Origin of the sequence: Amycolatopsis sp. CFH S0740, from assembly GCF_004522315.1 — a bacterium.
Lineage (GTDB): Bacteria > Actinomycetota > Actinomycetes > Mycobacteriales > Pseudonocardiaceae > Amycolatopsis > Amycolatopsis nivea.
This window is the reverse complement of record NZ_SDLS01000018.1, coordinates 1-115,343: the sequence shown is the minus strand read 5'-3', so window position 1 is coordinate 115,343 and position 115,343 is coordinate 1. Positions and strand designations below refer to the sequence as shown.

Genomic DNA, 115,343 nt, shown 5'->3' with positions numbered 1-115,343 from the left:
CACCAGCATGGGCGGGGCGCCTGGTGCACCGGCAGGAGGCAGTGCCTCGCGGCGGACCGGCCAAGCGCCGCACCAGGCGAGCTCCTGGGCGACCGCAGCGCCGAACTGCGGGTATTTGGCGCGCATGGTGGCGGCGGCGCGGTCCAGTTGATCGGCGGGCAGCCGCGTGGTCGAGTCGTTGCATCGGGTCGCGATGGTGCCGCCGATGCGCGACGTGCGGCCGCGGACGTCCGCGACGATCGGATTCGCGAAGCCGGCCAGCGCGGTGACGTCGCCGTTCTTCGCGGCGTTCAGCGCGTCGGCGAGAGCGGGCCAGTTCGACCGGTCGGCGAGTCCTTGGTACACCGCGTAAGTCGCCACGCCGGGGCTCATCGTCACGCCGTCGTCAGTGTCCACAGGGGACGTACGGAGCCGGTCGGTCACGGTCTTCAGCGCGACCTTCGCATCGCCCATCGGGCAGTTGCGGGCGGCGCAGTCGGCGGAGAAGGCGTCGAACGTCGACTGTGCGCCGGCGGCCACCGCGTCGAGCACCGCCGCCCGGTCGGCGCCCGGGTCCGGGATGCCGTCCAGCACCATGCGGCCGACCTGCGCCGGGTAGCGCACCGCGTACTCCGAAAGCACCTTCGAGCCGTCACCGCGGCCGAGCGCGTTCAGCCGGTCGAGGCCGAGTTGTTTGCGCAGCTGGTCGAGGTCCCCGGCGGTACGCCAGCTGTCCAGCGCGGTCTGCGCGGTGTCGAGGTCGAGCGCGCACTGCTGACCGGCGCGGCGAGCCGCGTCGAGCACCTCGCCGAGGCCGCCCTGCGCCGGGTCCGCGCCCAGCAGGTCCGAACGCACTTCCAGCGGCACGCACTGCACGCCGCCGGACAGCCCGGTGCCGCGCCGGTCCACGCCGATCAGCGAGAACTTCTTGAGGAACTCCGGCGGAAGCCGGGTCGCCAGGCGCGCGGCGAACAGCGAGCCCGGCTCGCCGCCGACGTCGTTGACCACCACGAGCGGGATCGGTCCGTCGCCCGCCTTGAGCACGAAGATGCGGGCGAGCAGGTGCTGCGAGTCCTCGGGCGCGTCGAGCGGGGACGTCATGCGCGCGCAGCTGACGTGCAGCGAATCGGGCAGTGCCGGAGCGGCCATCCGCTGCCGGGTGTCCGCGTCGCAGTTGGCCCATCGCAGGGCGGACTTCTTGGGCTCGGCCAGCGGCGGCAACGGCACAGCGGCAGTGCTCGGGGGCGGCGCGGTGGTGGCGCGTCCGTCGTTGTCGATCACCGCGGGGCGCACGGAGGGACCGCTGGTGCACCCGGCCAGCATGAGCACTCCCAGCGTCGCCGCCACCAGCCGGGCGCGCGTACGGGAACGGCTGGGGGAACGGCGGTGCACGGGCTGGTCCTCACGTCTGCTCGGCGGAACTCTCGGACGAGCTTGGCACGCGTGGTGTGGGAAGCCAGTGAGCGGGTCCTGCGGCGTGTCCGGTCAGCGGGTCCGCACGACCTCGCCCCGGAACACTGCCGACAGGTCGTACCGGGCAGGCTCGTCCAGCTGCGAGTAGCCGCACGACGACGGCTCCCGGTCCGGCCGCCAGCGCGCGAACTGGGCGGTGTGGCGGAAGCGCGACGGATAGCCGCCCTCCGTGTGCTCGTACGAGACCTCCACCACGCGCTCCAGCCGCAGCGGCACCCACGGCTGTTCCTTCGACCGCCAGCGCGTGATGCCGCCCGGGATCCGCTGGCCCTCGCGGACCGCGTCGCCCAGCCACGGATGCCCTTCGCCGTCCGTGATCAACGGGGCCAGCTCCTGCGCCAGCTCGCGGCGGCGCGCGACCGGGAACGAACCGACCACGCCGACGTGGTGCAGCAGCCCGTTCTCGTCGTACAGGCCCAGCAAAAACGAGCCGACCGCTTCGCCCGGCTCGCCGTCCACGTGCCAGCGCAGGCCCGCCAGCACGCAGTCCGCGGTGCGGGAATGCTTGTACTTGAACAAAACCCGCTTGCCCGGCGAATACGGCTCGTCCAGCGGCTTGCCGATCACGCCGTCCAATCCAGCCCCTTCGAACAGCTCGAACCAGCGCCGAGCAGTCTCCGGATCGGTCGTCGCCGGCGTCAGCGCGATGCCCGAAAGGGACTCGAGCCGTTCGCGGCGCGCCGAGGTCGGCTCGTCCACAAACGACTCGTCGCCCAGCGCGAGCACGTCGAAAGCCACGAACTGCGCCGGCGACTGCTCGGCGAGCAGCTGGACGCGACTGTCCGCCGGGTGGATGCGCTCGGTCAGCGCGTCGAAATCGAGCTTGCCGTCGCGGGCCACCACCAGTTCGCCGTCGAGCACGACGCGCTCCGGCAAGGATTCCCGCAGCGCGGCGAGGACTTCCGGGAAATACCGGTTCAGCGGCTTCTCCGCGCGCGACTGCAGGGTGATCTCGTCGCCGTCCCGGAAAACCAGGCAGCGGAACCCGTCCCACTTCGGTTCGAACAGCAGCCCGCCGGAATCGGGAATGGCTTTCGCCGGCTTCGCCAGCATGGGCTTGATCGGTGCCTGCACAGGGAGCGCCATGCGGGCATTCTGGGCGAAACGCGGGATCAGCGCACGCGTGCCGAGCCGGTCGTGTCGAGTTCGAGCCGGACCGCGGTCGGCAGGGTCTCGACGCCGAGCGATTCCCTGGCCCTCGTCAGCACGTACGCGTCGAGGTCTTCCCACACCCGCCGGACTTCCGCGCCCTCGGCCAGCCAGAGCGTGATCCGCAACGCCGGATCGGCCACGGTGCCCACCGAACGGACGCGAGCCCGGGTAACCCCGTCAACGCTCTCCGCGTCCGTTTGCACGGCGTTCGCCAGCGCTCCGGCCGTGACAGTCAGCTCCGCGCCGATCGTCTCGTCGAGCTTCAGGTCCGGACGGCGTTCCGGGCGCAGCGAACGGAAAAACCACCATAGGCCGAACACGAGCAGCAGCAGCCCGAGCACTACTGCACCGATCCGCGCGTACAGCGCGTGGTCGCCGAGCCAGCCGACCGCGATCGGGTCGAGTACCGGCCGGTGCCCGCGGAACTGCCCGAGCCACCCCATGCCGACCACCAGCGCTCCGGCACCAGCCAGCACACCGAGGACACCGACCAAGGAGGTCAGCGTGCGCTCGGTGCCGTACGAACGGCCTTGCGCGCGACGCGCCGCGGAAGCGCTCATCACCGGTCCTTCGGAGAGTCGACGACCACGGACACCTTCGGACGACGCTGCAGCGGGAGGTCGTCCAGCACCCCCGCGACGGTTTCCAACAGCCGCGGCCGCAGCTGTTCCTCGTTTTCCAACCGGCTTGTCGCGCGCACGCGCACCCGGCGGGAGCTGGCCGTCACGGACGCGCCGCGCACGTTGTCCTCCGCGCGCACCGCCAGCCCGACCAAGCGCGCGAGAGCTCGCGGCGAGGTGTTGACGGTGATCCCGTCAGCAGGATCGGTCATCCGCACCGCGCGGTCGCCTGCGCCGAGGGCCAGCAGCAGGAGCACAAGCCCGGCGAGCAAGACGATTCCCGCGGTGAGCCGCACTGGCGTGCTGGTCCAGTCCAGCTCGGCGATCGCGGCTTTCCACCGCGGCCAGGGCACGACCAGCGGTTCCTTGTCAGGCTGCCACCAGGCCCACCCGACCTCGAGCGCTAGCAGTGCGCCACCTGCCGCGACGGCCAGGCCGAGCAGCGTGGACAGAAGACGGACGAGGATGCGCATCATCGCACCCTCGGCGGCACGTCCGGCAGCAACGCGGTGACCGTCACCGCGACCGAACGCACGTGATAGGAGGTGATGCGTTCGACCTCTTCGACGACCTTCTCGCGCACCTGCCCGGTCACCTCGCGCACCGGTGCCGGATAACGCAACGCGAGATCGAGGGACAGCTCGACGTCGTTGTCCGAGCCGCCGACCTTCGCGGAGGCACCGGTGGTCCCGGTGCTGACCCCCGCGACGCGGCGCTCAGTGCGCATCGTCCCGGGCACCTGGTCGGCGGCGTGCTGCGCGACCTTGCGGACCACGGCGTGCGCGATGGTCAGCGAACCGCGCTCGGCGGGCTCCGGAAGGTCGTTGCGGGACGGCCCTGCCTCGACCGCCTGGGTCACTTGTCTCGGCCCTTCCCGAACAGGTCGCCGAGGTCGAGCTCGCCGTCGAGGACCCGGCCGACCACGAGCCCGATGATGCCGACCGCGAAGGTCACCAGGAAAGCGGTGAATCCCTGTGTGGCGGCCAGGCCGAGAATCAGCCCGGCGAGGATCCCGGTCTGCGTAGCGTTCAACGTGCGCCCTCCTGGGATGTCTGTGCTGCGGTGATTGCTGGTGCTGCCCGTGTTCGGTTTGGCGGGCGTTTTCGCGGCTGTGGCTCACGCGGTGCTTCAGGACCGCCGCCCGGCCTGTGCCCCTGGGACCGGACGTGGGCGGGTGCCGCAGCCGACGCACCGGTCGGTCACGAGGTCATTCGACCCGGCTCGACTCGGGTTCGTCCTCTTCGCCGGGCAGGTGGACGTCGTTGACCGCGATGTTGACCTCGATCACCTCGAGCCCGGTGATCTGCTCGACGGAGGTGATGACGTTGCGCCGCACGTCGCGGGCGACCTCCGCGATGCGCGCGCCGTACTCGACGACGACATCGAGGTCGATCGCGGCCTGCTTCTCGCCGACCTCGACCGAGACGCCCGCGGTGGAGGTCGCGCCCGACCCCGGGATCCGGTCCCGGATGGCCCCGATCGCCCGCGACACCCCGCCGCCGAGCGCGTGCACCCCGGCGACCTCGCGCGTCGACAGCACCGCGATCTTCTGCACGACCAGCGACGAGATCGTGGTGCGCCCCGCGGTGTCCGTCTGGTCAGCCGCCGCCAGCGCGGAAGACGGGACAGCAGTAGGCACATCGGGCCGGTTCGTGCTCGGCATGGTTCCTCGCTCCCTGTATGCGGACATGGCGCGTCCAGTGTCACCGCGAGCGGCCCGCGGCGCCGGAGACGTGCCCTCCGAAAGGACCTCCCGACCGGGCGAAAACTCACGCGGCATCCCTCGAATGGGTGAGTCGCCAGCCAGCCCGGCCCGCCCCGCGACGCACCGCATCCGACCGGCAGCCCACCTACTGACCCTCGCGCGATGGCTGCCTCGGCGGAAGCGCTGCTGCCCCGCACGCCGATGACCGACCTCGCCCGCCACGATCCGCCGCTCCTGCCGGACCAGCGACGCAGCCCGCTCCAGCACAGCGGAACGGCCGCCGCCTCGCCGTTCGCGCCGGGGCGGTGGCACACCTCGATCCCAGTGCCGCGGTGGCGGGCGACCTCGCCGCTCGCGCTGGTCTGGTCGCACACCCCGATCCATCGCTCCGGTGCTGCGGGGCCCTCGCCGTCCGCCAGGCCGCGCGCGGCTCGGTTCAGCGCGGTGCCCGGCCACTTCGCCGCTCGCGCTGGTCTGGTCACGCGCCTCGGGCCGGTGCCGCGGTGCCGGGTGGCCTCGCCGCTCGCGCCGGTCTGGTCACACCGCTGCTCCAGTGCCGCAGCGCCGCACCGAGCCACTTCGCCACCCGCCCCCGCAGCGCAAGCCAGACCCGGTGCCGGAGCCCTGACCAGCGCGGCACCGCGGTGACAGTCACCACACGCATCCCGCCTCACCGGCCCCCTCTGCGCCCGAAGGCGGCTCCGACCGGCGGATTTGCCCTTCCCGGCCCGGTCGAGGCGCGCCCAAGGGGCCGGGGCCGTCCGGATAGGCTCTTCCACCATGCCCGCAGCTGCGCTGACCGACCGGTTTCCCGAGCTTGGGGCCGACGAGCTGATCGCGTCCCTCGTGCCGCCGCCGCGGTTTGGCGAGGCTCGGTTTTCCACTTACCTGCCCAACCCGGACGAGCCCAGCCAGGCGGCCGCGGTCGAAGCGTGTTCTGCGTTCGCTTCGCGGATCGGGGCGGCGAAGGCCAAAAAGTCCCGGCTGCGGTCGCTCTTCGGCGGCGGGGCGGCGATTCCGGACGGGCCGATGGGGCTTTACCTCGACGGCGGCTTCGGCGTCGGCAAAACCCACCTCCTCGCGTCGACGTGGCACGAGACTCCTGGGCCCAAGGCGTACGGGACGTTCGTCGAGCTGACGCATCTCGTCGGCGCGCTGGGGTTCGCCAACGCGGTCGCGCGGCTCTCCGAGCACCGGTTGCTGGCGATCGACGAGTTCGAGCTCGACGATCCCGGCGACACCACGTTGGTCAGCCGGCTGCTGCAGGAGCTCACCGACGCGGGCGTCTACGTCGCGGCGACCTCCAACACCCTGCCGGACAAGCTCGGCGAGGGGCGGTTCGCGGCGGAGGACTTCCTGCGCGAGATCCAGGCGTTGTCGCGGCGGTTCGGCGTCGTCCGCGTCGACGGGCCCGACTACCGGCACCGCGGGCTGCCGGATGCGCCTCCGCCGGTCAGCGACGAGGAGATCGACGCTTCCGCGGCCGCGCACGAAGGGTCCACTGTGGACGAATTCAGCGCCTTGATGACGCATCTCGAGCGCCTGCATCCCTCGCGCTACGGGAAGCTGCTCGACGGGGTGCGGCGGGTCCACCTCAAGCACGTGACGCCGGTGCCGGACCAGATGGTCGGGCTTCGGCTGGTCGCGTTGGCGGACCGGCTGTACGACCGGGCGATTCCGGTGGTCGTGTCCGGCGTGCCGCTGCCCGAGCTGTTCGGCGAGGAGATGCTGAACGGCGGTTACCGCAAGAAGTACCTGCGTGCGATCAGCCGGTTGACGGCTCTCGCGCGCGACGCGGTGACAGCGCCGCCCGCAGCGCGGTGACCACTGCGGGGGCGAAGCAGACGCCGCCGACGATGTCGGTCAGGTAGTGGTAGCCGAGGCCGATCATGCCGATGGCTGCGCAGCAGACCAGCACTGCGCCGACCGCAACGGCGACAGCCTTGAACCGCACCAGCAGCACTATGACGGTCAGCACGGCTAGCAGGCTGACGGTGTGGCCGCTGGGGTAGGCGAGCGTGCCGCCTTTCCAGCGGTCGAAGGCGGGTTTCAGCGCCCAGCTGTTCAGCGCGATGGCGACGAGTGGGCCTGCCACGGCGAGTAGTGCGTCCAGGCGATTGCGTTGGTAGAGGCAGATGCCGGCGATGACGACGACGGCTGGGATGAGCACGTACGGCTCGGTGGGCAGCACAAGCGTGTTGAGCAGGGCCGGGCTCAGCGTCGAGGCGTGCCTCTCGGTCCATTGGTCCACTGTGCCCGGTGCGTAGGGGGCGACTAGCAGTCCCAACGCAAGCGTGGCGAGCGCGCAGAGCGCGGCGAAGAGGGCGAGAGTCCGCCTGGCGGTCACAGATCGGAGCCTAGTCACATTCACCGCGGCGCGCGGGTCCTTCTTTCGACACTGATTGGAGGGCTGATGGGGGACACCGAAATCCACGGGACTGTCGCGGACGGCTTCGAGGAGGTTCGCGAGGAGTTCGTCACCGCGGCTGAGGCGAGTGCGGGCGTGCAGTTGGCGGTCCGTGTGCACGGGCGGCTGGTGGTTGATCTCTGGGCGGGCGACGTCACGGGCGAGACGCTGACCGGCGTCTATTCCTCGGCCAAGGGGGCGACCACGCTGGTGGTGGCGTTGCTCGTGCAGGACGGCGTGCTGGACCTGGACGAGCCGGTCGCGCGCCATTGGCCGGAGTTCGCCGCTGCGGGCAAGGGCGGGATCACGGTGCGCGACGTGCTGACCCATCGTTCCGGCGTGATCGGGGCGGACGGCGGGCTGTCCGCCGAGGAGCTCGCGGACGATCGGGTGATCGCGCGACGGCTGGCCGGGCAGCGGCCGTTCTGGCGGCCGGGGTCTGCTTACGGCTACAGCGGATTCGCCGGGTTCTCGATCGTCGCGGAGGTGGTCCGGCGGGTCACCGGGCGGTCGGTGCAGGAGCACTTCGAGACGCGGATCAGGGAGCCGTACGGCTTGGACCTGTACCTCGGACTGCCCGAACAGGAGGATCACCGGTACCGCGAGGTGCTGGCGGGGGAGGCCAGCGCCGAGGAACTCGCGGCGTTCCAGGCGTACGTCCCGAGTCCGTACAGCTTGGGCGGCATCGGCTACGGGCTCGATTCGACGCCGCCGCTTGATCAGGTGGCGTTCGTCAACACGCGGCAGGTGCGGGCGCTCGGGCAGGTTTCCGCTGGTGGGGTCGGCAGCGCGCGGGGGCTGGCTGGGCTGTACGCGGCTGCGGTGTCCGGTTTGGACGGACGGCCGCCGCTGCTCGAACCCGGCACGCTCGGCGAGTTCGCGATGCTTCATTCCGCCGGCCGCGACCTGGTGACCGGGGATGCGGGCCAGTACGCGCTCGGGTTTCAGGCGAAGGGGTTGCGGTATCCGTTCCTCAGCGCGAATGCGTTCGGGCACAACGGATCTGCCGGGTCCGAGTCCTTTGTGGATCCGCGCAGCGGCATCGCGTTCGGGTACACGCGGCGGCAGTTCTCCGCGACCTGGTCCTATCCGGAACACGACCGGCTGGCTGCGGCAGTCCACGCGGCGGCCAGCCGGTGAGCGCCGGGTAACCGCCGTGATGCGATGCTTGTCCCATGTCGCTGTTCTCGCGCCGTCCGGCCGAAACCCCGTCCGGCCCGTTCCGCTTCCGGATCTCCGAGATCTACCAGATCCCGACGCGGGGCATCGTGGTCACCGGCACGGTCACCGACGGCACGGTCCAGGTCGGCGCGAACGCGGTGGTGCAGCTGCCCGGCGGCGCTCGCCAGGTCGTGGTGACGAGGATCGAAACGGCGCGCCGCAAACGGCAGTCCGCGGAAGCCGGTGCCGAGGCCGGGCTTTACCTGTCCGGTCTCAGCACCGGCGACATCCCGACGGTGCCGGGCGGCGACGGGCAGCAGCAGGACAACAACGCGCTGAGCGGCGTCGAGGTGACCTCGGCCTGAACGGACACTCTGTGTGAGCATTACCTCTGGTGTCTTCACGCGGAGTGCAGTAAACACCCATTGTGCTCAATTCACCCGAACCGCGGCGGTCGTCGGTGATCCGGCTGATCCGGTTCCTGCGGCTGGGGTACGCGGTGCCGCTCGGGCTCGCGATCGCGGGCGTGATCGGCGGGTTCGTCCTCGGTTACGGCTGGTATATCGCGGCCGGGTCGGTCGGCGTCAGCCTCACGATCATGGTGCTGATCCTCGGCAGCATCGCCCGGTCGCTGCACGGGACCGCGTCCCCGCAGAGCAGGCGGTTCGTCCAGAAGCACGGCGATCGTGCGCTCGCCAAGATCGAACGACTGGAGACGACCGGGACGCAGGTCAACGACGCCTATGTGACCGAGTTGAAGCTGGTCGTCGCGCCGCCGAACGAGGCCGCGTACCGGGCGACGGCTCGGGAGTTGATCCATCCGGTGCGGTCCGCGGCGTATCAGCCGGGCACGGTCGTCGTGGTCAAGCAGAGTCCGCGGTACGCCGGGGTGGTCGTGGTGGATGCCGATCCGCCGCGGGAATGGACTGAGCGGCCGTGGCAGGTCGGGGTCATCGGCGACGAGCGCACGCCGGAACCCGAAGCGCGGCAAGGGAATGCCGTCGGACGGCTGGCGATGGCGGTGGTGAGCGCGGTCGTCATCGCGGCGGCGCTGCTGGTGCCTATCCGTGACGACGTCCTCGGTCAGCTTCTCTCCCCGCCGAACCTGTTCACTGCGGAAGATTTGCGCGCTGGAGTGGCGAAACTGTCCGCCGAGAGTGAGCGTTTCGATGACCTGACAGTGGAATCGGACCAGCTGCGCGCCACCGTTCCTGGGGCGTACCTCAGCTATCGCGGCGGCACGGTCAAACGCGACTCGATCAGCACTGGCAAGCCGGACAAGCAATTCGCCGCGAACGAGGTCGATTTCGCCGCGATCCCCGGCCTCGTCGCGAGTTTCGGGGGCGACCCGGCGGACGCTCGCGTGAGCATCCGCCGCGAGGACGTCGGGATCACCATGACAGTCCGGTCGGCCAACGACAGCGACCGCCAGTTGGTCGCGGACGCGAAGGGCGTACCGGCGCTCACCTCGGACGCGTTCACGGAGAACGGTTTCCGGCAGGTCGCCGAGTTGCTGACCAAGCTGAGCGGCCGTCAAGAAGCGTACGAGGCGATCATCCGGACCGACCACGTCGAGTTCCAAGTGCCTGGCCCGGGGCCGGGCACTTCGGACGACTACGACTGGTATCGCGGCCGTCTCGTCGAACACCGGCCCTCGCCGATCCAGCCGGATCCGGGCGCACCGCTGTTCGCGTTGTCGCAGCTGTCCCCGAAGGCGCTGCCCGCGATTCTCGCGAAGGTGGACGAGCGCATGCCCGGCTTTCCTCGCGACAAGATTTCGGTGGCGCTCAGGGAAAACGACGGAACGTGGAGCCTGACCACGTCCGTCGAGGACGAGTACGGCCGCGGCATCGAGGTGACCGCTTCGCCGGACGGGTCGACGGTCGCGGTGATGCCCACCCGGTGACCGCCGCCCGGAAAACGGCGGTCACCGAGCAGGTCAGCCGCGCACGACCTGGGCGATCGCGTCGACGCCGCGGTCCAGTTCGGCTTCGGTGATCACCAGCGGCGGCGCGACGCGCAGCGTGCGGTCGTGCGTTTCCTTGCACAGCACGCCCAGCCCGGCCAACGCCTCGGACGCCTCCCGTCCGGTCGGACCGCCGGGCGCGATGTCGACGCCTGCCCACAGACCGCGTCCGCGCACCTCCGACACGCCGTCGCCGACCAGTTTCGCCAGCCGTTCGTGCAGGTGCGCGCCGAGTTCGGTGGATCGCTTCTGGTACTCGCCGGTCTGCAGCATCCGCACCACGGCGCGGCCGACCGCGCAAGCCAGCGGGTTGCCGCCGAAGGTCGAGCCGTGTTCGCCGGGCTTCAGCACGGCCAGCACGTCGCGGCTGCCGACCACCGCCGACACCGGGACGATGCCGCCGCCGAGGGCCTTGCCCAGCGTGTACAGGTCAGCGCGGACGCCTTCGTGCTCCAGCGCCAGCACAGTGCCGGTGCGGGCGAGACCGGACTGGATCTCGTCGGCGATCATCAGCACGTTGTTCTCGTCGCACAGCCGTCGCACCGCGGCGAAGAACCCTTCGGGCGGCACGACGACGCCTGCCTCGCCCTGGATCGGCTCCATCAGCACTGCTGCGGTGCGCGGCGTGATGGCTGCCTTCAACGCTTCGGCGTCGCCGTACGGCACCTGGACGAAGCCCGGCGTGAAGGGGCCGTAGTCGGCGCGCGCGGTTTCGTCGTCGGAGAACGAGACGATGGTGGTGGTGCGGCCGTGGAAGTTCGACGCCGCGACCACGATTTCCGCCGTGCCCGCCGGAACGCCCTTGACCTGGTACGCCCACTTGCGCGCGACCTTCACCGCGGACTCCACGGCCTCGGCCCCGGAGTTCATCGGCAGCACCATCTCGGTGCCGGTCAGCTCGGCGAGCTCGCGGCAGAACAGGCCCAGCTGGTCGTGGTGGAAGGCGCGGGAGGTGAGCGTGACGCGGCCCAGCTGCTCGGTCGCGGCGGCGATCAGCTCGGGGTTGCGGTGGCCGAAGTTGAGCGCGGAGTAGCCGGACAGGAAGTCCAGATAGGACTTGCCGGCCACGTCGGTCACCGAAGCGCCCTCGGCTTCGGCGATCACGACCGGCAGCGGATGGTAGTTGTGCGTGCTCCATTGCTCGTCGAGCGCGATGAAGCCGTCGGAGGAGGAGGGACGCGCGGTGCCGGCAGGCTGGACGGACGCTGTCATGCGTTCAGGCTAGAGGCCGTTCGCGGGGAGTTCAGCCGGGAAACGTTGCTTTCCCCCGTCGTTCGTTGCGCAATCGAGGGGTCTTGCCGGCGATTCGCTGCGCCGCTCGCTCGACCGGATGACACCGGCGGAGAGGTCCCCGGGATTGTCGGCGCCCGCGGTTATCGTCCCGGGATGGCGAAGAAGCAGCAGAACGGAAACCGGGTCCGCGACGCGCTCCGGGCGGGCGGCGAGCTGCCGGACCCGGCTTCGTCGCCGGTGGGGCCGGAAAAGAAGGCGAAGGGCGGCAAGAAACTCGAGTCCGCCGGGGAACAGCTCGCCGGGTTGCAGGAGGCGCTGTACGCGGAGGGCATCGGCGGCGGCGCCCGCAGCGTGCTGCTCGTGTTGCAGGGCATGGACACTTCCGGCAAGGGCGGCACCGTCGGGCACGTGCTCGGCCTGGTGAATCCGATGGGCGTGCAGTACGCCGGGTTCAAGAAGCCGACGGCCGCCGAGCTGAAGCACGACTTCCTGTGGCGTATCCGCAAGAAGCTCCCGTCGCCGGGCCACCTCGGCGTGTTCGACCGCTCGCATTACGAGGACGTGCTCGTGCCGCGCGTGCTCGGCCAGCTCTCGGCGGCCGAGCGACGGAAGCGCTACACGCAGATCAACGCGTTCGAGAAGGAGCTGACCGACAGCGGCACCGCCGTGGTGAAGGTGTTCCTGCACATCTCGCCGGAGGAGCAGCTTCGCCGGCTCACCGCGCGGCTGGACCGGCCCGAGAAGCGATGGAAGTTCGACCCGTCGGACATCGAGGCGCGACGGCAGTGGCCCGCGTATCAGAAGGCGTACGCCGACGTGTTGAAGCGCACGTCGACCGCGCACGCTCCGTGGTACGTCGTGCCAGCCGACCGCAAGTGGTACCGGAATTGGGCAGTTGCGGAGCTGCTGGTCGAGACGCTGACCGACATGGACCCGCAGTTCCCGGAGCCGACCTATGACGTCGAAGAGCAGCGGGCCGCGCTGCAGGGTGTTGGCGTGTCCGGCTGATCATCTGAAAGAGTGCTGGTCGTGACCGATTCTGCACTCGACGACGTTCCGTTCCTCCGCCAGCAGGCCCGCACCCAGCGGTTCACTCTCGGCGCGCCCAAGCAGTTCCGGGTCGCCCCGGACGGTTCGCGGGTGCTGTTCCTGCGCAGCGCCACCGGTACCGACCCGCGGCACAGCCTGTGGTCGTTCGACCTCGCGACCGGCGAGGAGACGAAGCTGATCGACGCGGCCGAACTGGTGTCCGGCGACGAGGACCTGCCGCCGGAGGAGCGGGCGCGCCGCGAACGGGCCCGGGAGACCGGCGGCGGCGTGGTGGCCTTCGGCGTGGACGACGCGTTCACCGTCGTCACGTTTACGCTGTCGGGCAAGCTGTACACGCTCGACCTCGCGACCGGCGAGACGCGCATCCTGGTCGACGGGTCCGTGATCGACCCGCGGCCGAACCCGACCGGCACGCACGTCGCGTACGTGCGCGAGCGGCGGCTGCACGTGATCGAACTGGCGACCGGCGAAGACCGCGTTCTCGTCGGCGAGGACGACGAGGACGTCACCTGGGGGCTCGCGGAGTTCATCGCGGGCGAGGAGATGGACCGCACGCGCGGCTACTGGTGGGCGCCGGACGGGCGCAGCGTCATCGTGGAGCGCGCGGACCGCGGCCCGGTGCCGCGCTGGACGATCGGCGACCCGGCGAACCCGCAGCAGCCGGCGAACGTCGTGGCGTACCCGGCGGCGGGCTCGCCGAACGCCGAGGTGTCGCTGGCCGTGCTGAGCCTGGACGGCAGCCGCGTCGACGTGGCGCCAGGCGACTGGGAGTACCTGGTCACGGTGCACTGGTCGGCGGGCGGGCAGCCGCTGCTGGCCGTGCAGCCGCGGGACCAGAAGCGGCTGACGGTGCTCGCGCTGGATCCGTCCGACGGTTCGGTCGCCGAGGTGCACACCGAGACCGACGAGCACTGGGTCGAGATCTTCCAGGGCGTGCCCGCGTGGACCGCGGACGGCAAGCTGGTGGTGGAGAGCGCGGCGGACGGCGATCACCGGCTCCTGGTGGACGGCGAACCGATCACGCCGCCCGGCATGCAGCTGCGGATGGTGCTGCACGTCGGCGAGGAAATCCTGTTCACCGCCTCGGAAAACGACCCGACGCAGATCCACCTGTATCGCACCGAAGACGGCAAGGTGCGGCGACTGTCCACAACGGACGGTGTGCACGTCGGTTCGGGAAGCGCGGCTCTCACGGTGCTTTCCTCGTGGAGTCTCGACCACAGCGGCCCGAAGGTGACCGTGCTGCGGGACGGCGCCGAGGCGGGGTCGATCGAATCGTCCACTGTGGACCCGGAGATCGTCCCGAACCTGACCTGGCTCACTCTCGGCGAACGTCAGCTGCGCGCGGCTTTGGTGCTGCCGCGCGGTTACGAGCCCGACGAGGGCAAGCTGCCGGTCCTTCTCGACCCGTACGGCGGCCCGCACGCGCAGCGGGTTCTCCAGAGCCGCAACGCTTTCCTCACCCCGCAGTGGCTTGCCGACCAGGGTTTCGCCGTGCTGGTCGTGGACGGTCGCGGGTCGCCCGGGCGCGGACCGGCGTGGGAGAAGGAGATCGCGGGCAAGCTCGCCGACGTCACCCTGGCCGACCAGGTCGACGCCCTGCACGCGGCCGCCGCGGCGTACCCCGAACTGGACCTCGAGCGGGTCGCGATCCGCGGCTGGTCCTATGGCGGCTACCTCTCCGCGCTCGCCGTGCTGCGGCGGCCGGACGTGTTCCACGCGGCGGTCGCGGGCGCGCCGGTCACCGACTGGTCGCTCTACGACACCCACTACACCGAGCGCTACCTCGGCAAGCCGGACGACGAACCGGAAAGCTACGAGCACAACTCGCTCATCGCGAGTGCCGGTTCGCTCGAACGGGCGCTGCTGATCGTGCACGGCCTCGCCGACGACAACGTCTTCCCGGCGCACGCGCTGCGGCTTTCCTCGGCGTTGCTGGCGAAGGGCCGCGCGCACGGCTTCCTGCCGCTCGCGGGCGCGACGCACATGACGCCGCAGGCCGAGGAGGTCGCGGAGAACCTCATGCGCACCCAGGTCGAGTGGATTCACCGGGAACTGGCAGCCCTCGGGAAGAAGGGCTGAAGCAGTCCTCTGTGGACAACGGGCTGACCATGCCCGTACTCGCGGTGCAGGTGCGCGGGCTGGCTCCGTCGCGCTGACTCCTGCCTTGAAACGGCCGGTGCTCCCAAGGGGGCACCGGCCGTTTCGCTGCCGCGCGGGCCCCGCTCGCAGCGTGCCGGTGGGTATCCGTATTGTTGCGCAGGGTAAGGCAAGGTTACCCTAAGAAAGGCGGTTCCATGGCGGATGCGCCCTCAGCGCCGACGGCCTCGTCCGGCGTGGCTTCGGCGGAGTGGCTCGCGGGCGGCCCCGACGGTGCGGACCGGCTGGCCCGGCTGCTTCCGGCGGCGCTGCGCGGAATGGCGGCGGGCACGGCCGAACGCGGCGGTCCGGTTCCGGCAGGCGGCCCTGCCGCGGTGGCGGCGACCCTCGCGCGCACCCAGTCCGCAGACGGGCTCCCTCGGCACGGGGTGGGCGCCGAACAAGCCCTGGAAGAGCTTTCCGCCCTGCTCGCCGCCGGATCCGCCGACCCGGGCGACCCGGCGTGCGCCGCGCACCTGCACTGCCCGCCGCTGGCCGTTTCCGTCGCCGCGGACGTCGTCGCCTCCGCGCTGAACCCGTCCATGGACTCCTGGGACCAGGCCCCGGTCGCGAGCGAGATCGAGCGCGAGTTCGCCACCGGGATCGCCCGGCTCTGCTACCCGGACGCCGCTCGCCCAGACGCCGTCATCACCTCCGGCGGCACCGAATCCAACCTTCTCGGCCTCCTGCTCGCCCGGGAATCCGCCGTCACGCGCCCGGTCTGCGGGGCTAATTCGCACCACAGCGTCGCCCGTGCGGCATGGCTGCTCGGACTTCCCGCGCCGGTCGTGGTGCCGTGCGTCGACGACCGGATGGTCCCGTCCGCGCTGGCCGAGGCGTTGGCACCGCTCGGTGCGCAGGCCGTGGTCGTCGCGACCGCCGGCACCACCAACACCGGCCGGATCGACCCCTTGCCGGAGATCGCCGAAATCTGCCGCCGGACTGGAGCGCGGCTGCACGTCGACGCGGCGTACGGCGGTCTCGCGCTCTGCAGCGAAACCCTTCGCTCGCGCGTCGCCGGTCTGGAGCTAGCCGATTCAGTCGCGCTTGACCTGCACAAATTCGGCTGGCAACCGGTGGCCGCCGGTGTCTTCGCCGCGCGCGGGGAGGCCGATCTGCAGGCGCTCACCGTCCGCGCCGAGTACCTCAACGCCGACGACGACACCGAAGCCGGACTGCCCGATCTGCTCGGCCGTTCGCTGCGCACGTCCCGGCGTCCGGACGCGTTCCGGATGGCGGTCACGCTGCGCGCGCTCGGCACGGCCGGGATCGGGGCGCTCGTGGAACGCTGCTGTGCCAATGCTTCTGGCGTGCACGCGATGGTCGAAGACCATCCGGCGCTGCGGTCGTGGGGCCCGCCCGAACTGTCCACAGTGGTCTTCCGTCCGGTTGCGGCGGACGGAGCGGCCGGAGACCAGCTGGTCGCGCAGGTGCGCCGCACGCTTCTCGAGGACGGCACCGCGGTGATCGGTCGCGGCTCGTTGCCGACCGGACCGGACGGCGAGGCGCAGCTGTGGCTCAAACTCACCCTCCTGCACCCGCACACCCAGCCCGCCGACTACCGCGCGCTGCTGGACGCGGTGGCCACGGTCGCGGCGGACCTGCGCACGAGCGTCACGCGGGAAAGCCCGGTCGCGTCGTGAGGCGTTACGACGTCGCCGGGGTCGGGATCGGGCCGTTCAACCTGTCTTTGGCCGCGCTGGCGGATCCGCTCGACCAGCTGGAAGTCGTACTGTTCGACGCGCGTCCAGAGTTCCGCTGGCACCCCGGACTGCTCCTGGACGGGGCGACGCTGCAGGTGCCGTTCCTTGCCGACCTGGTGACGCTCGTCGACCCGACAAACCGCCATTCGTTCCTCAACTACCTGCGCGAACGCGGCCGATTGCTGCCGTTCTACTTCGCCGAGCGGTTCCATCTGCCGCGCGCCGAGTACGACGACTACGGCCGCTGGGCAGCGTCCCGGCTCCCGTCGTGCCGGTTCGGGCACAAGGTCACCGGCTTGCGCTGGATCGACCGCGAAGAGGCGTTCGAGCTGACCGTCGAGGGTGCGGAACCGGTGCTGGCGGCGGCGGTCGTGCTCGGCGTCGGCACGCAGCCGAGCGTGCCGGAACCGTTGCAGCCCTTGGTTTCCGCGCCTGACGTGCTCGCGCTGCATTCCGCGGACTACCTCACGCATCGGCCTGATCTGATCGCTGCGGATTCGGTGACGGTGGTCGGCTCCGGGCAGTCGGGAGCCGAGGTGTTTCTCGACCTGCTGCGGGCGCGATCCACTGTGGACGGTCTACGGTGGCTCGCGCGGACACCGGCGTTCGCGCCGATGGAGTACTCGAAGCTCGGCTTGGAGCAGTTCACCCCCGACTACACGGCGTACTTCCACGGCCTTCCCGAAGCGGTCCGGGACCAGCTTCTGCCCACGCAATGGCAGCTGTACCAAGGAATCGACGCCGAGACGATGGCGGAGATCCACGACGAGCTGTACCGCCGAAGCATCGGCGGCGGCTGGCCGGGCGCGGTGCTGACACCGGGCGTCGAGGTGGTGACCGCGACCGTCGGCGACGGGATCGAACTGGGACTGCGCCACGCCCAGCAAGGAACGACCGCGATGCACCGGACGTCCGCCGTGGTGGCTGCCACCGGCTACGCGGAAACGCCGACCGGGCCGTTGCTGCAAGGCCTAGGCGAAGCGGTCCGCCGCGATGCGCAGGGGCGGCTCGTGATCGGTGCCGACTATCGGGTCGAGCTCGACGTGCCAGGCCCGTTGTTCGTGCAGAACGCGGAACGGCACACGCACGGTCCCGGCGCGCCGGATCTCGGCCTCGGCGCGTGGCGGGCGGCGGCGATTCTCAACGCGGTATGCGGAAAACCGGTGTACGACCTGCCTGAGCGGACGGCGTTCACCACGTTCGGCCTCGACCAGACGGAGGACCTGTGACCCTGACCGACGACGCTGCTTGGCGGGCCGCTGGCTCGCTCGTCACGCACAAAATGCTCGGCGAGCTGTCGTACGAAGCGATGTTGGTGCCGGAGCCCGGCGAACCGACGCGGGCCGGACACCGCAGCTGGCAGCTCGACCTGCCCGACGGCGTTTCGTACCGTTTCGAAGCACGCCGAGGCGCGTTCGAGTCGTGGACAGTGTTGCCCGGCAGCGCAATCCGGACCGCTGACGGCGTGGAGGCTCCGGCGGACGACCCCCACACGTTGATCGTCGACGCGCGCGAACGGCTCGGCCTCACTGGCTTGCGATTGGCGGACGTCCTCGCCGAGCTGACCTCGACGGTCGCCAACGAGGCAACCCGTCTGCGCCGCGCACCGACCGCCGCCGAACTGTCCACGATGGACTACAACCTCGCCGACGGGCACCTGACCGGCCACCCCCGGCTGGTCCTCAACAAGGGCCGCGTCGGGTTTTCCGCTCCTGACCGTGCCCGTTACGCGCCCGAATCCGGTGCCGACATCCGGTTGCGCTGGTACGCCGTACACCGCGATCTCGCGCAGTTCCGCAGCGTGGCCGGGCTCGACGCGGAAACCCTGCTGCGCGAGGAACTGGACGACCAGACCCGCGCCGAGTTCACCGCCCGCACGGCCCAGCTCGGCGCTCCCGCCGACTACGTCTGGGTGCCGGTGCATCCTTGGCAGGCAGACGAAATCATCGGCACGCTCTACGCGGCCGAGCTGGCGACCGGCCGGATGGCCGAGCTGGGGGAGAGCCGCGACGTCTACCGTCCACATCAGACAGTCCGGACCCTCGCCAACCGCTCCCGGCCAGACCGCCGCGATGTCAAAACCGCCGTCTCCGTGCGCAATACGCTCGTCTATCGCGGTCTGAACTCCGCGGCGACGCTCGCCGGACCATCGGTCACCGAGTGGCTGCGTGGGATCGACGCGGCCGATCCGTTGCTGTCCGAGAAATACCGTTTCGAGCTGCTCGGCGAGGTGGCGAGCGTTTCGGTCCAGCATCCGCTGTTCGGTTCGCTGGAGGAACTGCCGTACCGGTTCCACGAAACGCTCGGTGCGCTGTGGCGCGAGCCGCTCGTCGCCCGGCTCGCCGAGGGGGAGCAGGCGATTTCGTTCGCCGCGCTGCCGTACCGCGACGCCGCTGGCGAGACCGTGCTGACCAGGCTGATCAGGCAGTCCGGCGACGATGCGGAGGCGTGGCTGTCGAGGCTGTTCGATCTGCTGCTCACGCCGTTGCTGCACTGGCTGCTCCAGTACGGCGTCGGATTCTGCCCGCACGGCCAGAATCTCGTGCTCGTGGTGGACGCGGACGGCCGCCCGCTGCGCATCGCGATCAAGGATTTCGCCCAGGGCGTCGACCTGCTGGACGAGGAACTGCCCTGCTACGCGGATCTGCCGCCGGACGCCGCCGCCGACATGCTGCGCTGGCCCGCGCACCTGCTCGCGCAGTCGCTGTTCAGCTCGGTTTTCTCCGGGCAGCTGCGGTTCTGGGCGGAACTACTGCTGGACGATCTCGGGTTGGCGCGCGGTGACTTCTGGGCGCTGGTGCGCGAGGTCGTCGGCCGCTACCGCGACGAAAACCCCGAGGTGGCCGAACGATTCGACGCCTGCCGGTTGTTCGCGCCGGACGTCGAGCGGGTCACGCTCAACCGCGAGCATCTCGCCGGACAGGGCTTCGACAAGGTGGAACGCGACGACGAGTTCGACGTCCGCTGGGGCCGCGTGCCGAACCCCTTGCACGCGCCCGATCCGGACGGTGCCTGGTGAGCCCGTTCGACCGTCCGGTCGGGCCGAGGTCGCTGGCCGTGCGCGCCGAAGCGGGTACGGCGGCGGCTGAGGTGCTGCGTCGAGTGCTCGCGGAGGACGGTGCTCGACTGGTGCTGTTGGTGCCCGATCCGCACGCGCGGTTCGCGGCCGTCGAGCTGGCTGCGCCGTTCGCTGCTGAGGTGGTGGACAGCGGATACGGCGTGTGCAGCTACGTCTTCGCCTGGACTCCGGAGCGTGATCCGCTGCCGGAGATCGGTGCGCTGAAGCCGTATCTCGGCGGGTTCGGCGATTTGCGCGTGCAGCTCGACGCAGCGACAGCGTTTCCGCTCGGCGACCAGACGTGGGCAGTGGTCGGGGACGCGGAGTTTCCGTCCGGCGAACCGGCCGGGCTCGCGCCCCGGACGGTGTTGCGGACGCAGCTGGCGCGCTTGGAGGAGCACGGGCTGGTTCCGTCGATCGGGATCGAACACGAGGTGGTTTTCCGTAACCTGGCAGGGGATCCGCTCACCGGGCATGGCGTGGACTACGCCCTCGGCGGCACCGAACGGCTCGCCCCGCTGCTGGCGGATCTGCGGTCGGCGACGGCCGGTCTCGGCGTGGAATCGGCGCGGGCGGAGTGTCATCCGGGGCAGTACGAGGTTGTCCTGCGGCATCGCGACGCGCTCGCGGCCTGCGACGACGCGTTGCTGCTGCAGACGGTGACCCGGCGGGTGGCGGCTCAGCACGGCGCGCAAGCCGACTACCTCGCCGCGCCGGAACCCGGTCAGGGGAATTCGTGCCACGTGCATCTGTCACTGTCCGCTTCGGACGGACCGGTCGGATTTCCGTTCGCGCTGGGGGCTTTCCTGGCCGGAGTGCTGCGGGACGCACGATCGCTGTCCGCGGTGTGGGCGCCGACGTGGAACAGCTACGTCCGGCTGCGCACCGCTCCGTTCTCGCCGCGTGAACTGCGGTGGGGACCGGACGACCGGACGTCTTCGGTCCGGTTGTGCGGGACGTCCTCCGCGCCGCGGTTGGAATTCCGCTTCGCAGGCGCGGACGCCCAGCCGCACCTCGTCGTCGCCGCATTGATCGCCGCAGGTACCGCTGGCCTGGCCGAACAGCTGTCGCCGCCTGACGCGGGTGCGTTGAGCGGACAGCTGGCGTCGTCTCCGTGGGAGGCACTGGCCCTGCTGGAGAGGGGGCGGTTCGCGGAGTTGCTGGGGGAGGACGTCGCCGCGCAACAAGCCGCGTTGCTGCGCGAGGAGCTCGGCGCCGCGCTCGGCTCGGTCACGGATCTGCACCGCCGCCGGGGCGCCTTGCGCTCGTGAGGACTTGCGCCGACCGGCGCGGATGCGCAGGCTCGGGTCCGTGAGCGAATACGAGTACGACCTCATCGTCATCGGCTCGGGCCCGGGAGGGCAGAAAGCCGCCATCGCGGCGGCGAAACTGGGGAAGAAAGTCGCCGTCGTCGACCGCCACGACATGGTCGGCGGCGTGTGCGTCAACACGGGCACCATCCCGTCCAAGACGCTGCGCGAAGCCGTGCTGTACCTGACCGGGATGAACCAGCGCGAGCTGTACGGCGCGAGCTACCGGGTGAAACAGGACATCACCATCGCGGACCTGATGGCGCGCACGCAGCACGTCATCGGGCGCGAGGTGCAGGTGGTGCGCGCGCAGCTGCTGCGCAACCACGTCGACCTGATCGGCGGCATCGGCTCGTTCGCCGACCCGCACACCGTCCTGGTCGACGGCAAACACCGCGGCGACCGGCGCACCATCACCGGCCACTACGTCGTGATCGCGACCGGCACCCGTCCCGCGCGCCCGGACCACGTCGACTTCGACGCCGCGCGCGTGCTCGACTCCGACGAGATCCTGGCGATGGAGGCGATCCCGTCCTCGCTGGTCGTGGTGGGCGCGGGGGTGATCGGGATCGAGTACGCGTCGATGTTCGCCGCGCTCGGTTCGCGGGTGACCGTGGTCGAGCAGCGCGACCAGATGCTCGACTTCTGCGATCCGGAGATCGTGGAATCGCTGAAGTTCCAGCTGCGCGACCTCGGCGTCACGTTCCGGTTCGGGGAGAAGGTCGCGAACGTCGCGGTCTCCGACGACGCCACCGTGACGACCCTGGTCAGCGGCAAGCGGATCCCGGCGGACGCGGTGATGTACTCGGCCGGGCGGCAGGGCATGACCGGCGCGCTGGCGCTGGAGAACGCCGGCCTGACCGCGGACCGGCGCGGTCGGCTGGAGGTCGACGAGCACTATCGAACGTCGGTTGAGCACGTGTACGCGGTCGGCGACGTGATCGGGTTCCCGGCGCTGGCGGCGACGTCGATGGACCAGGGCCGGCTCGCGGCGTACCACGCGTTCGGCGAACCGGCGAACGACATCGGCGCGTTGCAGCCGATCGGGATCTACACGATCCCGGAGATCTCGTACGTCGGCGCGACCGAGGCCCAGCTGACGTCGTCTTCGGTGCCGTACGAGGTCGGCATCGCGCGGTACCGGGAGCTGGCGCGCGGCCAGATTTCCGGGGACAGCTACGGGATGCTGAAGCTGCTGGTGTCGACGGCGGACCGGAAGTTGTTGGGAGTGCACGTCTTCGGCACCGGCGCGACGGATCTCGTCCACATCGGCCAGGCCGTGATGGGCTGCGGCGGGACAGTGGATTACCTGGTGGACGCGGTCTTCAACTACCCGACGCTGTCCGAGGCGTACAAGGTCGCGGCCCTCGACGCGACGAACAAGATCCGCGCGCTGGAGCGGTTCGGCGGCTGAGCCTGCACCTCGCTCGTTCGAGGGGTGTTCGAACATATGTTTGACAGTGCTTTAGAACATGTGTTCGACTGTAGGGGTGCGTTGGGAACAGTTGCGAGCGGGGAAGGAGGAGCCGGCACTCCCCGGTCTCGGTGCCTTCGGGGACGTGGTGCGCTCGGTGCGCGCTCCGGAGTTCGGCGGCGTCACCTTTCACGAGGTGCGCGCCCGGTCCGTGCTGAACCGGGTGCCCGAATCGTCCGCGGTGCCGTTCCGGTGGTCGGTCAATCCGTATCGCGGGTGTTCGCACGCGTGCACGTACTGCCTCGAAGGCGACACGCCGGTGCTGATGGCCGACGGCCGCGCGAAGCCGATCGCCGAGCTGCGCGTGGGCGACCGGATCATGGGCACGCGCGGACACGGCGTCGCGCGCAGGCTCGTGCCCACCGAGGTGCTCGCGCACTGGACCACGGTGCGCCCGGCGTACCGCGTCACGCTCGACGACGGCACCCGGATCGTCGCCGGACCGGACCACCGGTTCCTCAGCTCGCGCGGCTGGAAATACGTCACCGGCAGCAAACTCGGCACCGCGCAGCGGCCGCACCTGGAACCCGGCACCGAACTGGTCGGCGGCGGCCGGTTCACGCGCACGCCGGACGACACGCTCGGCTACCGCGCCGGGTACCTGTGCGGAATGCTGCGCTCAGGCGGGTTCGCTGCGGAATCGGACGCCGCGGCGCGAGCTCTCGCGTACCTGCCGGATTTCGGTTCGTCAGTGGGCTTCATGCGCATCCCGCGCGAACCGGACGCGCACTGGGCGCGCGGTTTCCTGGCCGGACTCTTCGACCTGGCGGGCGGCTACCGGCGCGGCACACTCTCCATCGCGCACGACGAGAACGAAGTGGTGGACATGCTGTTCGCCGCGCTGGACCGGTTCTCGTTCGGCTACGACACCGTCGGCCACCGCCAGCACCCCGGCCGCAGGCAAGCACGCCTCACCGGCGGTACCGGCGAGGTGCTGCGGTTCCTGCACCTGGTCGACCCGGCCGTCGAGTGGAAACGCTCCCTGGACGGCACCGTGATCGGGGGAGTCCGGCGCACCGTCGCGACCGTCGCGCCGACGGGGCTGGAGCTGCCGCTGTTCGACATCACGACGGGCACCGGCGATTTCATCGCCGACGGGATGGTGTCGCACAACTGCTTCGCCCGGAACACCCACACGTACCTGGATTTCGACGCCGGCCGCGACTTCGACACCCAGGTCGTGGTCAAGGTCAACGCGCCGGAAGTGCTGGCCGCGCAACTGAAACGGCCGAGCTGGCAACGAGAACCGGTCGCGATGGGCACGAACACCGACCCGTACCAGCGCGTCGAAGGCCGCTACCGGCTGATGCCCGGGATCATCCGCGCCCTCGCCGACTCCGGCACCCCGCTGTCGATTCTCACCAAGGGCACCATGCTGAGCCGCGACCTGCCCCTGCTGGAGTCGGTGGGCAAGGACGTCCCAGTCCATTTGGCAGTGTCACTGGCCCTGCTGGACGGCGACCTGCAACGCCGCCTGGAACCCGGCACCCCGACCCCGCGCGCCCGACTGGACCTGATCCGCAAAGCCGCCGCGGCGGGTCTGCCGTGCTCGGTGATGGTCGCGCCGGTGCTGCCGTACCTCACAGATTCGCCCGAGGCCCTCGACCCGCTTTTCGCCCAACTGGCCGAAGCCGGGGCGACCAGGGTGACTGTCCTGCCCCTGCACCTCCGGCCAGGCGCGCGGGAGTGGTTCGCCGCGTGGCTGAAGCGCGAGTATCCCGAGCTGGCGCCGCGATACCGCCGCCTGTACGCCCGAGGAAGCTACGTCGACCGCGGCTATCGGGAACGGCTGGGCACAGTGGTAGCCCCGCTGCTCCGGCGGCACGGTCTGGACCCGCGAGCGCCAAGGGCGCATTCGGAAACCCGGACGGAACCGGACCCGCCGGACGCGGAGGTGCCGGAACAACGGGTGGGGGAGGCGGAGCAGTTGCGCCTTCTGTGACCTGCCCGGTGATCTCGGGAACGACCTGGTCCAGCCTCGTCGGGTGCAGACCGCGGCGAGTCCGCTCATCCGCACCCGCCTGAACTCCAGCGCTACCGTCCCGACCAGTCCGCGTCACCCCTGCGTCGGCGCTCCCGTTCCTGCGAATCCGAGCTGTCCACGCCATCGCGGGCGCTGACTCCGGGGTTTCTCGCCGCTCGCATTGCCTGGTCAGCGAGGTTTGACCTAGCAGCGCTCGAGACCCGCCCCCGGCGAACCGGAGCCGTCGCCCCAACCGAAGGCTTACCGGCCTCAGGGAGTCTCGCCCGGTCCTGCCTGCTCGGCTCGCGCCAGCAGCGCTGCCGCCTGGCCGAGCGGCACGGTCCAAGCCGAAGGCTTGCTGGCCTCGGAGAGTCTCGCGCCTGCGTTGCCCGCCCGGCTCGCGCCAGCAGTGCTGCCCCGCCGAGCCGGAGCCGTCTCCGTCAAGCGGACACTGCCCGACCCGCGCTGCCCCCGCCGCCCCAAGCCATCCGCAACGCTCGAACCCCGCCCCACCGCCCCGACCCAAACCTGCCCGCACCCCCGGACACGGAGTTCGTTAGCCTCTGTATCCGGCGAAATGCGTGTTCGGCTCAACCCCGTGCACCCGCCGCACCCGAATCTCGTGGACCTAGGGAGAGCAGTCGCAGTGCTCCGCACTCATCAAGCCGGCACTCTGCGTGCCGGGCAGGCCGGTCAGACCGTCACCCTCACCGGCTGGGTGGCGCGGCGGCGCGATCACGGCGGAGTCATCTTCATCGATCTCCGGGACGCCAGCGGCGTCGCGCAGGTCGTGTTCCGCGAGGGCGAGATGGCCGAGCGCGCGCACGCGCTGCGGTCGGAGTTCTGCGTGAAGGTCGTCGGCGAGGTGTCGAAGCGGCCCGAGGGCAACGCGAACCCGGACATCGCCACCGGCGAGATCGAGGTGCTCGCCACCGAGCTGGAAGTGCTGTCCGAGGCCGCTCCGCTGCCGTTCCCGATCGACGACCGCGTCGACGTCGGCGAGGAGGTCCGGCTCAAGTACCGCTACCTCGACCTGCGCCGCAGCGGTCCGGCGGCCGCGATCCGGCTGCGCAGCGAGGTCAGCCGCACGGCGCGCGAGGTGCTGCACGCGCAGGACTTCGTCGAGATCGAGACGCCGACGATGACCCGCTCCACCCCGGAAGGAGCCCGCGACTTCCTCGTGCCCGCGCGGCTCAAGCCCGGCTCCTGGTACGCGCTCCCGCAGTCGCCGCAGCTGTTCAAGCAGCTGCTCATGGTCGGCGGCATGGAACGCTACTTCCAGATCGCCCGCTGCTACCGCGACGAGGACTTCCGCGCCGACCGCCAGCCCGAGTTCACCCAGCTCGACATCGAGATGAGCTTCGTCGAGCAGGACGACGTCATCGCGGTCGGCGAAGCGATCGTGAAGTCGCTCTGGAAGCTGATCGGCCACGAGATCGCCACCCCGATCCCGCGGATCACCTACCGCGAGTCGATGGCGAAGTACGGCTCCGACAAGCCGGACCTGCGCTTCGACCTCGAGATCACCGAGCTCACCGACTTCTTCTCGGACACGCCGTTCCGCGTGTTCCAGGCTCCGTACGTCGGCGCGGTCGTCATGGCCGGCGGCGCCTCGCAGCCGCGTCGCCAGCTCGACGCCTGGCAGGAATGGGCGAAGCAGCGCGGCGCGAAGGGCCTCGCGTACGTCCTGGTCAACGAGGACGGCACGCTCGGCGGCCCGGTCGCCAAGAACCTCTCCGAGACCGAGCGCGCGAACGTCGCGGAAGCCGCGGGTGCGAAGCCCGGCGACTGCATTTTCTTCGCCGCGGGCAAGGTTTCCGCCGCTCAGCCGCTGCTCGGCGCCGCGCGCGACGAGATCGGCCGCCGGCTCGGCCTGATCGACGAGGACGCCTGGTCGTTCGTGTGGGTCGTGGACGCGCCGCTGTTCGCGCCGGTCGAGGACATCGGCGACGACGTCGCGGTCGGCTCCGGCAAGTGGACCGCCGTGCACCACGCGTTCACCTCGCCGACCCCGGAGTGGATCGACAAGTTCGAGCAGGACCCGGGCAACGCGCTCGCCTACGCCTACGACCTCGTCTGCAACGGCAACGAGATCGGCGGCGGCTCGATCCGTATCCACCGCGAGGACGTCCAGAAGCGCGTGTTCGCGCTGATGGGCCTCGGCGAGGAGGAAGCGCAGGAGAAGTTCGGCTTCCTGCTCGAGGCGTTCCAGTTCGGCGCGCCCCCGCACGGCGGCATCGCGTTCGGCTGGGACCGCATCGTGATGCTGCTGGCCAAGGCCGACTCGCTGCGCGACGTGATCGCGTTCCCGAAGACCGGCGGCGGCTACGACCCGCTCACCGCCGCGCCCGCGCCGATCACCGCCCAGCAGCGCAAGGAAGCCGGGATCGACGCGAAACCGGCGGTCCCGCAGAACAAACCGGCTGCCGCACAGGAGAAGTAGTGGCCGCGCACAGCGGGTCCGTCGAGGGCGGCTGGCGGGGCGGGGTGAGCTAGTGCTGCACCTCAGGGCGATCTGCCCGCCGGAGCGCACTGACGAGACGCTGGAGCTGCTGCGCACCCACCCGGGCGCGGCGCACCTGATCGTGCACCGCGGCGCGTCCGTCTCGCCCGAGGGTGACCTCATCGAGGCGGACGTCGCGCGGGAGGCGGCCGACGACATCGTCGACGCCTTGTGCGCGCTCGGTCTCGACCGCAGCGGCGGCATCACCATGGAATCGCTGGACACAGCGCTGTCCGATGCCGCCGACGCGGCGGAGGAAGCCGCTCCCGGCGAAGGCGCGGACGCGGTCGTGTGGCAGGAGCTGCTCGGCCGCACCGGCGAGGAGTCGCGGTGGAACGCGACGTTCCAGGCGTTCCTCGCCATCGCGTGCCTGCTCGCCGCGGTCGGCGTGCTGACCGACTCGTCGGTGACGATCGTCGGCGCGATGGTGGTCGGGCCGGAGTTCGGCCCGCTCGCCGCGATCGCGGTCGGGATGGTGCTGCGCCGCTGGGACCTGGTGCGCCGGGCCGGGGTCGCGCTGGCCGTCGGTTTCCCGGTGTCGATGGCGATCACGCTGCTCGGAGTGCTGCTCGGCAGCTCGGCCGGTCTTTTCGATCCGCACGCGATAGTCAATAACCATCAGGTCGATTTCGTGTATCAAGTCGGACCCGCGTCGTTCGTGGTGGCATTGCTCGCCGGGGCGGCCGGAATGCTCGCGATGACGTCGGCGAAATCGGCCGCGCTCGTCGGCGTGTTCATTTCGGTGACTACGGTCCCCGCGGCCGGTTACGCCATGGTCGCGGCGGTCGCCGGACGCTGGGACCGGACCGGTTTTTCGGTGCTGCAGCTGCTGGTCAACCTCTTCGGAATCGTTCTTGCTGCGGCCATTGTGCTGATAGTTCGCCGACGCAAGCAACGTTCCGACGCGTTGCTGCGTCCGCTTTCCCGTGGGTGATTCCGGGCGCGTCCCGGCGCCCGGAACGTTGTGGTCATGGTTGCTCAGTCACGAGTAGGGTCGGTGACAATGACAGTCGACACCTCCTCCGCCGGCGACGCTGGAGTCCGGGCGGAAGCCGGGGAACTCGCAGTCGCCGCGGCCGTCGCGGCGGGCGAGGCGGTGCTCACGCGCCGGTTCGGGAGCGCGATCACGCTCGTCTCGCCCGAACACCTCTCCGGAAGCGGCCCGGCGACCGTCGTCCGGGCACGGGTCGTGTCTTCCTCCTTCGCTCTGCCGCGCACCCTGGTGGTCAAGCACTATCCGGACCCGCCGGAACCCGGCCGGGTCGACCCGTTCGCCCAGGAAGCCGTGAGCTACCAGCTGTTCACGGCACTGGCGCCGGACGAACGGATGTGCCCGGAACTCCTGGCCCACGACGGCAGCGACCGCGTGCTGGTGATCGAGGACTTGGGCCGCGCACCCACCCTGCGAGACAAATTGGCCGCCCGGGACTCCCGCGCAGCCGAGCGAGCACTGCTCTCGTGGGCCCGTTCGCTCGGCCGCCTGCACGCGAGCACCGCCAGCCGCGAAGCCGATTTCAACGCGCTGCTGCGCCGCCTGGGCGGCCCAGTGCGAACCGACAACGACGGCTTGGCAGGCCTGGCCGACGACGTCGAAGAACTCCTGTCCGAACTGCTGGACGTGCCCGTCCCCGAGTCCGTGCGCGAACGCATCGCCGAAGCCGTCGCCCAAGCCAGGTCGGCCGCCTTCCGCGCGTTCAGCCCGGTCGAACTGGCCCCGGAAAACAACCTGGTCACCGGCTCCGGAGTCCGCTTCCTGGACTTCGAACGCGGCCGGGTCCGAACCGCCCTGGTCGACGCCTCCTGCCTGCGGCTGCCGTTCGTGTCGGACCCGCGCGCGATGGCGCTCCCCGCAGGCATGAGCGAAGCGATGATCGCCGCCTGGCGAGCCGAAATCGTCGACGTATGGCCGTCCTTCGCCGACGACGTCGAGCTGGCGAAGCAACTCACCATCAGCGAAATGCTGCAAGTCTGGCAAATCACCCGCGAACTGCTCCCGCACCTGAACCTGAGCAGGCACGCAACCCCAGTAAGCCGCGAGGCAGCCCTGGTCACCTGGTGGCGCGAACTGGCAAGGCACGCTGGCTACTCGCGCCTGACCGAAGTCGCCGAACACTCCACCAGAGTCGCCGCAGCCCTGGCCGCCCGCCTGGGCCCGCACGCCGACCTGGCCTTCTACCCAGCCTTCCGCTGACCCCGCGCGCACTCTTCGCCGCTTTCCGTGAGGGCCACCCTCATTGACTCTGATTCCGTCAGGGTTCCCCTCACGACCCGCCTCCGGTCGTGAGGGGCCCCTTCACAGACTTGGATTCCCTCAAGGAGTCCTTCACGGCCCACCCGCCAGCCCGCACCCGCCGCGATGCGCCCCAATGCGGCATTTGTTGCGTCAGACGCACCGAACGCCACATTGGGTGCGTCCCACGCACCCAATGCCACATTGGGGCGCTACCCGCACCCCCCGCGACCCCCGCCTCCAGCTCCCCAAACTGCGCACTTCCACCGCCCAACCGCAGCCGATGCGCCCACCGCCGAGGCGCCACTGCTCCCCGCAGCCGATGCACTAAACGATCGATGCGCCAGCCGCTCCCCGCAGCGATGCACGAGCCGCTCCCGCAGCCGACGTACGGAACGATCAAGCCACCCAGCCGCTCCCGCAGCCGGTGCACCCAACGGTCAGCGCACCCAGCCCTTACCCGCAGCCGATGCACTCAAGCATCGAGGCACCCAGCCCCTCCCGCGCACCCCGATACGAAGCCTCCCTGCGGTTCGGGGGTGCTTGTCAAGGCATCTTTCCCGCCTTGACAAGCACCCCCGAACCGTCAGCACAATCAAGCTTCGGGGTGCCCCACGCAACCACCACGGCAATGTCGCCGCCAGGCGACGAGCCGCCGCACAGACCAAAACCAGCCCCCGAGTACCGGAAGTTCCCACCTCCGTCCATACCGCGTTACCTCCCCATCACCAGCGGTGAGCCTCAATACCGGATGGTCTTGGTCGTGACCGTGATCAGCGTCGGAGTCACCCCACCCGCAAAACCAACCCCAGCCCCCAGCCCCAAGACCCAACCCCGACGAGCAACCCGCCTAGCAGTCCTAGGCGACTCCACCGCCGTAGGCCTAGGCGACCCCCTCCCCAACAGAGGCGGCTGGCGAGGCGTAGGCCCCTTGGTCGCGGAAGCCCTGGGCATCACCGAAGACGGCTACCTGAACCCGTCGTTCACCGGTGCCCGCATGTCCTGCGTACGCACCGACCAACTCCCGCAAACCATCGCCCACCGCCCAGACATCGCCCTGGTCGTAGTAGGCATGAACGACACCCTCCGCCCGGACTTCAACGCGGACACCATCGTCGCGGACCTCACCGCGATCGTCCGCGAACTGACCGCGATCGGAACCACCGTCCTCCCGGTGCGTTTCCACGACCACAGCAAGGTCTTCCGCCTCCCGCCGTCCCTGAAACGAGCCCTCAGCGCCCGCGTAACGGAACTGAACGAGGCAATCGACCGAGTAGTGGAAACAGAAGGCATCGCCTGCCTGAACCTGGACACTCTCCCCGGCGCCTACGACCTCACCGTCTGGAGCGTCGACCGCCTGCACCCTTCCGAACTCGGCCACCGCATGCTCGCCGAAGGCTTCGCGAACCTAGCCGCAGCAGCTGGTTTCGAGGTGCCGCAACCAGTGAGCCTCACCTGCTCCGGCGGAGTCGAGCCAAGCACAGCCGCGCACTTCGGCTGGCTGGTGGCCAAAGGCGTGCCGTGGCTCTGGCGGCGCGGCCGGGAGTTCCTGCCCTACGCCGCGGTCATCATGTGGCGCTCGTTCCGCGAGCGCGTGGGCTGAATACCCGCAACGCCTCCGCGTCCGACGCCGGATTCCGTACGAAATAGTCGTTCCAGCCCTCGATTCCGGGATACTCCGACGTCTCCGCCAACTCCCGGCACACGGCCTCCGCATCGTAAGCAGTGCGCCGCAACTCGACGCCAGGACCGAGCCGCGCCCAGTGCGCACCCGTTGTGCCATAAGGCATTCCGACGCTGCCGGGGTTCACGATCCGGCACCGGTCGGCCAAGCGCAGGAACGGCATGTGGGTGTGCCCGCAGACCACCGTCTCCGCGGTGACGCCGTCCAAAACCTCCGCCCAGCGCGACAACGGGCTGTCCACGAGCGCGACCTCTTCGTCGTCGCGCGGAGTGGCGTGGCAGAACAGCACTTCGCCGAGCCCGTCGATTTCGAGCGTCACCGTCAACGGCAACCCGTCGAGCAGCGCCACCTGATCCGGCCGCAGCTGCGTCGCCGCCCACGGGCCGATCGGGTCCGGGATCTTGGTGGGGCCGCCGCCCGCGAGCGTGACGAGTTCGCGATCGGCGTTGCCGCGGACCCACACCGCGCGGTCGCCGAGCGAAACCAGCCGGTCGAGCGTCTGCCGGGGCAGCGGTCCGGCCGCGAGGTCGCCGCACAGGACCACCAGGTCGGCGGCGTGGACGTCGGGTTCGGCGAGGACCGCGTCGAGCGCGGGCAGCACGCCGTGGATATCGGACAGCACCGCGACCGAGGAGACCATCGCCCCAGTCTGCCCCTCCGGCGGCGCTGCGGGGCCGGGCGAGCGGGATTGTCGGGGTGGTCGGATACCGTCGTCGGCGTGGCACAGGACGAACTCTTCACGGTGAACCCCGACGTGGGGCCGCCGCCGGAACCCTCCGGAGCGAACCAGGCCGAACCGCAGGCCGACCCGGCGACGTCGCCGCTCGCGGTGCGGATGCGGCCGCGCACGCTCGACGAGGTGGTCGGGCAGCAGCACCTGCTGCGCGAAGGGGCCCCGCTGCGCCGGCTGGTCGAGGGGGCGGCTCCGGCGTCCGTGCTGCTCTACGGCCCGCCCGGCACCGGCAAGACCACGCTGGCGAACCTGGTGTCGATCGCCACCGGACGCCGGTTCGTCGCGATGTCCGCGCTGTCGGCGGGCGTCAAGGAGGTGCGCGGCGTCATCGAGGAGGCGCGGCGGCGCAGGCAGTACAACACCGAGAACACCGTCCTGTTCATCGACGAGGTGCACCGGTTCTCCAAGACCCAGCAGGACGCGCTGCTCGGCGCGGTCGAGGACCGCACGGTGCTGCTGGTGGCGGCGACCACGGAGAACCCGTCGTTCTCGGTGGTGTCGCCGCTGTTGTCGCGGTCCTTGGTGCTGCAGTTGCGGCCGCTCACCGACGACGACATCGTCGCGGTGCTGGAGCGCGCGCTGACCGACGAGCGCGGGCTTGGCGGCGAGCTCACGCTGACGGATGATGCGCGGGCGCACCTCGTGCGGCTGGCTGGCGGTGACGCGCGGCGTGCGCTCACGGCGCTGGAGGCAGCCGCGGATGCCGCGTCCGCAACCGAGAACAAGACGATCGACCTTGCCGTTGTCGAGTCCACTGTGGACAAAGCGGCGGTGCGGTACGACCGCGACGGTGATCAGCACTACGACGTGATCAGTGCGTTCATCAAGTCGATCCGCGGGTCGGACGTCGACGCGGCGTTGCACTACCTGGCGCGGATGATCGAGGCGGGGGAGGATCCCCGGTTCCTCGCGCGGCGGTTGGTGGTGCACGCGAGCGAGGACGTCGGGCTGGCGGATCCGACGGCGTTGCAGGCGGCGGTCGCGGCGGCGCACGCGGTGCAGTTCATCGGGATGCCGGAGGGGCGGCTCGCGTTGGCGCAGGCGACGATCCACCTGGCTACGGCGCCTAAGTCGAACGCGGTGGTCACGGCCATTGATACGGCATTGAGTGACGTTCGGTCTGGGGCTATCGGGACGGTGCCGCCGCACCTGCGGGACGGGCACTACGCGGGGGCGAAGCAACTCGGCAACGCTCAGGGGTACCGGTATCCGCACAACGTGCCGGAAGGGGTGCTGGCTCAGCAGTATCCGCCGGACGAGCTGGTGGGGCGGGATTACTACGAGCCTACGCAGCGTGGCGGGGAGCGGACGCTGGCTGAGCGGGTGCCGCGGCTGCGGCGGACGATCCGCGGCGAGCGGCAGGGGTGAGTGTGCCGGTCAGCGGCCGGTGAGTGAAGGTCGCCACTTTCGTCCGGTGGCGGGGGAACATTCGGGGGTCTCGTCGGTTGCTCCTCTTCAAGGAGAGGGGGCGGCGATGACGTTGTTGACCGTCTGGCCTGATGACCAGCCTGGGCATGTGCTGCTGCGGACTGAGGAGACTGGGGCGATTGTCGCCGAGTTGGGGCGGGTGGGGGCTGGGTTCGCTCGGTGGCCTCTGGTCGAGGGTGGCTCTGAGGGCGCTGACGGCTCTGACTGTGACTTGGTGGGTCGGTATCGGGAGTTGATCGATTCGCTGGGGGGTGGGTCGGTGGACGTGGTTGGCGGGGAGACCTCGCTGGTGGAGCGCAGCTGGGGTGGGGTTGAGGATCGGTTTTTCGTTCGGGGGCGGCGGTTTGGTATCTGCATGCTGGGCGTGAGGTGCATGCGGTGTTGTGTGAGCCGGGGGATGTGCTGACTGTTCCTGCCGGGGTTCGGCATTGGCAGGACTGGGCGGCGGGGTGCGTGACTGTCCGGGTTCGGCGGGCTGGGGCCGTTCGGGGTGGGGTGGTTCGGGATTTGGTGCCGGGGGAGTTTCCTGGGTTTGCGGAGTTGGTTGCTGAGCGGGTTGGGGTGAGTTGGTGATCGGCTCGTCGCCTGGCGGCGACATCGCGCCTGTTGGTTGCGTGGGGCACCCCGAAGGTTGATTGTGCTGACGGTTCGGGGGTGCTTGTCAAGGCGGGAAAGATGCCTTGACAAGCACCCCCGAACCGCAGGGGAGCTTCGTATCGGGGTGTGGGGGAGGTGTGGGTGCCTCGCTCGTGGGGTGCATCGGCTGCGGGTGGGGCTGGTGCCTCGATAGCGGGTGCATCGGCTGCGGGGGTGGGCTGGGTGCTCGATGCGTGGGTGCATCGGCTGCCGGTTTTCGGGCGGGGCGCATCGCTGACGGGGCTGCGGCGAGGGTGGTCCGTGAAGGGCTCCTTGAGGGAATCTAGGTCCGTGAAGGGCCCCTCACGCCGGTGGCTGGTCGTGAGGGGAACCCTGAGGGAATCAGAGTCAATGAGGGTGGCCCTCACGTACGGTGGCGGGCGGTCATCCTGCCGAGCTGGGGGTCTGGCGGCACGATGGCCGGATGACCACAGTCGCATTTCTCGGTACCGGGATCATGGGCCGTCCGATGGCCGCCAATCTTGCTCGTGCTGGGGTGACCGTGCGGGCTTGGAACCGGACTCGGGCCAAGGCTGAGCCGCTTGTCGCGGACGGGGTCACCGTTGTCGGGTCGCCTGGCGAGGCGGTCAAGGGGGCCGATTTCCTGGTCACCATGCTCTCCGACGGGCCTGCGGTTGCTGAGGTGTTTCGCGGGCTCTCCCTCGAACCGGGGACTATTTGGTTGCAGACCAGCACCGTCGGGGTCGAGTGGGCTGATCGGCTTGCTGAGGCGTCCGTCGCGGCGGGGGTGCCGTTTGTCGATTGTCCGGTGATGGGGACGAAAGGACCCGCCGAGCAGGGGAAGCTGCAGGTGCTCGCGGCTGGGCCGGACAACGTGCACGACGGTGCGGCGGAGGTGTTTGACGCGATTGGTTCCACGACTCGCTGGCTCGGCACCGAACCTGGTACGGCGACGCGGCTCAAGCTGGTGATGAACGCGTGGATTCTCGCGCTCACCAACGGTACCGGGGAGAGTCTCGCCCTCGCGAAGGTGCTCGGGGTGGATCCGCAGTTGTTCTTCGACGTCATGAGCGGCACTGGGTTCGACGTGCCTTACGCGCGAGCGAAGGGACCCATGATGCTCGCCGGTGAGTACCCGACCAGTTTCCCGGCGTCGCTCGCGGCGAAGGACGCGCGGCTTGTCGTCGAGGCTGCGGGGCACGCGATCGACGTCGGCGGGGCGGCGGCTGCGTTGGCGCATCTGGAGTCTGCAGTCGAGGCGGGGCATGGCGAGGACGACATGGCGGCGGTGTACGAGGGGATCGTCAAGCGTTGAGCAAAGATGCGACACGGTCGACGCCGATGCCGGAGACGAGCAGGCGTTCCTTCGCGTTGCCGAGCAACCGTGCGGTCCACGGGGTGAAGCCGCCATCGCCGACGGGGACAAGGCCGGAGCCGAAGTCTGCGGTGACGGTGAAGCAGACGCCGGAGTAGTAACCGCGGCCGACCGAGCGGTCTGGGGCGTCGGAAACAGCCACGTCGGGCAAGGATTCCCGCATCGAGGCGGCGAAATCGGCGAAGCGGGTGTCCAAAGTGGTCACTTCGAAGCCTGCCGCGCGGGCACCGGCGGCGCGCACGGCTGTAGTGAGCAGCCGCGCGTGCTCAATCAGGTGTTCGCGTTCGAAGGACAGGCTGCCTCGGTCGCGACCGGCGGTGATGGCGGCGAACAGGGAGAAGTGCGCGAAGAGACCGGGAGCCGGAAGCTGGGCTCGGACGACGCGTTGCACGGTGGTGAGGCGCACCGGCGCGGAACCGGTGCGGCGGACTGCTGCTTCGAGCGCGAGGCCGTTCGTAGGGTCCGCGGCGACTTCTGTGCCGCGTCCAGTGGGGACGACGCGGTGCTGGGCCAGTCCGGCCACTGTGGAATGCGTGCCGAGCGGGGCAACCGGGGAGAGGGTCACTCGATCGAATTCCGGCGGCGCGGCGGAAAGCAGGGAGTCTTCGACCTGCCGCAGAACCTCGAACGGCAAGGGCGCGGGGGTGGTGAAGCGGTCGTCGCGGTAGCGGCGCAAGACGTCCGGCCCGCGCAGTTTCGCGGCTCGGCGGCGGGCTACTTCCAGTTGCAGCGTGGTGAGGTCCGCGCCGGGAAGGCCGGCGAGCACGTCGGCGGCGGGGCCGCCCGGCCCGGCCAGCACGCGGGGGAGCGGGCCGCGTCCGTTCGAGGAGTCCATGGAACGAGCAGACCAGCTCGGACACGCCCGGCGCGAACTGTTTTCCGCGACGGCGACTGCGCTGGGTGACCACTGCGGCGGGGGGTCCCCGCCGAGAAGCGCCGCAGGCGGTAACCTCACACCACCTAAGACCCCGCACCACCCGAGGAGGGCCCGTGTCGGCAGGGCAGATCGCCGCGCTGATCGCCGCAGGAGCTTTCGTACTGCTGGTCTTGCTGCTGGCGATCCCGCTGCTCAAGCTCGGCCGCACGCTGGACGAGGCGACGATCGCGATCCGCAAGGCGCACGAGAACAGCGACCCGATCCTGATCGGGGCCAACGAGACGATCACGCACGTCAACACGCAGCTCGAGCGGGTCGACGGGATCACCTCGAACGCGCAGGCGGTCAGCGGCAACGTCTCGGCGCTCTCGTCGGTCTTCACCGCGACGCTCGGCGGCCCGCTGGTGAAGACCGCCGCGCTTTCCTACGGCATCAGCAAAGCCATCCGCGCGCGCCGCAAGAAGCAGGAAGCCAAGGCCTCGAAGGCGCAGCGCCCGGCCCGCCGGGGGAAGAAGTGAAGCGGCTGTTCTGGCTCGGGGTCGGGGTCGTCGCGGGAGTCGCGCTGAGCCGTAAGGCGAGCGAAACCGCTCGTCAGGCCACGCCGGCCGGGTTAGCATCGAACTTGGGCGACGCCGTGCGGGAACTCGCGGGCGCCGTCGGTTCGTTCGGCGCCGAGGTGCGCGCCGGGATGAACGAACGGGAACAGGAGCTGCACGACATGGTCGAGGAGCGGACCGCCGTCGCGCCGCCTTCGGGCAGGCACGCCGCACGTCGCCCCGCCCGGCGAGCTCGCCGGGCGGAGGGCTGATCTCCGCGCGCCTTCCGCCGCCTCCGACCCCCGTTTCCTTTCCCCGGCCGAAGCCGGGTTCCAGCACAAGGACGTACCCGTGGACACACACGAGATCACCGACCGTTTCCTGCGCCACTTCGAGAGCAGGGGCCACACGCGCGTGCCGAGCGCCCCGCTGATCCTCGACGACCCGAACCTGCTGTTCGTCAACGCGGGAATGGTCCAGTTCAAGCCGTACTTCCTCGGCGAGGCCCCGCCGCCCTACCCGCGCGCGACCTCGGTGCAGAAGTGCGTGCGCACGCCGGACATCGACGAGGTCGGCAAGACCACCCGGCACAACACGTTCTTCCAGATGGCGGGCAACTTCTCGTTCGGCGACTACTTCAAGGAAGGCGCGATCGAGAACGCCTGGGAGCTGATCACCAAGTCCCAGGACGACGGCGGCTTCGGCCTCGACCCGGACCGGATCTGGGCGACCGTCTACGAGAAGGACAGCGAGGCGGCCGGGCTGTGGCGCAAGCTCACCGGCCTGCCCAGCGAGCGGATCCAGGTCCGCGACGGCAAGGACAACTACTGGGACATGGGCGTGCCCGGTCCCGGCGGCCCGTGCTCGGAGATCTACTACGACCGCGGCCCGGCGTACGGCCGCGAGGGCGGCCCGGTCGCCGACGAGGACCGCTACATCGAGATCTGGAACCTCGTCTTCATGCAGGACGTCCGCGGCGACCAGAGCCCGAAGCTGGGCCACCCGCCGATCGGCGAGCTGCCGAAGAAGAACATCGACACCGGCATGGGCGTCGAGCGCGTCGCGACGATCCTGCAGGGCGTCGAGAACGTGTACGAGACCGACCTGGTGCGCCCGGTGATCGGCCGCGCCGAGGAGTTCTCCGGCCGCCGCTACGGCGCCAACCACGCCGACGACGTGCGCTTCCGCGTCATCGCCGACCACGCGCGCACCGGCGTGCTGCTGATCGGCGACGGCGTCACCCCCGGCAACGACGGCCGCGGCTACGTGCTGCGCCGCCTGCTGCGCCGCATCGTGCGCTCCACGCGCCTGCTGGGCGTGCAGGAGCCAGTGCTGCAGGAGTTCGCGAAGGTCGTCAGCCAGACCATGGGCCCGACCTATCCCGAGCTGGTCAGCGGGTTCGACCGGATCTCCGAGGTCGTGCGCGTCGAGGAGGAAGCCTTCCTCGCCACCCTCACCAGCGGTTCGCGCATCTTCGACCTGGCCGCGGCCGAGACGAAGAAGGGCGGCGGCGACGTGCTCGCCGGCGACAAGGCGTTCCAGCTGCACGACACCTACGGCTTCCCGATCGACCTGACGCTGGAGATGGCGTCCGAGCAGGGCCTGACCGTCGACGAGGCCGGGTTCCGCACGCTCATGGAGGAGCAGCGCAAGCGCGCCAAGGCGGACGCGGCGTCGCGCAAGAGCGGCCACGGCGACCTGTCCGAGTACCGCAAGGTGCTGGAGCAGCACGGCGAAACCGAGTTCCTCGGCTACACCGAACTGCAGGCGGACGCGAAGGTCGTCGGCCTGCTCGAGGACGGCCTGCCGGTGCGCAGCGTCGCCGCGGGCCGCAAGGCGGAACTGGTGCTCGACCGCACCCCGTTCTACGCCGAGAGCGGCGGGCAGATCGCCGACACCGGCGTGCTGGTCGGCGACGGCGTCGAGCTGAAGGTGCTCGACGTGCAGAAGATCGTGCCGGGCCTGTTCGTGCACCGCGTCGAGGTGACCCAGGGCGAGGTCGGGATCGACACCCGGCTCACCGGGTCGGTGGACGCGAACCGCAGGCTCTCGATCGAGCGCTCGCACTCGGCCACGCACCTCGTGCACGCGGCCGTCCGCGGCGCGTACGGCAAGCGCGCGGCGCAGGCCGGTTCGCTCAACGCGCCGGGCCGGATGCGGTTCGACTTCACCACGCCGGGCGCGGTGTCGGCCGACATCCTCACCGAGGTCGAGCAGGAAGTGAACGACTACCTGCAGACCGACGTCGAGGTGCAGAGCTACACCACCACCAAGGACAAGGCGCTCGAGCTGGGCGCGGTCGCGCTGTTCGGCGAGAAGTACGGCAACGACGTCCGCGTCGTCGACATGGGCGAGTACTCCCGCGAGCTGTGCGGCGGCACGCACGTCGGCCGGATCGGCCAGCTGGGCCTGGTCAAGCTGGTGTCGGACGCGTCGGTCGGCTCCGGCGTGCACCGCGTCGAGGCGCTGGTCGGCCCGGACGCGCTCAAGCACGTCCGCAAGGAGCAGCTGCTCGTGTCGCAGCTGGCGAACACGTTCAAGGTGCCGTCGGACGAACTGCCCGGCCGGATCGAGGACGTGCTGTCCCGGCTGAAGAACGCCGAGAAGGAGATCGAGCAGCTGCGCACGCAGCAGGTGCTCGGCTCGGCCGGCGCGCTGGCGGACAAGGCGCAGGACGTCTCCGGCGTCTCGGTGGTCGCCGAGGTCGTGCCGGACGTCGACGGCAACGGCCTGCGCGCGCTCGCCTCGGACATCCGCGGCCGCCTCGGCGACCGCGCCGGGGTCGTCGCGCTGTTCGCGCCCTCGGGGGAGAAGGTGGCCTTCGTGGTCGCCACGACCTCGGCGGCGCGCGACAAGGGAATCGCGGCGGGCAAGCTCGTGCCGTCGTTCGCCGGGGCGATCGGCGGGCGCGGCGGCGGCAAGCCGGACATGGCCCAGGGCGGCGGCAGCAACCCGGCGGGCGCGGAGCAGGCCGTGACGGCGCTGCGCGCGGCGGTCGCGGACCTTGGCCGCTAACCCCCGGAGAGGCCCGGATCGGCCCGGCGAGTCCGATCCGGGACGGGGCAGGCGGCTCGCGGTCGATGTCGGGTCTGTCCGGGTGGGGGTCGCGCTCAGCGATCCCGCCCCCGTGCTCGCGAGCCCGCTCGTTACCCTCTCCCGTGATGCGAAGGACGACAGCGATCTGGACCGGCTTGCCGATCTCGTCACCGAACACGAGGTGGTCGAGGTGATCGTGGGCTTGCCGAGGACGCTGGCGAACCGGCAGGGCGCGGCCGCGGACATCGCGCTCGCGTATGCGGACAAGCTCGCCGGGCGCGTGGGGGACGTGCCCGTGCGGCTGGCAGACGAGCGGTTGACGACGGTCACCGCGTCGCGAATGCTGTCCCAGCGGGGGGTCAAGGGACGCAAGCAGCGCGCCGTGGTGGACCAGGCAGCGGCAGTCGAGATCCTGCAAGCCTGGCTCGACGCCGCCGCCGCGCACCGCGCCCGGAAAGGCGACTCATGACCGACCCCCGCGGCCCCGGCAATCCGGGTGGCCGCCGTCGGCTGCGCAACCCCGACAACCCGGACGTGCCGGACCCCGCGGCGGGTACCGGCGCTCCCGGCGGACGGCGCAGGCGACGCGAGCCCGAAGACGAAGCACCTCCCCGCCGCGCGATGCCGGAAGGCATGCCGCCTGGCGAACGACGACGTCCGCGCGGCGACGTGCCGCAGCGTCCCGCGGAAGGACGCCGGCGCGCACCCGAGGGAACCTCTCGCCCCGCCGGCGAACCGCCCCGTCGCGTCGCGCCGGACGCGATGCCTCCGGCCGAACCGCCGCGTGGCCCGGCCGCCGACGCTCCGCCGACCCGGCGGCGCCGTCCGGTCGCGCCGCAGGACCGGCCGAAGCGGTCGACGGAGAACTGGGACTTGCCGCCGCACGCGGCCGACGACCTTCCCCGTGCCCGGCCGCGCCGCATAACTCCGGACGAGGTACCGGTGGCCGGGAACGACCTGCCGCCCGCGGAGGCCGAGCCGCCCGCCGGCCGACGCCGTCGCCGCGAGGACGTTCCGCCGGTCGACGCTCCGGCCGGCCGTCGTCGGCTTGAGGACGCGCCGCCGGTCGATCCTCCGGCTGGCCGTCGCCGCCGGCGCGAGGACATTCCGCCGCCCGTCGACGTCGAGCCGCCGTCCGGCCGTCGTCGCCGGGACGATGTCGAGCTGCCCGCGGAAGCTGCCGCGCCTGGTCGTCGCCGGGCACCGGAGATGCCGCCGCCCCCTCCGGTCCGGCGCGCTCCCGCTCCGCCGCCGGACGGCTCCATGCCGCCGGATCCCCGGTTCGCGGACGCGTCGATGCCGCCGGATCCTCGGTTCGCCGAGGCATCGATGCCGCGCGATCCTCGGTTCGCCGATGCGTCGATGCCGCCGGATCCCCGGTTCGCCGAGGCTTCGATGCCGCGCGACCCGCGTTTCGCGGACGCGTCGATGCCGCGCGATCCGCGCAGCCAGCCGCCGCGCCGGCAGCCGGTCGAGCAGCCCACCGAAGTGATCCCGGCCGTGCCCGCCGCGGCGCACGAACCGGAGCACCCGGACGAGCAGCCGATCGACGGCCTCTTCGAGGACGAGTACGACGAATACGGCGAGTACGAGGACTACGACGAGGACTACGACGGCTACGACGAGGACGGCTACGCCGAAGACGGGGCCGAGCCCCCGGTCGACGAGCCGCCCGCGAAGAAGCCCCGCAAGAAGCGCAAGCGCGCGATCGGCTGGATCGCCGCGGTGCTCGTGCTCGTCCTGCTCAGCGGCGGCGCCTATTTCGGGTACCAGAAGATCTTCGGCTACGCGGACTTCGACGGTTCCGGCGAAGGCGACGCGCTCGTGCAGGTCGAACAGGGCGACACGACGTCCGCGATCGGCGCGAAGCTCACCGACGCGGGCGTGGTCGCGAGTTCCCGGGCGTTCGTGAAGGCGGGCGCGGAAAACACCGCGCTGAGCAAGATCCAGCAGGGTTACTACCTGCTGCGCCAGCACATGTCCGGCGAGAACGCGGTCGACCTCATCACCTCGCCCGCCGCGCGCGTCGGGCGGCTGGAAATCCGGCCGTACACCCAGTTCGACGACATCACCCAGCCCGACGGCAAGGTCACGCCGGGCGTGTTCAGCCTGATGTCGAAGGCCTCGTGCGCGACTTTGAACGGCAAGAGCACCTGCATTCCGGTCGACCAGCTGCGCAAGACCGTCGCCGACGCCGACCTCAAGGCGCTCGGCGCGCCGGAGTGGGCGCTGGCCGACGCGGGCAAGGCGCTGAGCAAGGACAAACGGCTCGAAGGCCTGATCGCGCCCGGCGTGTACGACGTGAAACCCGGCTGGAGCGCGACCGAGCTGATCACCGACCTGGTGAAGCAGTCGGCCGATTCGATCCAGGCGGCCGGGCTCACCGCGCAGAACACCGGGCCGGGGAAATCGCCGTACGAGACGCTGATCATCGCGTCGCTCATCGAACGCGAGGCGATCAAACCGGACTTCGGCAAGATTTCGCGCGTGATCTACAACCGGCTCACGCAGCGCATCCGGCTGCAGCTGGACTCCACGGTCAACTACGTGCTGGACCGCCCGACGCTGCTCACCAAACCCGAGGACCGGGCGAAAGCGGGACCGTACAACACTTACGCCAACTACGGTCTCCCGCCGACGCCGATCGCGGTGCCCAGCATGGACGCGATCAAGGCCGCGGTCAGCCCGACCCCTGGCGACTGGGTGTACTTCGTGAAGTGCGAGAAGGACGGGCATTCCTGCTTCGCGGTCACGAACGACCAGCACAACGCGAACAGGACCCTGGCGGAGCAGCGTGGCGTCATCAAGTGACCGCCCGCGCCGCGCGGCGGTGCTGGGCAAGCCGGTGGCGCATTCGCTGTCGCCGGTGCTGCACCGCGCGGCGTTCGCGGCGCTGGGGCTGGACGGCTGGACCTACGACCGGGTCGAGACCGACGCCGACGAGCTGCCTGGCTTCGTCGACGGTCTCGGTCCGGAATGGGTCGGCCTTTCGGTCACCATGCCGGGCAAGCGGGCCGCGCTCGACCACGCCGTCGAGGTCACTCCGCGCGCGGCCGCGGTCGGTGCGGCGAACACGCTCGTGCGGCGTCCGGACGGCTGGCTCGCCGACTGCACCGATGTCGACGGAGTGACCGGAGCCCTGCGCTACGCCGGCGGCTACTCGCCTTCCGCGAGCGACCAGGCGGTGGTGCTCGGCGCGGGCGGGACGGCTGCGGCCGCGGTGGTCGGATTGGCCACGCTCGGCGTCGCGACGGTGAGTTTGGTGGTGCGGGAACCGGCGCGGGCTTCGGAAACCGTGGACGCGGCCAAGCGCGCGGGCCTCGCTGTGGACGTGCTGCGCTGGTCCGATACGGACTTCGCGGACTTGGCGGACCGCACGGCGGTGCTGGTCAACACGGTGCCGCCGGACGCGGTCGTGCCGCATCTCGCGGAGCTGTCCCGGATCGGCAGTGTGCTCGACGTGATCTACCACCCGTGGCCGACGCCGCTGGCCGAGGCGGTCGAACAGCGCGGCGGACGGCTCGCGACCGGGCTCGACATGTTGCTGCATCAGGCTTTCGGGCAAGCGGAGCACTTCACCGGGCAACCGGCACCGCGTGCGGAAATGAGGGCGGCGCTGCGCGAGGCGAGCGGAAACATCCTGCCGCTGCCGATCTCCTGATATCCTGGCGGGCTGCTTTTCAGCCAGCAACAGGGGGAATCACGGTGACCAGGCAACAGTTCGGCGAGAAAGAAATCCAAGCGGCGTGGGTTGGCGAGGCACCTAAACTCGGCACCACTATCACGCTCGCCGAGTACGACCCGGAATGGCCGCGGCTCTACGAACGCGAGGAACAGCGGATCCGCGCGGCGCTCGGGGATCGCGTGCTCCTGCTCGAACACGTCGGGTCCACCTCGGTGCCGGGGCTCGCCGCCAAACCGATCGTCGACATTCTGCTCGAAGTGCCGGATTCGGACGACGAGGACGCGTACGTCCCCGACCTCGAAGCGGCGGGCTACCGGCTGGTGATCCGCGAGCCGGACTGGGAGAAACACCGCCTGTTCAAGGGCCCGGACACGAACATCAACCTGCACGTCCATTCGCCCGGCAACGGCCAGACCGAGCGCTACCGGCTGTTCCGCGACCGGCTGCGCAGCCATCCGGAGGAACTGGCGCTGTACCTGGCGAAGAAACGCGAACTCGCCGCGCAGGTCTGGGAGTACGTGCAGAACTACGCCGACGCGAAGAACGATGTGATCGACGAGATCATCGAGCGGGCGCGCAACGCCTGACCCGCGGGTTACGGTGGGCGGCATGAAGATCGCGATCCTCGACGACTACCAGAACGTGGCTCTCCAGTGTGCGGACTGGGAGCCGCTCGGGGCGGAGATCGAGGTGTTCACCGAGCCGTTCGCCGGGCCGGACGAGGTCGTCGCGCGGCTGGCCGGGTTCGACGTCGTGGTCGCGATGCGCGAGCGCACGCCGTTCCCGGCCGCGGTGTTCGACCGGTTGCCGGAGCTGAAACTGCTGGTGAGCACCGGCCGGCGGAACGCGGCGATCGATCTGGACGCGGCGAAGCGCCGCGGTGTCGTGGTGTCCGCGACCGGGGCCCTCGCCGCGCCGACGGTCGAACACGCGTGGGCGCTGATCCTGGCCGGTGCGCGCAATCTGCCGCTTGAGTTCCGTTCGATGCGCGAGGGCGGCTGGCAGGTCGGTCTCGGGACGGCGTTGCGGGATAAGACGCTCGGGCTGCTCGGGCTCGGCAGGCTGGGAGCCGAGGTCGCGCGGATCGGCCAGGCGTTCGGGATGAAACCGATTGCGTGGAGCCAGAACCTCACTCCGGAGCGGGCGGCCGAGCACGGCGTCACCGCAGTGTCCAAAGAGGATCTTTTCGCGCAGTCCGATGTGTTGTCGGTCCACTTGGTCCTGTCCGAACGCACTCGCGGTTTGGTCGGTGCTGCCGAACTCGCCGCGATGAAGCCGACTGCGCTCCTGGTGAACACTTCGCGGGGGCCGATCGTCGACGAATCGGCACTGGTGGAGGCGTTGCGCGGCAAGACGATCGCGGCGGCCGCCCTGGATGTCTACGACGTGGAGCCGCTGCCCTCGGATCACCCGCTGCGGACGTTGGACAACGCGATCCTCACGCCGCACATCGGTTACGTGAGCCGGGAAACGTACGAAATCTTCTACGGCGGCGCGGTCGAGGACATCGCCGCGTTCCAAGCTGGCGAGCCGATCAACGTGCTGAACGGCTAGGGGAACGGCCGGACCTCCGGCGGGTAGACCGTCCCGTCCGGAGGCACGGTCAGATCGGTGAAATACCGTGCCATCGCTGCGGAAGCGGCCGTGCTGGGCACGTCGAGCGTGGTGTGTCCGGCACCGTCCACTACGACCACGTGACCGTCGCCGAGTTCCCGTGCGGTGGCCTGGGCGTTGGCGAGCGGGGTGACCGGGTCGTTCCGGTTGGCGAGGATCAGGATCGGGTGCTGCCGCGGCCGGTTCCACGGTCCGAGGTACCGGTCGTCGTCCCGTGCGGGCCAGCCGACGCACTGCGCCATCGAAAACACTGGCGCGACACCGAAATACGGCTGCCGTTTCGCTTCTTCCGCAGCGAGTTGGGCGTACTTGGCGGTGTCCTGCGGCAGTTCGCTGTCCAGGCACTGCACCGCCAGGAACCCGGGCGAATGCGTCGGCACGCGCGGATCCAGCACGGGCACGGGGGAGACTGGCGACGACGGCACGAGCGCGGCGAGCGTCTTCGCCAGCCGCGGCCACCGGGACGACTGATACAACGCCCGGTCGATCGTTTCCATCAGCGACGCCACCGTCATGCCGCCGACCGGACCGTGCGTCAGCCGGGCGAACACCGCGGCGAATTTCTGCTTCAGGTCACCTCCGGCGAACGCGCATTTGCCCGGGCCAGCCGCGTTGCAGGCAGCGAAGAACGCTTCGAGTTCCTGTTGCTGGGCAGTCGCGACGTCGGCGCGCACGTCGACCGGTTTCTCCTGTTGACCCGGCTGTCCGGTGGAATTCGCGACGAGGTCGAGCGTTCCGTCGAGGACCATCGCGCGCAGCTTGCCGGGGAACAGGTTCGCGTAGGTGCCGCCGAGATACGTGCCGTAGGAATAGCCGTAGAAGTTCAGCTGCTGCTCGCCCAGTGCCTGCCTCAGCAAATCCATGTCCCGCGCGACATTCGCCGTCGACAGGTGCGATAGCTCGGCGCCGGTGCCAGCCGCGCACGCCTTGCCAACGGCCGCGCTGGCGGTCCAGAACGCCGCGCTGTCCCGCAGCGGCGAACCGGCGGCGGGCGGAGTCCCCGGGCACTGCACCGGGGCGCTGCCGCCGATTCCGCGCGGATCGAAGCTCACCAGGTCGAACTTGGCCCGCAGCTCTTCGGGATATCGCGGGCCGAACCGCATCAGCTCGCCGACGCCGTCGGTGCCCGGCCCGCCGAAATTGATCATCAGCGACCCGACGCGATGTGCGGGATCGGTGGCGGGCATGCGGATCACCGAGAGATTCAGCTTCGCGCCGCCGGGTTCGCGGTAGCTCACCGGAACCGGTGCCGTCGCGCACTGGAAACCGCCGTGACACGGTGCCCAGTCGAGTTTCGGTGCCGCGGCCCCGTTGGTGCCCAACGGAAGTGGCGCGTCCGGCGCGGGCAATGCTTGGGGCGCTTGGGTTTGCGCGGCCGGTGCGGAACAACCCGCGACGAGCAGCAGAGCGGCCAGCGCCCACCGGAGTCTCACGCGGAGAGTTCCGCCAGCACGGCGTCAGTGAACGGCGGCCACACTTGTGCCGCCCACGGCCCGAACGAACGGTCGGCGAGCGCGACGCAGGCGTGTCCCGCTTCCGGGTCCACCCACAGGAAGGTGCCGGACTGTCCGAAGTGACCGAACGTGCGCGGCGAACTGTTCGCGCCCGTCCAGTGCGGGCTCTTGTGGTCGCGCAACTCGAAGCCGAGGCCCCAGTCGTTCGGCTTCTGGTGCCCGAAGCCGGGCAGTACGCCGTTCAGCCCGGGGAACGCGATTTCCGTGGCCGCACTGAGGGTTTCCGGCGCGAGCAGCTTGGGCGCCTGCAGTTCCGCGGCGAACCGGAGCAGATCGTCCAATGTGGACACCGCGCCCGCGGCGGGGGAGCCGTCCAGCCGGGTCGACGTCATGCCCAGCGGTTCGAAAAGCGCTTCCCGCTGGTACTCGGCGAAGGCGATGCCGGAATGCTCGGCCAGCGCGTCGGCGAGTTCCTCGAACCCGGCGTTGGAGTACAGCCTGCGCGTGCCCGGCTCGGCCATCGCCTTGTGCGCGTCGAAGGCGAGCCCGGAGGTGTGCGCGAGCAGATGCGCGACGGTGGAGCCTTCCGGCCCGGCAGGCGTGTCGAGTTCGACGACGCCCTCTTCGATCGCGATGTGCGCGGCGTAGGCGGTGAGCAGTTTGGTGACCGACGCGAGCCGGAACGGGCGGGCCGGGTCGCCGTGGCGTCCGCGCACCTCGCCGGAAGCGGAGACCGCCCCGGCCGCGGCGTTGTCCACTGGCCATTCGTCGATCAGGCGCAGACTCTCCATGCCCGCCAGCGTAATAGGACCCGCCGCCGGGCTGTTCCGCAGTGCCCCGGCGCGAACGAACCGTGCGGGGCTCCGGAAGTCCGGGAGCCCCGCACGGTTCGTGTTTTCCCCGTGGAGCGGTATCGCTACTGAGCGTCGAGATCGGTGGCGACCAGCTCGGCGACGGCCTCGACCGCCGCCTCGGCACCGTCTCCCTCGGCGCTGATGACGACCTCGTCGCCGTACGCGGCGGCGAGGGTCATCAGGTTGAGGACGCTGCCGGCGGCCACCGGGTCGCCGCCGTCCTTGGCGATCTGGACCGCGACGGGCTGGGCCGCGGCCGCCTTGGCGACCAGTGCGGCCGGCCGGGCGTGCAGCCCCACCTTGCTGGCCACGGTGACGCGTTTCTCCGGCATGGTGTACCTCTCTTGCTTTTTCTCGGGTGTTACTTCGCGGCCGTGCGCTCGAGGTCGCCCTCGATCGAGTCGTCCTCGCGGCCCGGCGTGCGCAGGTTGAACTTGGTGATCACGACGCGGAACACGACGTAGTAGATCACGGCGAACACGAGCCCGATCGGGATCAGCAGCCACGCCTTGTGCGCGGTGTCCAGCGACGAGTTCAGCGCGAAGTCGATCGCGCCGCCGGAGAACGAGAAGCCGAGGTGGATGCCCAGCGCGTTGCAGACCGCGAGCGAGACGCCGGTCATCACCGCGTGGAAGATGTACAGCGGCCACGCGACGAACATGAACGCGAACTCGATCGGCTCGGTGACGCCGGTGATGAAGGCGGTGAGCGCGGCCGAGATCATGATGCTGCCGACGAGCTTGCGCTGGCCGGGACGCGCGGTGTGCACGATCGCGAACGCCGCCGCCGGGAGGGCGAACATCATGATCGGGAAGAACCCGGTCATGAACGCGCCGGAGCCCTGCACGTGGTGGAAGAAGTTGGTGAGGTCGCCGCCGCCGAAGATGAACCACACCGGCACGTTCAGCAGCTGGTGCAGGCCGATCGGGATGAGCAGGCGGTTGAGCAGGCCGTAGATGCCGCCGCCGAGGACCGGCGAGCCGACGACGGCCTCGCCCGCCGAGGTGATGCCCTGGTCGACGTACTTGAAGAGCAGGCCGAAGATCACGCCGAGCACGATCATCGCCAGCGCGGTGATGATCGGCACGAACCGGCGGCCGCCGAAGAAGGCCAGCCAGGACGGCAGCTTGATCCGGTGGTAGCGCTGCCACAGCAGGGCCGCCACGATGCCGGACACGATGCCGGTCAGCACGCTGTAGGGCCAGTGGATCGGCGCGAGGTCCCAGCCGGGCTTGTAGCCCTGCTGGCTCTTGATCGGGGCGATCGCCTGGATCACCTTGTTGAACACGACCCAGCCGATGACGGCCGCGACGGCGGTCGACCCGTCGCCCTTGCGGGCGAAGCCGACCGCGATGCCGATCGCGAAGATCAGCGGCAGCCAGTCGAAGATGCCGCCGCCCGCCGCGCCGATCACGTCGGCGGCCTTGCCCCAGTTCAGGCCGTCCTTGCCGAGGACGTCGTCCTGGCCGAGCCGGTTCAGCAGACCGGCCGCGGGCAGCGTGGCGATCGGCAGCATGAGGCTGCGGCCGAAGCGCTGCAGCCCGGCAAGGCCGCCGCCGCCCTTCTTCTTCCCGCTGGCCCCAGCCGCGGTGGTGGCGCTCATCGGATACCTCCATTGTGGGGTTGGTCGCCGGAACCCGGGGAGTTCCGGTCCAGCTGCATGGTCACCTGGTAGTGGTCGCCCCGGTACCAGGACGTCATGTCCTCGACCGGTTCGCCGCCGGAGCTGGAAACCCGGCGGAACACCAGGAGCGGACTGCCGGTGCGCATGCCGAGCAGGCGCGCCGTTTCGCGGTCCGCGGATTCGGCCCACACCGTCTGGTACGCCTGGTCCGGCCGGAGCGAGAACGCGTCGGCAAGCTGGGCGTACAGCGAACGGGTCAGGTCGAGGTCGAGCAGGCCGGGAGTCCGGCCCGCGTGGTACCAGCCGCGCTCCACGGCCAGCGGGACGCCGTCGGCGCGCCGCAGCCGCACAAGCCGGTGCGCCGCGACGCCCTCGGCGAGGCCGAGCGCGTGCGCCGAAGTCACCGGCGGGACCTCGGTCGAGGTCGAGATCACTTCGGTGGTCGGGGTGAGCCCGCGCCGGCGCATGTCGTCGGTGAACGACATCAGGTACACCTGCAGTTCCATCCGCCGGGCGGCGGTGAAGGTGCCCTTGCCCCTGACCCGGGCCAGCAGTCCTTCCTCGACGAGCTTCCCGATCGCCGAGCGGACGGTGAGCCTCGAAACGCCGTAGTGCTGCGCGAGCTCTCGCTCGGACGGGATCGGCGAGCCCGGCGGGAGCTCGCGCTCCACCAGGCGGCGCAGGATCTCCCGCAGCTGGGCGTGCTTCGGGGTCGGCCCGTTGACGACGCGGTCGGCGGGGTCGGACGGCGGAATGTGCGCGGCCGCACTCATCTCGGTGTCACCCTCCCTCGCTTCTCGCGCACCGGGGCCGGTGCTCGCGTCCGCGCCGGAAGATTGGTACGTTCCGGTCTAGACCAATGATCTGATGGGGCAGGATGCTCCGCAGCGCGAGCAGGTGTCAACCACCGTTATCCGTTCGTGGCCGGGCTCGCTCGGCAACGTGGCAAACGGCGTAGTAATGGTGGCGGAGCGCACCTGTTCCAGGTGGAAAACCAACGGGATACGAGGAGGCCGCGATGGCGGATGACAGGCCGGAAAAGATTCTCGCGGCGCTCGGCGGCGCGGACAATCTCGTCGAGATCGAGGGCTGCATCACGCGGCTGCGGTGCGAGATCGAGGACATGTCCCTCGTGGACGAGGCCGCGCTGAAGTCGGCCGGCGCGATGGGCGTCGTGAAGATGGGCTCGGCGGTCCAGGTCATCGTCGGCCCGGAGGCGGACACCATCGCCAGCGACATCGAGGACTTGATGTGAGCCTGCCGATCCTGAGCCCGGTCGCCGGCGAGGTCGTCGCGATCACCGAGGTGCCGGACCCGGTGTTCGCCGAGGCGATGGTCGGCCCCGGCATCGCGGTGAAGCCGTCCGGCGGCCGCGCCGACGCGGTCGCCCCGGTCGACGGGACCGTGGTGACGCTGCACCCGCACGCGTACGTCGTGGCCACTGAGGACGGCCGCGCGGTGCTCGTGCACCTCGGCATCGACACGGTCAAGGAAAAGGGCGAGGGGTTCACCCTGCACGTCGTCAAGGGCGAGAAGGTGCGGGCGGGCCAGCCGATCGTGGGCTGGGACCCGGAGGCGGTCGCCGCCAAGGGCTACTCGCCGATCGTCCCGGTCGTCGGGCTCGACGCGTCCGCCGACGTCCTCGCCGGCCTCGAAGGCGGCCGCACGGTCGCCGCCGGGGACGAGCTTTTCACCTGGAACGATTGAGCCGAACGCCCTTTGTGGACGGTGAGCGTCCACAAAGGGCGATTCCGGTCATGCGGAGACGATGTCCCCGTTCTGGATCTTCACCGCCACTGTGGCCAGTGGCGTGCTCGCCGGTCCCTGCTTCACCGCGCCGGTCAACGCGTCGAATACCGAACCGTGGCAAGGGCAGCGCACCTGGCCGTTCTGCGGCGGGTTCACTTCGCAGCCTTGATGCGTGCAGACGGCGCTGAAACAGACGACCTTCCCCGCTGTCGGCTGCGCGACGACCACGTTGTCGCCGTTCATCAGCTTCGCGTATTTCGCTTGTCCCACCGGCACTTCCGCCAGTGCGATCACCTTCCCGCCCGGCTTCGGCGGGGCCGACTTGGGCTCTTGGCCCCCGGCCCCGCACGCGGCGAGGGTGACGGTGCCCGCGACGGTCGCCCCGCAGGCGAGGGCGGCGCGGCGGGAGTGCAGTTCGGCAGTCATGCCCAGTGCAACGAACCGCGGCGGTCCGAGTTGCCCGTGAACCGCTGCGGCCTTCCGTGCGTGTAGTCCGTATCCGGCTTTCCGCACGGAAGGAGACGCCCATGCTGACGACCTGGATGCGCGCACTCGGCGCGGCTGGCCTGGCGGGCTCGGCGGCGATCCACTTCTATCTGTATTGGGGTAGCGGCTACGCGGACATCCCGGTGGTGGGGCCGCTTTTCCTGGTGAACGGCATCGCTGGCGTGGTGATCGCGATCGCGCTGCTCGCCTGGCGGCATTGGCTGCCAGCGTTCTTCACGCTGGGCTTCGGCGGCGTGACACTGCTGGCGTACCTGCTGTCGGTGACGGTCGGCTTCTACGGCGTGCGCGACCAGTTCAACAGCCAGTACGAGTACTGGGGCGTGATCACCGAAGCGGTGTGCGTGGTCTGCGGTCTGGTGCTGCTGGTGCGGGAGGTCCGAGGACGGGTCAGAACGCGTAGCGGTGCACTTTCTCCGGGTGAATGACGATCCGGACCTGCGGCAGCTCTTCGAGGATTTTGAGCCCGGCCGTGCCCTCGTCGGTGCTGAGGTCCCAGTACCGTCCGGCGAGCCTGCGGGCGAGGTCGTGCCCGCCGTCTTCCTCGATCGTGACCCGCCCGGCGACGGACACCCAGCGCTCCGGTTCCCCGACCGGAGCCGCGACGACGATCGACGCGCGCGGATCCTCGCGCAGCTGGCGGATCTTCGCCGAGTCCGGCGCGGTGAACAGCTGGATCGTCCCGTCGTCGGCGGCCTCGAACCACACTGGCCGCGGCTGCGGCGGCCGCGGTCCGGCGGCGACGGTCAGGAAGCCGTGCAGGGGACGGCGGAGGAACTCGAGATCATGGTCGGTCAGCGTGCTCATGGCTGGGATTTAACCGGGCTTTCTCGGACGATCCCATAGGCGATACGCCGGATTGCCTGTCCATTCGTCTAACCTCGGGCAGGTGGATGCCTTCAGCGATTTGATCCGCGGGGTCCGGGCGCACGGCTCGTTGTTCGGCTGCACGGCCCTGTCCGCGCCGTGGTCGCTGCGCTTCGTGGACGGCCCTCCGCTGACCCTGTGCACGCTGTTGAGCGGCGAGGGCTGGATCGTGCCGGAAGACCATCCGCCCGAGCTGCTGCGCGCCCGCGAGACCATCCTCGTCCGCGGCCCGTTCTCCTTCGTGGACCGCCTGGACACCCCCGCCGCCCCCGTCGAATGCGGCGAGTTCTGCGCCACCCCCGACCAGGGCGGCACCCGGCACCACCTGGGCTGGAACGACCCGTACTACGGCGAAACCAACCTGATCGTCGGCGCGTATCCCGGACACAGCCGCAGCCGCATGGCCGCGCTGCTGGACGCACTGCCGGTAGTGGTCCGACCGCCTTCCTCGGACGCGGAAGACCCGGTGCTCGATCACTTGGCCGCCGAACTGGCCGTCGACGCGCCCGGTCAGCAAGTCGTCCTGGACCGGCTCCTGGACTGGATGCTGGTCTGCCTGCTGCGCGACTGGTTCGACCGCCCAGGCGGCACCCCGCCGCCGTGGTGGGCAGCCCAGCGAGACCCGGTGGTGGGCGCCGCGCTACGTCTCCTGCACGCGGACCCGGCAGCCCCGTGGACGGTCGTCACACTGGCCGCCCGCGCCGGAGTTTCGCGGTCCACCCTGGCTAAACGCTTCGCGGACCTGGTAGGGGAGCCGCCGATGACGTACCTGACCCGATGGCGGATGACCCTGGCCGCGGACCTCCTGACGGAACAGCCGTCAATGCCGATCGCGGAGGTGGCCTGCGCGGTGGGCTACTCGGACGCGTTCGGCTTCAGCGCGGCCTTCAAACGCTTGCGGGGCGTCAATCCGTCGGGATACCGGCGGGCTTTCCTGGCTGGGGAGTTGGTTTCTTCCCACGCCTGATTTTCGGCGGGCTGTGGCTTCTGCCCCGGCTGATGCTTTCCCCACTGCCGATCTCGGCGAGGTTTTGGCTTCTTCCGCCCGGCTGATGCGTTTTCCCACGGCTGATCTCGGTGGGGCTGTTGTTTCGTCCGCCCGGCTGATGCTTTGTCCCGCGGCTGGTCTCGGGGCTTTGGCTTTTTCCGCCCGGCTCATGCTTTCCCACGGCTGACCTTGCTGAGGCGTTGGCCTCTTCCCCCGGCTGATGCTTTTGCCCACGGGCTGATCCCGGCGGGGCTGTGGCTTCTCCCCTCCGGCTGATGCTTTTCCCACCGCTTTCCTCGCCGAGGCTCTGGCTTCTTCCCCCAGCTGATTCTGCCTCTGTCGAGTGAACCTTCCGGCGTGTCGCGCACGAGGGGTCCCCTCGCGCAGTGGTTTGTTTGCCCTGGTCCAGGCGGTGGCGACAGGCTGGTCGCATGGTTTTGACAGCAGTGCTCGCAGCCGGGGCGGTGGTCCCCGTGCTGCTGGTGATGACGAAGAAAGCCGGTGCCCCAGTCTCCGCAGTGCTGGGCATCACCACCGCCGTGGCGGCAGTCGCCGTAGCCGCGTCCCGCGCCGACGCGGGCGCACTCCCGGCTTGGTGGCTCCCCGTGGCGTGGCTGGTCTCGGTGCTCGGCGTACCCCTCGCGCTGGCGGACGCCCGGCACCGCCGTCTCCCAGACGTCCTGACCCTGCCCGCTTACCCCGCCATCGCCCTGACCCTCACCCTCGCCGCCCTGAGCGGCGGAGGCTGGCGCTTGGCCGCTGGCGCCCTCCTGGGCTGCCTGCTGTTCGGCGGAACACACCTGATCGTCCACCGACTGTCGGCGGGCGGCCTCGGCCCAGGGGACGTGAAACTGGCCGGGTCCTTCGGCGCTGTCCTAGGCGCAGTCGGCGGAATGGCCCCAGCGGTGGCGGCGGTCCTGGCGGCGCTGGTGAGCGTGGCGGCTTTCGTGCCGATGTGGCTGACGCGCCGGATCCGTCAACTGCGCGGGTCCGCTCGACTGCCCGCGTTCGCTCCGCCGTTGTCCGCCACCCCGACGCCTCCGCCCGTCATTGATCCGACCGTCGTACCATCGCTCCGCTCCGAAGTCGAAGGAGGCCTCCACGAGCCCACGCCGAGCCAACCCGACTCCCCGCCCCTAGCGGCCGACCCTGCCCAGCCGTCTACGCCGACTGCCACTCCGTCCACGCTCACGGACTCCGCTACTGCCACTCCCTCCGCGCCGACCAATGCCGCTCCCGTGCCGCGCGCTCCCGTTGCCGCGCCGTCTGGCTCGGCCTCCACGTCAACCGAGCCCGCTCTCGTGCCGAGGCCCGCCTCGTCCTCACCGCCGACCGGCCTCGCTTCCGCGCCGCCCGCTCCCGCTACTGCGCCGACTGCTCCAGCCCCCACGTCAACCGGCGTCGCCCTCCCGCCGAGGCCCGCCCAATCCGCACCGCCGCCCGACCCCGCCCTCTCCCGAATCCGCGCCGGCCCCCTCCGCGTCCCCTACGGCCCGGGCTTGGTTCTGGCCACCTGGGCGTGCGCGGTCTTCCCAGCCGCTGGAACGGGCATCGCCTGAGGCCAGGGGCTCTGCCAGGCCGCCGGACGCGCCGTGACAGGATTGGCCGGTGCTGCGCTGGATCACCGCTGGAGAATCGCACGGACCCGCCCTCGCCGCTGTGCTCGAAGGGCTGCCTGCCGGGGTGGAGGTGACGACCTCGGACCTCTCCGCGCAGCTCGCGCGGCGCCGGCTCGGGTTCGGCCGCAGCCCCCGGATGGGCTTCGAGACCGACCAGGTCCAGTTCCTCGGCGGGGTCCGGCACGGGGTCACCCAGGGCGGCCCGATCGCCGTCCAGATCGAGAACGCCGAGTGGCCCAAGTGGGAAAAGGTCATGGCGACCGATCCGGTCGACGAGGCCGAGCTCGCCGGGCTCGCCCGCAACGAGCCGCTTACCCGGCCCCGCCCGGGGCACGCCGACCTGCCCGGCATGCAGAAGTACGGCTTCGACGAGGCCCGTCCCGTCCTGGAGCGCGCCAGCGCCCGCGAGACGGCCTCGCGGACCGCGCTCGGCACGGTCGCGCGGAACTTCCTGCGGCAGCTGCTCGGGGCCGAGGTGCTGAGCCACGTCGTCTCCATCGGCGGCGCGGACGCTCCCGACGGCCCGCTCCCGCAGCCGGGCGACCTCGCGGCGATCGACGAGAGCCCGGTGCGCGCGTTCTCGGCCGAGGGGACCGAGGCGATGGTCGCCGAGGTCGACGCGGTGCGGAAGGCGGGCGACACCGTCGGCGGCGTGATCGAGGTGATCGTCTACGGGCTGCCGCCGGGCCTCGGCTCGCACGTGCACTGGGACCGCCGTCTCGACGCGCGGCTCGCTGGCGCGCTCATGGGCGTGCAGGCGATGAAGGGCGTCGAGGTCGGCGACGGCTTCACCACTGCCCGCCGCTGGGGAAGCCAGGCGCACGACGAGATCGACCGCGGCACCGGACCGGTCGGCGTCACGCGCCGGTCGAACCGCGCGGGCGGGCTCGAGGGCGGCATCACCAACGGTGAACCGCTGCGGGTGCGCGTCGCGATGAAGCCGATCTCGACCGTGCCCAAGGCACTGTCCACAGTGGACGTCCGGACTGGCGAGCCCGCCGTGGCGATCCACCAGCGTTCCGACGTGTGCGCGGTGCCGCGCGCGGGCGTGGTGCTGGAGTCGGTCGTCGCGCTGGTCGTCGCGGACGCGGCACTGGAGAAGTTCGGCGGCGACTCGCTGGCCGAGACCCGGCGCAACGCGCAGTCGTACTTGAAGGCGCTCGAGGAGCGCTGGTGAGCCCGCGCGCGGTCGTCATCGGACCGCCGGGCTCGGGCAAGAGCACGGTCGGCCCGCTGCTGGCCGCCGCGCTCGGCGTGTCCTTCCGCGACACAGACGACGACATCGTCGCCCGCGCCGGACGCGCCATCTCGGACATCTTCGCCGACGACGGCGAACCCGCCTTCCGCGCGCTCGAGGAGGAAGCGGTCGCCACCGCCCTCGCCGAACACGACGGAGTCCTCTCCCTCGGCGGCGGCGCCCCGCTCACCCCCGGCACCCGCGCCCGGCTTCAGGACCACACGGTGGTCTTCCTGAACGTCGGGCTCGCCGCGGGCGTGCAGCGCACCGGGATGTCCAGCGCCCGCCCGCTGCTCGCCGGCATCAACCCGCGCGCCACCTTCAAAGCCCTGCTCGACCAGCGGCTGCCGGTGTACCGCGAGGTGGCGACCGTCGAGATCGAGACCGACAAACGCACGCCAGAAGAGGTCGTCGCGGCCGCCGTCGCCGCCCTCGAACCCGATCGGGTCCGCGAACAGTGACCCGCCACCGGCCCGGACCCAGCCAGCGGAGCCAGCCCGGCCCCGCCTGGCTGACCGCGCCGAGCCAACCGCGGCCCGCCGGGTCGCGCGGGACCGGTTGGCCGGATCCGCTGGCACTGCCGGAGATCGGCCAGTGGAGCCAGACCAGCCCCGCCCTGCTGGCTGCGCCGAGCCAAGTGCGGTCCGCCGGGTCGCGCTGGATCGGTTGGCCGAGTCCGCTGGCCGCGCCGAGCCAACCGCGGCCCGCCGAGTCGAGCCGAACCGGCTGGCCGGTTCGATGGCCCTGCCGGAGAATCGGTCAGCGAGGTCCGAGCGCGGCTGCCCGATCGGCCGCGCCGAGCCGCGTTGTCGGAGACCGGCCAGCGGGAGCGCCTTGGCCGGTCAGCCACGCCGAACCGCGTGCGGCGGGCCGAGTCGTGCCGACCGGTTCGCCGGATCTGCTGGGCTCGGCCGTCCCCGGCGCGAACCAACACCCCGGCGCGAACCAGCACCCCACCGCCAGCCACCCCGTCCGTACCAGCCTCGGCCGCACCCAGCCGATGCCGTTGAGTCACCACCCCGCCCAGGACCTCCCGGTCCGGGAGCAGTGAGGAGAACCGTGTCCGCCACCCCGCCCGTCCGGATCCGGGTCGCCACCGCGCAGCCGTACGACGTGCTCGTGGGGCGCGGCCTGCTCGGCGAACTCACCGAGCAGCTCGCCGACGCGTCGAAGGTCGCGCTGATCCACCCGCCGACGCTCACCGCCACCGCCGAGGCCGTTCGCGACGAGCTGGCCGCGGCCGGGCTTGACGCGCACCGCGTCGAGATTCCCGACGCGGAGGACGGCAAGGCCTTCTCGGTCGCCAGTTTCTGCTGGGAGGTGCTCGGCCGGATCGGGCTGGACCGGCGCGGCGTGGTCGTCGCGCTCGGCGGCGGGGCGGTCACCGACCTCGCCGGGTTCGTCGCGGGCACCTGGATGCGCGGCGTCCGGCTGGTGAACGTGCCGACGACGCTGCTCGGCATGGTCGACGCGGCGGTCGGCGGGAAGACCGGGATCAACACCGAAGCGGGCAAGAACCTCGTCGGCGTCTTCCACGAGCCCTCCGCCGTCCTGGTCGACCTCGCGACGCTGGAATCCTTGCCGCGCAACGAACTCGTCGCCGGGATGGCCGAGATCGTCAAGACCGGTTTCATCGCCGACCCGCGCATCCTCGAACTGATCGAGGCCGACCCGGAGCAGGCGCTCGACCCGACCGGCGACGTGCTCGCCGAACTCGTCCGCCGCTCGATCCAGGTGAAGGCCGACGTCGTCGCGGCCGACCTGCGCGAGTCCGACCTGCGCGAAATCCTCAACTACGGCCACACCCTCGGCCACGCCATCGAGCGCCGCGAGCGCTACCGCTGGCGCCACGGCGCGGCGGTCAGCGTCGGCCTGGTGTTCGCGGCGGAACTGGCCCGCCTCGCCGGACGCCTCGACGACGCCACCGCCGACCGCCACGCCTCGGTGCTCAAACTGATCGGCCTGCCCACCGCGTACGACCCGGACGCGCTGTCGCAGCTGCTGGAAACCATGAAGGGCGACAAGAAAACCCGCTCCGGCGTGCTGCGCTTCGTCGTCCTCGACGGGCTGGCCAAACCCGGGAGGCTGGAAGGCCCCGACCCGTCGCTGCTCGCCGCCGCGTACTCGGCGATCGCGGCCGAGCCCTCCGGAAACGGCGGGAGCGTGCTGCTGTGAAGACGTTCGTGTTCAACGGCCCCAACCTGGGCCGCCTCGGCAAACGCGAGCCGGACGTCTACGGCTCCACCACTCATGACGACCTCGCGCAACTGTGCGTCTCGACCGGCCAGGAACTGGGCCTCGATGTCGAGGTGCGCCAGACCGACCACGAGGGCGAGCTGGTCGGCTGGCTGCACGAGGCCGCCGACGCGGGCGCGCCGGTCGTGCTGAACGCGGGCGCGTGGACCCACTACTCGATCGCCGTCCGCGACGCCGCCGCCCAGCTCACCGCGCCGCTGATCGAACTGCACATCAGCAACGTGCACAAGCGCGAGGAATTCCGGCACCACAGCGTGCTTTCCGACATCGCGACCGGGGTGATCGTCGGCCTCGGCGTGGACGGTTACGGGCTCGCGTTGCGCTGGATTGCCGCGCACGCGTCCTGACTTCGCGGCGGGAGCTTCGGGACCGGCGTGATCGCTGGTTTGGGGCGGATGGTCACGGGCTCGCGTTGCGCTGGATTGCCGCGCACGCGTCCTGACCTCGCCTCGGGAGCTTCGGGACCGGCGTGATCGCTGGTTTGGGGCGGATGGTCACGGGCTTGCGTTGCTGGATTGCCGCGCACGCGTCCTGACTTCCCCGCGGAACCGCCGCAACCGGCGGGATCGCTGGTTTTGGGGCGGGTAGCCAAGGGCTCGCATTGAGCTGGATTGCGACACGTCCCGATCTCGCGGCGGGAGCTGTGACGAGGTGGTTTCGGGCGCACGGCGGGCTTTCGTGCATCGCGACCGGCGTGATCGCTGGCGTTGAGGCGGACGGTTGCGGGTTCGCGTTGTGCTGGATTGCCGCGCGCTCGTCCCGACTTCGCTGCGGGGCGGTTCAGGCGGCAGGGCGGGCTTTCAAAGACCCCGCGACGCAACAACCCCCGGACCTAGCGCGGACAGCCATGCCCCGCCCGACGCCAGGCAGCCACCCCCAGGCCAGCGGGCGAAAGACCACCGCGCACCAGCCGAAAAGCAAGCCCCCGGTAAACCCGCCGTCTGACCGGCGGATGCGCGACGTGGTTCACCCATCCGGTGCCGCTGTCGCTACACTCGGCGATCATGCACCCGTTTCGTCGTGGGGGTCGGCGACCCGTGCGTCAGCTGCTCTCGCTGCTGATCGCCGGATCCCTCGTTTCCGGGTGCAGTCAGACGTTGGCGCAGCCGCAGGCCGAGGGCACCGGGCACGGCGGCATCGCGGGCGGGGCGCCGCAAACGCCGAAGGATCCGCCTCGGGCGGCGGACGTCGCGCTCGCCGCGGGGGCCAGCAGGCAGAGCGGCGGCGTCGTGGCGGCCGGGGCCGCGGACGCGTCCTACAACTACGGCCCCACCGTGATGGTCGAGAACGGCCGCACCCGGATCTGGTGGTGCAGCCAGTACAGCAGCGCCCCGCCGCCGGGGGACGACATCCTCTACGCCGAAGGTCCCTCGGCCGACGGACCCTTCACCGGGCCGGGCGGCGGCGCGCCCGCGGCGGTCCTGTCCGGCGCGCCCGGCAACTTCGACGGCATGCACACCTGCGATCCGTCCGTGCTGCGGGTCGGCGGCACCTACTTCATGTACTACACCGGCGCGGCGGGCGACCACGCGCTCGGCAACGCGATCGGCATGGCCACCAGCCCGGACGGCATCCACTGGACCCGTTCGAACGGCGGCAAACCGATTCTCGGCGCGTCCCACGACGTCCACCGCGCCAACGTCTACGGCGCCGGCCAGCCCTCGGTGGTCTTCCTCGACGGCTGGTACTACCTGATGTTCACCGACACCACCGGTCGCGCGGCGGGGTGGAACGGGGCGGGCCAGTTCGTGATCCGGGCGCACGACCCGGCGTTCCGCGAGGGCGTGGAAGCCTTGGGGGAGAAGGGTTTCGAGCCCACCGCGACCACCGCCGCGCCGCGGACCCGTTCGGTGGTCGACGCGTTCAGCGTCGACCTGGAGTGGGTCGGCGCGCTCGACGCCTTCGCCATCGCGCACGAAACCGCGGACGGCACCACGATCACCTTCTGGGACCGCGATTTCACGATGCAGCCGTACAAACCGGTCGTGATCCCGGGCGCGTGGAAGGAAGGCCCCGGTCTCGTCCGCCGTCCGGACGGGCACGCGCCGACGTCGGTCAGCGACCCGTGCGACCTGGTTTCGCTGGACGTCGTGCGCGCCACCGAGATCGGTCCGTCGGGCGCGCCGACCGGGCTGAAGCACTTCGGGCTCGACGTGAAAGGCGCGGGCGGCTGCTCGACCCCGGCGCGCAGCACGGCGACCTTCGACGGCGTCGCGATGCCCTCGCCGGACCGCATGATCGACCTCTACCGCCGCGGCGAGCGGATCCGGATCGACCGGCGTTCAGTCGCCGAGGTGCTCGCCGGGGAACTGGTGAACCGGCCGTTGCCGCAGGTGCCGGAGGTGCCGGTGAAAACCCGCCTGCGTTCGGGGGCGACCGTCGTGCACGCGTACGGCCGCGGCTACGGCATGGTGCTCGACGGGCAGCTTTACGGCCTGCCGGACACGACGATCGTGTCGCTCAACGGTTCCGGGGTGCAGGAGATCGACCCGCAACAGTGGGACGGCGCCGCGCACGGTTTGCCGCTTGGCGGCTGACCGGAGACGGCTTCGGCTTCTCGGCCGGAGGCTTCTCCTCCCGCGAGGTCGGGCTCGGCGGGAGTTCGAGTTCGCCGGAACGGCTGCCGGTGCCGTCTTCGTCCTCGTCGTCGGGCTCCGGCTCGGAGTCGGCATCGGCGTCCTCGGCCGGACGCCGGATCCGGCCGCCGACGAACAATCCCAGCCCGGCGGGCACCAGCACCAGCAGCGCGGAGAACGCCGCCCCGCCGGTGAGCGCGGCCCCCAGTTCGGAAACCCCGGTCTGGTCGACGAAAATCGCCCGCCCGATCACGTACAGGATGCCCGAGCACACGCCCGCGACCAGGGAGGCGATGAACCACGCGCGCCCTCTGTCGCGCAGGCCGCGCCAGCCGTCGATCGCGCTCCACAGCGCCGCCACGCCGACCAGCACGGCGATGGCGAGCGACGTGAACAGCGTCTGGCCGGTCGGGTGGAACACGGACCACTTGGCGAGCAGCGTCATCGCGGCGGCGTGCACGACCGCCATGACCAGCCCGCGCGTCAACCAGGCACCCAGCATGGACGGAGTGTAGGCGCGCCGAAGTTAACCGCCAGTAGGCCGTCCTCCCCGCCGCGCCGGAACCGTGCCGCAACCGCGCTGAAACCGTGCCCGAACAGGGTCCGGAAGCCGCTGGTTAAGCTGGTCGCGTGCCGGAAATCCACGCTCGCCGCCGCGCCGCGCTCGCCGCCCTGCTCCACGAGAACGGGGTCGACGCGCTGCTGGTCACCGATCTGCTCAACATCCGCTACCTGACCGGGTTCACCGGGTCGAACGCCGCGCTGCTGCTGCACGCGGCAGGCGACGCGAAGACCCTGTTCTGCACCGACGGGCGCTACACGACCCAGTCGGAGTCGGAGGTGCCCGACCTGGAGCGCGTGCTCGACCGCGCCAGCGCCCGCGCGCTCGCGGTGCACGCCGCGGAGCAGGGCTACGGCCGGACCGGGTTCGAGAGCCAGCACGTGAGCGTCGAGGAGCACGAGAACCTCAAGGTGCGCTTCGACCGGGTCGAACTGGTCCGCACGCCGGGCCTGGTCGAGCAGTTGCGGGTGGTCAAGGACGAGGTCGAGGTCGCCGCCCTGCGCGCCGCGTGCGCCGCCGCCGACCGCGCGCTCGCCGCCCTGATCGAGGCCGGGGGAGTGCGGCCGGGCCGGACCGAGCTGGAAGTGGCCCGCGACCTGGAGAACCGGATGCTGGAGCACGGTTCGTCCGGGATCTCCTTCGAATCCATCGTCGCCGCCGGGCCGAACTCGGCGATTCCGCACCACCGCCCGACCGGGGCCGAACTGAGCCGCGGCGACTTCGTGAAATTCGACTTCGGCGCCACCGTCGACGGCTACCACTCGGACATGACCCGCATGGTCGTCATCGGCGAACCCGCGGACTGGCAGCGCGAGATCTACGACCTGGTGCACCGCGCGCAGGCGGCGGGCTGCGAGGCGGTCCGGCCCGGCGCTGTGGTGTCCGAAGTGGACGCCGCGGCCCGCTCGGTGATCGCCGACGCGGGGTACGGAGAGCAGTTCGCGCACGGTCTCGGGCACGGCGTCGGGCTGGAAGTGCATGAGGCACCGAGTCTCGCCGCGGCGGGCGTCGGTACACTGTCCGCCGGTATGGCGGTCACCGTCGAGCCCGGCGTGTACCTCGCGGGGCGCGGTGGCGTGCGCATCGAGGACACGCTCGTCGTGCGGGACTCCGGACCCGAACTCCTCACCCTGAGCACCAAGGACCTCGTGGCCGTCTGACGGCCGCGGCCGAAGAGATCGAACACAGGAGACCTGAAGACTCGTGGCCACCACCAACGACCTGAAGAACGGACTCGTCCTCAAGCTGGACGGCCAGCTGTGGAGCGTCACCGCGTTCCAGCACGTCAAGCCGGGCAAGGGCGGTGCGTTCGTGCGCACCACGCTCAAGCACGTGCTGACCGGCAAGGTCGTCGACAAGACCTTCAACGCGGGCACGAAGGTCGAGACGGCCACGGTGGACCGCCGGAACATGACGTACCTGTACAAGGACGGCGCGGACTTCGTCTTCATGGACGGCGACACCTACGACCAGATCACCGTGCCCGCCGAGACCGTCGGCGACAACGCGAACTACATGCTCGAGAACACCGAGGTCCAGGTCGCGGTGCACGAGAGCGAGCCGCTGTACGTCGAGCTGCCGACCTCGGTCGAGCTGGTCGTCCAGCACACCGACCCGGGCCTGCAGGGCGACCGCTCCACCGGCGGCACCAAGCCGGCGACGCTCGAGACCGGCGCGGAGATCCAGGTCCCGCTGTTCCTCACGACCGGCGAGAAGATCAAGGTCGACACCCGCGACGGCCGTTACCTCGGCCGCGTCTCCAGCTGATGGCGGACAAGCTTCCCCCGCACCCGAACCGCGGCGGCGCGATCAGCAGGCGGCAGGCGCGCCGGCGCGCGGTCGAGATGCTGTACGAGGCCGCCCAGCGGTCCGCCGACGCGGTCACGCTGCTGGCCGACCGGGTCGGCGCGGTCGAGGTCGACCCGGTCGCGGACTACACGATCACCGTCGTGGAGGGCGTCACGGCCCACCGCGAGCGGATCGACGAACTTCTCGCGGAGCACTCGCAGGGCTGGACCCTCGAGCGGATGCCGCCGGTGGACTTGGCGGTCCTGCGCGTCGGCGTGTACGAGATGCTGTGGTCGGGCGACGTCCCCGACGCGGTCGCGATCGACGAAGCGGTCGGCCTCGCGAAGGAACTTTCGACGGACGACTCGCCGCGGTTCATCAACGGCGTCCTCGGCCGCATCGGCACGATCGCCGACCGGCTGCGCGCGGTCCTGTAGCCCTCGCGGCTCGGTAGTCGGAGGTAACCCGGCTGGGGGAAAGCGGCCACCTGATTGGCCGCTGCCTGATCGGGTCACCGCCGGACCGCGGCGGCCGGCGCGAGGGGCGTCCGGGAGAAAATTGATCACCGAGCGGAATCAGAACCGGTCGGCGGGCGCCCTTCGCGGCAGCAGAATCCGGGCGGGCGCGCGGCGAGCCGGGGCGGCGGCCTTCCGGATTCGCTGCGGTGAGTGAGCAACCCGCCGGAGCGGTGACGCGGCATGCTGCCGGGGAAACCGCGACGGGGCAACGGTTTCCAGGCCGGGGGAGAGAAACCGCTGCCCGGAGCAGGAATGTCGCGTGCGGGAAAGCAGCGGGACCGGACAGCTGCCGATGCCGGGAGAGCGTGCCCGGGGCGGAAACCGGTCGCGAGCGGGGGAAATGCTCAGCGCGGAATTACCGCACTGCTTGGTCTCGGCGATTCAGGCTCGCGGCGGCGGGCAAGCGATCGGCGCGAAACCGCAAGCCAGGCAAGGGAATCCGCTCGGGCGTCCGAAGCTCGGAGCAGGGAAGCGGCCGCGAGGAAAAGCCCTGGGCGGCGCTACGGTGCGAAGCGGAAATGCGCCGGAATCCGGGTTCGCAACACGGAAAACGTGGGCAATTACGGCGTTCGCCGAAGAGTGGAACACAGCAGGTCAACGGTCGCGGGCACCCCGGATCGCCCGAGGCGAGGCCGGGCAGCGCGGAACCGCGGCGGTCGGAGCCTCACCCGAAGCGCGGCGGGCGTTCCCGGTTCCCCGGGTGCGGGAAGCCCGCCGCGTCGTGCACGGCCGTTGCCGCCATCAGTGCTCAGTCCTCTTTGGACGGGCGGGCTTCCGGCGGGAGGACGCCCCAGTCGATGAGCTGCTCGGTCAGCTCGCCGGGGGTCATGTCGTAGATGATGGCGAGCGAGCGCAGGTCCTCGGTGCGGATGGAGAGCACCTTGCCGTTGTAGTCGCCGCGCTGGCTCTGGATCGTCGCCGCGTACCGGGCGAGCGGGCCGACCTTCTCCGCGGGGAGCTGCTGGAGCCGCTCCAGGTTGATCACGATCTTCGTGGCGGGCTCGGCTCCCGAGGGGACCCGGCCCTCCGGCAGCAGTTCGACCACCGGCACGCCGTAGAAGTCCGCCAGCTCGGCCAGCTTCTGGACGGTGACCGCCCGGTCGCCGCGCTCGTACGAGCCGACCACGACGGCCTTCCAGCGTCCGCCGGACTTCTGCTCGACCCCGTGCAGGGACAGGCCTTGCTGCTGGCGGATCCCGCGGAGCTTGGCCCCGAGCGCCTTGGCGTAATCGCCCATCTGGTGGTTCTCCGTTTCATCGCCCCTGCCCGGCCGGGAGGACCGGAGCCGGGGACTCCTCGAGTCGAATACTCAGAGTAATGGTTACGCATAGTTGTCACCAGGTCAAGCAGAAGGTCGGTCCGCGCAGGTGGCGGCCGTGCGCGTACCACCCGGAAGACTGATTGACCGGTCCTGCTACTGTCGGTGCGGTTTCCGGCAGCAGCCGGTTGCCGACGTCCTTTAAGGACCCGTCCAGAGAGGCGGGGAAGGAGGTCCGCCTTGTCGTCACGTCCGCGTGGCGCGGCGGAGCCGGCGGGAGAGCGCGAGCTGCTTTCTGCCGGCGATGTCGCGCGCACGATCGCGAGGATGGCCCACCAGGTCATCGAGAAGACCGCTCTCGGAGCCGGTCCGCCGGAGCAGTACCCGGTGCTGCTCGGCATCCCCACCCGCGGCACTCCGCTCGCCGCGCGCCTCGCCGGGAAGATCGGCGAGTTCGCCGGGGCCGAGCCGCCGCACGGCGCCCTCGACGTCACCCTCTACCGCGACGATCTCCGCCGCCGTCCGCCGCGCGCGCTCGAGCAGACGCAGCTGCCGCCGGGCGGGATCGACAACCGGGTCGTCATCCTCGTCGACGACGTCCTGTTCTCCGGCCGCACCATCCGCGCCGCCCTCGACGCCCTGCGCGACCACGGCCGCCCGCGTGCCGTCCAGCTCGCCGTGCTCGTCGACCGCGGCCACCGCGAGCTGCCGATCCGCGCCGACTACGTCGGCAAGAACGTGCCCACCGCGCGCGCCGAAGGCGTCTCCGTGCTGCTGTCCGAAACCGACGGCCGGGACGCGGTGCTGCTGCGCGCGCCGGAAGGAGAAACCCGGTGAAGCACCTGCTCGCCACCGACGGGCTCGACGCGGACACCGCGACCGCCGTGCTCGACACCGCCGACGAGCTGAAGCACACGCTGCTCGGCCGCGAGGTCAAGAAGCTGCCGACGCTGCGCGGCCGCACCGTGATCACGCTGTTCTACGAAAACTCGACGCGCACCCGGGTGTCGTTCGAGATCGCCGGGAAGTGGATGAGCGCGGACGTGATCAACGTCTCGGCGTCCAGTTCCTCGGTGAACAAGGGCGAATCGCTGCGGGACACCGCGCTCACGCTGGCCGCCGCGGGCGCCGACTGCGTGATCATCCGGCACCCCGCCTCGGGGGCCGCGCACCGGCTGTCGGGCTGGCTCGCCGGTCCGGGCACCGCGGTGGTCAACGCGGGCGACGGCATGCACGAGCACCCCACCCAGGCGCTGCTGGACGCGGCGACGCTGCGCGAACGTCTCGGTTCCCTGAAGGACCGGCGGATCGCGATCGTCGGAGATGTCCTGCACAGCCGGGTCGCGCGCTCGAACATCCACCTGCTCAGCACCCTCGGCGCGGAGGTGGTGCTCGTCGCGCCGCCGACGCTGCTGCCGGTCGGCGTCGAAAAGCTGCCGGTCACCGTGTCGCACGACCTCGACGCCGAGCTGCCCTCGGTCGACGCGGTGATGATGCTGCGCGTCCAAGCGGAACGCATGCACGGCGGGTTCTTCCCCTCCGCGCGCGAGTATTCGATCTCCTACGGGCTCTCCGAGCGGCGCCAGGCGCTGCTGCCGGACCACGCCGTCGTGCTGCACCCCGGCCCGATGCTGCGCGGCATGGAGATCGCCTCCGCGGTCGCGGATTCCCCCTCCTCAGCCATTACCGAACAGGTCCGCAACGGCGTCCACGTGCGCATGGCGGTCCTCTACCACCTGCTGGCCAGTGAAGGAGCTGCCGCGTGAGCATCGTGATCAAGGGTGCCCGCCCGTACGGCGAGGGCGAGCCGGTGGACGTCCTGGTCGAGGACGGTGTGATCGCCGCGATCGGCGAGGTGGACGTTCCCGAGGGCGCCGAGGTGCTCGACGCCGAGGGCCAGATCCTGCTGCCCGGGTTCGTCGACCTGCACACGCACCTGCGCGAGCCGGGCCGCGAAGACACCGAGACCATCGACAGCGGATCCGCCGCGGCCGCGCTCGGCGGCTACACCGCCGTGTTCGCCATGGCCAACACCGATCCGGTCGCCGACAACGCGCTCGTCACCGACCACGTGTGGCGGCGCGGGCAGGAGGTCGGCCTGGTCGACGTCCACCCGGTCGGCGCGGTCACCGTCGGGCTCAAGGGCGAGAAGCTCGCCGAACTGGGCACGATGGCCAAGGGCACCGCGGCCGTGCGGGTCTTCTCCGACGACGGCGTGTGCGTCGCGGACCCGCTGCTGATGCGCCGTGCGCTGGAGTACTCGACCGCGCTCGACGCGGTGATCGCCCAGCACGCCGAAGAACCGCGGCTCACCGTCGGCGCGCAGGCGCACGAGGGCGAGCAGGCGTCGCGGCTGGGCTACGCGGGCTGGCCGGCGTCGGCGGAGGAATCGATCGTCGCGCGCGACTGCCTGCTGGCGCTGCACGCGAACGCACGGCTGCACGTCTGCCACGTCTCCACCGCGGGCACGGTCGACGTCCTGCGCTGGGCGAAGGAACGCGGCACGAAGGTGTCGGCCGAGGTCACGCCGCACCACCTGCTGCTGACCGACGACCGGCTGGAGACCTACGACCCGGTCAACAAGGTCAACCCGCCGCTGCGCACCGGCGGCGACGCGGAGAAGCTGCGCGCCGCGCTGGCCGAGGGCGTCGTGGACTGCGTCGCCACCGACCACGCGCCGCACGCGGTGCAGGACAAGGACACCGAGTGGGCCGCGGCCCGGCCCGGCATGCTCGGCCTGCAGACCGCGCTGTCGGTGGTCGTCGAGACGATGGTCAAGACCGGCCTGCTCGACTGGCGCGGCGTCGCCCGGGTGATGAGCGAGCGGCCCGCGGAGATCGGGAACCTGTCCGGGCACGGCCGTCCGATCGAAGCGGGCGAACCGGCGAACCTGACGCTGGTCGACCCGGACGCCGAATGGACCGTGCGCGGGGCCGAACTGGCCAGCATCGCGGCCAACACCCCGTACGAGGGAATGCGGTTGCCCGGCGTGGTGACGGCGACCCTGCTGCGCGGGCGGATCACCGCGCGCGAGGGGAAGATCTGCTGATGGAGCGGCTGCTGCTGACGCTGGGGATCGTCGCGTTCTTCCTGCTGTGCCTGTGGGGCATGTGGATGGGCTGGCGGCGCAAGGCGCGTTCGCAGAGCGCGCGGATCGCCCCGTTCCCGGAAATCCCGGCCGACCCCGGCGAATTCCAGCTCGAATCGACGGGCGTGTACGTGGGCACCACGACCGCGGGCAACTGGCAGGACCGCATCGTCACGCGCGGCGCGGGCCCGCGGTCCGGCGCGGTCTGGCGGCTGCACCCGGACGGGGTGGCCGTGGAACGCGGCGGGCTCCCGGACTTCTGGATCCCGCGCGCCTCGATCACCGGGATCCGCCGCGACTCCCGGCTCGCCGGGAAGGTCACCGGCACCGACGTGCTGCTGGTGATCACCTGGCAGCTCGGCGACGTCGCGCTGGACACCGGGTTCCGCGGCGACGATCTCGACGACTATCCATTGTGGATCAACGAACTTTCCGATCACGACATCAAGGGAGGTGCCCAGTGAGCACCGGCACTCGCGGCCCCGCCGCCCTGGTTCTCGAAGACGGCCGGGTGTTCCGCGGCGCGGCATACGGCGCGCGCGGGCGGACCCTGGGCGAGGCGGTGTTCTGCACCGGCATGACGGGCTACCAGGAAACGCTGACCGATCCGTCCTACCACCGGCAGATCGTGGTGCAGACCGCGCCGCAGATCGGCAACACCGGCTGGAACGACGAGGACGACGAATCGGCCCGGATCTGGGTTTCCGGTTACGTGGTGCGGGATCCCGCGCGCACGCCGTCGAACTGGCGCTCGAAGCGGTCGCTGGACGAGGAACTGGTGCGCCAGGGCGTGGTCGGGATTTCCGAAGTGGACACCCGCACCCTGACGCGGCATCTGCGCGAGCAGGGCGCGATGCGCGCGGGCGTGTTCTCGGGCGACGCGCTGGGCAGCGACGAGCAGATGGTCGCGGAGGTGCTGGCGAGCCCGCAGATGAAGGGCGCGGACCTCGCGGGCGAGGTCTCCACGGACCAGCCGTACGTCGTTGCGGCGCAAGGGGAGAAGCGGTTCCGGGTCGCGGCACTGGACTTGGGGATCAAGTCGAACACGCCGCGGCTGATGACGCAGCGGGGCATCGAGGTGCACGTGCTGCCCTCGAGCACGAGCGCGGAGGAACTGCTGGCGCTGGAGCCGGACGGGGTGTTCCTGTCCAACGGCCCGGGCGACCCGGCGACGACCGCGCACGCGACGGCGTTGACGAAAACCGTTCTGGAGCAGCGGATTCCGCTGTTCGGGATCTGCTTCGGCAACCAGATCCTGGGCCGCGCCTTGGGATTGGGCACCTACAAGATGCGCTACGGGCACCGGGGGATCAACATCCCGGTGATCGACGTGGCGACCGGGCGGGTCGCGATCACCGCGCAGAACCACGGTTTCGCCCTCGAAGGCGAACCGGGCCAGCGGTTCGATTCCCCTTACGGGGCCGCGCAGATCAGCCACTACTGCCCGAACGACGACACGGTCGAGGGCGTGCGCGCGTTCGACGTGCCCGCGTTTTCCGTGCAGTACCACCCCGAAGCGGCCGCGGGCCCGCACGACGCCGCGCCCCTGTTCGATGAATTCGTTGAGTTGATGGAGAAGAAGGCCTGATGCCGAAGAGGACGGACATCCAGCACGTGCTGGTGATCGGCTCCGGGCCGATCGTGATCGGGCAGGCGGCCGAGTTCGACTACTCGGGCACGCAGGCCTGCCGGGTGCTGCGGGCCGAGGGCCTGCGGGTGTCGCTGGTGAACTCGAACCCGGCGACGATCATGACGGACCCGGAGTTCGCGGACGCGACCTACATCGAGCCGGTGACGCCGGACTTCGTGGAGAAGGTCATCGCGGCGGAGCGCCCGGACGCGCTGCTGGCGACGCTGGGCGGGCAGACCGCGCTGAACTGCGCGGTCGCCCTGCACGAGCGCGGCGTGCTGGAGAAGTACGGCGTGGAGCTGATCGGCGCGGACATCGACGCGATCCAGCGGGGCGAGGACCGGCAGAAGTTCAAGGACATCGTGCGCACGGTCGGCGCGGACGTGCCGCGCAGCCGGGTGTGCCACGACATGGACGAGGTTCGTTCCACGGTCGAGGAACTCGGGCTGCCGGTGGTCATCCGGCCGTCGTTCACGATGGGCGGCCTCGGCTCGGGCATGGCGCACACGCCCGAAGACCTGGAGCGGCTGGCGTCGACCGGGCTCACGGAGTCCCCGGTGACCGAGGTGCTGATCGAGGAGAGCGTGCTCGGCTGGAAGGAGTACGAGCTCGAGCTGATGCGCGACAAGCACGACAACGTGGTGGTCGTGTGCTCGATCGAGAACGTGGACGCGATGGGCGTGCACACCGGCGACTCGGTCACCGTCGCGCCGACGATGACGCTGACCGACCGCGAGTACCAGGTGATGCGGGACGTCGGGATCGCGGTGCTGCGCGAGGTCGGCGTGGACACCGGCGGCTGCAACATCCAGTTCGCGTTCAACCCGGACGACGGCCGGATGGTCGTGATCGAGATGAACCCGCGCGTGTCGCGTTCGTCCGCGCTGGCGTCGAAGGCGACGGGTTTCCCGATCGCGAAGATCGCGGCGAAGCTGGCGATCGGCTACACCCTCGACGAGATCCGCAACGACATCACCGGCGAGACCCCGGCGTCGTTCGAGCCCGCGCTGGACTACGTGGTGGTGAAGGTCCCGCGGTTCGCGTTCGAGAAGTTCCCCGGCGCGGACCCGACGCTGACCACGACCATGAAGTCGGTCGGCGAGGCGATGTCGTTCGGCCGCAGCTTCCCCGAAGCCCTCGGGAAGGCGATGCGGTCGATCGAGACGAAGGCGACCGGGTTCTGGACCCAGCCCGACCCCGAGGGCGCGACGGTGGAGTCCACGCTGGACTCGCTGCGCACCCCGCACGAAGGCCGTCTCTACGAGGTGGAGCTGGCGCTTCGCCTCGGCGCGACCGTCGAGCAGGTGCACGAGGCGTCGGGGATCGACCCGTGGTTCATCGACCAGATCGCCCTCATCGGCGAGGTCGGCGCTGAGGTCCGCGACGCACCGGTGCTGGACGGCGACCTGCTGCGGCGGGCGAAGCGCACCGGCCTGTCCGACCGCCAGATCGCCGCGCTGCGGCCGGAGCTGGCGGGCGAGGACGGCGTGCGGGCGCTGCGGCACCGGCTGGGGGTGCGGCCGGTGTTCAAGACGGTCGACACCTGCGCGGCGGAGTTCGCGGCGAAGACCCCGTACCACTACTCGGCCTACGAGACCGACCCCGCCGCCACCTCCGAGGTCGCGGTGCAGTCGGACAAGCCGAAGGTGCTGATCCTCGGCTCCGGGCCGAACCGGATCGGGCAGGGCATCGAGTTCGACTACTCCTGCGTGCACGCGGCGATCGCGTTGCGCGAGGCCGGGTTCGAGGCCGTGATGGTCAACTGCAACCCCGAAACCGTGTCCACCGACTACGACACCAGCGACCGGCTGTACTTCGAGCCGCTGTCGTTCGAGGACGTGCTGGAGGTCGTGCACGCCGAGCAGCAGTCCGGCACGGTCGCCGGCGTGATCGTGCAGCTGGGCGGGCAGACCCCGCTCGGGCTCGCGCAGCGCCTCGCCGACGCCGGGGTGCCGGTGGTCGGGACGCCGCCGGAGGCGATCGACCTGGCCGAGGACCGCGGCGCGTTCGGCGAGGTCCTCACCGCCGCCGGGCTGCCCGCGCCGAAGTACGGGACGGCGACCTCGTTCGAGGGCGCGAAGCGGATCGCCGACGAGATCGGCTACCCGGTCCTGGTCCGCCCGTCCTACGTGCTGGGCGGGCGCGGCATGGAGATCGTCTACGACGAGGAGTCCCTGGCCGGCTACATCCGCCGGGCGACCGAGGTCACCCCGGAGCACCCGGTGCTGGTCGACCGGTTCCTCGACGACGCGATCGAGATCGACGTCGACGCGCTGTTCGACGGCGAGGACCTCTACCTCGGCGGCGTCATGGAGCACATCGAGGAAGCCGGGATCCACTCCGGCGACTCCTCCTGCGCCCTGCCGCCGATCACCCTCGGCGCGCAGGACCTCGACGCGGTCCGCCGCTCCACCGAGGCCATCGCGCGCGGCGTCGGCGTCCGCGGCCTGCTCAACGTGCAGTACGCGCTCAAGGACGACGTGCTCTACGTCCTGGAAGCGAACCCGCGCGCCTCGCGCACCGTCCCGTTCGTCTCCAAGGCCACCGCCGTCCCGCTGGCGAAGGCCGCGGCGCTGGTGATGACCGGCTCGACGATCAAGGACCTGCGCGCCTCCGGAGTCCTGCCCGCCGAGGGCGACGGCGGCCGGATGCCCGCCGATTCCCCGGTCGCGGTCAAGGAAGCCGTGCTGCCCTTCCACCGGTTCCGCACGCCGGAAGGACACGGCGTCGACTCCCTGCTCGGCCCGGAAATGAAATCCACCGGCGAAGTCATGGGCGTCGACACCTCCTTCGGGAAAGCATTCGCGAAATCGCAAAGCGGCGCCTACGGATCGCTGCCCACCTCGGGCCGGGTATTCGTCTCCGTCGCCAACCGCGACAAGCGTTCGCTGGTCTTCCCGGTGAAGCGGCTCGCTGATCTCGGCTTCGAGATCCTCGCCACCTCCGGCACCGCGGAAGTGTTGCGGCGCAACGGGGTTGCCTGTTCGGTGGTGCGCAAGCACTCCGAGCCGGACCCGGGCACCGGCGAGCCGAACATCGTCGACGTGATCCTCGCCGGCGACGTCAACATGGTGATCAACACGCCGTACGGAAACAGCGGACCGCGCGTGGACGGTTACGAAATCCGGACTGCCGCGGTGTCGCGCGACATTCCGTGCGTCACCACGGTGCAGGGCGCCGCGGCGGCCGTGCACGGCATCGAAGCGCTTATCCGCGGCGACATCGGCGTGCGCAGCCTGCAGGACCTCCAGGCGGCGCTGAAGGCGACGTCGTGACCGCGCGATTCGGGGCGCGGCTCGCCGAAGCGGTGGCCGCGCGCGGGTCGCTGTGCGCCGGGATCGACCCGCATCCGGGCCTGATCGAGGCGTGGGGCCTGCCGCTCGACGCGAGCGGGCTCGAACGCTTCGCGCTCAGCGCCGCGGAGGTGCTGGGCGAGGTGGCGGCGATCGTGAAGCCGCAGTCGGCGTTCTTCGAGGCGTTCGGGCCCGCCGGAGTGGCCGTGCTCGAACGCGTCGTGGACGTCGCTCACGACGCCGGAGCGCTCGTCCTGCTGGACGTGAAGCGCGGTGACATCGGCTCGACCATGGCGGCCTACACGGCGGCGTACGTGGCCGAAAAGGCGGCTTTCACCGCCGACGCGGCCACGGTGTCGCCGTACCTCGGCTTCGGCGCGCTCGACGCGGCTGTCGCGTCGGCGCGCGAAGCGGGCAACGGGCTCTTCGTGCTCGCGCGCACGTCCAACCCGGAAGCGGACGCGTTGCAGCGCGCGCGGCTCGAAGACGGCCGTACGGTCGCTCAGAGCGTCGTAGACGCTGCGGCGGACCACAACGCAGGTGCTGAGCCGTACGGCGACGTCGGCGTGGTCGTAGGGGCCACTGTGGCTCCTGGGGAAGTCGACCTGAGCCGGCTCAACGGACCGGTGCTCGCGCCCGGTTTCGGGGCGCAGGGGGCAACCGAGGCGGATTTGCGGGCAGTCTTCGGGGAGGGCCTCCCTGGCCTGCTCCCGGCGTCTTCGCGCGACCTGCTGCGGCACGGCCCGGACACGGCGGCGTTACGCCGTGCGGCCCAAGAGGTGAACGGCCGGTTGGCGGGACTGCGCGGAAAAGGCCAATAGCAGGCCCCGGAATCGCGCTCCACCAGCCACCCCCGCATTGTGGCCCCTGCTCAGGGGTGGGTACCGTCGCGTCACCCACCCAGATGTGAGAACTACCGGAGGAAAACGTGGCACTTCCCCAGCTGACAGAGGAACAGCGTGCTGCGGCGCTGGAGAAGGCCGCCGCCGCCCGCCGCATCCGTGCTGAGCTGAAGGAGCGGCTGAAGCGGGGCGGTACCACTCTGGTCGACGTGCTGAAGCAGGCCGAGGAGAACGAAGTCCTCGGCAAGATGAAGGTTTCGGCCTTGCTCGAGGCGCTCCCCGGCGTCGGCAAGGTCCGTGCCCAGCAGACGATGGAACGACTGGAGATCGCCCCCAGCCGCAGGCTCCGCGGGCTCGGCGACCGGCAGCGCAAGGCGCTGCTGGCCGAGTTCAGCGGCGAGTGAGCGGCGTCGGTCAGGACTACCCGGTGACCCGGGGCGCCGACCGCGGCAGTGAGCCGGTGGCGGGGGACATCTCCCGCCCCCGGCTCACGGTCGTCTCCGGCCCTTCCGGCGTCGGGAAGTCGAGTGTGGTGGGACAGCTGCGCCGGCTCGAGCCGAACCTGTACTTCAGCGTTTCGGTGACGACGCGGGCGCCGCGGCCGGGCGAGGTCGACGGAAACCATTACCACTTCGTGGATTCCGCCGAATTCGACCGGATGGTGGCCGGGAACCGGCTGCTGGAATGGGCCGAGTTCGCGGGCAACCGGTACGGGACGCCGCGCGAGCCGGTCGAGAAGGCGCTGGCGGACGGCCGTCCGGCGGTGCTGGAGATCGAACTGCAGGGCGCGCGCCAGGTCCGGGCCGCGATGCCGGAGGCGCGGCTGGTCATGCTGATGCCGCCGTCCTGGGAGGAACTGGTCGGCAGGCTCACCGGCCGGGGCACCGAGACCGAGGCCGCGGTGGCCGCCCGGCTGGCCGAGGCGGAACGCGAACTGGCCGCGGCCGGGGAGTTCGACGAACGGGTCGTGAACGCCGACGTCGAGGTCGCCGCGCGGCGGTTGCTAGACTTGATTACCGGCGGTGGCGATTCTGCCGCCGATCGATGTGACGATACGGAGCACCACGAGTGACTGTGCAACAGGCGACGCTGGAAGAGCTCGAAGGCATCACCAACCCGCCGATCGACGACCTGCTCGAGAAGGTCTCCTCGAAGTACGCGCTGGTGATCTACTCGGCCAAGCGGGCCCGGCAGATCAACGACTACTACGCGCAGCTGGGCGAGGGCCTGCTGGAGTACGTGGGCCCGCTGGTCGAGCCCGGCCCCCGCGAGAAGCCGCTGTCGATCGCGCTGCGCGAGATCCACGGCGGGCTGCTCGAGCACACCGAGGGTGAATGACGCCAAGCCCAGGGTCGTCCTGGGCGTGGGCGGCGGCATCGCCGCCTACAAGGCGTGCGAGGTCCTGCGGGGCCTCACCGAATCCGGGCACGACGTCCGCGTCGTGCCCACCGAGGCCGCGCTGAACTTCGTCGGCGCGGCGACCTTCGAGGCACTGTCCGGGAACCCGGTGCACACCGGGGTTTTCACCGAGGTGCCCGAGGTGCAGCACGTGCGGGTCGGCAAAGAGGCCGACCTCGTGCTGGTCGTCCCGGCGACCGCGAACCTGCTGGCCAAGGCCGCGCACGGGCTCGCCGACGACCTCCTCACCAACACCTTGCTCACCGCCCGGTGCCCGGTCGCCTTCTTCCCGGCGATGCACACCGAGATGTGGGAGCACCCGGCCACCCGCGACAACGTGGCGCTGCTGCGCTCGCGCGGCATGGTCGTCACCGAACCCGCGGCGGGCCGGTTGACGGGCGTCGACACCGGCAAGGGACGGCTCGCCGACCCGGCCGAGATCGTCGACCTGGCCCGGCTGCTGCTCGCCGAGCCGCGCGCGCTGCCGCGGGACCTCGAAGGCCTCCGCGTGGTGATCTCCGCGGGCGGCACCCGCGAGCCGCTGGACCCGGTCCGCTTCCTGGGCAACCGCTCGTCCGGCAAACAGGGCTTCGCACTCGCCCGGGTCGCCGCGCAGCGCGGCGCCGAGGTGACGCTGGTCGCCGGGCACACCGACGAACTGCCGTCCCCGGCGGGCGCGACGCTGCAGCGCGTGTCCACCGCGGAGGAAATGCGCAAAGCGGTGCACGCCGCCGCGGCGGACGCGGATGTGGTCGTGATGGCCGCCGCGGTCGCGGATTTCCGGCCCGCGACGCTGGCCGACCACAAGATCAAGAAGTCCGACGACAGCCCGGACCCGGTCATCACGCTCGACCGCAACGCCGACATCCTCGCCGAATTGGTGCGAGAACGGCGTTCCGGGCAGATCGTGGTGGGCTTCGCCGCGGAAACCGGCGACGAGAACGGCAGTGTGCTCGACCACGCCCGCGCCAAGCTCCGCCGCAAGGGCGCGGATCTGCTCGTGGTCAACGCGGTCGGCGACGGCAAAGCCTTCGGCACCGAGGACAATTCGGGCTGGCTGCTCGCCGCGGACGGCACCGAGCAGGTCATCTCGCAAGGCGCTAAAGCCCGGCTGGCGGCCACATTGTGGGATGCCGTAACAGCGTTGATCGAACGTCGACTCTAGCTACAGGCCCGCTGGGTAGGGTGGGCTGTGCCAGGAGCGCCTGAAATACCGGTGGGGCGCCATCGCTTGACCGAGGGAAGTGACGAGGTCGTGTCTGCGTCCACGAAGAGGCTGTTCACGTCGGAATCCGTGACGGAAGGCCACCCCGACAAGATCTGTGACGCCATCAGCGACTCGATCCTCGACGGCCTGCTCACCAAGGACCCGCGCAGCCGGGTCGCCGTCGAGACCCTGATCACGACGGGCCAGGTGCACGTCGCGGGCGAGGTCACGACCGAGGCCTACGCGGACATCCCCACCATCGTGCGGGACGTCATCCTGCGCATCGGCTACGACTCGTCGGCCAAGGGCTTCGACGGCAACTCCTGCGGCGTGAACGTGGCGATCGGCTCGCAGTCCCCGGACATCGCCCAGGGCGTCGACACCGCGTACGAGTCGCGGGTCGAATCGGACGAGGACGAGATCAACCGCCAGGGCGCGGGCGACCAGGGCCTGATGTTCGGCTACGCCTGCTCGGACACGCCCGAGCTGATGCCGCTCCCGATCGCGCTCGCGCACCGCCTGTCGCGCCGGCTGACCGCGGTCCGCAAGGACGGCGTGCTGCCGTACCTGCGCCCGGACGGCAAGACCCAGGTCACCATCGAGTACGCGGGCGAACAGCCGGTGCGGCTCGACACCGTCGTGGTGTCCACCCAGCACGCGGACGGGATCGACCTGGAGCAGATGCTCGGCGTCGACGTGCGCAAGCACGTCGTGGAGCCCGAGTTGGCCGAACTGGGCCTCGACACCGACAGCACCCGCCTCCTGGTGAACCCCACCGGCCGCTTCGTGATCGGCGGCCCGATGGGCGACGCCGGGCTCACCGGCCGCAAAATCATCGTCGACACCTACGGCGGCATGGCCCGCCACGGCGGCGGCGCGTTCTCCGGCAAGGACCCGTCCAAGGTGGACCGGTCGGCCGCGTACGCGATGCGCTGGGTGGCGAAGAACGTGGTCGCCGCGGGCCTGGCCGGACGGGTCGAGGTACAGGTGGCGTACGCGATCGGCAAGGCCGCCCCCGTGGGCCTGTTCGTCGAGACGTTCGGCACCGAAACGGTCGACCCGACCAAGATCCAGTCGGCCATCAGCGAGGTCTTCGACCTGCGCCCCGCCGCGATCATCCGCGACCTGGACCTGCTGCGCCCGATCTACGCCCCGACCGCAGCGTACGGCCACTTCGGCCGCCCCGACCTGAACCTCCCGTGGGAAAGCACCGCCCGCGCCGACGCCCTGCGCTCACTCGCCGGCGCCTGACCCGTTTCGGTCCGTGAAGGGCTCCTTGAGGGAATCCCATTCCCTCAAGGAGCCCTTCACGGCTTTCGGCCCCGGTCGCGGTTCGTGAGTGCCACCCTCATTGACTCTGATTCCCTCAGGGTTCCCCTCACGACCGACCCGCTCGCCCCACGCCCACCGCCGCCGGGATGCCGCCCCAATGTGGCATTGGGTGCATGGGACGCACCGAACGCCACATTGGGTGCATCTGACGCACCCAATGCCACATTGGGGCGCAAACTCCCCACCTCGCCCATACCGCAGCCGGTGCCCCCACGCATCGAGCACCCAGCCCCACCCGCAGCCGATGCACCTGCTATCGAGGCACCCAGCCCCCGCCCTGCGCCCCGATACGAAGCCTCCCTGCGGTTCGGGGGTGCTTGTCAAGGCATCTTTCCCGCCTTGACAAGCACCCCCGAACCGTCAGCACAATCAAGCTTCGGGGTGCCCCGCCGCACCCTCCCCCCGAAGGGGAATCTCCCCGCCGCACTGTCGGACCAGTCTGGTAGAGATCTCCAAGTGACCAGCTCCGAACCCACCCCCCTATGGGACCTCCCGGAGCCTCCGCGCTCCGCCCCGGAGCCGAAGGCCACCCCGGCGAAAAAACCCGCCCGCAAACCGGCCCGTTCCCGAAAAGGCCAGCAAACCCCGGCCCCCGAACTCCCGGTCGCGAAGATCGCCGTAGACATCCCGCTGGCCCACCTGGACCGCACCTTCGACTACCAGGTCCCGGAAAAACTGCACGAATCCGCAGTCCCCGGCTGCCGGGTCCGGGTGCGCTTCGCGGGCCAGCTGGTCGACGGCTACCTCATCGAACGCACCGACACGACGGAGTACGAACGGAAACTCGCCTACCTGGAGCGAGTCACCTCGAGCGAACCCGTCCTCCCGCCGTCGCTGCACGCCGTCTGCCGCTCGGTAGCCGACCGCTACGCCGGGACCCTTTCCGACGTCCTGCGCCTGGCCCTGCCCCCGCGCCACGCGAAGACCGAAAGCGAGCCGCCCGCGGAACCGGCCCCGAAACCCGAGGCCCCGGACGTCTCCGCCTGGTCCCGTTACCAACGCGGCGAAGCGTTCCTGGAAGCGATCGCCGAATCCCGTCAAGCGAACGCGGTCTGGCAGGCCCTCCCCGGCGAAGACTGGCCGCGCCGTCTCGCCGAAGCGGCTGCCACCGCGGCAGCTCAAGGCAGGGGCGCGGTCCTGGTGGTCCCGGACCACCGCGACCTCACCCGGGTGCACGAGGCGTGCATCGAACTGGTGGGGGAGCAGGGCGTCGCCGCCCTGATCGCCGGGCTGGGACCGGCGGAACGGTACCGTCGCTGGCTTTCCGTGCTGCGCGGCGCCGTTCGCGTGGTGGTCGGCACTCGCGCGGCGATGTTCGCGCCTGTCGCCGATCCCGGTCTGTTCGTCGTGTGGGACGACGGCGACGATCTGCATCTGGATCCGCATGCCCCGTACCCGCACGTGCGGGATGTGCTGATGGATCGGGCGCATGCCACGAAATCAGCGTTCCTGGTCGGCGGATTCGCCCGGACCGCCGAGGCGCAGCTGCTGGTGGAATCCGGCTGGGCGCAACAGATCCAGGCCGATCGCGCCGAACTCCGCGCCGCCGCCCCGCGGGTGACCCCGGTCGGCGAGGACTTCGACGTAGCGCGCGACGAAGCCGCCCGGGTCGCCCGGCTGCCCGCGGTCGCGTTCGAAGCGGCGCGCCAAGCTTTCGCCGCCGGATTGCCGGCTCTGGTCCAGGTTCCGCGCCGGGGTTACGTTCCCGGATTGTCGTGCGGCCAATGCCGGACGCCCGCCCACTGCCGTCGCTGCGCCGGTCCGCTGGCATTGCCCGGCGGTTCGGCGGACGGTGCTCCGCGCCCGCCCGCCTGCCGGTGGTGCGGCGTCCCGGAGACCGCTTTCCGTTGTCCTGCTTGTGGTTCCGTCCGGTTGCGGGCCGTGGTGGTCGGCGCGAAGCGCACCGCCGAAGAACTGGGCCGGGCTTTCCCCGGGGTTCCGGTCCGCACTTCTGGCGCGACCGAAGTCCTGGCGACCGTCCCGGGCCGCCCGGCGCTGGTGGTCTGCACGCCGGGCGCGGAGCCGGTCGCCGAAGGCGGTTACGGCGCGGCGCTGCTGCTGGACGGCTGGGCGTTGCTCGGACGCCAGGATCTGCGTGCCGCGGAAGAAACCCTTCGCCGCTGGATGGCCGCCGGCGCGCTGGTGCGCCCGGCGTCGGGCGGGGGCCGGGTGATCGTCGGCGCGGAAGCGGGGCTGGCGGTGGTGCAAGCGCTGGTGCGCTGGGACCCGGGCTGGCACGCGAGCCAGGAGCTGGAACAGCGGCGGGAACTGGGTTTCCCGCCCGCGATGCGGATGGCGAGCGTCGAGGGAAGCCCGGCCGCGGTGGCGAGCGTGCTCGACGACCTCCCGCTGCCGGACAGCGGCGAGGTGCTGGGCCCGGTCCCGCTGGGCGACTACGACGACGAAGGCAACGCGGAACGCGAACGGGCACTGGTACGGGTGGCCCGCCCGGACGGCCGCGCCCTGGCGACGGTGGTGCGCGACGCGGTGGCCCGCCGGGACGCCCGGAAAGCGGTCGAACCGGTGCGGGTGCAGCTGGATCCGCTGGACCTGATCTAGGCGCGGTGCGGCGGGGAAGCGGTTGTTCCGCTGCGAGCACGGCTGGATCGGCTGGACCTGATCTAGGCGCGGTGCGGCCAGGCAGCGGTCCTTCCACCGCCGCACAGACCCGTGAACACGACTGGATCCGCTGACCCCCGTCCAGCCGACCGCTCATTTGCGCGCCAAACCCACCACCGGAAGCGGTTTTCCGCACTACCGCCCGGTTTCCGTTTGAATCGGGGCGTCCCGGGGTGTATTGGGGACGTGGAAACCGGGGGAGGGGCGCGGCGGCGCAGGGCGGCCCGTTGCTCCGTTCGCAGGACCGCGCTGCGGCATTCGCCGTCTTCGCGGTGCCCAGGCGCGCACTTACCCTTGAGGCCGGGCGGCCAAGATCAGGACCGCGGCCCGGGCCTGCCGCTCGCGTGTCCCGGTCCCGCGGACAGGAGTCGGCGTTGATGGGCGACGTCTCGATCCGGCCGGCTGAGCAGGCGGACCTCGCGGCGCTGGCGGGGATCCTCGGCGACCAGGGGTTTTTCGAGGACCGGTTCACCCGGCAGGCGAAGGGACTCGGCGTCCTGTTCGCCGCGTGGTGCTCCGCGCGGCCGGTCGGCGCCGTGTACCTCTGGCTCGAGGACGCCGAGGAGCCGCCGATCCGCGGCCACCTGCCGGGCGTTCCGCTGCTGAACCATCTGGAGGTCGCCCCGGACGCGCGCAATCGCGGCATCGGCGCGGCTCTCGTGCGCGCGGTCGAGGACTATCTGGTCGGTCATGGTCACGCGCTCGGCGCGCTCGCGGTCCGCACGGACAACACTCGCGCCGCGAGGCTGTACCGCCGCCTCGGCTATCACGACTGGGGTCACGGCACGGTCGTCTGCTACGCCGAGCGCGTTTCGCCGGACGGGCGCACGATTCTCGAAGCCGAACGCTGCCACGTGCTGGTGAAGCGGCTGCCGGACGACCGTCCCGCGCCGCTTGCCACCCGGAGCTGCGGCGAACGCTGAACCTTCAGGACTTGTGCACGATCTCCGCGATCCCCAGCGTGTCGAACGCGGCGTCCGGATCGCCCGGCGCGCCGTGGCGCGCGCGCAACGACAGCAGATGCGTTTCCCACGTGTCCCGGTCTCGTTGCCAAGCGCGCAGGTAGCGAACACAGAGGTCCGGCTCGATCAGCAGGCTGCGGCCGAGCGCGGCCTTCAGCGCCGCGATCATCCGGTTCTCGTACGCGCCGGTCAGGTAAGGCGCGTCCTGGACCTGCTGCAGCGTGGTGCGGATGAACGCCCGGCGGCTTTCCAGGAAGTCCGCCCAGTACGCGACGTCCGCGCCGGCGATGCCGAGACCGTTGTCCAGCAGGCCGTAGATGCCCTCGGCGAGCGTGTCGCCCAGTTCCTCCGACCGGGCGCGCACCGTGTCGCGAAAGGGGTCGTAGTCGTGCTGGTAGGCGAAGCTGGTGATCGCCGTGGCGCGCAATCCGGTCGCGGTGAGGAGAAAAAACCAGTCCTCGTTGTAGATGTCCGGGAAGAACGACGAGAACGCGGCGCGTCCGACGGCCAGCGCGCCGCCGCCGACGAACGTGTCCTGTTTTCCGCCGGACTCGCGATAGGCGTGGCACACCACGGAGTTGTCCGGCATGCCGATGTTGGCCAGGCCCGCCGCCGCGTACTGGTCGAGCAGACCCGCGGCGGCGCGCAGGTTGCTCGGGCGCAGGAGCGGGATGTCTTTGTGCGGGAACAGCCGGATGTCGTCGTCGAGGAAGAGGATGCGCTGCCAGCCCGCCAGGTCGGCGACGAGCACGCCGAGGTTGCGCTTGAAGCTCGTGTCAGTGCGGCGCAGCAGGCGCTTCGCCTGCAGCAGCTTGCTCGTCGCGAACGGCGGGACGGCGCCGAGACCGGCGGCCTCGTCGGTGTCGATCGCGCGGACTCGCACCCCGGCGCGCTTCCCGGCGAGCACCGCGTCGGTCGCGCGCGCGTTCTTGCTGCACAGCAGCAGAAGCGTGGCGTCGGCTTCGCGGGCGGCGCGGAACGCGTCCTTGAGATAGGCGGCGGGGCGGCCGTTGGGCACGACGATCGCGTCCAGCCTGGCCTGCGGCGCGTCTTCGGCGGCGACGTGGTGCAGCAGCCGCTGATGCGTCGTGTGCTGCGCCGGCGCTGCGACGGTCGCGGTCATGTGAGGCTCGATTCTGGCCACTCGTGCAGCCGGTTTTCGGGCAGGGTCCAGTCAGGGGTGAGCCCCTGGTTGTCGAAGACCGGGACCCGGCTGATGATGCTGAAGGAATCCGCGCCCGCGAAGCGCTGGTCGAGGTAGGCCTGGTTGCGGTCGCGGAAGCGGCGGTCGGTCAGCGCTCGTACGGCCCCGAGGGTGCCGCGGCCGTACATTCCGTTGCACACGGTCACGGTGCGCTTGCGGTTGAGCGGGCTGACGCCGTGGTAGAAGTGCGCGACGTCCTCGAGCAGGATGCCGTCGCGCAGTTTGGCGCTGAACCTCTGGGTGCTGCCGTCCGGGCGGGTCACTTCGAACCCGGTGTCCAGCTGGTCCTCGTCGCCCTTGCGGCTGATCTGGCGGACCGGCACGTCGACCCGGTCGAGCAGCGCGCGGGTCTGCGGGTTCCAGTCGACGCCGCCGAGCAGCACCAGGTGCGCGGTGTACTCGTCCGCCGACAGCGTCGTGTTCTGGTCGGTGGTGCGGAAGGTGACGTTGCTGGCCGGGTTGCACGCGCGGATGTGGCCGTAGAGCTCGACCAGCGCGTCCGGGTCGGCGTAGGTGTAGAGGTTCACGTAGTCCGGGCTGGACGGGTCGGTGTAGGCGATCCGGTACTTCTCCGGCAGCTGCGCGCAGACGATCACGATGTCTTGGTTCGGCGGGAAGTGCCACAGGCTTGAGGGCGCGAAGACCGGCTGGGCCGGCGGGTCGTCGAGGTCGCCGCGCAGCGCCTGCAGCTCCGCGAGCAGTTCCTTGCGGACCGTGTGCTCGTCGTCCGTCAGGTTCTCGGTGTCCAGGAGATGAAGATGAGGGCCCTGCACCGAACGGCGGGTGGCGAAGAAGGTCGCGTACGCCTCGAGACGGTACGGCGGGGGCGTCACCGGTTTCGCCACGTTCTCCCACGACGACAGCAGGCCGGTGCTCACGCCGAAGGCCTCGGCGAGCTGCTTCTGGGTGAGCACCACGTCGGACCAGCTCTCCTTGCGCAAGGTACGCAGGCGAGCGGCGAGCGCGGGGTTGGGCTGAGACACGACTTCAGACCCTTCAGTGAAGTTCAGTCAGGCGTGAATGGCGGGGATTCTACACCCGGGAAGCCGGAGTGGCCGGACGGGCCGGGGTCGAGTGTCGGCGAGGGTTCAGGGGTTGCCCATCTCGGACTTGACCCGCACCTGAATCGAAGATGTCGTGTGCGCGACACCATTGTTTCAGTACGGGCCCACCCTTATAGTAGCTGCTGTGAAAGTCTACTAGATTTCAGTAGCTTCCTGAAATAAGGGGGCGGTCATGGACACCTCAGCAGTACCGGCACCAGTACACCGAGCCATCGTGGTCGTCGACATCGAAGGGTCGACCACCCGTACGAACCCGGCTCGGGCCGGGCTCCGTTCGGTTCTGTTCGCCCTGCTCGACGAGGCGTTCCGGGCCGGCGGCATCACGGAGCAGTTCCGGGATCCGTTCGTGGACCGGGGCGACGGGGCGCTGTGCCTCGTCCGGCCGGTCGACGAGGTGCCGAAGACGGTCCTGCTCGCCCGCGTGGTGCCCGCGCTCACCGACCTGCTCGCCCGGCACGGCGACCAGGAGCCCGAACTGGCCTTCCGGCTGCGCGTTTCGGTGCACGCCGGCGAGGTGCACTACGACGCGCACGGGCCGTACGGCGAGGACATCGACATCGCCTGCCGTCTCCTCGACGCCCCTGATCTGAGACGCAGGCTGCGCAGCTCCTCGGGGCCGCTCGCGCTCGTCGTCTCGAACGCGATCCACCGCTCGGTCGTCCGGCACGGCTACGCCGGGATCGACCGCAGCTCCTTCGCACACGCCTTCCGCGTGCGCGTCGGCGGGCAGCGGACCCGCGGCTGGGTCCGCACCACCGACGCCGTCCGGCCGGGAGCGGGACTGATCGCCTGACCGGTCCGGCCGACGACGAGGAGGGGGGACCGCCGTGGAAACGATCGGGTTCTGGCCGGCGCTGGGCGCCGCGGAGCGCGCGAAGTTCGAAGAGCTGTCCGTCCGCAAGGCTTACCGGCGCGGGGACGTCCTCTGCCGCGAAGGCGAGCGGGCCTCGGTGGTGCTTCTCCTCCTTGCCGGGCACGTCCGGATCACCAACGCGACGCCGGACGGGCGCGAGGTCGTGATCGGAGTCCGCGGCGCGGGCGACGTGATCGGCGAACTGGCCGTGATCGACGGCGGACGGAGGTCGGCGACAGTGCAAGCGCTCGACGAACTGGACGTCCTGGTCGTGCCCGCCGCGCGGTTCGTCGCGCTGTGCCGGCGCGAGGCGGCGATTTCCTGGGCGCTGCTGCAAGTCCTCGCCGACCGGATGCGCGACGTCGGACGGCAATGGCTCGACATCGGCGGCGGGACGGCCACTCGCCGCGTCGCCGCGCAACTGATGCAGCTGGCGGTTCAGCACGGCGTGCGGCGAGGTACGGATATCGAAGTCGCGGTGCCCGGAACGCAAGCAGAACTCGCTATGACAGCAGCGATTTCGCGCGAATCGTGGGCACGGGTGACGCGGGAACTCCGCCGCCAGGGGGTGATCAGCACCGCGCGCGGCAAGGTGACCGTCCACCGGCTCGCGGAACTGCGGAGGCTCGCCCGCTGAAACGTGTCAGCTGACACAGATTTCCCGGCACCGCCGGGGTTTTCTGGAAGCACACCACCGAGGGAGGCAGTCATGGAACCGTTTCTTCCCGCTCCTCAGCCGGTTCGCTGGCGTCGGGGGGTGTACGCGGCAGCTCTGGTCATCCCGTTCACCGTCGCTCAGGTGTGGGCGCTGCTGGTGTTGCTGAGCCTCGAATCGCTCCACGGTCTCGTCGGACAGGCCTTCCTGGTGACCCTCGCCGGTTCCGTCGTCGCGACGGTCATCGGCTGGCGGTGGGTGTGGCAGTTGGGCTCGGAACGGCGGCGGGTGCGGGCGCGTGAGGAGATGCGCAGGCGGGCGTACGAGAACGTGCGCGAATTCGGGCGGGAGAGTTTGGCCGAACCGCGGATAGAGGTGCGGTTATGAGTGCCGTGCTGGCTGCTGCGGAGAGCTGGGGGCAAGGGGTGTCGGCTGGGGTTTTGGTGCTGGCGCTGGTTGTGCTGATCGCGGTGGTTCGGGTGCTGCGGTGGGTTGCCGGGCTGGCGGTGCGGTTGGCTGCTTCGGTTGCGGCTGTGGCCGGGTTGGTTGTGGGGGCGGCTGGGGTTGGGGGGTTGGCGACTATTACTGCGGTGGCTATGGCTGCTTCTAAGTGAGATCGGTCCGCCTCGTCGCCTGGCGGCGACATTGCTTTTGAGGGTTGCGTGGGGCACCCCGAAGGTTGATTGTGCTGACGGTTCGGGGGTGCTTGTCAAGGCGGGAAAGATGCCTTGACAAGCACCCCCGAACCGCAGGGGAGCTTCGTATCGGGGTGCGGGGGAGGTGTGGGTGCCTCGATAGCGGGTGCATCGGCTGCGGGTGGGGCTGGGATAGCGCCCCAATGCCACATTGGGTGCGTGGGACGCACCCAATGTGGCGTTCGGTGCGTCTGACGCACCCAATGCCGCATTGGGGCGCTACCGGAGTGCGGACCGAAGTGCCTGGGCGAGAGGGGGCGCAGTCGGAGTCAGCTGTTGGAGAGTTGGCGTTTCACCTCTGCGGCGACGCGGGAGCCTTCGGCGCGGCCTGCGATCTTTGGCTGTACGGCCTTCATCACGGCGCCCATTCCGGCCATTCCGGAGGCGCCGCTTTCCGTCACTGCCTCGGTGACCAAGGTGCGCAGCTCGTCGTCCGAGAGTTGGGCGGGCAGGTAGGCGGTGAGGACCTCTGCTTCGGCTCGTTCGCGTTCCGCTGATTCCGCTCGGCCTGCCTTCTCGAAGGCTTCGGCGGCGTCGCGGCGTTTCTTCACCTCTCGGGTGATGATCTTTTGTACCTCGTCGTCCGAGAGTTCGCGGGCGGTGTCGCCTGCGGTTTCTTCGTAGCCGATCGCCGAGAGGGTCAGCCGCAGCGTTGCCGAGCGCAGCTGGTCTCGGGCCTTGATCGCGGTCGTCAGGTCGTCGTGCAGGGTCGCCTTCAGCGTGGTCATATACCCGATCCTGGCGCCCGCCGCGGCTGGCTGCCCGCGCCGCGCCGTCGATGCGGGGGTCTTCTAGACTCGCTTCCGATGTCCGACCAGCCTGAAATCCCCTTTTCCCTTCCGGAGGTGCGGTGATGCGTCTCGTTTTCGCCGGCACCCCGGAGCCTGCCGTGCCGTCGTTGCGCGCGCTGATCGAGTCCGAGCGGCACGAGGTCGTCGCGGTCGTCACTCGGCCGGACGCCCAGGCCGGGCGCGGGCGCAAGGTGCTGCGGTCCCCGGTGGGCACGCTCGCCGACGAGCACGGCATCGAGGTGCTCACGCCTGCGCGCGCCGGCGACCCGGCGTTTCTCGCCCGGTTGCGCGAGCTGGAGCCGGACGTCTGCCCGGTCGTCGCGTACGGGGCGCTGCTGCCGCAGTCCGCGCTCGACATTCCCGCGCACGGCTGGGTCAACCTGCATTTTTCGCTGCTGCCCGCGTGGCGCGGCGCGGCACCGGTCCAGGCGGCGATCCGCGCCGGGGACGAGATGACCGGCGCGTCCACCTTCCGGATCGTGAAGGAGCTCGACGCCGGGCCGGTGTTCGGCGTGGTGACCGAGCCGATCGGCCCGGATGACACGTCCGGCGTGCTGCTCGGCAGGCTCGCGCAGTCCGGGGCGCACCTGCTGGTGTCCACCGTGGACGGCATCGAGGACGGCACGCTCCGCGCGGTCGAGCAGCCGGGCGAGGGCATGAGCTACGCGCCGAAGGTGACCGTCGAGGACGCGCGCGTGTCGTTCGCCGACCCGGCTTCCGCGGTCGACCGGCACATCCGTTCGGTCACGCCGGATCCCGGCGCGTGGGCGGAGTTCCGCGGCGAGCGGTTCAAGCTGGGGCCGGTCACCGTGCTCGACGAACCCGGTCCGCGGCCGGGCGAGCTGGTGGTCGAGCGCAAGCGCGTGCTCGTGGGCACGGCGACGAAACCGGTGCGGCTTGGCGAGGTCCAGGCGGCCGGGAAGAAACGGATGGCGGCCACCGACTGGGCGCGCGGCACGAGGATCGACGAAGGAGAGCGCCTCCAGTGAACGAGCGTGGAGAACGGCGGCCGTCACGGCCGCAGCGGGGCCGTCCGGCTCCGCGCAAGCAGGGACCGCGGCGTCCGCCGGAGATCGACCCGGCCCGTCAGGTCGCGTTCGACGTGCTGCGCGCTGTCCGCGAGAAGGACGCGTACGCCAACCTCGTCCTCCCGCAGCTGCTGCGGGAACGTCGCGTGACCGGCCGCGACGCCGCGCTGGCCACCGAACTGACCTACGGCGCCTCTCGTGCGCAGGGCCTGCTCGACGCGGTGATCGCCGCGTGCGCCGACCGGCCGATCGAGAAGACCGACCCGGTGGTGCTCGACGCGCTGCGGCTCGGCGTCTACCAGCTGCTGCGCACCCGGATCCCGGAGCACGCCGCTGTCGGGTCCACTGTGGACCTGGTGCGCGCCGAAGCCGGTTCGTGGGCAACGGGATTCACGAACGCCATCCTGCGCGCGGTGTCCGCGAAGGACGAGACGCAGTGGCTCGACGAACTGACGCCGGACGAGGCCGCCGACCCGATCGGCGCGTACGCGCTCCGCACCGCGCACCCGCGCTGGGTCGCCCGGTCGTTCGCGGAAGCGTTGGGGGACAAGGGCGCTGAGCTGAAAGCCGCTCTCGAAGCGGACGACGCCCGCCCCGAGGTGCACCTGGTCGCGCGTCCCGGCGAGATCAGCGCAGACGAACTGGCCGCCATCACCGGCGGCGACCCCGCGCCGTACTCGCCCTACGGCGTGCACCTGCCCGCCGGCGCGGGCGATCCGGCCGACGCGGAACCGGTGCGCGAGCGCCTCGCCGCGGTGCAGGACGAAGGCAGCCAGCTGTGCGCCATCGCCGTCACCAAGGCCCCGCTGGAAGGCTCCGACGAGCGCTGGCTGGACCTGTGCGCGGGCCCCGGCGGCAAAGCGGCGCTGCTCGGCGCGCTGGCCAAGATCAGCGGTGCGCACGTGGACGCCGTCGAGAAGGCCCCGCACCGGGCCCGGCTGATCGAGAACGCGACCGAGGGCCTGCCGGTCACCGTGCACGTCGCCGACGGCCGCGAAACCGGCCTCGAACCGGGCTACGACCGAATCCTGGTCGACGCCCCGTGCAGCGGTCTTGGCGCGCTCCGCCGACGCCCCGAAGCCCGGTGGCGCCGCAAGCCGTCGGACGTCGCGGACCTCACCAAACTGCAAGGCGAACTCCTGATGGCGGCGCTGGACCTGGTGCGTCCGGGCGGCATCGTCACGTACGTCGTGTGCTCGCCGCATCTGGCCGAAACCGAAGGCGTGGTAGGCGAAACCGCCCGCCGCACCAAGTCCGAGATCGTCGACGCCCGCGAGTTCTTCCCGGACGTCCCGCAACTCGGCGACGGCCCGTACGTCCAGCTGTGGCCCCACCGACACGGCACCGACGCGATGTTCTGCGCGGTGCTGCGCAAGCCGTGACGGATCTGGGTTTGGTCGCCAGCTCGTGCGGCGGACTGGACACCCGGTTCACCGACGAGCTGGCGAAACCTGCGGTAGCCCGAGGCTGGCGGCTGGCCGTCACCCTCACGCCGACCGCTTGGGGCTGGCTGAAAGCGACCGGCGGGCTGGGCGAACTCGAAGCCACGACGGATCTTCCGGTGCGCAGCACGTCCCGCCTTCCCGGCGAGCCGCGTCCGCACCCGGATCCGAAGGTGTTCCTCTTCGCGCCCGCTTCGGCGAACTCGGTGGCGAAGCTGGCGCTGGGGATCGCGGACAACCAGGCGCTCACGCTGCTCGGCGATGTCCTTGGCGCGCCAGGGATCACGATCGTCGTGGCCTACCAGATCCAGCCGACCCGGGAGCACCATCCGGCTTGGCGGCGGCATCTGGACACGTTGACCGAGGCGGGCGTCCGGCTGCACCGGCTCGACCCGCGCCGACCCTGGTCGGAAGCGCTCGATCTGCTGCCCTCTCCTGCGTGAAAAGCCGTGAAGGACTCCTTGAGGGAATCAGATTCCCTCAAGGAGTCCTTCACGGACTTCAGGCTCAGCGAAGGCGAAGAGCGCGCTTCACGGTGCCGAACAGGTCGGTCTGGTTGGTCAGCCCGACGACGTTCGCCGCCTGCGGCCCGTAAGCCGCGATCCGGACCTGCGTGCCGGTGTGCTCCATCGAGGAACCCGGCAGCGCAGTGCCGTAGTTGAGGGTCATGCTCGCGCCCTCATTGGTGATCAGCGTGGCAGTCTGCCCAGGCGTCTTGGCGTCGTTCGACACGATCTGGCTGGTGTGCCCGTGGTCCGCGGTCACCACAACCAGCGTGTCGGTGTGGCTGCGCGCATACGCGAGCCCGGCGGCGACAGCGGCGTCGAAGTCGATCGTCTCGCCGATCTGCCCGCACGGGTCGGCCGCGTGGTCCTGCTTGTCGATCGACGCACCCTCCACCTGGAGGAAGAACCCCTTGTTGCTGCGGCGGTCCTCCAGCAGTTGCAACGCCTTCTGCGTCTGCGCCACCAGCTTCGGCTGAGTCTTCGGCAGCGCCGGGTTCGCGGTGCAGCGGGTCGGCGCGGTGCCGCCCTGCGTCGCCTTCGGGCCGGTCCAGTTCACCGGCATGTTGCCGGGCGCGAACAGCCCGAGCAGCGGCTTGCCGGGACGCGCCTTGGCGAGGTCGTCAGCGGTGTTGACCACGGTGTACCCGGCGGCCTTGGCCTGCTCCAACACCGGCTTGCCCTTGAACTGCCCGGCGGTCGCCTTCTGGTCGAAGTACTTCGCGCCGCCGCCGAGGAGGACGTCCGGGCGGGTCTGCACGAGCTGCTCGGAGATCGAGCCTGCGCCGCCGTTCTCCTTGGCGTTCCGCGCGCACTTCTTGGTGGTCTCGTCCGGGCCCTTGCAGTCGCGGTCGACGACGTGCGCGCCGAGCACGGCCGGGGTCGCGTCCTGGACCTCGGCGGTGGTCACGTCGCCGGTGCGCAGGCCGCTGCGCTTGGCGAGTTCGAGCAGCGTCGGGACCGGGTTGCCGTAGGCGTCCACGGAAATCGCGCCGTTGTAGGTCTTCGTGCCGGTCGCCCAGCCGGTGCCGGACGCCGCGGAGTCGGTGACGTAGTCCGGCTTCGCCGGGTTGCCCTTCTCGACCGCGTACGTGGTGTAGTCGCCGGTCAGCGGGAACTCGTCCATCGCGAGCCGCCCGGCCGCGCCGCGTTCGTAGTTGCGCGCCGAGGTGATCTCGGACTGGCCCATGCCGTCGCCGATGAACAGGATGACGTTGCGCGCGTGCCCGCCCTGGATCGCCTGGCGGATCTCCTGCGTGCGGTCGCCCGCGCCGGCCGAAGCGGCCCGCGCGCCCTGGTCGTCCTGGTTGCCCTGCGCGGCGATCGCGACCGGGGCGGCGGCGACCATCGCGACGCCGAGCGCGCCCGCGGCCAGCCACTTGCGGCGGCCTGCCAAGACCGTTCTCATGGTTCTCCTCGAAGTGCTTCCCGTCCGGAACCTCCGGACGTGACCCATTAGTGCTCGACGATGTGTTCGACGCGGAGAATCCTGATGAGCGCCGGATGTCCGTAAAGCGAACTCCGGTGCGGTCACGGCCGGTGAACAGGCCGGAACCGGGTCCTTTTACACTCGGGTCGTGGCTTCACCTCTCATCGCACCCAGCATCCTGTCCGCCGACTTCGCCAAGCTCGGCGAGGAGATCGCGGCCGTCGCGCGCCCCGGGGAGACCCGGGCCGACTGGGTGCACGTGGACGTCATGGACGCGCACTTCGTGCCGAACCTGACGCTCGGCCTGCCGGTGGTCCAGTCGATCCTCAAGTCCACCGACGTCCCCATCGACTGCCACCTGATGATCGACGACCCGGACCGCTGGGCGATCGGCTACGCCGAGGCCGGCGCGTACAACGTCACGGTGCACGTGGAAGCCGCCGCGGACCCGGTCATGCTGGCGAAGAACCTGCGTGCCGCGGGCGCGAAGGCCGGCCTGTCGGTCAAGCCGGGCACGCCGCTCGAGCCGCACCTGGAAACCCTCAAGCACTACGACACGCTGCTCGTCATGTCGGTCGAACCGGGCTTCGGCGGGCAGTCGTTCATCGCCGACGTGCTCGACAAGGTGCGCACCGCGCGCAGGCTGGTCGACACCGGGCACCTCAAGCTGGTCGTCGAGATCGACGGCGGGATCAACTCCGACACCATCGAACAGGCCGCCGAAGCGGGCGTCGACTGCTTCGTCGCGGGCTCGGCCGTCTACGGGGCCGAGGACCCGGGCCGCGCCGTCGCCGCGCTGCGCGAACAGGCCGCCCGCCTCCGCGTCGGCTGACGCTCCGGCCGGGGAAGCTCCCGGGCCGGGCGGGTGTTGGATGGAGGGGTCGCCGAAGACGGCGGCCGGGCGAGGAGGCAGCAGTGTTCACGGGAATTGTCGAAGAGGTCGGCGAGGTCGCCGCGGTCGAGCAGCTCACCGACGCGGCTCGGCTCACCGTCCGCGGCCCGCTGGTCACCTCGGACGCGGGCCACGGCGATTCGATCGCGGTCAGCGGCGTCTGCCTGACCGTCGTCACGGTCTCCGGCGGCGAGTTCACCGTCGATGTGGTGAACGAAACACTCCAGCGTTCGAGCCTCGCGAAGGTGGCCGTCGGCGACGCGGTGAACCTCGAGCGCGCGACCCCGGCGGGCGGACGGCTCGGCGGGCACATCATGCAGGGCCACGTGGACGGCACCGGCGTCTTCCTCTCCCGCGACGAGCGCGGCGTGACGACGTTCTCCCTGCCCCCGGCCTTGTCGCGGTACGTCGTGGAGAAGGGTTCGATCGCCGTCGACGGCGTTTCGCTCACCGTCGCGAGCATCGCCGAGGACCGGTTTTCGGTCGCTCTGATCCCCACCACGCTCGAGGTGACGACCCTCGGCAGGCGGCAGGAAGGCGACCACGTGAACCTCGAAGTGGACGTCGTCGCGAAGTACGTGGAGAAGCTCACTGCGCCACACGTGGCGGCGAACGCGCACAATGTGTGACATCCACCCGGCGGCGGCAGCGAAGGAGCACCCGTGAGCGAGACGAAGGCGGCCGAGCCGCAGACCGGATGGACCCCGTGCGGAGCAGGCGCGGCGGTCGACGTGGACGCCATCGAGGCGGCGATCGCGGACATCGCCGCCGGGCGTGCGGTGGTCGTCGTGGACGACGAGGACCGCGAGAACGAGGGCGACCTCATCTTCGCCGCCGAGAAGGCGACGCCGGAGCTGCTCGCCTTCATGGTGCGCTACACCTCGGGCTACGTGTGCGTCGCGCTGACCGAATCCGAGGCGGACCGGCTCGACCTGCCGCCGATGTACCACACGAACCAGGACCAGCGCGGCACCGCGTACAGCGTCACGGTCGACGCGGCGGAGGGCATCAGCACCGGCATCTCCGGCACCGACCGCGCGCACACCACCCGGCTGCTGGCCGACCCCGAAGCCACCGCGAAGGACTTCCGCCGACCCGGGCACGTGGTGCCGCTGCGCGCCAAGGAAGGCGGCGTGCTGCGCCGGCCCGGTCACACCGAGGCCGCGGTCGACCTGGCCCGGCTGGCCGGTCTGCACCCGGCGGGCGCGCTCTGCGAGATCGTGTCGCAGAAGGACGAGGGCGACATGGCCCGGCGCGACGAGCTGGAAGTGTTCGCCGCCGACCACGACCTCAAGATCATCTCCATCGCGGACCTCATCGCTTACCGGCGGCGCACCGAGAAGCAGGTCGAACGCGTCGCCGAGGCGCGGATCCCGCTGGCCGCAGGGGAGTTCCGCGCGGTCGGGTACGACAGCCTGCTCGACGGGATCGAGCACGTCGCCTTCGTCTACGGCGAGGTCGGCGACGGCGAGGACATCCTGGTCCGGGTGCACTCCGAATGCCTCACCGGCGACGTGTTCGGCTCGCTGCGCTGCGACTGCGGCCCGCAGCTGGACGCCGCGCTGCAGAAGGTGGCCGACGAGGGCCGCGGGGTCGTGCTGTACATCCGCGGGCACGAGGGCCGCGGCATCGGCCTCCTGCACAAACTGCAGGCCTACCAGCTGCAGGACGCGGGCGCGGACACCGTCGACGCGAACCTGGCGCTGGGCGTCCCGGCGGACGCGCGCGACTACGGCACCGGCGCGCAGATCCTGTGCGACCTCGGCGTCCGGTCGATGCGGCTGCTCACGAACAACCCGGCGAAGCGGGTCGGCCTCGAGGGCTACGGCCTGCGCGTCACCGGGCGGGTCGCGCTGCCGATCTCGCCGAACCCGGAAAACCTGCGGTACCTGCGCACCAAGCGCGACCGGATGGGGCACGACCTCAGCCAGCTCGAGCACTACGACCAGGTCGGCGCGTCCGACCCGGGCACCGAGGAGGACACCACGCGATGAGCGGCGAGGGGCGGCCGGAAGCCGCGCTCGACCTGCGCGACTGCAAGTCCCTGCGGCTGGCGGTCGTCGCGACGCGGTGGAACGCGAAGATCACCGACGTGCTGCTGGAGCGCGCGCTCGCCGCGGCGAAGGACGCCGGGCTCGAGGAAGAGCCCACGGTCATCCGGGTGGCGGGCGCGGTGGAGCTTCCGGTCGCGGCGCAGGCGCTCGCGCGCAACCACGACGCGGTCGTCGCGCTGGGCGTCGTGATCCGCGGCGGCACTCCGCACTTCGAGTACGTGTGCGACGCGGTCACCGCCGGTCTGACCCGGGTCGCGCTCGACGAGAGCACCCCGGTCGGCAACGGCGTGCTGACCTGCGACACCGAGCAACAGGCGCTGGACCGCTCCGGCATGCCCGGCTCTGTGGAGGACAAAGGCTACGAGGCGGCCGTGGCGGCGCTCGACACCGCGCACGTGCTGCGCGGTCTCGGCAAGCCGTGGACCGAGCGGGGATTCGTGTGAGCGTGATGACCGAGCAGCAGACCGCCCTGGTGATCCGGCCGCGCCGGGCGCTGATCATGTGCAGCGTGCTCGCGGTGGCGCTGCTCGCGGCGTTCGTGGTGGTGGCGGTCCTGCTGCGCAGTTCGCACACCGGCGTCGTGTTCGAGGCGTCGGACCAGATCGCGATGATCGGCATCGGTGTCGCGCTGTCGGCGGGCACGATGCTGTTCGGCAACGCCCGCGTCCGCGCGGACGCCACCGGCATCGAGGTCCGCAACGTCCTGGCGCGGCGGGTCTTCACCTGGGATCAGGTGCTGTCGATCAGCTTCCCGGACGGGGCTTCGTGGGCCCGGCTGGAGCTGCCGGACGACGAGTACTTCTCGGTGATGGCCGTGCAGGCAGTGGACCGGGAGCGCGCGGTGACGGCGGTGCGCGCGCTGCGCCGGTTGCACCGCGCCGCCACCGAGGCCTGAGTTTCTCCTACAGCTCCAGATCCACGACGATCGGCGCGTGGTCGGACGGTTGCTTGCCCTTGCGGGCTTCGCGATCCACGTAGGAATCGGTGACCGCCTTGGCGAAAACCTCGTTCCCGTAGACGAGGTCGATGCGCATTCCCTTGTTGTTGGGGAAGTTCCCGCCGCGGTAGTCCCAGTATGTGAACGGGTGGTCGTACTTCAGCGGCCGCGGGAACACGTCGGACAGTCCCGCGTCGCGGAGCTTCTTGAGCGCGGCCCGTTCGGGCTCGGTGACGTGCGTGGATTCGGCGAACAGCGAGATGTCCCAGACGTCCTCGTCGGTCGGCGCGACGTTGAAATCGCCGAGCACCGCGAACGGGCGCGCGTGGTTCAGTTCTTCGCCGACGAGGTCGCCGAGCTTCTCGAACCACTCGAGTTTGTAGGCGTAGTGCGGGTTTTCCGGCTCGCGCCCGTTCGGCACGTACACCGACCAGACACGGATCCCGCCGCACGTCGCGCCGATCGCGCGCGCCTCGGCCTTCCCGTCGAAGCCCGGTTCGCCCGGCAGCCCGCGCACCACGTCGTCGAGCCCGATCTTCGAGAGGATCGCGACGCCGTTCCACCGCCCCAGCCCGTACGCGGCGACCTCGTACCCGCGCGCGGTGATCTCGTCGGCGGGGAAGGCTTCGGTGGTGTTCTTGAGCTCCTGAAGGCACAGAACGTCCGGAGCGGTGCTGTCGAGCCAGTCGAGCACGCGCGGCAGCCGGGGAACGATGGAGTTCACGTTCCAGGTGGCGACGCGGACGGTCATGGCTGCTCCTGATCGTTCGGCGGGTCGGCGAGGCTAGGCTACGGCAGGCCAGTTCCGTGCCTCGGGACGCCTTCCGCCGCACGACCGCCAGGGGACGCGAGCACACTGTCGCTCGCGAACGTCGCGGCCCGGCACCCCTGCCCGCAGCAAGGGGTCTCACGGAAACTGTCGGACCCTCGCCATACAGTGGGGCACGTGGCTGATCCGACCACCTACCGACCTCAGCCGGGGAGCATCCCGGACTCGCCTGGCGTCTACAAGTTCCGCGACGACGCCAAGCGGGTCATCTACGTCGGCAAAGCGAAGAGCCTCCGCAGCAGGCTCAACTCGTACTTCGCCGACCTGTCCGGCCTTCATCCGCGCACGCGGCAGATGGTCACCACCGCGGCGAGCGTCGAGTGGACCGTCGTCGGCACCGAGGTCGAGGCGCTCCAGCTGGAGTACAACTGGATCAAGGAGTTCGACCCGCGGTTCAACGTCCGCTACCGCGACGACAAGAGCTACCCGGTCCTCGCGGTCACGCTGAACGAGGAGTTCCCCCGGCTGCACGTCTACCGCGGCGCGCGCAAGAAGGGCGTCCGCTACTTCGGGCCGTACTCGCACGCGTGGGCGATCCGCGAGACGCTCGACCTTCTCCTGCGCGTGTTCCCCGCCCGCACCTGTTCCGCCGGCGTCTTCCGCCGCCACGGGCAGATCGGGCGGCCGTGCCTGCTCGGCTACATCGACAAGTGCTCGGCTCCGTGCGTCGGCCGGGTGTCGGCGGACGAGCACCGGGCGATCGTCGAGGACTTCTGCGACTTCCTCGCCGGCCGCACGGACGCGATGGTGAAGCGGCTCGAACGCGAGATGGCCGCCGCTTCCGAGGAGCTGGAGTTCGAGCGCGCCGCGCGGCTGCGGGACGATCTGGGCGCGTTGCGGCGCGCGATGGAGAAACAAGCCGTGGTCTTCGGCGACGGCACGGACGCCGATGTCGTCGCGTTCGCGCACGACGAGCTGGAAGCCGCCGTCCAGGTGTTCCACGTGCGCGGCGGGCGCGTGCGCGGGCAGCGCGGCTGGGTGATCGACAAGGCCGAGGAAATGGACGTCCAGGCGCTGGTCGACCACTTCCTCACCCAGTTCTACGGTGAGGAATCCGACCGCGCGGGCCGCGACGACGTCGAGACCGGTCCGGTCGTCCCGCGCGAGGTGCTGGTGCCGGAGCTGCCGGCGGACGCCGACGCGGTCGCGGAGTGGCTGTCCGGCCTGCGCGGGTCGCGGGTACGGCTGCGGGTCGCGCAGCGCGGAGACAAGAAGGCGCTCGCGGAAACGGTGGAGCGCAACGCCAAGGAAGCGTTCACCCAGCACAAACTGCGCCGCGCGGGCGATCTCACCGCACGGTCCGCGGCGCTGCAGGAGCTCCAGGACTACCTGGCGCTCGACAGCGCGCCGCTGCGCATCGAATGCATCGACATCAGCCACATCCAGGGCAGCGACGTCGTCGCGTCGCTGGTGGTGTTCGAGGACGGGCTGCCGCGCAAGTCCGAGTACCGCAAGTTCGCGCTGCGCGAAGCGGCGACGGAGGGCGACGTCGCGTCCATCGCCGAGGTCGTGCGGCGGCGGTTCTACCGGTACCTCAAGGAAACGGCCGAAAACGCCGAGGAGGCAACGGAAACCGCGTCGGAGACCGCGGACGAGGCGGTCCGGCCGGTGCGCGCCGGGATCGACCCGGAGACCGGCCGCCCGCGCAAGTTCGCCTACCCGCCGAACCTGCTGGTCGTCGACGGCGCGGGCCCGCAGGCCACCGCGGCCGCGGACGTGCTCGCCGAACTGGGCATCACCGACATCGCCGTCGTCGGGCTCGCGAAGCGGCTCGAAGAGGTGTGGCTGCCCGGCGAACCGGATCCGATGATCCTGCCGCGCACGTCCGACGCGCTGTATCTGCTGCAGCGCCTTCGCGACGAGGCGCACCGGTTCGCCATTCGCTACCACCGCGAAAAGCGCGCCAAGCGCATGCAGACGTCCGAATTGGACAGTGTGCCCGGACTCGGGCAGGCTCGGCGCACCGCGCTGATCAAGCACTTCGGCTCGGTGAAAAAGCTCAAACAGGCCCGGGTCGAGGAAATCGAAGCGGTGCCCGGCTTCGGCAGGCGCACTGCCGAGGCCGTGGTGGCGGCACTGGCCGGGGAGACCGGCGCCGCACCGCGGGCAGTACCGGGAGGGGACCAGGGGTCGTGATCGGGAAGGAAGCACAGACGTGAGTGCGGAAGAGGAAAAGCGGGGCAGCGGGATGGAGGTCGCGGTCGTCAGCGGCCTGTCCGGCGCGGGCCGCTCCACGGCGGCCAAATGCCTGGAGGACCTCGGCTGGTTCGTGGTCGACAACCTGCCGCCGGAGCTGATCGCCACCATGGTCGAGCTCGGCGCGCAGGCGCGGGGGGCGATCACGAAGGTGGCGGTGGTGATGGACGTGCGCTCGCGCGCGTTCACCGACGACCTCGCCTCGGTCATCAAGGACCTCGACGCGCGCGGGTACAAGCCGCGCGTGCTGTTCCTGGAGGCCACCGACGCGGTGCTGGTGCGCCGCTTCGAGTCGGTCCGCCGCGGCCACCCGATGCAGGGCGACGGCAGGCTCGCCGACGGCATCACCGCCGAGCGCAAACTGCTTTCGCCGCTGCGGGAGGAAGCCGACCTGGTGCTCGACACGTCCGCGCTGTCGGTGCACGACCTGCGCGCGAAAATAGAGGACGCGTTCGGTTCCGAGGCCAGCACGCAGACCCGCGTCACCGTGCTGTCCTTCGGCTACAAGTACGGTTTGCCGATGGACGCCGACCTGGTGATGGACGTGCGGTTCCTGCCGAACCCGTTCTGGATCCCGGAGCTGCGCGAGCACACCGGCCTCGACGGCGAGGTGCGCAACTACGTGCTGTCCCAGGAAGGCGCCGAGGAATTCCTCGACCGCTACCACCAGCTGCTGCGGCTCATCGGCGCGGGCTACAAGCGCGAGGGCAAGCGGTACCTGACGCTCGCGGTCGGCTGCACCGGCGGCAAGCACCGCAGCGTCGCGATCTCCGAGGAACTCGCCCAGCGACTGTCCAATGAGGACGGCATGGCAGTAAAGGTGGTGCACCGGGATCTTGGCCGGGAGTGACGTGCGCGCGGTGGCGCTGGGCGGAGGACACGGGCTGCACGCGACGCTGACCGCGCTCCGGCGGATCACCCGCGCCGTCACGGCGGTGGTCACGGTGGCCGACGACGGCGGGTCGTCCGGCAGGCTGCGGCGCGAATTGGGGCTGCTGCCGCCGGGCGACCTGCGCCAGGCGTTCGCCGCCTTCGCCGCGGAGGACGGCGGGCGGCTGTGGGCGGAGGTGTTCCAGCACCGCTTCGGCGGCGACGGCGCGCTCGCCGGGCACGCGGTCGGCAACCTGCTGCTCGCCGGGCTGTTCGAGGTGCTCGGCGACCCGGTGGCCGCGCTCGACGAGGCGAGCAGGCTGATGGGCATCTCCGGCCGGGTGCTGCCGATGTCGCCGGAGCCGCTGGAGATCGAGGGCGAGGTCAGCGGCCTGGACAGCGAGGACCCGGACGCGATCCGGCGCATCCGCGGCCAGGTCGCGGTCGCCAGCACGCCCGGCCAGGTGCACCGCATCACGCTGCACCCGGCCGGCCGCCAGGAGCGTCCGCCGCGGGGCTGCCCGGAGGCGATCGAGGCGGTGCTGGAGGCGGACGTCGTGTTCCTCGGTCCCGGCTCGTGGTTCACCAGCGTGCTGCCGCATCTTCTGGTCCCGGATCTGCACGACGCGCTCGTGCGCACGACGGCGACGAAGGTCGTCGTGCTGAACTTGGTCCCCCAACCGGGGGAAACCGGCGGATTCTCCCCGGAGCGGCATCTGGACGTACTCTTCGAGCACGCGCCCGCGCTGCGGGTCGACGCCGTCGTCGCGGACCGTGATTCCGTCCCTGACCCGGCAAGCCTGCGCCGGGCGGCCGAACGCCTCGGGGCGAGGGCCTGCCTGGGGGCGGTGGCCGACCCGGTCGTGGCGGGACGGCATGATCCTGGTGCGCTCGCCCAGTGCATGCGAGAGGCACTCGGCCTCGGCGGGGAGCACTGTGGGTGACGGCGGGCGCGCAGCGAAAGGCAGGAGGGGCAGTACATGGCGATGACCGCCGCGGTGAAAGACGAACTGAGCCGGCTCGAGATCACGAAGATCGGGCCGCGCCGGGCGGAGGTCGCGTCGCTGCTTCGCTTCGCGGGCGGGCTGCACATCGTGGCCGGCCGGGTGGTGGTCGAAGCGGAGCTGGACACGGGTTCGGTCGCGCGGCGGCTGCGCAAGGAGATCCACGAGCTGTACGGACATCATTCGGACGTCCACGTGATCACCGCGAGCGGCGGCCTGCGCAAGGGGACGCGCTACGTCGTGCGCGTGGTGAAGGACGGCGAGGGCCTGGCGCGCCAGACGGGTTTGATCGACCAGCGCGGCCGCCCCGTGCGAGGCCTGCCCGCCGCCGTGGTGTCCGGCGGGGTGGCCGACGCCGAAGCAGCCTGGCGCGGCGCCTTCCTGGCCCACGGTTCGCTGACTGAACCGGGCCGCTCGTCCTCGCTGGAAGTGACCTGCCCCGGCCCGGAAGCGGCCTTGGCCCTGGTCGGCGCGGCGCGGCGGATGGGCATCCAAGCGAAGTCCCGGGAGGTACGGGGCGCGGACCGGGTCGTGGTCCGAGACGGCGACGCCATCGGCGCCCTGCTGACCCGTCTGGGCGCGCACACGAGCGTGCTGCAGTGGGAAGAACGCCGGATGCGCCGGGAAGTGCGAGCGACCGCCAACCGCCTCGCGAACTTCGACGACGCGAACCTGCGCCGCTCGGCCCGCGCCGCCGTCGCCGCGGCCGCCCGGGTGGAACGCGCCTTGGAGATCCTGGGCGACACCGCTCCTGACCACCTGCTCGCCGCCGGACGTCTGCGCCTGTCGAACCGCCAGGCGTCGCTCGAGGAACTGGGCCAGCTGTCCGACCCGCAGATGACGAAAGACGCCGTGGCCGGACGGATCCGCCGGCTGCTGGCGATGGCGGACAAGCGGGCGAAGGAGCTGAGCATCCCGGACACCGAATCGGCGGTGACCCCGGAAATGCTGGAAGAAGAAGCCTGACGCGCTTGACGGCGGGGTCCTGGTTCGCGACGGCCTAGCCCCGCCGCGGTGGTTTGGGCGAGTGGCCTGCGTGGCCCGGTTTGCGGCTTCTCAGCGGGAAGCCTGCTTCGCGCGTCGCTGGGGTAAGGGAGGGGCCTGCTTCATCCCTTTGCCGTGGCGTGCCCGGCCCCGGTTTGCGGCTTCTCGGGCGGAAGCACGCTTCGCCCGGTCGCTGGCCCGGGAAGGGCGAGGTCTGCTTCATCCCTTCGCAGTGGCTTGTCCGGCCCGGTTTGCGGCTTTCTCAGGCGGGCACCCGCTTCGCCCGGTCGCGTGGTCTGGCGGCCAGCCTGATCCGTTCGCAGTGGCTTGCGAGGGCGGAGCAGCCCAGTTGCGGAGCCACCAGCCGAGGCGGCTTGCTGGCGAGGATCGGCCCGCCAAGATCCGCGACAAGAAGCCGCGTCGGAAGACCAGCCGCGGTCGCCGGAGGCCTGCCCGATCGTTGGCGGGAGTCTCGTGAGTGTTCATGCCGGTTCTAACCGGCAAAAGCGCTCACGAGGGTGCGCATGCCGAAGAACCTCGCCGCGCTGGCCGAGCCCGGCATCATCCCTTGCCCCGCGAACCTCCCGCTACGCCTTCCGCACCACGCCCCACCCCACCCTGCGCTTTCCACAGCACCTGCCCGCCCCACCGCGAGACCCGTCCCGGTCGTCAAGACTTCGTCCACAGTGGACAAATCACCCCCGCCACACCACCGTCTTCGCTACCGTAGGGGGCATGATCGATCTGCCGCTCTCCGCACTTGAACTCGCGCTGGTCGAGGCCGGGCAGTCGGCCACCGCGGCGCTCGAACCGCTCTCCGCCGTCGCGCGCCGGGTCGACGAGCTCGGCTACCGCAGGCTCTGGTTTGCCGAGCACCACGGTTCCCCGGCCATCGCCAGTGCCTCCCCGCAGGTGCTCGCGGCGCACGCGGGCGCGGTGACGTCCCGGGTCCGGGTCGGGTCCGGCGGCGTTCTCGCGCCCAATCACGCCCCGTTCGCGTTGGCGGAGCAGTTCGGCACCCTGTCCGCGCTCAACGGCGGCCGGGTCGATCTCGGGGTGGGACGGGGGCCGGGCGCGCTCGATCCGGACATCATCCGCGCGCTGCGCCGCGGAGCCGAGCCAGCCCAGGAAGCCGACTATCACGCTGACGTCGACGAGCTCCTGAAGCACCTCGGCAGCGACAAGGTCCTCCCCGGCGGGGTGACCGTGCCGGAGCCGTGGCTGCTCAGTTCCAGTCCGGCGGGCGCGGAGGCGGCGGCTGAGCGCGGGTTGCCGATCGCGTTCGCGCATCACATCCGGCCGGACAACACGGCGCCCTCGCTGGAGCGGTACCGGGAGAAGTTCCGGCCGTCGAAGTGGCGCTCCGAGCCGTACGTGCTGTTGTGCGTCGAGACGATCTGCGCGGACACCGAGGCCGAAGCCGAATACCTCTCCGGGCCGATGAACGTCCTCAAGTCCCATCTGCTCACCGGCGGCGGGGGAGACCAGCCGATGCTCACGCCGGACGAGGCCGCCGGGTACGAGTTCGCGCCGGAGATGGTTCCGCAGCTCGAACACTTCCGCGCGGCTCAGGCGTACGGCGAGCGGGAGCAGGTCCAGGCGCGGCTCGCGGAGCTGGCGAAGCAGACCGGCGCGGACGAAATCATGGTCACGGTGCCCGTCTTCGACGCGAAGGCGCGGATCCGCTGCTACGAACTGGTGAAAGAATAAGGTGCGGCAGGGGTGACCGGCGCCGCTCCGGTCACCCCTGCCGCGGCTTTATCCGGCGAACGCCGCGCCGGGGAACTTCAGCTGCACCACCACGTTGTCGATGGTGTCCGGCGTGCCGCCGAGCTTGTCGTTGTTCGTCGAGGTCACCCAGAGGTGCCCGTCCGGCGTCTTGGTCACCGAGCGCAGCCGGCCCCAGCGGCCGGAGAACACCGCCGACACGGTGCCGATGCTGTCGCCCTTGATCTGCGTCGCGAACAACTGCTTGCCGGTCACCGCCGCGATGTAGATCCAGTCGTTCACGATCTCGATGCCCGACGGCCCGGCCTGCGAGGTCGGCCACGTCTTCTTCGGCGCGATCGTCCCCTTGCAGTCGCCGATCGTGCCCTCGCACGCCGACCAGCCGTAGTTGCCGCCCTTCTGGATCAGGTTCAGCTCGTCCTGGCTGCTCTCGCCGAACTCCGACGACCACAGCCGCCCCTGCGAATCCCAGGCGAGGCCCTGCGGGTTGCGGTGCCCGTAGCTCCAGACGTACCGCGCGTTGCCGCCGGTGGCGTAGAACGGGTTGTCGCTCGGCGCGGAACCGTCCGGGTTGAGCCGGAGGATCTTGCCGTTGAGCGAGCTCTTGTTCTGCGCGTTGGCCTTGACCTTCGCGTCGCCGACGGTGGCGTACAGCTTGCCGTCCGGGCCGAACGCGATCCGGCCGCCGTTGTGGTACTGGTTCTTCGACATCCCGGTCAGCACCGGCGTGGTGGTCTTCGACAGCGTGGCGCCGTCGTAGGTGACCTTCACGATCCGGTTGTCGCTGGACGACGTGTGGTACAGGTACACCGCGTGGTCGGTGTTCCACTGCGGCGAAATCGCCAGCCCGAGCAGGCCGCCCTCGCCGTTCGTGGTGACCACGCCGGGGATCTTGCCGAGCGTCGTCTTCTTGCCGTCCGGGGTGATCTGCAGCAGCTCGAACCGGTCCCGTTCGGTCACCAAGGCGTTGCCGTTCGGCAGGAAACCGACCGCCCAGCCGAGGTCGACCTTCGCGATGTCCTTGTCGTACGACGGGATTCCGCCGCCCGCGCCGCTGCTGCTGGTCGTCTTCGCGGTGACCGCGTTGCTCGCCGCGGAGGCGTTTCCGTTGGGGTCACGGGCTTTCACCGTGAACGTGTAGGACGTGTTCGGCTTGAGGTCGGTGACCGTCGCCGAAGTCTGCGAGGTGGTCGAGACGACAGTGCCGCCCTGGTACACGTCATAGCCCGCGATCGAGCCGCTGTCGTCGGTGGAAGCCTTCCAGGACAACGAAATGCTGTCCGAAGTGCTGCCGGTGACCTTGAGCGAACCGGGCACGCTCGGCGGGGTTTTGTCGTCGCTGGGCGGGGTTTTCACGCCGACGACGTTGCTCGGCTGGGACGGGTTGCCCGCCGCGTCGTAGGCGATGACCGAGATGTCGTACGACGTGTTCGGCGTCAGCTGGTCGACGGTCGCCGAGGTGGTCTTGCCGTCCACGACCTTCAGCGTGTTGCCGCCGCGGTTGATCTCGTACCGCGTGACGCCGACGTTGTCCGTCGCCGCGTCCCAGCGGAAATCGGCCGCGGTGGGCCGGATGTTCGACGCCTGGAAGTTCTTCGGCGGCGTCGGCGGCTCGGTGTCGACCGGGGCGCTGAAGCTGTCGGTGATCTTGTCGGTGTTGGGCCCGCCGTTCGCGGACGCCGAAACGGTGCGCACGTGGTTGACGCCCGCGGTGAGCTGGACGGTCGCGGTGACGGTCTTCCATGTCGTCCAGGAACCCGTGCCGGGGAAGGAAACCGTGCCCTTGTCGCCGCCGTCGACCACGAGCTTCATCGGCCGGTCGTCAGCGGTTCCGTTGGCATAGCGGAAAGTCAGCGTGTGCGTGCCGGCCTGTGCCGCGTTGACCGAGTAGTCGGCGTAGCTGCCGACGAGGTTTTCGAAATCCACGAATCCCTTGCCGGAGTAGCCGGAGTGGTTCGTGGCGATCTTGGCCTGGGAGAGCGTCGCGTCCTCGGACTCGTAATCCCCGGTGGCCGCGGTGGCGGTCACGGGGGTCAGCAGTGCGCAGCCGAGCGCGGTCGCCGCGGTACCGGCGAACAGCGCGCTCAACGTCGAGCGTCGTGCCACGGGGGCCTCCTGCTTGAGGGGGATCGGGGCGGCGGCGGGGAACTGCACGGTCTTCGTTAGGAAAGTTTCCTATTTATCGGGACAGATCACACACCCTCGGCAGGTGCGGTGTCAATAGTGCGATCGCGGCATTACGCTCCGCAGCCGTGGCCGCGGAGCGCACGCAGAAAGAACGGGTAGGTCAGAAGCCGGCGATGTCCGCCCGCGCGATCACCTTCGTGATCCTCGCCCGGACGAGGGATTCTTCGGGGACGGCGTTGCGCTTGCCGTAGGCCGGGCCGTTCTCCTCGCCCATGTACCGCGCGCCGAGCCGGGTGGCCCACTCCAGCATTTCGTCGTAGTCGTGGTGCAGTTCCGCCTCGGCGGTGAACTGGACGTACGAGAACGGCGGCCGCTGGTCGTCCACCGCGAGCGAGAGCCGCGCGTCGCGGCGCAGGGCCTTGCCCTTGAGCGTGTCCGTGCCGGTGGTGAAGATCAGCTCGTCGCCGTTCGGCCCCTCGTTCAGCAAGAACCACACCGGCGTGACGACCGGGGCCCCGTTGGCCCGCACGATCCCCAGCATCCCGGTCCGCGTGCCCTCGCTCGCGAACTTCCACCACTCCGCCCTGGTCATCTCCCGCATGCCCGCCACGCTAGCCGTCCGCGTGTGCGGGCTCCCGGCCGGGCCGACTAGCCTGACCTGCTGTGCGATACGACGAGATGGGCGCCGCTGGGCTCGCCGACGAGGGGCTGACCCGTCGGCTGAAGGCGCTCGCCTGCACCGCGCCGTTGCACGACCTCGACGCGCGCAAGGCGAAGCTCGACTGGGCCGACGCGACGGTGTACCAGATGGCCGAGATCGCGCTGCACACGATCGACCAGGTCACCATCGCGATGGACTTCGACACCGGCGCGGGTCACGACCAGGTCATCGACCGGCTGCTGCCGTTCATCTCGCTGCAGGCGCCCTCGCGGATGCCGGAAGAGCACGTGCGCGTGGCGAAGTGGGTGCTGGACAACCTGATCAACGTCGGCACCACCGACCGCGGCTTCCGGCGCGTGTACGGCTCGCTCGGCCCCGGCGGCTACCAGCGCCGCCAGTTCGACTTCAAGCTGCTGGTCGAACTGGCCGCCCCCGACGGCGAGGTGTACCTGCGCGCCACCGACGAGGCGATCAACGTGCTGGTCGGCGCGCTGGACACGGACGTCGAGTCGGCGCAGATCGCGGCCGAGGTGAAGCTGGAGAACCTGATCAACCGCGGCCGCCTCGCCGACGCGAAGCTCGCCGCGGAGCAGGCGCGCTACCGCACCGTGCAGTACGGCGAGACGCTGCGCGCGAAGCTTGACGCGACCCGCCGCGACGTGCGCGCGGTCGACTGGGAGAGCGAGGTGCCGGAGCTGATCGAATCGGCGCTCGGGCACATCGAGTCCCGGTTCCGCGCGGAGAACGCGATCCTGAAGAACATCACCACCGCGCGCGACGAATCCGAGGACGCCGACCACAAGCGCCGCGCCGCCGAACTGGTCGACATCGTCGCCGACTGCATCCGGCGGCACACCCGGCTCCAGTCGCGGCTGGCCGACGCGGGCGCGGTCTTCCGCGCCGAACAGGACCGCCAGCAGTTCTCCGGACCGCCGCAGCGAGCCACGATCGACCTGTTCGGCCAGCTCCTGATGCCGACGCTCGGGCTGCCGCTCGCCGATGCCACCGCGCCCGCCGAGCACTTCTTCCACGCCGTCGCCGGGATCACGACGCCGGTCGTGCCGTCGCTGTCCTCGCTGGTGTCGCTGCTGCTGCGGCCCGCCCCGGAGCGCGATCAGCTGGTCGGCGAGGTGCCCGAGCCGGAGCTGGTGCCCGCCGAGGTGACCGACCGCTTCGGCGACGACGTGTGGCGGCTCGCCGACGACCTGCTCGACCTGCCCGACGTGCCGCGCCGGCTGTCCGGGCTGCTGGAGGACGCGCGCCGCTCCGGGCAGCCGAACCTGGCGTCCCTGGTCGCGCTGCGTGCCCTGCACGCCTACAGTCCCGAGGTCGGCGCGGCGCGCCGGCAGGGGGAACGCCAGGTGCTGCTCGCCGTCGACGACGGCACCCTGCTCGACGACCCGGAGTTCGGCGGGGCCGATCTGCTGCTGATCACCGCGGAGGTCGAACGAGCTGACGACGAGACCGAGGAGGTCGCCTGATGCCGGTGACGCACACGAGCGTCGACGCCGAGGCCGCCGCGCGCCTCGTCGCGTTCGGGATGCGCCCGAAGCAGCTGCCCGCCCGCGACGTCGTGTACGGCGAGCTGGTGCGCCGCTACGGCGAGGACAACGCGTTCAAGGCGCTCACCCACGCGGTCGCGTCCGGGCTCGGGCTGATGGTGCTGGAGGTGACGCAGCAGGCCGGATGCGTGCTCGCGGCCACCGACGAGTCCGTCTTCGAGATCAAGATGGACAGCTACGCGCGGCAGGCCAAGATCCGCGAGCGGCGCGAGACGGAAAAGGTGCTGCACGGCCTGATCCACCTCGCGACGGCCGCGCTCGGCTACCCGCGGCCGGACGACCTGGCCAACGACACCTACATCGGCCGGGTGAGCGTCGAGCAGGTCGACGCGATGGTCCGCGAAGCAGCGCGGGTGCTCGACGAGCGGGCACAGCTGGCCGAGGCGAACAACGACCCGCTCGCGGACGCGCCGGAGCTGGAGCAGGCGTGGCGCGCGTACGCTCGACGTCCGGCCGCGGCGGCGACGAAGGACGGCCGGATGGCGGCGGACACCACGCGCGGCATGGTGTCGCGGGCGCTGCGATTCCTTGCCGATCAAGGCTTTCTGGTGCAGGTGAGCGACGAGCAGGGCGGCACTTACCGCACGACGCCGCGGTATCAGATCCAGGTGCGGGAGCTGGCCGCGGACGCCGCGTTCGACGACCTGCTCGCGCTCGACGTCGTCGCGGTCGCCGGGGCCGGGGGAACGCTGCGCGCGACGGCCTCGGACACGCTGCAGTAAGAGGGGACGGGAATGTACGAGCTTTCGCGGGTCCGCCTGCATTCGGTGGGCCCGGCGGGCGCCCGGTACCAGGACGTGGTGCTGGACTTCAGCGGCGTCGGGGCCACGATCACCGCGCCGAAGCAGGACGCGCTGTTCTCCGCGGGCATCCACGCCGGCGGGCCGGTGCGCCGCCCGTCGCCGGCGAGCGTGCTGTTCCTGGAGAACGGCGGCGGCAAGTCCGTGCTGATCAAGCTGATCTTCTCGGTGATGCTGCCCGGGCGGCGCCAGGTCGTCGGCACCACGAGCACGAAGGTGCTGGAGAAGTTCGTGACGGCCAAGGACGTCGCGCACGTGGTGCTGGAGTGGCTGCACGTCGAGACCGGCCAGCGGGTGATCACCGGCAAGGTGTCGGAGTGGCGCGGGCACGTGACGTCGGCGGACTCGGAAAACCTCGTCGACTCCTGGTACTGCTTCCGCCCGACCGCCGACGTCGCGCTCGATTCGCTGCCGCTGACCGAGGACGGCCGCCTGCTGACGATGTCCGGGTTCCACGACCGGATCGCGGGCGCGGCGATGGCCGAACCGGAGCTGGAGCTGTTCTGGACGCGCCGGCACCACGAGTGGACCGGGCGGCTCGACCAGCTCGGCCTCGACACCGAGCTGTTCCGCTACCAGCGCGCGATGAACGCCGGTGAGGGCGAGGCGGCCGACGCGTTCCAGTTCTCCACCGACGAGGCGTTCGTGGAGTTCCTGCTGCGCGCGGTGCTGTCCGAGGACGAGCCGAAGGATCTCGCCGAGGTCGTGTCGACGTACGCGAACAACCTCGCGCAGCGCGGCGATCTGATGGCGGAGAAGGAATTCGTCGAGGGTGCGCTGGAACTGCTCGGTCCGCTGGCCGAGGAGGAAGGCGTGGCCGCTGCTTCGCGCCGGATCGCCGAATCGGCGCGCGAGGATCTCGGCGAGCTGGCCGGGCGGATCCACGCGCGCAACGAGCTGGAGAACGCGCGGCTGTCGGGGCTGGAAGAACACGTCGAGGAAGTGCGGAGTGCGGAAAAGCTCGCCGAGGGCGACCATCGGCGGCTGACCGCGGGCGTCACCGAGCTGCGGCGGCTGGTCGCGGTGCTGCGGCTGGAAGAAGCGCAGATCGAACGCGAGCGCGTCGACGGCGAGCTGGCCGAGGCGAAGACGCAGGCGGAAGCGTGGCGCGAAACCGCGACCGTGCTGAACCGGTTGAACGCTGCGCGCAAGGCGAAAGACCTGCGTGAGCTGGTCGGAAACCGTGAGGAGAAGGCGAAGCCCGCGTTGGCCGCCCGGGATGCGGCGGCGGTCGCGCTGGGGCGCGGTTTGCTTTCGCTGGCTCGTGACGCGCAGCGGCAGGCGGACAAAGCCGAGGCGCACGCGGACGCGTTGCGTGCCGAAGCGGAGAAGGCGCAGGTCGAGCGGGATGAGGCGGCGAACCTGGCTGCTGGTCGCCGGGCTGAGGCGCGTGGACTGTCGTCGCGGATTGCTGAGCTGCGCGAGGAAATTTCCGAGTCGGTCCGAAGTGGACTGTTGACCTCCGGGGCGGATGTCGCCGAAGCGGCCCGGTCGGCGCGCGCCGAAGCCGAGGCCGCGGCGGCGGAATCCGTTCGCCGGGAACAGGAACTCGACCGCGTCGGCGAGGATCTGCAAGCGGCGCAGCGTTCGGTGAACGAGGCGCATCAGCTCGCCGGGTCCACTCAGGACCGTCTCGTGCGGGCGGCCGAAGACCTCGAACGCGCGCACCGGCGGACCGACGCGCTGGCCGCCGAACCGCGGTTGATGGAGCTGCTCGGAGCGGACGACGTCAAGCTGGAGAGCGATCTTCCGGTGCTGCTGCAGCGCTTGCGCGACGCGAGTGCGGCGGTGGAGAAGGAACAGACCGCGCTGCGGATGGAGGAGTCGGCCGACGAACGAGCGCTGGCTGCGCTCGGATCGGGCGGGCTGCTGCCGCCGCCGGAGGACGTCCAGGCCTCGCTGGATGCGCTGGAGCAGGCGGGAATCACCGCGTGGTCTGGCTGGCGTTATCTGTCCAAACTGGACTCGGTGCGGCGCGACGAAGTGTTGGAGCGGATGCCGCAGCTCGTCGCCGGTGTGCTGCTGAACGACGCGGCGCAGGTGAAGCGGGCGCGGGAAGTGCTGGCGGCTTCGCGGCTGCTGCCGAGCGCGGTGATCGCGGTCGGGACCACGGACGCGTTCCAAAAGGACGGTCCGGCCGCTGCGGGTGTCGAGTTCCTCGTGCCGCCGAACCCGGCGATGTACGACGAGGAAGCCGCGGACACCGAGCGGGAAGCCGTGGCGCAGCGGCACGCCGAACGGCAGCGTCGGCTGGAGCAGCTGTCGGAGTCGCTGGCGGCCGATGGCGCGTTGACGTGGAAGCTGACCACCTGGCGCGAGGACTATCCGGCCGGGGCGATCGGGACGCTTGCTGAGCAGGCTGAAAGCGCTCGCGTCGCCCGGGAGACCGCGCAGACCGCGCTCGCGCAAGCCGAGGCGGAATTCGCCCGGTTGAGCGAAAAAATCACTGCCTTGCGGGAGCGAGTTCCCGCGTTGCGGACCGCGGCAGCGGAAGCCGAGGAGAAGGCACGTCGGCTCGGCGAGCTGTCCACTCGGGCCGCACGCGTCGCGGAGTGGACCGAAGAAGTCGAGCGGGCAACGGAAATCGCGGAACGCGCGGAGACGTCGGCAGCTGAGACGTCGGCCCGGGCGGCGCGGTTGCGCGAGCAGGCGGCGGAGGAGCAGCGGACCGCTGACGGACACCGTCGCACGGTCACGACGGCACGGTCCGAGCTGGCTGAGGTGCCTGGCGCGGCCGAGCTGCCGGAGGACGTCGAAGCGCCTTCGGAACCGGTGGACGCGTTGCGGCGCACCTTTGTGTCGGCTTCCGAGTCTTACGCGAAGGTTGAGGTCGGCAGCGATCTCCGGGCCGAGTTGGAGCAGGCGGAATCCGCTGAGGCAGCGGCCTCGTCGGCGTTGGAAGCGCTGGACGAAGAAGTCCGGGTGCGCGCGGGGGCGTTGCTGGAGACGCCGGACGGCTCGGACGCTTCCACCCGGGCGGCGGCGTTGGCGCGGGCGCGGCGGGTCGTCGACGTGCTGGAGGAGGAACGCACCGAGGCGATCGGGCAGGTGTCGACGCGGCGGGCGGAGCTGGACGTGCTGCCGTTGCAGACCGGCGTCGCGTCTCCGGCCGAGCGGCCGCGCGACATCGAGCACGGCCTCGAGCTGATCGACGCGGCTTCGCTGGAAGTGTCTGCGGCGGCCCGGAAATGGGAAGAACTGCAAGAGCGCCGAGCGGCGGCGGAAGCGACGCTGGAAGCGGGCAAGGCTTCGGCGTCCGGCTTCGGGTTGCTGTCGGAATCGTTGGCGCACTTGCGTTCCGAGGAACCCGCGGACGCCTACGACGGCGACGTCGAGTCCGCGCGGACCCGGTACAACCAGCTCAACACCGTCCTGAACGACGCGCAGTCGGCGGCCGATTCCGGCGACCGGCGGGTGCGCGCGGCGGCGGACCAGCTGGCGCAATACGCGACCGAGAAGCGGTTCGAAAAGCTCAGCACTCCGGTGCGGCAGCAGGTGATTTCCGTGAAGCGGGACCAGCTTCCCGCGCACGCGGCGGAATGGAGCGAGGCGCTGCGCCCTCGGCTGCGGACCCTCACCGACGACCTCGCGCAGATCGACCGGCACCGCGGCGGCATCATCACGCGGCTGCAGGGGATGGTCGAAGGCGCGTTGCGCACCCTGCGGTCGGCGCAGCGGGTGTCGCGGCTGCCGGACGGGCTCGGCGACTGGTCCGGCCAGGAATTCCTGCGGATCCGGTTCACCGAGCTGGAAGACCATGTGCTGGCGGAAAAACTGGGCGAGGTCGTCGACGAGGCGGCCGCGGGCAAGACCGCCGACGGCCGCGACGTGAAGCGCGACGGGCTGTCGCTGGTGCTGCGCGGGGTGCACGTCGCCGCGCCCAAGGGGTATCGGGTCGACATGCTCAAGCCGGACTCCGTGCTGCGCACCGAACGCCAGCGGGTGTCGGAAATCCGCGACGTGTTCTCCGGCGGCCAGCAGCTGACCGCGGCGATCATCCTGTACTGCACGCTCGCCGCGCTGCGCGCCAACAACCGGGGCAAGGCACGGAACCGGCATTCGGGCGTGCTGTTCCTGGACAACCCGATCGGCCGTGCGTCCGCCGGATACCTGCTGGAACTGCAGCGGGCCGTCGCGGAGGCGCTGGGCGTGCAGCTGATCTACACGACGGGCTTGTTCGACGCGGGCGCGCTGGCGGAATTCCCGCTGATCGTGCGGCTGCGCAACGACGCGGACCTGCGGGCCGGGCGGAAGTACCTGTCGGTGGACGCGACGATCCGGAATTCCCTCGACGACCTCGGGGACCCGGACGGGGTCGCCCGGCTTTCGGCGACGCGGATGTTCAGCCGGGGGCCTTCCGCTCCCGCAGTGGACTCGTCTGCCGAAGAAGAACAACCGGCCTGACGGCTGGCGCGCGGTCTGCCCAGGCGGCACACCGCGCGCCGAGACCCGTCAGCTGACGGGCACGTACGCCAGCCCGTGACCGCCTGCCGCCCCGGCCGCTTCAGTGTCCAATGTGGTCACCAGTGTGCGGGTCTCGAGATCGATGACCTCCACCTCGGTCGATGCCGCCCCTGACACGAACGCGATCCGGCCGTCCGGGTCGGCGAGAATGGCCAGCGGGAACTCCGTCCGCAGCTCCATCGAGCCGAGCAGCTCGTGGCTGGTCGCCGAAAACGCCAGCAACCGCCCGCCCAGTTCGGCGGCCAGCACCTCGCCGGACGCCGTGCAATGGATCGGCAGCACCGGACGTTCCGTCGGCAACAGGGTTTCTAGAGTCCCGGTGACCGCGTCGAACACCCGGATCCCGGGTGCCGCGCGAACCGGCTCGGTCCCGTTTTCCAGATACGGAGCCGCGACGTACAGCTGCTTGCCGTCCCGGGAAACCTCCAGCCCTTCACTGCCGGGCACGGAGATTTTCTCGACCTCGCCGCTGTCCAGGTCCACAAAGGACACGAACGGCGCTTCCTTGTTGGTCACGAACCCGCGCCGCCCGTCCGGGCTGATCGCGACCCAATGCGGCCCCGGCGCACCGGTCGCGAGATGCCGGACCGGCCGCCGCGTCGCGGTATCGACGACCACCAGGGCGCCCTCGCTTTCCGGACCGGCCTCGACCGTCACGTACAGCAGCCCTCGCGTCGCATCGATTGCCAGACCGTGCGGCGCGTGATCCGGCGAGAGATCGACGACCTCCAGGACCTCGCGCGAATCCGGATCGATCGCGGTCAGCTCGGTCGCTCGTTCGCCATGGCTGTGGTACGCCCCGTGGCGGTACGCGCTCGCGGTCCAGACGAGGCGGTGGACGGGGTCGAAGCACAGGTCGTGCGGCTGCGCAGGCACCTCGACGGTGCCGAGATGCTTCCCGGACCCGACGTCGAAGAAGGCGACCGCCGGCCCCTTCGCTCCAGCGACCGCGAGTATCGCTTCTCGCATTGGCTCTCTCCTTTGTGTTCGGCTACGAGATCCACTCTGGGCGGCCGCGGATTGCGCGTCGATGCAAGAATCGGCATGGAATTCTTCCGCTGAACGCAAACCTTCCGGGACGGCCATGGACCTGAACCTCTTGCGCGTGCTGGACGTCCTGCTCCAGGAAGGCAGCGTCACGCGCGCCGCGGCCAGACTGGGCAGCTCGCCCGCCGCGGTGAGCCGAACTCTCGCCAAACTGCGCCGCGCCGCCGGCGATCCCTTGCTGGTCCGCGCAGGTCAAGGCCTAGTACCGACCCCGCGCGCGCTGGAACTGAAAGACGAAGTCGCCACCCTGGTGCACCGCGCCGACCGCATCCTCGGCCCCGGCCCTGGTTTCGTCCCCGCTGACCTCCGCCGCACGTTCACCGTCCAGGCGACCGACCTGGTCGTGAGCGGCCTGGCTGGTTCGTTGACCGCCCGCCTCCGCGCCGAAGCCCCGCACGTCGAGGTCATCTTCGTCCCGGAGTCCATAGAGGACAGCGGAGCCTTGCGCGACGGCCGGGTAGACCTGGAAATCGGCGCCGCCGGTCACCACGACCCGGAAACTCGCACGGAGCCGTTGGTGCACTCGACGGTCCTGGGCATTGCGCGCCAAGGGAATCCGCTCTTCTCCGCCCCCATCGATCCGGTCAGCTTCGCCACCGCCGACCACATCGGCATCTCCCGCCGAGGCAAGCAACAAGGCCCGATCGACGCCGCCCTCGCCCGGCTGGGCCTGCGCCGCCGAGTCGCCGCGGTCGTCCCCGGCCACCCGAGCGCCCTGATTTTGGCGAGCGAAAGCGACCTGGTGACCATCGGCATCGCAGGCTGGCTGGACCCGTTGCTGGCCGCTCTGGGCCTGCTGACGTTCGCCATCCCGCTAGACCTGCCGCCCGTCGAACTGGGCCTGGCCTGGCATCCCCGGACGGCAGCCGATCCCGCCCAGGCCTGGTTCCGGAACCACGTGCGCGATGCTCTGCTCGCATCCTCCTGACCAGCGCCGATGCGTTTTTTGTCGGACCTAGCTGGTAGGAATCAAGCCGTGAAGATGACCCTCGCCCAACGCCGGGCCCGCCTCGGCATACGCCACCACCTCGCGGCACGGGCGACGACCGTCGAGGAAGCAGTCGACGGCGTCGTCGCGCTGCACGCCACCGATCCCGCTTCGGTGTACCTGTCCGCCTGGTCGCGCGTGCGTGACGTCTCGATCGCCGACGTAGAGGACGCGCTGTACTCCCGGCGCACCCTGCTGCGCATCCTCGGCATGCGGCGCACCGTTTTCGTCACCGACGTCGCCACTGCCGGTGCGGTGCAAGCCGCGTGCTCATACGACGTCGCCGCCCGGCAACGCCGCTTGCTCGAGAAGCAGCTGGGCACCCTGGGCCATCCGGAGAATGTCGCGCGTCCTGGCGAATGGCTGGACGAGGTCATGGCGAGCGTCGAAAAAGCCTTGCGCGCCAGGGGATCGGCGACCGCCCAGCAACTGGCGGACGACGAACCGCGCCTGCGGCAGCAACTGCTGATGGCGAAGGGAAAACCGTACGAGTCGATCGGCAACGTCACCAGCCGGGTGCTGTTCCAGCTGGCTGCGGAAGGCCACATCGTGCGCGGACGCCCGCGGGGGAGTTGGCAGAGCACGCAGTACCACTGGTCCCCGCTGACGGATTGGCTGGCGAACGCCGAGGGGTCGGCTGGTTCTGGCGCTGGCCGTGGAGGCAAAACCGGCGCTGGGTCCGGCAGCCCCGCGCTCGTTCCCGCCGACTCGCCGGGCTCTACTGCTGGGAATCCGCGCCACTCCGTTCCCGACGTCGCGGGCTCGGGTTCTGGAACCAGCGGACCAGGCCGCTCCCGACCCGGCACCGCCGGACAACCGAACGGCTCTGGCTTGGGCACCATCGGCGGGCCCCCCGACTGGGCAGGCCTCTCCGAAGACGAAGCCCGAGCCGCCCTGGCCCGCCGATGGCTGCACGCCTTCGGCCCCGCCCCGGTCGCCGACCTCCGCTGGTGGACCGGCTGGACGGCAGGTCAGACGAAAAAGGCCCTGACCGCCGTCGCCCCCGCCGAGGTCGACCTGGACGGCGAACCAGCGATCGCCCTGCCCGGCGACCTGGCCCCCGTCGCCGCCCCCGACCCGTGGATCTCCCTGCTCCCGGCGCTGGACCCGACCGCGATGGGCTGGCAGTACCGAGACTGGTACGTCGGCCCGCACCGCCCCGCCCTGTTCGACCGCAGCGGCAACATCGGCCCGACGGTCTGGAGCGACGGCCGCATCGTCGGAGCCTGGTGCCACCGCCCGTCGGGAGAAGTCGCGGTCCGCCTGCTGGAGGACATCGGAACCGAGAAGACCGCCGCGGTGGACGCCGAGGCCTCCCGGCTGAGCGCCTGGCTGGGGGAGGCGCGAGTGGTGCCGAAGTTCCGCACCCCGGCGGAGAAGGAGCTGGCTGAGCAGGGAGGCAAGGAGCTGGCCGGGTAGCGGGGTCGCATTCCGCCGCCGAGAACCGTGGCCGGGCCGAGAATGCGCCGGGCCCCGCTGCCGAGCCCCGATGGCGGGCCGTCAGCGGCCGAGGCCGCCTGCCCAAGGCCGCGCCTGCCCAGGCCAGTCACCCGGGTCCGCAGTCGCCTGGGCCCGCCAGTTGGCTAGTGTCCTGCGTCGTAAATTCGTCGCTAGTTAGAC

At 70.7% G+C, this 115,343-nt stretch carries 102 protein-coding genes and 1 pseudogene (1 of these 103 running past the window's edge); 75 read left to right on the top strand and 28 right to left on the bottom strand.

What is annotated here, in order from left to right:
* The 7 genes from EIZ45_RS27745 to EIZ45_RS27715 all read right to left on the bottom strand — a co-directional run.
* Window positions 1-1,302 carry the 5' portion of an alpha/beta hydrolase gene (locus tag EIZ45_RS27745; protein ID WP_051173058.1) on the bottom strand. 198 nt of this gene lie to the left of the window's left edge, so only the first 1,302 of its 1,500 coding nucleotides appear in the window; the start codon lies at window positions 1,300-1,302; its stop codon lies beyond the left edge, outside the window.
* A 162-nt stretch (window positions 1,303-1,464) separates the two neighbouring features.
* Window positions 1,465-2,538 (bottom strand): ATP-dependent DNA ligase, encoded by a 1,074-nt coding sequence (locus EIZ45_RS27740; protein ID WP_134666383.1) that lies wholly within the window; start codon window positions 2,536-2,538, stop codon window positions 1,465-1,467.
* A gap of 26 nt (window positions 2,539-2,564) precedes the next feature.
* Window positions 2,565-3,164: an alkaline shock response membrane anchor protein AmaP gene (locus EIZ45_RS27735; protein WP_134666381.1), complete on the bottom strand. Its 600-nt coding sequence runs from the start codon at window positions 3,162-3,164 to the stop codon at window positions 2,565-2,567.
* Window positions 3,164-3,697 carry a DUF6286 domain-containing protein gene (locus EIZ45_RS27730; RefSeq protein WP_134666379.1) on the bottom strand — a complete coding sequence of 178 codons (534 nt, stop codon included), beginning with the start codon at window positions 3,695-3,697 and terminating at the stop codon, window positions 3,164-3,166. Before EIZ45_RS27730 ends, EIZ45_RS27735 begins: the two co-directional genes overlap by 1 nt.
* The gene (locus EIZ45_RS27725; RefSeq protein WP_037819025.1) at window positions 3,697-4,083 is read right to left on the bottom strand and encodes an Asp23/Gls24 family envelope stress response protein; all 387 of its coding nucleotides are present in this window, start codon (window positions 4,081-4,083) and stop codon (window positions 3,697-3,699) included. The genes EIZ45_RS27730 and EIZ45_RS27725 overlap by 1 nt, the downstream gene beginning before the upstream one ends.
* Window positions 4,080-4,256, bottom strand: a complete 177-nt coding sequence (locus EIZ45_RS27720) for a hypothetical protein (protein WP_009075692.1) — start codon at window positions 4,254-4,256, stop codon at window positions 4,080-4,082. Before EIZ45_RS27720 ends, EIZ45_RS27725 begins: the two co-directional genes overlap by 4 nt.
* Before the next feature lie 175 nt (window positions 4,257-4,431).
* A complete protein-coding gene (locus EIZ45_RS27715) occupies window positions 4,432-4,887 on the bottom strand; it encodes an Asp23/Gls24 family envelope stress response protein (RefSeq protein ID WP_037819023.1) in 456 nt (151 codons plus the stop codon).
* Between the two features lie 204 nt (window positions 4,888-5,091).
* Between EIZ45_RS27715 and EIZ45_RS27710 the strand changes: the two genes are divergently transcribed.
* Window positions 5,092-5,577: a hypothetical protein gene (locus tag EIZ45_RS27710; protein ID WP_134666377.1), complete on the top strand. Its 486-nt coding sequence runs from the start codon at window positions 5,092-5,094 to the stop codon at window positions 5,575-5,577.
* Between the two features lie 132 nt (window positions 5,578-5,709).
* Window positions 5,710-6,753, top strand: coding sequence for a cell division protein ZapE (zapE, locus tag EIZ45_RS27705; protein WP_134666375.1), 1,044 nt, complete (start codon window positions 5,710-5,712; stop codon window positions 6,751-6,753).
* On the opposite strand, the gene EIZ45_RS27700 is transcribed toward zapE, so the two are convergent.
* Window positions 6,695-7,276 carry a phosphatase PAP2 family protein gene (locus tag EIZ45_RS27700; RefSeq protein WP_240690768.1) on the bottom strand — a complete coding sequence of 194 codons (582 nt, stop codon included), beginning with the start codon at window positions 7,274-7,276 and terminating at the stop codon, window positions 6,695-6,697. The genes zapE and EIZ45_RS27700 overlap by 59 nt on opposite strands.
* Before the next feature lie 66 nt (window positions 7,277-7,342).
* Between EIZ45_RS27700 and EIZ45_RS27695 the strand changes: the two genes are divergently transcribed.
* The 3 genes from EIZ45_RS27695 to EIZ45_RS27685 all read left to right on the top strand — a co-directional run bounded on the left by EIZ45_RS27695 (window position 7,343) and on the right by EIZ45_RS27685 (window position 10,403).
* Window positions 7,343-8,476 carry a serine hydrolase domain-containing protein gene (locus EIZ45_RS27695; RefSeq protein ID WP_134666371.1) on the top strand — a complete coding sequence of 378 codons (1,134 nt, stop codon included), beginning with the start codon at window positions 7,343-7,345 and terminating at the stop codon, window positions 8,474-8,476.
* 35 nt (window positions 8,477-8,511) lie between these two features.
* Window positions 8,512-8,862 carry a hypothetical protein gene (locus EIZ45_RS27690; protein ID WP_134666369.1) on the top strand — a complete coding sequence of 117 codons (351 nt, stop codon included), beginning with the start codon at window positions 8,512-8,514 and terminating at the stop codon, window positions 8,860-8,862.
* A 62-nt stretch (window positions 8,863-8,924) separates the two neighbouring features.
* Window positions 8,925-10,403, top strand: coding sequence for a hypothetical protein (locus tag EIZ45_RS27685; protein WP_134666367.1), 1,479 nt, complete (start codon window positions 8,925-8,927; stop codon window positions 10,401-10,403).
* 33 nt (window positions 10,404-10,436) lie between these two features.
* Here the strand turns inward: EIZ45_RS27685 and rocD are convergent, their stop codons facing one another.
* Complete coding sequence (gene rocD, locus EIZ45_RS27680) at window positions 10,437-11,675, bottom strand: ornithine--oxo-acid transaminase (protein WP_134666365.1); 1,239 nt, start codon at window positions 11,673-11,675, stop codon at window positions 10,437-10,439.
* A gap of 174 nt (window positions 11,676-11,849) precedes the next feature.
* Here rocD and EIZ45_RS27675 point away from each other — a divergent pair, with 174 nt between their 5' ends.
* The 12 genes from EIZ45_RS27675 (at window position 11,850) to EIZ45_RS27615 (ending at window position 30,729) form a co-directional block, all read left to right on the top strand.
* Entirely contained in the window at window positions 11,850-12,704 is an 855-nt protein-coding gene (locus EIZ45_RS27675) for a PPK2 family polyphosphate kinase (protein WP_134666363.1), read from the top strand.
* A gap of 21 nt (window positions 12,705-12,725) precedes the next feature.
* Window positions 12,726-14,828 carry a S9 family peptidase gene (locus EIZ45_RS27670; RefSeq protein ID WP_134666361.1) on the top strand — a complete coding sequence of 701 codons (2,103 nt, stop codon included), beginning with the start codon at window positions 12,726-12,728 and terminating at the stop codon, window positions 14,826-14,828.
* Window positions 14,829-15,043: 215 nt separating this feature from the next.
* Window positions 15,044-16,528, top strand: a complete 1,485-nt coding sequence (locus tag EIZ45_RS27665) for an aminotransferase class I/II-fold pyridoxal phosphate-dependent enzyme (RefSeq protein WP_134666359.1) — start codon at window positions 15,044-15,046, stop codon at window positions 16,526-16,528.
* Window positions 16,525-17,817, top strand: a complete 1,293-nt coding sequence (locus tag EIZ45_RS27660) for a lysine N(6)-hydroxylase/L-ornithine N(5)-oxygenase family protein (protein WP_134666357.1) — start codon at window positions 16,525-16,527, stop codon at window positions 17,815-17,817. Before EIZ45_RS27665 ends, EIZ45_RS27660 begins: the two co-directional genes overlap by 4 nt.
* Complete coding sequence (locus EIZ45_RS27655) at window positions 17,814-19,607, top strand: IucA/IucC family siderophore biosynthesis protein (protein WP_134666355.1); 1,794 nt, start codon at window positions 17,814-17,816, stop codon at window positions 19,605-19,607. Before EIZ45_RS27660 ends, EIZ45_RS27655 begins: the two co-directional genes overlap by 4 nt.
* The gene (locus tag EIZ45_RS27650; RefSeq protein ID WP_134666353.1) at window positions 19,604-20,917 is read left to right on the top strand and encodes a glutamine synthetase; all 1,314 of its coding nucleotides are present in this window, start codon (window positions 19,604-19,606) and stop codon (window positions 20,915-20,917) included. Before EIZ45_RS27655 ends, EIZ45_RS27650 begins: the two co-directional genes overlap by 4 nt.
* A gap of 22 nt (window positions 20,918-20,939) precedes the next feature.
* Window positions 20,940-22,370, top strand: coding sequence for a Si-specific NAD(P)(+) transhydrogenase (gene sthA, locus EIZ45_RS27645; RefSeq protein WP_167754279.1), 1,431 nt, complete (start codon window positions 20,940-20,942; stop codon window positions 22,368-22,370).
* A gap of 58 nt (window positions 22,371-22,428) precedes the next feature.
* On the top strand, window positions 22,429-24,372 hold the full coding sequence (locus tag EIZ45_RS27640) for an intein-containing Rv2578c family radical SAM protein (protein WP_240692039.1): 1,944 nt from the start codon (window positions 22,429-22,431) through the stop codon (window positions 24,370-24,372).
* A gap of 667 nt (window positions 24,373-25,039) precedes the next feature.
* On the top strand, window positions 25,040-26,836 hold the full coding sequence (gene aspS, locus EIZ45_RS27635; RefSeq protein ID WP_134666349.1) for an aspartate--tRNA ligase: 1,797 nt from the start codon (window positions 25,040-25,042) through the stop codon (window positions 26,834-26,836).
* 52 nt (window positions 26,837-26,888) lie between these two features.
* The gene (locus EIZ45_RS27630) at window positions 26,889-27,830 is read left to right on the top strand and encodes a DUF389 domain-containing protein (protein ID WP_037818991.1); all 942 of its coding nucleotides are present in this window, start codon (window positions 26,889-26,891) and stop codon (window positions 27,828-27,830) included.
* A 69-nt stretch (window positions 27,831-27,899) separates the two neighbouring features.
* Complete coding sequence (locus EIZ45_RS27625; protein WP_134666347.1) at window positions 27,900-29,087, top strand: phosphotransferase; 1,188 nt, start codon at window positions 27,900-27,902, stop codon at window positions 29,085-29,087.
* A gap of 790 nt (window positions 29,088-29,877) precedes the next feature.
* On the top strand, window positions 29,878-30,729 hold the full coding sequence (locus EIZ45_RS27615; protein WP_134666343.1) for an SGNH/GDSL hydrolase family protein: 852 nt from the start codon (window positions 29,878-29,880) through the stop codon (window positions 30,727-30,729).
* Here EIZ45_RS27615 and EIZ45_RS27610 read toward each other — a convergent pair.
* Window positions 30,695-31,450, bottom strand: a complete 756-nt coding sequence (locus EIZ45_RS27610; RefSeq protein WP_134666341.1) for a metallophosphoesterase — start codon at window positions 31,448-31,450, stop codon at window positions 30,695-30,697. The two genes, EIZ45_RS27615 and EIZ45_RS27610, sit on opposite strands and share 35 nt — an antisense overlap.
* A 78-nt stretch (window positions 31,451-31,528) precedes the next feature.
* Here EIZ45_RS27610 and EIZ45_RS27605 point away from each other — a divergent pair, with 78 nt between their 5' ends.
* Both EIZ45_RS27605 and EIZ45_RS27595 read left to right on the top strand, forming a co-directional pair.
* Window positions 31,529-32,911, top strand: a complete 1,383-nt coding sequence (locus EIZ45_RS27605) for a replication-associated recombination protein A (RefSeq protein WP_037818985.1) — start codon at window positions 31,529-31,531, stop codon at window positions 32,909-32,911.
* A 1,120-nt stretch (window positions 32,912-34,031) separates the two neighbouring features.
* Entirely contained in the window at window positions 34,032-34,883 is an 852-nt protein-coding gene (locus EIZ45_RS27595) for an NAD(P)-dependent oxidoreductase (RefSeq protein ID WP_134666339.1), read from the top strand.
* On the opposite strand, the gene EIZ45_RS27590 is transcribed toward EIZ45_RS27595, so the two are convergent.
* A complete protein-coding gene (locus EIZ45_RS27590) occupies window positions 34,873-35,778 on the bottom strand; it encodes a hypothetical protein (RefSeq protein WP_205670103.1) in 906 nt (301 codons plus the stop codon). The genes EIZ45_RS27595 and EIZ45_RS27590 overlap by 11 nt on opposite strands.
* 155 nt (window positions 35,779-35,933) lie before the next feature.
* On the opposite strand from EIZ45_RS27590, the gene EIZ45_RS27585 reads away from it, so the two are divergent.
* The 8 genes and pseudogenes from EIZ45_RS27585 (at window position 35,934) to EIZ45_RS27550 (ending at window position 44,631) form a co-directional block, all read left to right on the top strand.
* Window positions 35,934-36,338 (top strand): DUF948 domain-containing protein, encoded by a 405-nt coding sequence (locus tag EIZ45_RS27585; RefSeq protein ID WP_037818980.1) that lies wholly within the window; start codon window positions 35,934-35,936, stop codon window positions 36,336-36,338.
* On the top strand, window positions 36,335-36,628 hold the full coding sequence (locus EIZ45_RS27580; RefSeq protein WP_037818978.1) for a hypothetical protein: 294 nt from the start codon (window positions 36,335-36,337) through the stop codon (window positions 36,626-36,628). The genes EIZ45_RS27585 and EIZ45_RS27580 overlap by 4 nt, the downstream gene beginning before the upstream one ends.
* A 79-nt stretch (window positions 36,629-36,707) precedes the next feature.
* Window positions 36,708-39,371, top strand: a complete 2,664-nt coding sequence (gene alaS / locus EIZ45_RS27575) for an alanine--tRNA ligase (protein WP_037818976.1) — start codon at window positions 36,708-36,710, stop codon at window positions 39,369-39,371.
* A complete protein-coding gene (gene ruvX, locus EIZ45_RS27570) occupies window positions 39,361-39,861 on the top strand; it encodes a Holliday junction resolvase RuvX (RefSeq protein WP_037818975.1) in 501 nt (166 codons plus the stop codon). Before alaS ends, ruvX begins: the two co-directional genes overlap by 11 nt.
* Complete coding sequence (gene mltG, locus EIZ45_RS27565; protein ID WP_240690767.1) at window positions 39,858-42,203, top strand: endolytic transglycosylase MltG; 2,346 nt, start codon at window positions 39,858-39,860, stop codon at window positions 42,201-42,203. The genes ruvX and mltG overlap by 4 nt, the downstream gene beginning before the upstream one ends.
* Window positions 42,187-43,053, top strand: coding sequence for a shikimate dehydrogenase (locus tag EIZ45_RS27560; RefSeq protein ID WP_078870738.1), 867 nt, complete (start codon window positions 42,187-42,189; stop codon window positions 43,051-43,053). Before mltG ends, EIZ45_RS27560 begins: the two co-directional genes overlap by 17 nt.
* 44 nt (window positions 43,054-43,097) lie before the next feature.
* A pseudogene (locus EIZ45_RS27555) lies at window positions 43,098-43,661 on the top strand (GrpB family protein); the annotation flags it as partial.
* Window positions 43,662-43,686: 25 nt separating this feature from the next.
* A complete protein-coding gene (locus EIZ45_RS27550) occupies window positions 43,687-44,631 on the top strand; it encodes a D-2-hydroxyacid dehydrogenase family protein (protein ID WP_134666335.1) in 945 nt (314 codons plus the stop codon).
* On the opposite strand, the gene EIZ45_RS27545 is transcribed toward EIZ45_RS27550, so the two are convergent.
* From EIZ45_RS27545 to EIZ45_RS27525, 5 genes are all read right to left on the bottom strand, one after another.
* On the bottom strand, window positions 44,628-46,124 hold the full coding sequence (locus tag EIZ45_RS27545; RefSeq protein WP_134666333.1) for an alpha/beta hydrolase: 1,497 nt from the start codon (window positions 46,122-46,124) through the stop codon (window positions 44,628-44,630). The two genes, EIZ45_RS27550 and EIZ45_RS27545, sit on opposite strands and share 4 nt — an antisense overlap.
* Entirely contained in the window at window positions 46,121-46,936 is an 816-nt protein-coding gene (locus tag EIZ45_RS27540; protein ID WP_037818969.1) for a serine hydrolase, read from the bottom strand. Before EIZ45_RS27540 ends, EIZ45_RS27545 begins: the two co-directional genes overlap by 4 nt.
* Window positions 46,937-47,061: 125 nt before the next feature.
* Window positions 47,062-47,331, bottom strand: a complete 270-nt coding sequence (locus EIZ45_RS27535; protein WP_037818967.1) for an HPr family phosphocarrier protein — start codon at window positions 47,329-47,331, stop codon at window positions 47,062-47,064.
* A gap of 29 nt (window positions 47,332-47,360) precedes the next feature.
* Window positions 47,361-48,602, bottom strand: a complete 1,242-nt coding sequence (locus tag EIZ45_RS27530; protein WP_037818965.1) for a PTS transporter subunit EIIC — start codon at window positions 48,600-48,602, stop codon at window positions 47,361-47,363.
* Window positions 48,599-49,396, bottom strand: a complete 798-nt coding sequence (locus EIZ45_RS27525) for a GntR family transcriptional regulator (protein ID WP_037818964.1) — start codon at window positions 49,394-49,396, stop codon at window positions 48,599-48,601. Before EIZ45_RS27525 ends, EIZ45_RS27530 begins: the two co-directional genes overlap by 4 nt.
* Window positions 49,397-49,641: 245 nt before the next feature.
* On the opposite strand from EIZ45_RS27525, the gene EIZ45_RS27520 reads away from it, so the two are divergent.
* Window positions 49,642-49,878: a glucose PTS transporter subunit EIIB gene (locus tag EIZ45_RS27520; RefSeq protein ID WP_037818963.1), complete on the top strand. Its 237-nt coding sequence runs from the start codon at window positions 49,642-49,644 to the stop codon at window positions 49,876-49,878.
* Window positions 49,875-50,330, top strand: coding sequence for a PTS glucose transporter subunit IIA (locus tag EIZ45_RS27515; RefSeq protein ID WP_037818962.1), 456 nt, complete (start codon window positions 49,875-49,877; stop codon window positions 50,328-50,330). Before EIZ45_RS27520 ends, EIZ45_RS27515 begins: the two co-directional genes overlap by 4 nt.
* Before the next feature lie 48 nt (window positions 50,331-50,378).
* On the opposite strand, the gene EIZ45_RS27510 is transcribed toward EIZ45_RS27515, so the two are convergent.
* Window positions 50,379-50,798: a Rieske (2Fe-2S) protein gene (locus tag EIZ45_RS27510; RefSeq protein WP_134666331.1), complete on the bottom strand. Its 420-nt coding sequence runs from the start codon at window positions 50,796-50,798 to the stop codon at window positions 50,379-50,381.
* A gap of 101 nt (window positions 50,799-50,899) precedes the next feature.
* Between EIZ45_RS27510 and EIZ45_RS27505 the strand changes: the two genes are divergently transcribed.
* The gene (locus EIZ45_RS27505; RefSeq protein ID WP_134666329.1) at window positions 50,900-51,304 is read left to right on the top strand and encodes a hypothetical protein; all 405 of its coding nucleotides are present in this window, start codon (window positions 50,900-50,902) and stop codon (window positions 51,302-51,304) included.
* Here the strand turns inward: EIZ45_RS27505 and EIZ45_RS27500 are convergent.
* Window positions 51,267-51,683: a pyridoxamine 5'-phosphate oxidase family protein gene (locus EIZ45_RS27500; RefSeq protein ID WP_134666327.1), complete on the bottom strand. Its 417-nt coding sequence runs from the start codon at window positions 51,681-51,683 to the stop codon at window positions 51,267-51,269. The two genes, EIZ45_RS27505 and EIZ45_RS27500, sit on opposite strands and share 38 nt — an antisense overlap.
* A gap of 82 nt (window positions 51,684-51,765) precedes the next feature.
* Here EIZ45_RS27500 and EIZ45_RS27495 point away from each other — a divergent pair, with 82 nt between their 5' ends.
* From EIZ45_RS27495 to EIZ45_RS27465, 7 genes are all read left to right on the top strand, one after another.
* A complete protein-coding gene (locus EIZ45_RS27495; RefSeq protein WP_134666325.1) occupies window positions 51,766-52,710 on the top strand; it encodes an AraC family transcriptional regulator in 945 nt (314 codons plus the stop codon).
* A 452-nt stretch (window positions 52,711-53,162) separates the two neighbouring features.
* Window positions 53,163-54,290: a prepilin peptidase gene (locus tag EIZ45_RS27490; protein WP_134666323.1), complete on the top strand. Its 1,128-nt coding sequence runs from the start codon at window positions 53,163-53,165 to the stop codon at window positions 54,288-54,290.
* A 49-nt stretch (window positions 54,291-54,339) separates the two neighbouring features.
* On the top strand, window positions 54,340-55,527 hold the full coding sequence (gene aroC / locus EIZ45_RS27485) for a chorismate synthase (RefSeq protein ID WP_037818955.1): 1,188 nt from the start codon (window positions 54,340-54,342) through the stop codon (window positions 55,525-55,527).
* The gene (locus tag EIZ45_RS27480; RefSeq protein ID WP_205670102.1) at window positions 55,524-56,048 is read left to right on the top strand and encodes a shikimate kinase; all 525 of its coding nucleotides are present in this window, start codon (window positions 55,524-55,526) and stop codon (window positions 56,046-56,048) included. Before aroC ends, EIZ45_RS27480 begins: the two co-directional genes overlap by 4 nt.
* A 598-nt stretch (window positions 56,049-56,646) precedes the next feature.
* The gene (gene aroB / locus EIZ45_RS27475) at window positions 56,647-57,762 is read left to right on the top strand and encodes a 3-dehydroquinate synthase (protein WP_134666321.1); all 1,116 of its coding nucleotides are present in this window, start codon (window positions 56,647-56,649) and stop codon (window positions 57,760-57,762) included.
* Window positions 57,759-58,190, top strand: coding sequence for a type II 3-dehydroquinate dehydratase (gene aroQ, locus EIZ45_RS27470; protein ID WP_037818952.1), 432 nt, complete (start codon window positions 57,759-57,761; stop codon window positions 58,188-58,190). The genes aroB and aroQ overlap by 4 nt, the downstream gene beginning before the upstream one ends.
* Window positions 58,191-58,889: 699 nt before the next feature.
* Window positions 58,890-60,380, top strand: coding sequence for a beta-xylosidase (locus EIZ45_RS27465; RefSeq protein WP_205670110.1), 1,491 nt, complete (start codon window positions 58,890-58,892; stop codon window positions 60,378-60,380).
* On the opposite strand, the gene EIZ45_RS27460 is transcribed toward EIZ45_RS27465, so the two are convergent.
* Complete coding sequence (locus tag EIZ45_RS27460; protein ID WP_134666317.1) at window positions 60,304-60,921, bottom strand: B-4DMT family transporter; 618 nt, start codon at window positions 60,919-60,921, stop codon at window positions 60,304-60,306. The genes EIZ45_RS27465 and EIZ45_RS27460 overlap by 77 nt on opposite strands.
* Before the next feature lie 128 nt (window positions 60,922-61,049).
* Between EIZ45_RS27460 and EIZ45_RS27455 the strand changes: the two genes are divergently transcribed.
* From EIZ45_RS27455 to nusB, 3 genes are read left to right on the top strand one after another with little or no spacing between them, the layout of a single operon-like run.
* Complete coding sequence (locus EIZ45_RS27455; protein ID WP_134666315.1) at window positions 61,050-62,141, top strand: Xaa-Pro peptidase family protein; 1,092 nt, start codon at window positions 61,050-61,052, stop codon at window positions 62,139-62,141.
* 43 nt (window positions 62,142-62,184) lie between these two features.
* Window positions 62,185-62,748: an elongation factor P gene (gene efp / locus EIZ45_RS27450; RefSeq protein ID WP_134666313.1), complete on the top strand. Its 564-nt coding sequence runs from the start codon at window positions 62,185-62,187 to the stop codon at window positions 62,746-62,748.
* Window positions 62,748-63,206, top strand: a complete 459-nt coding sequence (nusB, locus tag EIZ45_RS27445) for a transcription antitermination factor NusB (RefSeq protein ID WP_037818946.1) — start codon at window positions 62,748-62,750, stop codon at window positions 63,204-63,206. Before efp ends, nusB begins: the two co-directional genes overlap by 1 nt.
* Window positions 63,207-64,035: 829 nt before the next feature.
* Here nusB and EIZ45_RS27440 read toward each other — a convergent pair.
* Window positions 64,036-64,524 carry a transcriptional regulator gene (locus EIZ45_RS27440; protein WP_003096372.1) on the bottom strand — a complete coding sequence of 163 codons (489 nt, stop codon included), beginning with the start codon at window positions 64,522-64,524 and terminating at the stop codon, window positions 64,036-64,038.
* A 261-nt stretch (window positions 64,525-64,785) separates the two neighbouring features.
* On the opposite strand from EIZ45_RS27440, the gene pyrR reads away from it, so the two are divergent.
* The 14 genes from pyrR to EIZ45_RS27365 all read left to right on the top strand — a co-directional run bounded on the left by pyrR (window position 64,786) and on the right by EIZ45_RS27365 (window position 80,877).
* Window positions 64,786-65,382, top strand: a complete 597-nt coding sequence (pyrR, locus tag EIZ45_RS27435; protein WP_009075803.1) for a bifunctional pyr operon transcriptional regulator/uracil phosphoribosyltransferase PyrR — start codon at window positions 64,786-64,788, stop codon at window positions 65,380-65,382.
* Complete coding sequence (locus EIZ45_RS27430; RefSeq protein WP_134666311.1) at window positions 65,379-66,311, top strand: aspartate carbamoyltransferase catalytic subunit; 933 nt, start codon at window positions 65,379-65,381, stop codon at window positions 66,309-66,311. Before pyrR ends, EIZ45_RS27430 begins: the two co-directional genes overlap by 4 nt.
* Complete coding sequence (locus EIZ45_RS27425) at window positions 66,308-67,594, top strand: dihydroorotase (RefSeq protein WP_037818940.1); 1,287 nt, start codon at window positions 66,308-66,310, stop codon at window positions 67,592-67,594. The genes EIZ45_RS27430 and EIZ45_RS27425 overlap by 4 nt, the downstream gene beginning before the upstream one ends.
* Complete coding sequence (locus tag EIZ45_RS27420) at window positions 67,594-68,097, top strand: transporter (RefSeq protein WP_134666309.1); 504 nt, start codon at window positions 67,594-67,596, stop codon at window positions 68,095-68,097. Before EIZ45_RS27425 ends, EIZ45_RS27420 begins: the two co-directional genes overlap by 1 nt.
* Window positions 68,094-69,221 carry a glutamine-hydrolyzing carbamoyl-phosphate synthase small subunit gene (gene carA, locus EIZ45_RS27415; protein ID WP_037818937.1) on the top strand — a complete coding sequence of 376 codons (1,128 nt, stop codon included), beginning with the start codon at window positions 68,094-68,096 and terminating at the stop codon, window positions 69,219-69,221. The genes EIZ45_RS27420 and carA overlap by 4 nt, the downstream gene beginning before the upstream one ends.
* Window positions 69,221-72,538 carry a carbamoyl-phosphate synthase large subunit gene (carB, locus tag EIZ45_RS27410; protein ID WP_037818936.1) on the top strand — a complete coding sequence of 1,106 codons (3,318 nt, stop codon included), beginning with the start codon at window positions 69,221-69,223 and terminating at the stop codon, window positions 72,536-72,538. The genes carA and carB overlap by 1 nt, the downstream gene beginning before the upstream one ends.
* Window positions 72,535-73,377, top strand: a complete 843-nt coding sequence (pyrF, locus tag EIZ45_RS27405) for an orotidine-5'-phosphate decarboxylase (RefSeq protein ID WP_134666306.1) — start codon at window positions 72,535-72,537, stop codon at window positions 73,375-73,377. The genes carB and pyrF overlap by 4 nt, the downstream gene beginning before the upstream one ends.
* A gap of 107 nt (window positions 73,378-73,484) precedes the next feature.
* Window positions 73,485-73,802: an integration host factor, actinobacterial type gene (gene mihF / locus EIZ45_RS27400; RefSeq protein WP_003096398.1), complete on the top strand. Its 318-nt coding sequence runs from the start codon at window positions 73,485-73,487 to the stop codon at window positions 73,800-73,802.
* Complete coding sequence (gmk, locus tag EIZ45_RS27395) at window positions 73,799-74,470, top strand: guanylate kinase (RefSeq protein WP_037818934.1); 672 nt, start codon at window positions 73,799-73,801, stop codon at window positions 74,468-74,470. Before mihF ends, gmk begins: the two co-directional genes overlap by 4 nt.
* Window positions 74,467-74,736, top strand: coding sequence for a DNA-directed RNA polymerase subunit omega (gene rpoZ / locus EIZ45_RS27390; protein WP_020658117.1), 270 nt, complete (start codon window positions 74,467-74,469; stop codon window positions 74,734-74,736). The genes gmk and rpoZ overlap by 4 nt, the downstream gene beginning before the upstream one ends.
* Window positions 74,729-75,961: a bifunctional phosphopantothenoylcysteine decarboxylase/phosphopantothenate--cysteine ligase CoaBC gene (coaBC, locus tag EIZ45_RS27385; RefSeq protein ID WP_078870735.1), complete on the top strand. Its 1,233-nt coding sequence runs from the start codon at window positions 74,729-74,731 to the stop codon at window positions 75,959-75,961. The genes rpoZ and coaBC overlap by 8 nt, the downstream gene beginning before the upstream one ends.
* A gap of 90 nt (window positions 75,962-76,051) precedes the next feature.
* Window positions 76,052-77,254, top strand: coding sequence for a methionine adenosyltransferase (gene metK, locus EIZ45_RS27380; protein ID WP_037819197.1), 1,203 nt, complete (start codon window positions 76,052-76,054; stop codon window positions 77,252-77,254).
* A 537-nt stretch (window positions 77,255-77,791) separates the two neighbouring features.
* The gene (locus EIZ45_RS27370; protein WP_134666302.1) at window positions 77,792-79,894 is read left to right on the top strand and encodes a primosomal protein N'; all 2,103 of its coding nucleotides are present in this window, start codon (window positions 77,792-77,794) and stop codon (window positions 79,892-79,894) included.
* Between the two features lie 437 nt (window positions 79,895-80,331).
* On the top strand, window positions 80,332-80,877 hold the full coding sequence (locus tag EIZ45_RS27365) for a GNAT family N-acetyltransferase (protein WP_134666300.1): 546 nt from the start codon (window positions 80,332-80,334) through the stop codon (window positions 80,875-80,877).
* Between the two features lie 4 nt (window positions 80,878-80,881).
* Here EIZ45_RS27365 and EIZ45_RS27360 read toward each other — a convergent pair whose 3' ends face one another.
* A complete protein-coding gene (locus tag EIZ45_RS27360) occupies window positions 80,882-82,039 on the bottom strand; it encodes a hypothetical protein (RefSeq protein WP_134666298.1) in 1,158 nt (385 codons plus the stop codon).
* Window positions 82,036-83,103 carry a helix-turn-helix domain-containing protein gene (locus tag EIZ45_RS27355; protein WP_043838218.1) on the bottom strand — a complete coding sequence of 356 codons (1,068 nt, stop codon included), beginning with the start codon at window positions 83,101-83,103 and terminating at the stop codon, window positions 82,036-82,038. The genes EIZ45_RS27360 and EIZ45_RS27355 overlap by 4 nt, the downstream gene beginning before the upstream one ends.
* 253 nt (window positions 83,104-83,356) lie before the next feature.
* On the opposite strand from EIZ45_RS27355, the gene EIZ45_RS27350 reads away from it, so the two are divergent.
* From EIZ45_RS27350 to EIZ45_RS27340, 3 genes are all read left to right on the top strand, one after another.
* A complete protein-coding gene (locus EIZ45_RS27350; RefSeq protein WP_134666296.1) occupies window positions 83,357-83,977 on the top strand; it encodes a hypothetical protein in 621 nt (206 codons plus the stop codon).
* Window positions 83,978-84,011: 34 nt separating this feature from the next.
* Window positions 84,012-84,674, top strand: coding sequence for a Crp/Fnr family transcriptional regulator (locus EIZ45_RS27345; RefSeq protein ID WP_037814608.1), 663 nt, complete (start codon window positions 84,012-84,014; stop codon window positions 84,672-84,674).
* Window positions 84,675-84,746: 72 nt separating this feature from the next.
* Window positions 84,747-85,079: a hypothetical protein gene (locus tag EIZ45_RS27340; protein ID WP_051173049.1), complete on the top strand. Its 333-nt coding sequence runs from the start codon at window positions 84,747-84,749 to the stop codon at window positions 85,077-85,079.
* A gap of 577 nt (window positions 85,080-85,656) precedes the next feature.
* On the opposite strand, the gene EIZ45_RS27330 is transcribed toward EIZ45_RS27340, so the two are convergent.
* Entirely contained in the window at window positions 85,657-86,115 is a 459-nt protein-coding gene (locus EIZ45_RS27330) for a GatB/YqeY domain-containing protein (RefSeq protein ID WP_134666292.1), read from the bottom strand.
* Between the two features lie 125 nt (window positions 86,116-86,240).
* Here EIZ45_RS27330 and fmt point away from each other — a divergent pair, with 125 nt between their 5' ends.
* Genes fmt through EIZ45_RS27315 form a run of 3 tightly spaced genes read left to right on the top strand, consistent with a single transcriptional unit; the run spans window position 86,241 to window position 89,091 of the window.
* Window positions 86,241-87,167 (top strand): methionyl-tRNA formyltransferase, encoded by a 927-nt coding sequence (fmt, locus tag EIZ45_RS27325; RefSeq protein WP_037814613.1) that lies wholly within the window; start codon window positions 86,241-86,243, stop codon window positions 87,165-87,167.
* Window positions 87,164-88,588, top strand: a complete 1,425-nt coding sequence (locus EIZ45_RS27320) for an RsmB/NOP family class I SAM-dependent RNA methyltransferase (protein WP_134666290.1) — start codon at window positions 87,164-87,166, stop codon at window positions 88,586-88,588. Before fmt ends, EIZ45_RS27320 begins: the two co-directional genes overlap by 4 nt.
* A complete protein-coding gene (locus EIZ45_RS27315) occupies window positions 88,585-89,091 on the top strand; it encodes a flavoprotein (protein ID WP_134666288.1) in 507 nt (168 codons plus the stop codon). Before EIZ45_RS27320 ends, EIZ45_RS27315 begins: the two co-directional genes overlap by 4 nt.
* A 64-nt stretch (window positions 89,092-89,155) precedes the next feature.
* On the opposite strand, the gene phoA is transcribed toward EIZ45_RS27315, so the two are convergent.
* Entirely contained in the window at window positions 89,156-90,559 is a 1,404-nt protein-coding gene (gene phoA, locus EIZ45_RS27310) for an alkaline phosphatase (protein WP_134666286.1), read from the bottom strand.
* 169 nt (window positions 90,560-90,728) lie between these two features.
* Between phoA and rpe the strand changes: the two genes are divergently transcribed.
* The 5 genes from rpe to EIZ45_RS27285 all read left to right on the top strand — a co-directional run bounded on the left by rpe (window position 90,729) and on the right by EIZ45_RS27285 (window position 94,421).
* Window positions 90,729-91,412, top strand: a complete 684-nt coding sequence (gene rpe / locus EIZ45_RS27305) for a ribulose-phosphate 3-epimerase (protein WP_134666284.1) — start codon at window positions 90,729-90,731, stop codon at window positions 91,410-91,412.
* Between the two features lie 83 nt (window positions 91,413-91,495).
* Complete coding sequence (locus EIZ45_RS27300) at window positions 91,496-92,101, top strand: riboflavin synthase (protein WP_134666282.1); 606 nt, start codon at window positions 91,496-91,498, stop codon at window positions 92,099-92,101.
* 33 nt (window positions 92,102-92,134) lie between these two features.
* Window positions 92,135-93,466 (top strand): bifunctional 3,4-dihydroxy-2-butanone-4-phosphate synthase/GTP cyclohydrolase II, encoded by a 1,332-nt coding sequence (locus EIZ45_RS27295; protein ID WP_134666280.1) that lies wholly within the window; start codon window positions 92,135-92,137, stop codon window positions 93,464-93,466.
* Window positions 93,463-93,969, top strand: a complete 507-nt coding sequence (gene ribH / locus EIZ45_RS27290; RefSeq protein WP_037814621.1) for a 6,7-dimethyl-8-ribityllumazine synthase — start codon at window positions 93,463-93,465, stop codon at window positions 93,967-93,969. Before EIZ45_RS27295 ends, ribH begins: the two co-directional genes overlap by 4 nt.
* A 5-nt stretch (window positions 93,970-93,974) precedes the next feature.
* Window positions 93,975-94,421 carry a PH domain-containing protein gene (locus EIZ45_RS27285; protein WP_037814999.1) on the top strand — a complete coding sequence of 149 codons (447 nt, stop codon included), beginning with the start codon at window positions 93,975-93,977 and terminating at the stop codon, window positions 94,419-94,421.
* Window positions 94,422-94,428: 7 nt separating this feature from the next.
* On the opposite strand, the gene EIZ45_RS27280 is transcribed toward EIZ45_RS27285, so the two are convergent.
* Window positions 94,429-95,214: an exodeoxyribonuclease III gene (locus EIZ45_RS27280; protein WP_134666278.1), complete on the bottom strand. Its 786-nt coding sequence runs from the start codon at window positions 95,212-95,214 to the stop codon at window positions 94,429-94,431.
* A 195-nt stretch (window positions 95,215-95,409) separates the two neighbouring features.
* On the opposite strand from EIZ45_RS27280, the gene uvrC reads away from it, so the two are divergent.
* From uvrC to EIZ45_RS27255, 5 genes are all read left to right on the top strand, one after another.
* Window positions 95,410-97,428, top strand: coding sequence for an excinuclease ABC subunit UvrC (gene uvrC, locus EIZ45_RS27275; RefSeq protein WP_078870526.1), 2,019 nt, complete (start codon window positions 95,410-95,412; stop codon window positions 97,426-97,428).
* Window positions 97,429-97,480: 52 nt separating this feature from the next.
* Window positions 97,481-98,338, top strand: coding sequence for an RNase adapter RapZ (gene rapZ / locus EIZ45_RS27270; RefSeq protein ID WP_020658140.1), 858 nt, complete (start codon window positions 97,481-97,483; stop codon window positions 98,336-98,338).
* Window position 98,339: 1 nt separating this feature from the next.
* Window positions 98,340-99,302 (top strand): uridine diphosphate-N-acetylglucosamine-binding protein YvcK, encoded by a 963-nt coding sequence (gene yvcK / locus EIZ45_RS27265; protein WP_043827416.1) that lies wholly within the window; start codon window positions 98,340-98,342, stop codon window positions 99,300-99,302.
* A 36-nt stretch (window positions 99,303-99,338) separates the two neighbouring features.
* Window positions 99,339-100,328 carry a DNA-binding protein WhiA gene (gene whiA, locus EIZ45_RS27260; RefSeq protein ID WP_093574335.1) on the top strand — a complete coding sequence of 330 codons (990 nt, stop codon included), beginning with the start codon at window positions 99,339-99,341 and terminating at the stop codon, window positions 100,326-100,328.
* A 753-nt stretch (window positions 100,329-101,081) separates the two neighbouring features.
* A complete protein-coding gene (locus tag EIZ45_RS27255) occupies window positions 101,082-102,056 on the top strand; it encodes an LLM class flavin-dependent oxidoreductase (RefSeq protein ID WP_134666276.1) in 975 nt (324 codons plus the stop codon).
* Window positions 102,057-102,104: 48 nt separating this feature from the next.
* Here EIZ45_RS27255 and EIZ45_RS27250 read toward each other — a convergent pair whose 3' ends face one another.
* Complete coding sequence (locus tag EIZ45_RS27250) at window positions 102,105-104,180, bottom strand: PQQ-dependent sugar dehydrogenase (protein ID WP_134666274.1); 2,076 nt, start codon at window positions 104,178-104,180, stop codon at window positions 102,105-102,107.
* A 181-nt stretch (window positions 104,181-104,361) separates the two neighbouring features.
* The gene (locus EIZ45_RS27245) at window positions 104,362-104,802 is read right to left on the bottom strand and encodes a PPOX class F420-dependent oxidoreductase (RefSeq protein WP_037814629.1); all 441 of its coding nucleotides are present in this window, start codon (window positions 104,800-104,802) and stop codon (window positions 104,362-104,364) included.
* Window positions 104,803-104,879: 77 nt separating this feature from the next.
* On the opposite strand from EIZ45_RS27245, the gene EIZ45_RS27240 reads away from it, so the two are divergent.
* Genes EIZ45_RS27240 through EIZ45_RS27230 form a run of 3 tightly spaced genes read left to right on the top strand, consistent with a single transcriptional unit; the run spans window position 104,880 to window position 111,628 of the window.
* The gene (locus EIZ45_RS27240; RefSeq protein ID WP_134666464.1) at window positions 104,880-106,343 is read left to right on the top strand and encodes a hypothetical protein; all 1,464 of its coding nucleotides are present in this window, start codon (window positions 104,880-104,882) and stop codon (window positions 106,341-106,343) included.
* Window positions 106,343-107,146 (top strand): hypothetical protein, encoded by an 804-nt coding sequence (locus tag EIZ45_RS27235; protein ID WP_037814632.1) that lies wholly within the window; start codon window positions 106,343-106,345, stop codon window positions 107,144-107,146. The genes EIZ45_RS27240 and EIZ45_RS27235 overlap by 1 nt, the downstream gene beginning before the upstream one ends.
* Window positions 107,147-107,158: 12 nt before the next feature.
* Window positions 107,159-111,628: a hypothetical protein gene (locus EIZ45_RS27230; protein ID WP_134666272.1), complete on the top strand. Its 4,470-nt coding sequence runs from the start codon at window positions 107,159-107,161 to the stop codon at window positions 111,626-111,628.
* 48 nt (window positions 111,629-111,676) lie between these two features.
* On the opposite strand, the gene EIZ45_RS27225 is transcribed toward EIZ45_RS27230, so the two are convergent.
* Window positions 111,677-112,657, bottom strand: coding sequence for a YncE family protein (locus EIZ45_RS27225; RefSeq protein WP_134666270.1), 981 nt, complete (start codon window positions 112,655-112,657; stop codon window positions 111,677-111,679).
* A gap of 115 nt (window positions 112,658-112,772) precedes the next feature.
* Here EIZ45_RS27225 and EIZ45_RS27220 point away from each other — a divergent pair, with 115 nt between their 5' ends.
* Together EIZ45_RS27220 and EIZ45_RS27215 are read left to right on the top strand one after the other, a co-directional pair.
* Window positions 112,773-113,663: a LysR family transcriptional regulator gene (locus EIZ45_RS27220; RefSeq protein ID WP_134666268.1), complete on the top strand. Its 891-nt coding sequence runs from the start codon at window positions 112,773-112,775 to the stop codon at window positions 113,661-113,663.
* A gap of 54 nt (window positions 113,664-113,717) precedes the next feature.
* Window positions 113,718-115,142 carry a winged helix DNA-binding domain-containing protein gene (locus EIZ45_RS27215; protein ID WP_240690771.1) on the top strand — a complete coding sequence of 475 codons (1,425 nt, stop codon included), beginning with the start codon at window positions 113,718-113,720 and terminating at the stop codon, window positions 115,140-115,142.
* Window positions 115,143-115,343 lie beyond the last annotated feature (201 nt).

Bases quoted from the DNA above. Each gene is read 5' to 3' on its own strand.
- EIZ45_RS27440 (WP_003096372.1), bottom strand. From the start codon at position 64,524: ATGGGCGATTACGCCAAGGCGCTCGGGGCCAAGCTCCGCGGGATCCGC.
- EIZ45_RS27675 (WP_134666363.1), top strand. From the start codon at position 11,850: ATGGCGAAGAAGCAGCAGAACGGAAACCGGGTCCGCGACGCGCTCCGG.
- EIZ45_RS27350 (WP_134666296.1), top strand. From the start codon at position 83,357: ATGGACACCTCAGCAGTACCGGCACCAGTACACCGAGCCATCGTGGTC.
- rapZ (WP_020658140.1), top strand. From the start codon at position 97,481: ATGGAGGTCGCGGTCGTCAGCGGCCTGTCCGGCGCGGGCCGCTCCACG.
- EIZ45_RS27215 (WP_240690771.1), top strand. From the start codon at position 113,718: ATGACCCTCGCCCAACGCCGGGCCCGCCTCGGCATACGCCACCACCTC.
- EIZ45_RS27590 (WP_205670103.1), bottom strand. From the start codon at position 35,778: ATGGACTCCTCGAACGGACGCGGCCCGCTCCCCCGCGTGCTGGCCGGG.
- EIZ45_RS27595 (WP_134666339.1), top strand. From the start codon at position 34,032: ATGACCACAGTCGCATTTCTCGGTACCGGGATCATGGGCCGTCCGATG.
- EIZ45_RS27235 (WP_037814632.1), top strand. From the start codon at position 106,343: ATGCCGGTGACGCACACGAGCGTCGACGCCGAGGCCGCCGCGCGCCTC.
- EIZ45_RS27240 (WP_134666464.1), top strand. From the start codon at position 104,880: ATGGGCGCCGCTGGGCTCGCCGACGAGGGGCTGACCCGTCGGCTGAAG.
- nusB (WP_037818946.1), top strand. From the start codon at position 62,748: ATGGCGGACAAGCTTCCCCCGCACCCGAACCGCGGCGGCGCGATCAGC.
- EIZ45_RS27340 (WP_051173049.1), top strand. From the start codon at position 84,747: ATGGAACCGTTTCTTCCCGCTCCTCAGCCGGTTCGCTGGCGTCGGGGG.
- EIZ45_RS27245 (WP_037814629.1), bottom strand. From the start codon at position 104,802: ATGCGGGAGATGACCAGGGCGGAGTGGTGGAAGTTCGCGAGCGAGGGC.
- EIZ45_RS27710 (WP_134666377.1), top strand. From the start codon at position 5,092: ATGGCTGCCTCGGCGGAAGCGCTGCTGCCCCGCACGCCGATGACCGAC.
- EIZ45_RS27525 (WP_037818964.1), bottom strand. From the start codon at position 49,396: ATGAGTGCGGCCGCGCACATTCCGCCGTCCGACCCCGCCGACCGCGTC.
- EIZ45_RS27615 (WP_134666343.1), top strand. From the start codon at position 29,878: ATGGTCTTGGTCGTGACCGTGATCAGCGTCGGAGTCACCCCACCCGCA.
- sthA (WP_167754279.1), top strand. From the start codon at position 20,940: ATGCGCAGGCTCGGGTCCGTGAGCGAATACGAGTACGACCTCATCGTC.
- EIZ45_RS27665 (WP_134666359.1), top strand. From the start codon at position 15,044: ATGGCGGATGCGCCCTCAGCGCCGACGGCCTCGTCCGGCGTGGCTTCG.
- EIZ45_RS27330 (WP_134666292.1), bottom strand. From the start codon at position 86,115: ATGACCACGCTGAAGGCGACCCTGCACGACGACCTGACGACCGCGATC.
- phoA (WP_134666286.1), bottom strand. From the start codon at position 90,559: ATGAGAACGGTCTTGGCAGGCCGCCGCAAGTGGCTGGCCGCGGGCGCG.
- rocD (WP_134666365.1), bottom strand. From the start codon at position 11,675: ATGACAGCGTCCGTCCAGCCTGCCGGCACCGCGCGTCCCTCCTCCTCC.
- EIZ45_RS27730 (WP_134666379.1), bottom strand. From the start codon at position 3,697: ATGCGCATCCTCGTCCGTCTTCTGTCCACGCTGCTCGGCCTGGCCGTC.
- EIZ45_RS27535 (WP_037818967.1), bottom strand. From the start codon at position 47,331: ATGCCGGAGAAACGCGTCACCGTGGCCAGCAAGGTGGGGCTGCACGCC.
- EIZ45_RS27500 (WP_134666327.1), bottom strand. From the start codon at position 51,683: ATGAGCACGCTGACCGACCATGATCTCGAGTTCCTCCGCCGTCCCCTG.
- EIZ45_RS27510 (WP_134666331.1), bottom strand. From the start codon at position 50,798: ATGACTGCCGAACTGCACTCCCGCCGCGCCGCCCTCGCCTGCGGGGCG.
- EIZ45_RS27740 (WP_134666383.1), bottom strand. From the start codon at position 2,538: ATGGCGCTCCCTGTGCAGGCACCGATCAAGCCCATGCTGGCGAAGCCG.
- EIZ45_RS27530 (WP_037818965.1), bottom strand. From the start codon at position 48,602: ATGAGCGCCACCACCGCGGCTGGGGCCAGCGGGAAGAAGAAGGGCGGC.
- EIZ45_RS27490 (WP_134666323.1), top strand. From the start codon at position 53,163: ATGGTTTTGACAGCAGTGCTCGCAGCCGGGGCGGTGGTCCCCGTGCTG.
- EIZ45_RS27610 (WP_134666341.1), bottom strand. From the start codon at position 31,450: ATGGTCTCCTCGGTCGCGGTGCTGTCCGATATCCACGGCGTGCTGCCC.
- EIZ45_RS27255 (WP_134666276.1), top strand. From the start codon at position 101,082: ATGATCGATCTGCCGCTCTCCGCACTTGAACTCGCGCTGGTCGAGGCC.
- whiA (WP_093574335.1), top strand. From the start codon at position 99,339: ATGGCGATGACCGCCGCGGTGAAAGACGAACTGAGCCGGCTCGAGATC.
- EIZ45_RS27735 (WP_134666381.1), bottom strand. From the start codon at position 3,164: ATGAGCGCTTCCGCGGCGCGTCGCGCGCAAGGCCGTTCGTACGGCACC.
- EIZ45_RS27690 (WP_134666369.1), top strand. From the start codon at position 8,512: ATGTCGCTGTTCTCGCGCCGTCCGGCCGAAACCCCGTCCGGCCCGTTC.
- carB (WP_037818936.1), top strand. From the start codon at position 69,221: ATGCCGAAGAGGACGGACATCCAGCACGTGCTGGTGATCGGCTCCGGG.
- zapE (WP_134666375.1), top strand. From the start codon at position 5,710: ATGCCCGCAGCTGCGCTGACCGACCGGTTTCCCGAGCTTGGGGCCGAC.
- EIZ45_RS27365 (WP_134666300.1), top strand. From the start codon at position 80,332: ATGGGCGACGTCTCGATCCGGCCGGCTGAGCAGGCGGACCTCGCGGCG.
- mltG (WP_240690767.1), top strand. From the start codon at position 39,858: ATGACCGACCCCCGCGGCCCCGGCAATCCGGGTGGCCGCCGTCGGCTG.
- EIZ45_RS27640 (WP_240692039.1), top strand. From the start codon at position 22,429: ATGTGTTCGACTGTAGGGGTGCGTTGGGAACAGTTGCGAGCGGGGAAG.
- EIZ45_RS27230 (WP_134666272.1), top strand. From the start codon at position 107,159: ATGTACGAGCTTTCGCGGGTCCGCCTGCATTCGGTGGGCCCGGCGGGC.
- fmt (WP_037814613.1), top strand. From the start codon at position 86,241: ATGCGTCTCGTTTTCGCCGGCACCCCGGAGCCTGCCGTGCCGTCGTTG.
- EIZ45_RS27420 (WP_134666309.1), top strand. From the start codon at position 67,594: ATGGAGCGGCTGCTGCTGACGCTGGGGATCGTCGCGTTCTTCCTGCTG.
- ribH (WP_037814621.1), top strand. From the start codon at position 93,463: ATGAGCGGCGAGGGGCGGCCGGAAGCCGCGCTCGACCTGCGCGACTGC.
- EIZ45_RS27520 (WP_037818963.1), top strand. From the start codon at position 49,642: ATGGCGGATGACAGGCCGGAAAAGATTCTCGCGGCGCTCGGCGGCGCG.
- EIZ45_RS27280 (WP_134666278.1), bottom strand. From the start codon at position 95,214: ATGACCGTCCGCGTCGCCACCTGGAACGTGAACTCCATCGTTCCCCGG.
- EIZ45_RS27540 (WP_037818969.1), bottom strand. From the start codon at position 46,936: ATGGAGAGTCTGCGCCTGATCGACGAATGGCCAGTGGACAACGCCGCG.
- EIZ45_RS27285 (WP_037814999.1), top strand. From the start codon at position 93,975: ATGACCGAGCAGCAGACCGCCCTGGTGATCCGGCCGCGCCGGGCGCTG.
- EIZ45_RS27360 (WP_134666298.1), bottom strand. From the start codon at position 82,039: ATGACCGCGACCGTCGCAGCGCCGGCGCAGCACACGACGCATCAGCGG.
- EIZ45_RS27220 (WP_134666268.1), top strand. From the start codon at position 112,773: ATGGACCTGAACCTCTTGCGCGTGCTGGACGTCCTGCTCCAGGAAGGC.
- EIZ45_RS27550 (WP_134666335.1), top strand. From the start codon at position 43,687: ATGAAGATCGCGATCCTCGACGACTACCAGAACGTGGCTCTCCAGTGT.
- EIZ45_RS27625 (WP_134666347.1), top strand. From the start codon at position 27,900: ATGACAGTCGACACCTCCTCCGCCGGCGACGCTGGAGTCCGGGCGGAA.
- EIZ45_RS27225 (WP_134666270.1), bottom strand. From the start codon at position 112,657: ATGCGAGAAGCGATACTCGCGGTCGCTGGAGCGAAGGGGCCGGCGGTC.
- EIZ45_RS27695 (WP_134666371.1), top strand. From the start codon at position 7,343: ATGGGGGACACCGAAATCCACGGGACTGTCGCGGACGGCTTCGAGGAG.
- EIZ45_RS27505 (WP_134666329.1), top strand. From the start codon at position 50,900: ATGCTGACGACCTGGATGCGCGCACTCGGCGCGGCTGGCCTGGCGGGC.
- EIZ45_RS27715 (WP_037819023.1), bottom strand. From the start codon at position 4,887: ATGCCGAGCACGAACCGGCCCGATGTGCCTACTGCTGTCCCGTCTTCC.
- EIZ45_RS27460 (WP_134666317.1), bottom strand. From the start codon at position 60,921: ATGCTGGGTGCCTGGTTGACGCGCGGGCTGGTCATGGCGGTCGTGCAC.